Genomic DNA, 112,454 nt, shown 5'->3' on the forward strand with positions numbered 1-112,454 from the left:
AAGGCCGATGCCGTGGCCGCGCTGGCGCAGGAGCTTGCCGCAGCCAAAGGCGCGCACCCGGCGCTGGACAAACTGGCCGCCGCCTTGCCCACGCGCATTGAAGACATGGCCAGTGAGGTCGAAGCGCGCCGCCTGGCGCAGGACGTGGCGCTCGCGGTGCAGGCCGCGCTGCTGCTGCATACGGCGCCCTCGGCCGTCTTCGGCGCTTTTTGTGATTCGCGCCTGGCCGGCAACTGGGGCCAGTCCTTCGGCACGCTGGGCGCCGGCACCGATTTCGACGCCATCATTGCCCGGGCCATGCCTCGTTAATCCCACAAAAAATCCCGGAGACACCCATGAGCGAGCTGATTCTTCACCACTACCCCACATCGCCCTTCGCCGAAAAAACGCGGCTGATGCTGGGCTACAAAAACCTGGCCTGGAAGTCCGTGATCATCCCGATGATCATGCCCAAGCCCGACGTGGTGGCGCTCACGGGCGGCTACCGCAAGACGCCCATACTGCAAATTGGCGCCGACATTTATTGCGACACCGCGCTGATCAGCGACGTGCTCGAGCACCTGCAGCCCACGCCCAGCCTTTACCCCGAGCCCAGCAAAGGCCTGGCGCGCACGCTGGCGCACTGGGCCGACAACACGCTGTTCTGGACCTCCATGGCCTACAACAGCCAGCCCAAGGGCATCGCGCAGATCTTCGAGAAAGCGCCGCCCGAAGCCGCGCGCGCCTTTGGCGAAGACCGCAAGGCCATGAGCTTTGGCATGCCGCGCCTGCGCGCCGGCGATGCCGCGGCGGCCTACAAGTCCTATCTGCGGCGCATCTCCGACATGCTGGACGACAGGCCCTTCCTGCTCGGCGAGGTGCCCTGCATCGCCGATTTTGCGATGTACCACCCGCTGTGGTTCACGCGGGTGCAGACCCCGGTGCTCGCCGGCATCCTCAAGCTCACGCCGGCCGTGCTGGACTGGATGGACCGCATGGCCGCCATTGGCCAGGGCAGTTCTGAAAAGCTCAGTTCCACCGACGCCATCGCGGCGGCCGCCGCCGCCACGCCCGCGCCGCTGCACGACGAGCTGTTCCAGGACGAGCACGGCATCCCGCTGGGCACCCTGGTGCGGATCACCAGCGAAAGCTTCGGCCCCGAGCCCACCGAAGGCGAGCTGATCGCCGCCACCCGCATGCACTACACGCTGCGCCGCAGCGACCCGCGCGCCGGCACCGTGCACGTGCACTTCCCGCGCATAGGCTATTCATTGAAAGCCGCCACCCCCGAATGACCGGCATCATCACCTGGCGTTTTCTGCCCTTCAGCGCGCTGAACACGCTGGAGCTTTACCAATTGCTGCAGCTGCGCAGCGAGGTCTTTGTGCTGGAACAGGCCTGCGCCTTCCAGGACCTGGACGGCGCTGACACCGAGGCCATGCATTTGCTGGGTGTGCGGGACGGCCGTTTGGCCGCTTATGCGCGCTGTTTTGCCGCCGGCGTGAAATTCGCCGAGGCCAGCATAGGCCGCGTGGTCACCCACGCCTCGGCGCGCGGCGGCGGAACCGGCCATGTGCTGATGAAGGAAGCGGTGGAGCGCCTGCAGGCGCACTGGGGCCCGCAAGCCATACGCATAGGCGCCCAGGCGCGGCTTGAAAAGTTCTACCAGCAGCATGGCTTTGTGCAGAACGGCGAACCCTATATCGAAGACGGCATACCGCACATCGAGATGCTGCGGGCGGCCTGAATGACCCGAATGACCTGAACTACCTGAGTTCCCTGGGTGACACGCGCAAGGGCGCGCCTCATGGACAATTTTCCTATTCAAGCCATCAAGAAAGACACGCAATGATCACGGACTTCAAAGGCAAAACTGCGGTGCTGACCGGCGCGGGCTCCGGCTTCGGCCTGGAATGCGCGCGCCTGGGCGCCAAACTCGGCATGAACCTGGTGCTGGTCGACGTGCAGCAGGACGCGCTGGACAAGGCCGAGGCCGAAATGAAGGCCGCCGGTGCCCAGGTGCTGTCCTTCAAGCTCGACGTTTCCAGCGCCGCGCAGATGGAAGCCATGGGCCAGGCCGTGTACGGGCGCTTCGGCGCGCCGCATTTCGTCTTCAACAACGCCGGCGTGGGCGCGGGCGGCCTGATCTGGGAAAACAGCCTCAAGGACTGGGAATGGGTGATGGGCGTCAACGTCATGGGCGTGGTGCACGGCGTGCGCATCTTCACGCCCATGATGCTCGAAGCCGCCGCCAAGGACCCGTCCTGGCAGGGCCACATCGTCAACACCGCCAGCATGGCCGGCCTATTGAATCCGCCGAACATGGGTGTCTACAACGTCAGCAAGCATGCCGTGGTGGCCCTCAGCGAAACCCTGTACCAGGACCTGGGCCTGGTGACCGACCAGGTCGGCGCCTCGGTGCTGTGCCCCTTCTTTGTGGCCACCGGCATAGGCATGAGCCACCGCAACCGCCCGGCAGATCTCGCCGCCGGCAAGCCCACCAAAAGCCAGATGATCCAGCAGGCCATGACCGGCAAGGCCGTGGGTTCCGGCAAGGTCACCGCGGCCGACGTGGCGCAACTGGTGTTTGACGCCATCGCCAGCAACCAGTTCTACATCTACAGCCACCCCAAGGCCATTAACTCGGTGCAGACCCGGCTGGAAGACGTGCTGCAGGCACGCAACCCGACCGACCCCTTCGCCGACAAGCCCGAGATAGGCCAGCAGCTGAAGGCCGCCTTGCGCGGCGCTTGATGCGCCGCATCTGCCTGGCCCTGGCCGGGCTGTTGCTGGCCGGTTTGCCCTGGGCCGCCTTGGCCCAGCAGGCCGCGTGCCCTGACGGCAAAAAGGCCGACGGCATTGAGCGGGCAGGGGACAGCCGGCACTGCCTGGTCATACGCACGATTGCGCCCGCGCAGGCTTCGGCCCGTATCGCGTCCAGGGTGTTGGTCGTCTTCCTGCATGGCGACAACGGCGGGCGCACTGAACTGAAGGCCGACAGCGGCGCTGCCGCCATGCTCTCCGAAAAACTCCAGGCCGTCACAGTCGCGGTGCAGCGGCCCGGCTACCGCAGTGACCTGGGCACGTCCGACGGCCAGTCCAGCCCGGGCGACGACGACTACACGCCGCAGAACATCGAGATCGTGGCCAGCGCACTGCAAAACCTGCGCAGCCTCAATCCCAATAAAAAAATCCTGCTGGTCGGCCATTCAGGCGGCGCGGCCATGGCGGCGCTGCTGGCCGGCCGTTTCCCCGGCAGCGCTGATGCCTACCTGCTGGCCGCCTGCCCTTGCGATGTGCCCGCGTGGCGGCAGTGGCGGGCCAGTTCGGCCGGCAAGAAGGGCGCCTGGATCAGCCTGTCGCCGCTGGCCGAAGCCGGCAAGCTGCCGCCGGGCACCCTGGTCAGCCTGGTGGTCGGCAACAAGGACGAAAACACCTTGCCCCTGTTCAGCGAAAGCTACGCCCGGGCCTTGCAGGCGCGCGGCCTCAAGACCCGCGTGACCTATGCGATGAACGCCACCCATGTGTCGGTGCTGCGCTCGCCGGAATTCTTGATGCTGGCGGGGGAATTGGCGGAGACGCTGTCGAAATAGAGGGGCTGAGCTATTCTTGGCCTTTCGTTCACCAACGGCCGCCACCATGCTCAAACCCCTGACCTCATTTTTCGCCGCCGCGCTAATGGCCGCCAGCCTGTTGCTGGCCGGCTGCAACGACGCCCCCGAAGCGTCCGCACCCAAACCCGCGGCGGCCGCAGCTGTTTCGGTGGACGCCATCGCGGCCGAGGCCAAGGGTTTTATCGCCGGCTCGCAAATGAGCAAGCGCACGGTCTATGTGTTCTTCGACGCGCAGTGCCCGCACTGCGCCGTGCTGTGGGAGGCCGCCAAGCCTCTCAAGTCCCAGGCCAAGTTTGTCTGGATTCCCGTCGGCATCCTCAACGCCGCCAGCACCTCGCAAGGCGCCACCTTGCTGGCCGCCGGCGACCCAGTGGCCGCCATGGATGAACATGAAGCGTCCATGAAAGCAGGGCGGGGCGGCATCAGCGCGGCCAGCAGCATAGACCCGCAAAAAGACGCCGTTGCCAAAAACACGGCCCTGATGACCCGCATGGGTTTCAGCGGCATCCCCAGCATCGTCGGCATCCATGCCCAGACCGGCGCGGTGGTATCGCAGGAAGGCGCCTTGCCGACGGCTGCGCTGGCGGAGCTGCTGGGCTTGCAGCTGCCGGCGCAGTAAGCCGTATCAGTGCCAGCTGGCGGCCAGCACGGGCGCCAGCGCGGTTTGCTGCGCGACCGTCAAGGTCGTCTGGCCCATGGGCGGCGGTGCAAAGGCGGCCATGGCTTGCACCAGGTTTTGCACCTGCGTGTCCAGCAGCAGCTTGCCGTCGCCGGCTTTGATCTGCTCTACGTGGTAGGCATTGCCCATATACCAGTTCTCCACGATGGCCTTGTCACCCGTGCCGATGATGCTCACTTCCAGGTTGCCGCCGGCTTGGCGGAACCACAGTTGGCTGGCAATGATACCGGCCTGGAACTGCAGCACGTCAGTTTTACCGGCCGTAGTGTCATACCCCAGCACGGTATCCACGCCATAACCACGGCCCATGAGGAAAGTATCATTGCCCGCGCCGCCGACCACCATGTCCTTGCCCGCTTGGCCATCAAGCACATCATTGCCGTCACCTCCGTGCAGGAAGTTGGCCGCCGCATTGCCGGTCAGCATATTGGCCAGAGTATTGCCGCGGCCATCGATGGCTGCGCTACCGGCCAGCTTGAGGTTTTCAAGATTGCCTCCCAGCGTGTAGCTGATACTGGCCTGCACCGTGTCCATGCCGGCGTTCACCTCTTCAATCACCAGGTCACTGGCGTTGTCCACGACATAGCAGTCGTTACCCATACCGCCCGCCATGGCGTCGGCCCCCGCGCCGCCGTTCAACAGATTCGCGGCCGCATTGCCGGTGAGAGTGTTGTTCAAGGCGTTGCCGGTGCCATCAATGATGCCGCTTCCCGTCAAGGTCAGATTCTCGACGTTGGATCCCAGTATGTAGCTGACGTCGGCCTTCACCGTGTCCGTGCCGGCGTTGGCCGCTTCGAGCACCACATCGGCCGCATTGTCCACAAGGTAACAATCGTTGCCCGTACCGCCGGCCATCGTGTCGGCCCCTGCACCGCCGTCGAGCGTGTCATTCCCGGCAAAGGTGATCAGGCTGTCGTTGCCGCCCACGCCGAACAGAGTGGTTCCCTGGTTCGTGAGTCCAAACAACTGATCGTCGCCGGAGGTGGCATGCGCTGCCGCGGCCGCCATGGCCTGTGCATCCCACGCCGTACCGTCCGAGAATTGGATCCGCTCCAGCGTGGAGTAGGCGCTGGTGAAATGGTTCGCGACGGTGAGTTTCTCTGTGTCTATGCTGATGTATAGATTAGCGGCGTCGCGGCTGAGCTGCACTTGCGTCGCCTTGACATCCAGCAATTTCAGGGTATCCGTCACGGTGCCAAGGTCGCCCACTTCACTGACGATGTCATTGCCGTCACCTTTGGACCAAAGATAGGTGTCGGCACCTTGGGCCCCGTTAAGGGTATCCGCGCCTTTGCCACCCTCCAGGATTTCCGCCTGATAAGTGCCGACCAACATGTTGTTGCCGGTGGTTCCCAAGTAAAGAGATGGCGCCGCATCCATGACGGGCCGCTGCCAGGTCGTGCCGTCACTGAACTGGATCTGTTCCAGGGTTCCCGCTCCGCTGGCAAAGTGATTTCTGATTTTGATCTGTTCAGCGCCAATGGTGAGGTACAGGTTGACCGTATCGCGACTGAGCCGCACTTCCGAGGCCTTGACATCCACCAGTTGCAATGTATCCGTCACCGTGCTCACGTCAGTCACTTCGCCTATGCTGTCGTTGCCGTCACCCTGGGACCATTGGAAAATGTCATTTCCGGAGCCGCCATTGAGGGTGTCGTTGCCTTTTCCGCCGCTGAAGAGATTGTCCAAGCCGGCTTTGGCATTCACGGCATCCGCGTCCGCGGTGCCCGTGAGCAGGTTGCTGCCCATGGTGGCCAGGTAAAGGTCAAATCCCTGCCCCTGGATATTGCCCAGCTGCTGCAGCTTGGCAAAGATTTGCGCGCCGATCTCGCCCATGGTCCTGAGGTTGCCCGCGAAGCCGGCGATCATGCCTTGGCCCTGTACCGGATCGGCATCGTATCGGGCCCTCAGCAGGGAGGCCGTGGTGCTCAGATCCAGCGCCAGCGTTTGGGAGGCGGAATCCCATTGCAGGGCAATGCCTTCATAGAGCGCTTTGTATGTGCCCTGAGCCATGAGTTTGCCGTATAGCATCTGGCTGAGGTAAATGTAGGTCTGGTTCAGCCGCAATGCCGCTTCGGGGCCTGGGAAATTCGGGGTGTGGAGGTAGTAGGGGGAATCCTGTACAAAGCCCTTGCCCAAAAGGTTTTCCAGGGCGTAGAGCTTGCGTGCGTCTATGTTGGGGCCGCGGCTGTTGGCCGCATACCGGTCGGCGCCCGTCCAAGCCAACAGGATCTGGTCAAACAGCCCAAGACGCGCCACTGTGTCAGTGCTGTTCATGAAATTCTCCACCAGCCCTTGCAGCTTGCCACTGGCGTCGCGCGCCATGGCCTGGTGCAGGCTGTGCACATTGCCAAAGCCGGCCAGGTCGGGCAAGACGGCAATCGTGCTACTGACGGCCACGAGGTCAGTATCAATGGTGCGCGCGGTGTCCACCGCAAACCAGACATCGTCCATGGCGCGGTTTTGGCCCCCCGTGGTGGTGAAACTACCGGCTTGCAGGTGCTGGTTTCCATTGGAGTCTGTCACGGCTTGTTTGGTGTAGCCGGTGTTCAGGCTTTGCACGCCGGCTTCGCTCAAAGTCAGCAGTTCGCCAGCATCGACCACGCCGTTGCTGTTAGCGTCTTTGAAAACACGCAACTGGTTAAAGACGGCGTCGCTCGCATCAACCATGTTGTCTTTGTTGGAATCCAACTCGGCCAGCGCGGCAAAGCCGTTGGCGGCCTTTTTGCCGTTCTTGAGAAGCGTGTTGTTGCCGAACAGTTCGGTGCCGTTGTCGATCTGGCCGTTGCCGTTTTTGTCCCAGACCAGCAGGCCATCGTTCTCGTCGACCCAGCCTGTTAGTTCTGCAAACTTGTTTCCGTCGTGATCGAAATGGATGCCGGCGGTTTTACTGATTGTCTCGGCGCCATTGAGGCCGTCGAGATCAAGAATCAGGGGACTGAGGGTTTGTTCGGCTGCACCGAACTGGGTGCGTAGGCAGCTAACGAGGTCATTGGTGGGCCACGACATAGGCAGTGCCTGGTTTAACGCATTCTCAAGGGTTTTTTGTTGATTTGTATCGAGATCTAACAACTGCTGACGGTCTTGATCCAATAGGGCTTTTAAATCACTCGGCGCAATCACGCCTGGCTCGGGATTCCAGTTTCTCCCATCCCATTGCATGAGTTGCCATTCACCGTTTAACTGGCGTTGCCATTGTCCAATCTGTTCTAGATTGAATGGAAGAGTGGGTGAATGGGCCAGATTTACTTGAGTGCCAAGACCAAATCCGAGGGTATTAAATGGGAGGTTGATGAACTTCCCAAAAAACTTAATTGCGTCACCAAATGTCATAACTGCGATCCTGAAAGAATTGCGATAGCGATGCGGGCAAACACGTACAACAGAAACCCGGCTTGAGGTACTCCCAGAACAAGAAGTGCCACAAGAAAGAAATCTCTATTTCTTCCTTGCGCGTTTCTCCAAGCCACCCAACAACCCACGTCGAGCAGTGGGACAACAAAAAACAAAGAGATCAAAAATGCGTTCATTGGGTCTTCCTCAGGCGCATCTCTGTTTACGATGCACTAGCGGACGGACTGTAGAGACACGAGAAGAAGAGCGCCAATAGTGTTTTGACATCGGCGCATACACATCTCTCATAGGGAGAATGGACACAGACCCAGTAGCTATCGATCCGACGGTTGTGTTGAATGTGCCGCCGCTTCGCCAGTGGCGATAGTTGATTTCCGCCAATGAAATCTTGTCAGCCAGATAGCCAATAAAAGAGCCGGAGCTACCAGGATCAATTGAAATCGAAGGAGAAGGATCGAGGGTTCAATTACTTCTTGCCATGGCACTCCTGATTTCCAACCCATGAGCGGCCATACAAGAAAACTCAGAATTCCGCATGCCGTACCCGCGGTTGGCCAGGCTTTTGTTAAATGAATGTCAAATACCCATGTGCTACTCATGGCAAGGTGAATCGCCCAGGCTGCAACCCACACCGCAGCCAAGGCAAATGAACTGCTTGGTGACCGGAGCTCTTCAACGGCCGCTACAAGCGTCATATATAGGGCAGGCATCGAAAGCGCGTAGGTAAACACCACGACAAAAAAACGCAGGATCACGTTAACTCCTCATCACAAAGATCAGATTACCGACTGAACGCGATGACTTTATGAAGTTGGCGGCTTGATTGAATTGGAACTTCGGAAAAGCGAAAGCGATGAAAGCAAAAGAGGATGCGTCCGAGCAATTCAGGCCGATTCATTTCGGCAACCCACTCAAAAACAAAGCGCGGAGCTTACAAGCCAAAGCGCGCAACTTCCGGGTGTCGCATCGTCCCCAGGCAACAATCGTGACTTCTTTGCCCGCAAAAAGACATTGGCCTAAGTCATTTGGTTTATCTGGCGCCTGATCGGAAGGCGTGCGACCGGCCTTTGTGTCCATGCGCAAGGAGAACCACAGACAACCCCCATGAATGAATACACAAGGGCGATGCTTATCGTGTGGTTTTTCCAGGCAACAGCGAGACAGGCCGTTCCGCGTGCGGCGCGCTCGCCCCATTGCTTCCCAGGTTGCAGCGCCACGACCCGGCCAGCCACAGGGCCACCGTCTCCTCATGTGCGCACTGCAGCGCGCTGACGATGTCGTGGCCCTCGATGTTTTCGCATGGAGGCTCGTACGGCTCACGGCAGCAGAGATGCCAGAGGTGGTTGGCGTGGTAGATCTCACTCGGCAGCCCGGCCGGCAGCGGGCCGCCGCCCTTGGCCGCCTGCCCGTGCCGCCAATAAGTACCCGCCATGTTGGCCATGTGCGGCAAGCTTGGGTTGAATAAGGGTTCGCGCATTTTCTTGACTCCTTCACGGTTTCACGGTGTGGATGTCTTGCGGTCTGCTGTTTTTCAACGCAAGACGGTTGAACCGGTGCGGAGCTTATGCGCTGTGCCGGGCGCTTGCTGGGCTATCGCCACTTCTTTGCCCGCGGATGGACAAAGTTTGGCTATTTGGGTGATATTCACTTCTTTGCGGGCGTATGACTGACCTGGTGGCTGGTCTCTGGAGCGGCCCTCAGCCCAACCCTCTCCCAGGGGGAGAGGGGGCAAAGCGGGAAGAGCAGGGTGGGAGGCGGCGAGGAGGCCCGCCGACCTTCACTTAGAACAGCACGCGGCTGCGAATCGTGCCTGGCACCTCGGCCAGCTTGGCCAGTGCCATGTCGGAATGCGCCGCGTCGATGTCGATCACCACATAGCCCACGGCCTCGTTCGTCTGCAGGTACTGCGAGGCGATGTTGATGCCGTTGCCAGCGAATACCTTGTTGATGTCCGAGAGCACGCCGGGCACGTTGCGGTGGATGTGCAGCAGGCGGTGTTTGCCGGGGTGGGCGGGCAGCGCGACTTCGGGGAAGTTGACGGAGGAGGTCGAGGTGCCGTTGTCGCTGTACTTCACGAGTTTTTCGGCGACTTCTATGCCAATGTTTTCCTGGGCTTCCATGGTGGAGCCGCCCACGTGCGGCGTCAGGATCACGTTGTCCAGGCCGCGCAGCGGTGACTCGAACACATCCTTGTTGCTGCGCGGCTCCACGGGGAAGACGTCGATCGCGGCGCCCAGCAGCTTCTTGTTTTTCAGCGCCTGGGCCAGCGGCTCGATCTCGACCACGGTGCCGCGCGAGGCATTGATCAGCACGCCGCCGGGCTTGATGGCGGCGATTTCGGCCGCGCCCATCATCCACTGCGTGGCCTGGGTTTCAGGCACATGCAGGCTCACCACGTCGGACTGGGCCAGCAAGTCCTTGAGCTGGGCCACCTGGCGCGCATTGCCCAGGGGCAGCTTGGTGACCACGTCGAAGAACACCACATGCATGCCCAAAGCCTCGGCCAGCACCGAGAGCTGCGTGCCTATGGAGCCGTAGCCGACGATGCCCAAAGTCTTGCCGCGGATTTCATACGCGTTCTCGGCCGACTTGAGCCAGCCGCCGCGGTGCGCCACCGCGCTTTTTTCGGGTACGCCGCGCAGCAGCAGGATCGCCTCGGCCAGCACCAGCTCGGCCACCGAGCGGGTGTTGGAGTAGGGCGCGTTAAACACCGCGATGCCGCGCTCGCGGGCCGCGACCAGGTCGACCTGGTTGGTGCCTATGCAAAAGCAGCCGACGGCGGCCAGCTTGCCGGCCTGGGCAAACACCTCGGCCGTGAGCTGGGTGCGCGAGCGTATGCCGACAAAATGCACGTCGGCGATCTTGGCCTTGAGCTCGCCGTCGGGCAGGGCGCCCGGCAGGCTTTCAATATTGGAGTAGCCCGCGGCCTTGAGAACCTCCACGGCGGAAGGGTGTATGCCTTCGAGCAGCAGGAATTTGATTTTGTGCTTGTCGACCGAGGTTTTGTTCATGGAGGCGGCGCGGTGCTGAGTAAAGGGCCACCCAGTATGACGCATGCCAAATACCCATGCAGGCGGACGGTTGGTGCCGCCTGGCCCTTTGCCGCGGTCTCGGCCGGCGGCCCCGGCACTCAATGCCAGGCAGCCGCCAGTACTGGCGCAAGCGCCCTCTGGTAAGACGGCGGCAGTGTGGTCTGCCCCGCGGCCGGTGGCGCAAAGGCGGCCATGGCTTGCACCAGCTTGTCGACATCGACGTGCTGCAGGGTCTTGCCGTCATGGGTTCTCATCTGCTCCACATGGTGGCGGGTGCCCAAGTACCAATTCGTGATGGTCACCATGTCGTTGGTGCCGATGATGCGCACCTCCAGGTCGTTGGAGACCCGGCGCAGCCACAGCTGGCTGGCCTGAATGTCTCCTCTGAGGTGGTCATTGAATACCAGCTCATCCCGGCTGCCGGCGGTGGGGTCATCTTCTTCCACCACGTCCGCTCCATAGCCACGCCCAAACCAGTAAGAATCCCCACCAGCCCCACCGGCCAAAGTGTCGCGCCCATCCCCACCCATCAGGCCGTCGTCGCCGTCACCGCCAAGCAGCCTGTCGTCGCCGGCGTCGCCCCACAGGATGTCGTTGCCGTTATCGCCCTGCAGGAGATCGTTGCCGCCTCTGCCATACTGGTAGTCGTTGCCCTCCTGGCCGAAGATGCTGTCGTTGCCTTCTCCGCCATCAAGCAAGTCATTGCCTGCGTCGCCATTGAGCCGGTCATCGCCCGCCTGGCCGTTCAAGGTATCGTTGCCGTCGCCGCCCGATGCCGTGTCGTTGCCGTTCTCGCCATTGATTGCGTCATCGCCCGCCTGGGCATAGAAGCTGTCGTTGCCATTGCCGCCTAGCAGGGTGTCGTTGCCGGCTCCGCCGTCCAGGGCATCGTCACCCTCATCGCCTTGCTGCAAGTCGTTGCCGTTTTCGCCGTACAGCTTGTCGTTGCCGGCCTGGCCGAACAGGCTGTCGTTGTTATCACCACCCCACAGGGTGTCGTTGCCCGCGTCGCCATTGAGCCTGTCATCGCCCGCCTGGCCATTCAAGGTGTCGTTGCCGTCGCCGCCCGATGCCGTGTCGTTGCCGTCGTCGCCCTGCAGGAGGTCGTTGCCGCCTCCGCCATACTGGGCGTCGTTGCCCCCCTGGCCGAAGATGCTGTCGTTGCCTTCTCCGCCATCAAGCAAGTCGTTGCCTGCGTCGCCATTGATCGTGTCATTGCCCGCCAGTCCCCAGACGGTGTCCTTGCCGGCAAGTCCGGACACGGAGTCGTCGCCGTCGGTGCCCATCAGGCTGTCGTCGCCGTCCGTGCCCACCAGTCGGTTGACGGGCGCGCTGGCGACGCTGGCTTGGCTTTCCCGGGTACCGCCGCCATCGGTATAACTGACGGACAGGCGCACACTCCGGCCGGCAAGCTGGGGCGTGAGCGTGAGGCTGGCGGCCGTGGCCCCGGCGATGGCGCTCCAGCTGCGGCCATCGGCCGACGCCTGCCACTGGTAGCTCACGCGGCCCAGGCCGTCCATATCGGTCACCGTGCCGGTCAGGCTATTGCCTTGGCGCATTGTCGTCGTGCCCGTGATGGGCGTTGTGCCGCCCTGCAGCCTGAGCTCGACCTTGGGCGCGTCGTTGACGGCCGTGATATTGAAGCTCAGGGTGTTGGGCGCGGAGTCAAACAGGCCATCCTGGCTCTGGACCGAAAGCAGCATGCTGGCATAGCTGTCGCCGTTGGCATTGGCCATCGGGCTGAAGGTCAGGCGGCCGGCGGCCAGGTCGGCGGCGCTGATGATTTGCTCCAGCGCGACGTTGGCGCCCCTGAGGCTCAGGCGTCCGGCGTCCGGCAGGCTGTCGATGCGCACGCCGGTAAAGCTGTCGCGGGCATCGGCGTCGGTAAAGCCCAGGTCCGCGGCCGTGATCGCATAGCTGCCGTCTTCGACCAAGGTGATGGTCTTGGCGCCGCCAAATGCCATCACGTCGCCGTTGGCAAACTCAATCTCCTCGATGGCAAAGCCCTGCGTGCCCGGTGCGGCAAAGTTGATGCTGTCACCGGTCGCAATGGACAGCGTGATGCGGCCGTTGGCCAGGCTGGCGCCAAGCTGGCTTGCCGTGATGCCGGCACCGAACACGATGCGGTTCTTGCCGCTGGCATCATCTATGGTGTCGTGTCCGTCCCCCAGGTTAAAAAGGTAGCTGTCGCTGCCGGCGCCGCCGTTCATGGCATCCGCGCCGTGGCCGCCGCACATGGTGTCGTCGCCTTCGCCGCCTTCGAGCAGGTTGTTGCCCGTATCGCCGGACAGCGTCTGCGCCCGCCGGCCGCGGCCATGGCCTGTGTGGGCCATGGCCAGGATCCTATTCATATCCCATAGCGTTCCGTCGGCTGACTCGACAGCCGCCAGCAGGTATTTCGAATACCAGGGGCCGCCAGTTTCGCCGGCGTAATAGTTTTCCAGCGTGACCGAGTCCGTGCCGTTATTCACCCACGTGAGCACCAGGTCGGTCCTGTTCCGGATCACCCTGATGCCGTCCAGGCTCAGCCCGCCAAGCTTCAGAATGTTTTGCGACTCAAAACCGACGGTGGAGCCGTGAATGCGCAGGGTGTCGTTGCCGTCGCCTTGGTTGAAGACAAAGGTGTCCTCCTCGTCGGGCACGGGGTCCACCTCAATGGTGTCATCTCCCCATCCCCCCTCCAGGGTATCTTTGCCGCTGCCGCCCCAAAGGGTGTCGTTGCCTGCCTTTCCGGCCAATTTGTTGGCCCATCTGTCGCCGATGAGGCTGTCTTTGCCTGGCGTTCCGACGGCGCCCTCCAGGAGTAGCAGGGAGTCGCTGGGGCTGACCACTCGTTTGAACCACGCCGATGACCAAGCTACAAACTCTTGGGGGTCGCTGTAGTCGACAAAGAGCCTGTTGGCCGAATTTCGGGACAAATCGAGTTCAATCTGGACGGTCGTCATTCCGCTGTAGTCCACGGTGTCAAAGCCGAAACCGCCATTCAGGCGATCTCCCGAGGTTTTTATATCTTTCCGATCCTCATCGCCCAGCAGGATCCAGTCGTCACCGTCCTCGCCGTAGACCTTATCGCGGCCTTGGCCGCCGTTCAGCGTATCCTTACCCGCACCGCCATAAAGGATGTCGTTGCCCAGTGCGGCGAACACGCTGTCATCGCCACCGCCCCCTGAGAGCGTGTTGTCTAACGCATTCCCCGTCAGGCTGTCGTCGCCTGATCCGCCCACGGCGTTTTCAATCTTCGCGCCGAAGGCAATGGCGATGTTTTTGGTCATTCCCGCCGCGTCGCTGAAGGCGCCTTCGTTGAGGTCTATCCGTGACGCCGTGGTGTAGCCCGACAGATCCAGCGTATCGATGCCGCCGGCATCCCAGATGCACAGAACGGGTTTTGTGTTGACGCTAAAGTTGAAAATTCCAGCAATATCCCCCAGGCCCGAGGCATTAAAACCGTAAGTGGTGTTGCCTGTTCGGGTGCTCATGTTGGCGCCGTAGGCTTTATGCACTGCGGCGATGTCATGGAGTTGCGGCGTTTGGGGAAACTTGTTCCTGTAATCGGCGCCGCTGAGACTCGCGGCTGGGTATGACATGACCGCGTATTGATGGGTGTCTTCCGCATAGACACCAGAATAAACTTTGTTTGAATCGTTAGTCGTATGGGAAAGGCCAATGCCATGGCCAATTTCGTGAAGCAACACCATACCAGGGCCCCAGGGGAGGCCTAGGTGGGGTAGCGACGTACCACTGTCCCAGACGGTTTTTTTGATAAAGACCTTACTCTGCTTAGCAAAGTGGTCCCCTCTATCTTGTGGATCAGCAGGATTAGGCCACTCAGTGATTCCGTCCCAGGCCTCATCACAGTCGCTAGTTGCGAAATAGATGCACTTGACCCCGCTACCGGGATCTGGATCGGGAATCTCGTCCACCAAGTTGAAGCGCACGTTCGCGACATCAGCCCAAAGCCTGAGCGCCAACTGCGTTTGACGCTTTTGCTCCTCCGTAAACGGGATACCCATTAGATATCGCTCGTCCTCGTCGTGGCGACTAGCCAGTGTCTCCAGCTCCGACTGTGAATAGAAATGGTAGGTGTAGGTTACGGGCAAACCTCCGGCAGGGGTGGCCCACTCGCGTATGAAATTGTCTGCGGCTTGCTCGGAAGTCCAGTGGGGCAGAGGTGCTGGCATGGCGTGCGTCCTTGGGGTCTTGGTGGGCCGGGATAAGGTTTCACCCTGGCTCCCATTTGCCGCTCTTGTTCGCGGCATCCGCTGGCCCCGTCAGGAAAGCGAATCAGGTCACCATGGATGTGTGAGAGATGCTAGCCATGGCCGCATGGTGACCCGAGCGAAATTGTTTTCTTGCGGACAATTTTTGTGAACTTCTGGGCTACACCGCTATTCCAGCACCCGGCCCGTGGAGGGATAGTCGCGCGACAGCACCTGTTCGTCCGTGAGGTCCTGGCCTTGCCAGATCGTGACTTCCGAAGCGCCGGCGCCCAGGGCCATCTCGTGCAGGGCCCGTATCTCTATCTGGGTGAAACCGCCGGCCGGATCGCCCTGGGGATGGAAGATGACGCGGGGCGCGGCGGCGAGGGCGCTGCCCTTGGGCAGCTTCTTGATAAAGGCCTTGAGCAACTGCTGGCCCATGGTGAAGTCGGACACCAGGGTGCGAGGATGGCTGAAAGGGTTGAGCACCTGCGCCGACTTGCTGGACTTGTACAAGGCCGCCTCATCGCCGGCGCCCAGCACCTTGGGCTTGGGTCCGCGCGAGAGGGCGATTTCGGGTGGTTCAGACACAAAGGCACCGGTCCTGGCGTTGCGCACTGTCAGGCGAAACGGCGACAGGCGTATATACAAAGGTGGCTGGAAAAGTTCGAACATGGTGCGAAAAATCCCCGTGAAATTCAGCCTTCGGAAAAAACGGCTTTCAGCGCCGCCAGCAGCCTGGCGCCCGCCAGCTTGAGCCGGCTCTTCAGGCGGCGCGCCACACGCCAGGCCCAGGAAGCCCTGGCCTGCGCGATGAGCTTGTCTTTCCAGGCCTTCCAGGGCGTGTAGAGCCGCGCGAACCAGGCCATGCGCATCAGCGCCGGTTGCGTCAGCTGGAACAGGCGGGCCGCCATCGCCGTTCCCGCGATCTTCGCTGCAAGAATCAAGCCCAACCCGACGGTGATGTGGCCCTGGCCGAAGAGATATAGCGCCAGCAGCTTGATGGGAATCAGCGCCAGCACGGGCACGCCGAAGGCGAGCAGCGCGGCCCAGGGCGGCAGGCCGGTGATGAAGCGCTCCAGCCGGCCCCACCAGGGCAGCCGGCCCAGCGCCGCGAAGGCAGCGGCCAGCGGTTCCCAGCCCCATTCCTCGAACAGCAGGAACAGGGCCACCGGGGCCAGCAGCAGGCTTCGCAGGATTTTTTTGAGTCTGTTCACGCGGGCTTGGGCTCAGAAGGACGTGGGGTAAGCGCGGCTCCATCCCAGCAGCAGCGCACCGGCCGCCACAGCCCAGGCCAGGGTGGCGGCGGCCAGTGTCACGGTTAATGTGGTCCGCACGCTGAGCCAGTACACCGCCAGCAGGTAAGCCGCATAAGGAATCAGCGACCACAGGCCGAACAGCGCGGTGGCGCGCAAATCGGCGGCACTGCGTTCACTGCCTACCATGTAGTGCGCGATCAGCGCGAAAGTGGGGAACAGCGGCACCAGTCCGGCGATGACAAAGTTGCGCGAGCGGGACAGCAGGGCGATCAGCAGCACGGCCAGCGCGCCCAGCAGGCATTTGAGGAACAGCGAGATCATGCGAAAAAGAAAGAAGGGCGCGCGGGGCGGCAAGAAGGCATGCGGCAGAGTTTAGCGAAGGCCGGGCGCCGGGCTTCAGGCCTGCTTGCGCATGGCAAATACCCGCGCGTTCGACAGGTCCGGCACCACGGCAAAACCCAGGCGCTCGTAAATCGCCAGCGCCGGGTCGTTGTCGCGATAAACACGCAGCGTGAAGGCCGTGGCGCCGACGGCGCGCGCGGCCTCGGCCATCAGCAGTTCGCACAGCGTGGTGCCCAGGCCCTGGCCGCGCGCCGTGGGCGCCAGGATGATGCGGGCCAGGTGCGCCACGCCGGGGTCGCGCACCCAAAACTGCCCGAAACCCAGGGCCGGGGCCGCCGGGCCGCGGCTCATCACAAAGCTGTTGGCGCCGGGCTCGGCCAGCAACTTCGCGAGCCGTGCCGGCCTGAACGGATACCTCAGCTTGGGTCCGGCCCAGCGCAGGCAGGTGTCGGCGTCGCGGACCCAGCCGCCCAGTGCCAGGTAGTCGGCGGCCTCAGGCGCGCGCAAGCCGGGTGGCAGTGAATAGGGCGAGGGCGCGGGCCGGGGATCCATTGCGCCATTGTGCGGCAAGCCCCAATTTTCCTAAACCGGGCATTGCAGGCTCACGGCTTGCAGGGTCTTGCCGGTTTTGGGGTCGAACACCACGAGGTTGACCTGGCGTTCATGGCCGGGGGTGGCGGCGATGCTGCGAAAGGCCAGCTTTTGCGGCGTCGCGCTTTGGCCTGGGTATTCACCCGCCTGGGTGTACTGGCGCACCACAAAGTCGTGCTTCAGGAAGGCACCGGCGTTTTCGCCGGCCTGCACCTTGGAGTTGTGGCCGTGTTCGGTGACGGTCCAGTAGGCCGCCCACGAAGGCGACAGCTGTCGCTCGGCCACCGGCGTCACCACGGCTTCGAACTGGTCGGCGCCCAGCTGCGTCAGCACGATGGCCGCGCGCGCCGGCTCCTTGCCGCCGGGCGGCCGGGGCCCCCAGGCGGGCAGGTCCTTACCGTTGAGCACGGCTTGCGGGGTGTAGACGCTGCGCAGGCCGTTGCGGGCGGCCACCTCGTGCTGGCGCCGGGTGTAGGCGGGTGCGGCGAAGCGGTCCACCCAGCCTATGTAGTCCCAGTAACCGACGTGGAAGGCCTGCACCACCATGCCCGAGCCCTTGAGCGAGGACAGCCATTTGTCGGCGGGCGGGCAGGAGCTGCAGCCCTCGGAGGTGTAAAGCTCCATCACCGGCGTGACCGCCGGCCCCGACGCGGCGCTGCAGGCGTTTTGCGCCGCAAACACGCCGCAGCTCAGCGGTAGCAAGGCAGCGGCGATCCAGGGTGAAGGGTTGGGCATGGGCGTCTCCAATGGCGTTGAAGCAGCGCCGCACCCGAAAAGGGCAGGCGGCTGCTGATGGCCGTTGGTCGCGCGGCGCCGGGCTTTCTTACAGCGCTACACCCTCATACCAGGGGCATGGTCAGGTGGTCTTTTTGCAGGCTGTTCATGCCGTTGCGCCGCTCAAGCTGGTCTTCCAGCTGGCCCACGTGGGCCGCCACGCTGTTGTCGATCTGTTCCAGCCGCGCCAGCAAAGCCTGCTGCTGCTGGGCAAACCGTTCGGCCAGCACGGTGGCCGCGGCGGCTTCGCGGTGCTGGGCGGCCAGCGCCTGCACTTCCAGGTAGCTGCGCAGTTCGGTAAAGCGCGAGGCCTCGGCCTTGTCGGCGAGTTCGCGCTGGGTGTTGAGTTCGCGCGCGTACTTGCGGGTTTCCAGCAGGTGGGTGCTTTGTATATAGAGCGTGCTGGCCAGGAAGACCACGGTGGCGATCACCAGCAGCAGCAGCATGACCAGGCCCAGCGACACCTGCACGGTGGTAAAGCCCAGGCTCAGCATGCTCACGCGTGTGAACTCGTCCAGGTTAAGGGCGACGAAGCCCGACAGCAGCAGGATGCCCACCACCAGCAATATCGTGCGGATTCGCATATCAGTCTCCCCTGGAATAAATGTAAGAAATTGCTTTTCAGCCCGGCTCAATTATTGGGAGCGGGGCCCGGGTTTGCCTGTGGGACAATGCCGACCCTTGGCGTCAGTTTCCGGGTTCGCGAGTCCCGCGCCTGCGGCCGCCCGATCCCGTTTCATCCGTTCATCCGTTTCACCTTCTTTAGCCTTTCCAGCCACTTTTTTCCGATATGCAAAAAATCATCCGCCAGATCGCGGCAGAAATCAAAGTCCAGGAACACCAGATCAAGGCAGCCGTGGAGCTGCTGGACGGCGGCGCCACCGTTCCCTTTATCGCGCGCTACCGCAAGGAGGCCACCGGCGGGCTCGACGACATCCAGCTGCGCGAACTCGAATACCGGCTCGGTTACCTGCGCGAGCTCGAAGAGCGCCGCGAGGCCGTGCTCAAAAGCATCGAGGAGCAGGGCAAGCTCACACCCGAGTTGCGCGCGGCCATTGAATTTGCCGCCACCAAGCAGGACCTGGAAGACCTGTACCTGCCCTTCAAGCCCAAGCGCCGCACCAAGGGCCAGATCGCGCGCGAAGCCGGCATAGAGCCGCTGGCCGACAAGCTGTTCGCCGACCCGTCGCTGGTGCCGGCCGACGAGGCCGCGGCCTTTGTGAAGGCCGAGAAAAACGAAAGCGGCGACGACTTCACCACCGTGCAGGCGGTGCTGGACGGCGTGCGCGACATCCTCTCCGAGCGCTGGGCCGAAGATGCCGGCCTGGTGCAGTCGCTGCGCAACTGGCTGTGGAGCGAAGGGCTGTTCAGCTCCAAGCTGGTGGCCGGCAAGGACGAGAACAACGCCGACAACAGCAAATTCCGCGACTACTTCGAGTACGACGAGCCGATAGGCCGCGTGCCTTCGCACCGCGCGCTGGCGGTGTTCCGCGGCCGCGCGCTGGAGATCCTGGACGCCAAGCTGCTGCTGCCGGAACAAGCCGAGCCCGGCAAACCCAGCATCGCGGAAGGCAAGATCGCGCTGCACCTGGGCTGGAGCCACAAGGCGCGGCCGGCCGACGACCTGATCCGCAAGGCCGTGGCCTGGACCTGGCGCGTCAAGCTCAGCCTCTCGCTGGAGCGCGACCTCTTCACCCGCCTGCGCGAGGAAGCCGAAAAAGTCGCGATCAAGGTGTTTGCCGACAACCTGCGCGACCTGCTGCTGGCCGCGCCCGCCGGCCCGCGTGTGGTGATGGGCCTGGACCCGGGCATACGCACCGGCGTCAAGGTGGCGGTGGTCGACGCCACCGGCAAGCTGGTGGAAACCGCCACCGTCTACCCGCACGAGCCGCGCAAGGACTGGGACGGCTCGCTGCACACCCTGGCCAAACTCTGCGAAAAACACGGCGTCAACCTGATCGCCATCGGCAACGGCACGGCCAGCCGCGAAACCGACAAACTCGCCGCCGACCTGATCAAGGGCATGGCCAAGGTGGAGCAGGTCATTGAAAAAGTCGTGGTCAGCGAAGCCGGCGCCTCGGTCTACTCGGCCAGCGAATTCGCCTCGCAGGAAATGCCCGACGTGGACGTGAGCCTGCGCGGCGCGGCCAGCATCGCGCGGCGTCTGCAAGACCCGCTCGCCGAACTCGTCAAGATAGACCCGAAGTCGATAGGCGTGGGCCAGTACCAGCACGACGTCAACCAGAGCGACCTGGCGCGCAGCCTGGACACCGTGGTCGAGGACTGCGTGAACAGCGTGGGCGTGGACCTCAACACCGCCAGCGTGCCGCTGCTGGCGCGCGTCTCGGGCCTGTCGCAAACCGTGGCCAAGTCGGTGGTGCGCTGGCGCGATGCCAACGGCGCTTTTGCCTCGCGCGCCGATTTGCTCAAGGTGACCGGTCTGGGCGCCAAGACCTTTGAGCAGAGCGCGGGCTTTTTGCGCCTGCGCGGCGGCAGCAACCCGCTGGACATGACCGGCGTGCACCCCGAAACCTACCCCGTGGTCGAAAAAATCATGGCCCACACCGGCAGGCCGGTGGCCGAGCTCATGGGCCGCGCCGAGATGCTCAAGACCCTGAAGCCCGAGCTGTTCGCGAATGAACAGTTCGGCGTGATCACCGTCAAGGACATCCTGACCGAACTCGAGAAACCCGGCCGCGACCCGCGCCCCGACTTCAAGGTGGCGCGCTTTAACGAGGGCGTGGAAGACATCAAGGACCTCAAGGAAGGCATGACGCTGGAAGGCACGGTCAGCAACGTCGCGGCCTTCGGCGCCTTTGTCGACATCGGCGTGCACCAGGACGGCCTGGTCCATGTGAGCCAGCTCGCCAACAAGTTCGTCAACGACGCGCGCGAAGTCGTCAAGACCGGCGACATCGTCAAGGTGCGCGTGACCGAGGTCGACGTGGCGCGCAAGCGCATAGGCCTGACCATGAAGCTGGACGCCGCGCCGGCGCGCCGCGACGGCCCGCGCGACAACCGCTTTGAAAGCGCGCGGCCCGGCGGGCAGGGCCGCGGCGGCAACTATGGTGGCAATTACGGCGGCGGGCGCGGCGCGCCGCAACCGGCGGCCGCCACGGCCATGGAATCGGCCTTCAGCAAGCTGGCAGCGCTCAAGAAATAAGCGGGCAGGGCGCGGCCGTCCCGCAAAGGACAAGCGCGCCACCGGCTTGATGCTCCAATACGCCCGACACTCCACGCTCCATGAAAGCCCTACGCATCTACGCCGGCCCCAAGGCGCGCCGGCACATTGAACAAAACGGCCTGCAGGCCAGGGACATCGGCGTGGTGCCGGGCGCGGCCGGCGGCCCCAAGGGCCTGATCCTGGGCGCGCTGGACCGTTTTATCTTTGGCGAGTGGCTGGCGCAGACCGACCATCCCGTCCATTTGGTCGGCGCGTCGATAGGCGCCTGGCGCATGGCCACCGCCTGCCTGAAGGACCCGGCGGCCGGCTTCTCGCGGCTGGAGGACGACTACATCCACCAGCACTATGAATTGCAGCCCGGCCAGAAGCGCCCGACCGCGGACAGGGTGAGCGAGCAGTTCGGCGAGAGCCTCAAGGCCTTTTACGGCGGCCGCGTGCAGGAGGTGCTGCAGCACCCGCGCTACAGGCTGCACATCGTGACCTCGCGCGGGCGACACATGCTGGGCCGTGAACACAAAGTCGCCACGCCGCTGGGCTATTTAGGCGCCTTCCTGACCAACAGCCTGCACCGCAAGGCCATGGGCGCCTGGCTGGAGCGTGTGGTGTTTTCCACGCCCGGTGTGAAACTGCCTTTCGCCACCGGCGACTACCGCACGCGCCAAGTGGACCTCAGCGAAGACAACTTCCAGCCCGCGCTGCAAGCCAGCTGCTCGATTCCCTTTGTGCTGCGCTCGGTGCACAACGTGCCCGGCGGGCCGCCCGGCGCCTACTGGGATGGCGGCATCACCGACTACCACCTGCACCTGAACTACAGCGCCCAAGGCGCGGCGGGCGGCGCCGGCCTGGTGCTGTATCCGCACTTCCAGAAATCGGTGGTGCCCGGCTGGCTGGACAAAGGCCTCAAGTGGCGCCACAAGGCCACCCACTTCCTGGACAACATGGTGCTGCTGGCGCCCGACCCGGACTGGATCAAAACCCTGCCCAATGCCAAGCTGCCCGACCGCCAGGACTTTGTGCGCTACGGGCCGGACATGCAGGCCAGGGTGAAAGCCTGGAGCGCGGCCACCGCGGCCAGCGCGCAGCTGGCCGAGGAATGGCAGGCCTGGCTGGCGCGGCCCGACCTGGGGAAGCTGGGCACGCTCTGACCGTTTAGAACATGTGCGCGATACCCGCGTACACCGATTTCGGGCTCTGGCCGACGGCCGACAGCGCCAGCCCTGGCGAGCTGCCGCCGCCGCCGCTGATGGTGTAGCCGGCATTGGCCTGGTTGCTGATTTTTGTCACGCCGCCGTAAATCGTGGTGCGCTTGGACAGCGGGTAGTCGTAGCGCACGCCAATGGCCTTGGAGTCCGAATTCGCCGTGGTCTTGTTTTTGAGCTGGCCGTAAGTGGCGATCAGCTTGCCGACGCCCAGGGGCGCCGAGGCGCCGATCTGGTAGGCGTCGAGGGCGGGCGCGCCGGCCATGTCGCCGCGGCGGCGCACAAAAATCGCCGAAGGCTTGACCACCCCGAAATCGTAGGACGCCGCCAGGACGGTGTACTTGTCGGTGTTGCCGACGATGTAAATGGTTTTTTCCGTCATGTAGCTCGCTTGCGCCGACAGCGTGCTGCTGCTGTAGCCGGCCGCGATATTGAGCGTGTTGCCGGTGGACTTGGGCTGGCCGCCCGCGCCGTTTGATTCGCCGAAGGCGTAGAACAGATTGGCCTTGAAGCCGCCCCAGGTCGGCGTGGTGTACTGGATGGAGTTGTCGCGGCGCGTGGTCGCGTCGGCCAGCGAGCCGCCGTTGATGCCCACGCCGGGGCCGGCGTAGTAATTCAGGGCGCCCGACATGGTGAAACCGGCCGGGTCAAACGCCGCCATGGTGCCGAAGTGCGGCGTGTATTGCCGGCCTATGTTGACGGCGCCGAAGTCGCCGCTCAGGCCCACCGTCGCCAGGCGCTGGAAGATATAGGCGGCGCCCGTCGGCACGGTGCTGGTCGGGACGGTGGCGGTGCCGGTGCTGGCGCCCGTGTCCATCAAAATGCCGGCTTCCAGGATGAAGTTCGCCTTCAGGCCGCTGCCCAGGTCTTCCGTGCCGCGAAAGCCGAAGCGCGAGCCCATGGCGCCGCCGCTGGAGACGCGCGTCACCGTGCCGTTGCCCGCGGAGGCCAGCTCGAGGTAGGAATCGAGCGCGCCATACACCGTGACGGAGCTCTGGGCTTGCACCGCGCAGCTGGCGGCTGACAGCACCGAAAGTGCGAACAATTGGGTCTTCATGATGTCTCCTGATGTTGTTGATCCGGCGTGCTTAGCGACCGGCGTCCGGCCGAGGCCATGCGCCCGCAACCCGCCAGCGTGGAAATCGTTAACCACAAGCCGAAGCGTAACGGGATTTTGGTTATAAATAATAAGTAAATAGACTCTTGCCAAGTCGCCCGTTTATGGTTATGAAACGTAACCATATTCGGTTGAAGGCCCCGGCCACGGCCGCTCTGGGCCACCCCTGGCCGGCAGGCCCACCACGGCCATTGCCCGCGGCACCGGCGCAAGAAAGCCGGAAATCGTTCAAACAATGCCCGCCAAAAGACAAAGCGCCTCCTTGTTTTTGTGGCGGCATGTCCATAATTCGCCGGCCTGAGACCTAGCACCAAAGCATTGCATGGGTGGTAAGCGTGCAGGCATCTTGAATAAAAAAGAACTCCTTTCAGTGCATCCCCCGCCCAAGCGCCCCGGCGCAACAGGGCGGTGAAAAGGCACCCCGACCCAGCAGCACACCATCACCCAAGGAAACAACATGGCTCAAACACTGGCAAGCAGCCTCGCAGCGCAAAACCCCTCGGCCAAGCCCCTCAAGAAGAAACCGGGCGAAGCGGATGAAACCTTCGACCCCGGCGCACAGGCGTGGGGTGAGGAGCAAGTCTTTTTTGAGGTTTGGGGGGATGCATTCGGCGCGCCGGGAAGCGGCGCCGGATGGAATGCCGGGGCCTCCGACGAAGGCTTGATGGTCGGGCTCGCTAGCGGGGGAGGGAGGACCATCATCGGTACCCCAGGCGATGACAACCTGGAAGGCACCGACTATAACGACCAGATATCCGGCCTGGGCGGCAACGATACCCTGGCGGGCTGGTGGGGGAACGACTACCTGGACGGTGGCGCGGGCCACGACTTCCTGGATGGCGGCTCCGGCCGTGACGTCCTTGAGGGGGGCGACGGCAATGACCGCCTGTGGGGCCACAACGACGATGACACCCTCAGGGGCGGCCTGGGCGAGGACACCGTCGACGGCGACAACGGGAACGACTACCTGGACGGTGGCACGGGCCAGGACTTCCTGAGTGGCGACTCCGGCCGTGACACCCTTGAGGGGGGTGACGGCGATGACATCCTGTGGGGCGGCGACCACGATGACATTCTGTGGGGTGGCCTGGGCAAGGACACCGTTAACGGCGACAACGGGAACGACCGGATAGTTCAGGCTATGGAGCGCGTAAGCGACGTACTGAACGGCGGGGACGGCTTCGACACAGTGGACTATGGCGGCAACGGTATGGCCGGCGCCATCAATGCCAACCTGGCCGCCGGCACGATTGGCAAAGTGTTCGGGGGCACGACCATTGTCGATACGGTGGCCCAGATCGAGGCCGTGATCGGCACCCCGTTGGGCGACACTCTGTTTGGCTCCGGCGCCGCCAATGGGTTGTACGGCGGCGATGGCAATGACACGGCATCGGGCGGCGATGGTAACGACATCTTGGATGGCCAGGCGGGCGATGACCGGCTTAACGGCGGCGCTGGCAAAGACACCCTGTTTGGCGGTGATGGCAACGACAGTCTGGACGGCGGTGCTAGCAAAGACTTTCTGGAGTTGGAGAGCGACAGTCTGTACGGCGGCGATGGTAACGATACCTTGATCATCCGAGGCCCAGCCACTACCGTGAAAGGTGGCTTGGGCATCGACACAGTGGACTACGGGGTGAATGGAGAGCAGATCAGGTATATCAGGGTCAACCTACTCGAGGGCTGGGCGGTACAGCGTGATAACTTCGATTGGGATTTCACCGATTCTCTGGAAGACATTGAGAATGTGCGTTTGAGCAATTTCCAGTCTGGATATGCCCACGGGTGCGACATAACCGGCGACGGCAAAGCGAATGTGCTGTCATGCAGCGATGGCCATGACACTGCGCAGGGAGAGGCGGGCGATGACACGATCGACGGTGGGAACGGCAATGACGCAATTTCGGGCGGCGATAACAACGACATCCTGTATGGCCAGGCGGGCGATGACCGGCTTAATGGCGACGCGGGCAACGACACCCTGTGGGGTGGTGATAACAACGACAGCCTGTTCGGCCAGGCCGGCAACGACAAGCTGTACGGCGAAAACGGCAATGACAGCCTGCAAGGCGATGAAGGCGACGATGCCTTGGACGGCGGAGCCGGCAATGACACCCTGCTAGGCGGCAATGGCAACGACAGCTTCTATGCCCAGGCGGGCGATGACACGGTCAATGGCGAGAACGGCAACGACACGGCATCGGGCGGCGACGGCAACGACATCTTGAATGGCCAGGCGGGCGATGACCGGCTCAATGGCGACGTAGGCAACGACACCCTGTGGGGCGGTGCGAACAACGACAGCCTGTTCGGCCAGACCGGCAACGACAAGCTGTACGGCGAAGGCGGCAACGACAGCCTGCAGGGCGATGAGGGCGACGATGCCCTGGACGGCGGGGACGGCAACGACACCCTGCTAGGCGGCGCCCAGAACGACATCCTCTACGGCCAGGCGGGCGATGACCGGCTCAATGGCGATGCGGGCAACGACACCCTGTGGGGCGGCGCGAACAACGACAGCCTGTTCGGCCAGACCGGCAACGACAAGCTGTACGGCGAAGGCGGCAACGACAGCCTGCAGGGCGATGAGGGCGACGATGCCCTGGACGGCGGGGACGGCGACGACACCCTGGTAGGCGGCGCCCAGAACGACATCCTCTACGGCCAGGCGGGCAACGACCAATTGAGCGGCAATGCCGGCGATGACAGGCTGGACGGCGGAGCCGGCAGCGACTGGCTCAATGGCGACCTTGGCAACGACACGATGTCGGGCGGTAATGACCATGACATCCTGTATGGCCAGGCGGGTGATGACCGGCTCAATGGCGACGCGGGCAACGACACCCTGTGGGGCGGCGCGAACAACGACAGCCTGTTTGGCCAGACCGGCAACGACTCCCTTTACGGCGAAGGCGGCAACGACAGCCTGCAGGGCGACGAAGGCGAGGACTGGCTGAACGGCGGAGTCGGTGACGATACCCTGAGCGGCGGAAACGATGCTGACGTCCTTTTGGCCGGCGATGGTTTCGACAGGGTTTATGGCAATGAGGGCAACGACTTGCTGGCAGGCAGCTATGGCAACGACACCCTTGCCGGTGGGACCGGCTCGGACATCTACTATTTCAGGCCCGGTGACGGGGTGGATGTGCTACAGGAAAACGACGGGGCGGATGGCAGCCAGGATGTCCTGTATTTTGAGGGTGCCAACACCAACGCCACCGTGGTCTGGCTGCGCAGGCTGTCCAACGACCTGGAATTCAGCCTCATCGGCACCGGCAACAAGGTCACAGTGAGAGACTGGTATCTGGGCTCGTCCTACCACGTAGAGCTAATCACGAACAGCATCGGCCAGACCCTGCGGGATACCAATGTCGACAACCTGGTGCAGGCCATGGCCGCTTTCGCACCGCCGCCCCCCGGGCAGACCGAGCTGCCGGAGGAGTACCTGAGGGTGCTTTTGCCTGTGATAGCGGCCAACTGGCAAACCACATAGTGCTGTGAGCGGCTGGGGGTCCTGCGCCTGTGATTCAGAGTGAAGCCCCCAGCATCTCCTCATACTCCTGCGCCGTCGCGATGCGTAGATTGGTCTCAGGCGTATTGAGTAAAAAGACCTCTTCCTGATGCATCCCCAACCGAGCGCCCCGGCGCAACAGCGTGCTGAAAAAGCACCCCGACCCCATCACACCATCACACCTTTATCCAAGGACACAAAATGACCCAGACACTGGCAAGCAGCCTCGCATCACAAAACCCCTCGGCCAAGCCCCTCAAGAAGAAACCGGGCGAGACCGGCGAGACCTTTGACCCTGGCGCACAGGCGTGGGGTGAGGAGCAAGTCTTTTTTGAGGTTTGGGGGGATGCTTTTGGCGCGCCGGGAAGCGGCGCCAAATCGGCCGCGGCCGTGAACACTGCGCCCACCGGCGCGAACAAGATCGTGATCCTGTTCGAAGACGGCAGCTACACGATCACCGCCGCCGACCTGGGCTTTAGCGACGCCGATGCCGGCGACAGCCTGTACGGCGTGCGCATTGACAGCCTGCCGGCCACTGCTGCCGGCAGGCTCAGGCTCAATGGTGTCAATGTCGCCGTCAACCGAGTGGTCACCGCCGCCGAGCTGGCGGCCGGCAAGCTGGTGTACAGCCCACTGGCCAATGTCAACGGCAATGCCGGCTTCAGGTTCTCGGTCAGGGACCAGGGCGGTGCGTTTGATACCGTGTCCAGGACCCTGGGCTTTGACGTCAGGCCGGTCAACGACGCGCCCACGGGCACGGTCACCCTCAGCGGAACGCCCACCCAGAATCAGGTCCTGACGGCGGCCAACACCCTGGCCGATGTGGATGGCAAGGGCACGGTGAGCTACCAGTGGCTGGCCGCGGGTACGGCGATTGCCGGCGCCACAGGCGCCACGCTGACCCTGGGCCAGGCCCAGGTGGGCAAGGCAATCAGCGTGGTGGCCAGTTATACCGATGGCGGCGGCACGCTGGAAAGCCGGACCAGCGCGGCCACGGCGCCAGTGGCCAACGTCAATGACGCGCCCACCGGCGCGAACAAGGCCGTGACCCTGAATGAAGACGGCAGCTACACGATCACGGCCGCCGACCTGGGCTTCACCGATGTCGATGCCGGCGACAGCCTGAGCGGCGTGCGCATTGACAGCCTGCCGGACGTGATGGCCGGCAGGCTCAGGCTCAATGGTGTCAATGTCGTCCTTAACAAAGTGGTCACCGCCGCCGATCTGGCGGCCGGCAAGCTGGTGTACAGCCCGCTGGCCAATGTCAATGGCAATGCCGGCTTCAGGTTCTCGGTCAGGGACCAGGGCGGTGCGTTTGACGCCGTGTCCAGGACCCTGGGCTTTGACGTCAGGCCGGTCAATGACGCGCCCACGCTGACGGCGTTTGCGGCGGCAGTGGCGACGGTCAATGAGGACAGCGAGGCACAGATCACGCTGGCGCAGCTGCAGGCCCAGGGCAACGAGGCCGACGTGGACGGCACGGTGGCGTCCTTTGTGGTGAAGGCCGTCAGCAGCGGCAGCCTGAAGATAGGGGCGGATGCAGCCACGGCCACAGCCTGGAACGCCGCAAGCAACAACACGGTGGATGCGGCGCGCAAGGCCTACTGGACGCCGGCGCTCAACGCCAACGGAACGCTCAATGCGTTCACCGCCGTGGCCAGGGACAGCGGCGGCGCCGAATCGGCCACGCCCGTGCAGGTCAAGATCGCTGTCACGGCTGTCAACGATGCGCCCGCCGGGGCGTACAAGATCGTGACCATGAGCGAAGACAGCAGCTATGTGATCAAGGGCGCTGACCTGGGCTACACCGATGTCGATACCGGTGACCGCTTGGGCGGCATGCGCATTGACACCCTGCCGGCCCTGGAGGCCGGCGGGCTCAAGCTCAATGGTGTCAATGTCACGGCAGCGCAAGTCGTCAGCGCCGCCGACCTGGATGCGGGCAGGCTGGTGTACAGCCCGAAGGCTAACTTCTACGGTGGCCCCAGCTTCAAATTCTCGGTCATGGACCAGCGCGGCGCGTTTGACACCGTGTCCAGGACCCTGGAATTTAACGTCACGCCGGTCAACGACGCGCCCAGGCTGACCGGCGCCAAGGCCGTCCTGGCGTCCGGCTGGGAGGACACGGCCTACACCAATACGACGGCCAACCTCTTGGCCGGCTTTTACGACGTCGATGGCAATACCCTGTCGGTCGTCAACCTGAGCGCCACCAACGGCACGCTGTCCTTCGATCCCGCCAACGAACGCTGGACCTTCACGCCTACCGCCGACTACAACGGCCTTGTCACGCTGAATTACGGCGTCAGCGACGGCACGTTGACCACTGCGGCCACCCAGAGCTTTACGCTGGCGGCCGTGAACGACGCGCCCGCGCTGACCGGCGCCAAAGCGGTGCTGGGGGGCGGCACGGAAGACACGGCCTACACCATCATGGAGCGCGAGCTGTTGGCCGGTTTTACCGACCCAGAGGGTGATGCACTGTCGGTCGACTACCTGAACGCCACCAGCGGCACGCTGTCGGCCTTTGATCCCGTCAACAAATGCTGGACCTTGACGCCCACCGCCAACTACAACGGCGTTGTCACCCTGACTTACGGCGTCGGTGACCACCCGGCGACCACGTTGAGCACCAACGGCATGCCGTCGGCCTTCATGCTGGACACCACAGCCACCCAGAGCTTTACGCTGGCGGCCGTCAACGACGCGCCCGCGCTGACCGGCGCCAAAGCGGTGCTGGCGGGCGGCACGGAAGACAAGGCCTACACCATCATGGAGAGCGAGTTGTTGGCCGGTTTTACCGACCAGGAGGGTGATGCACTGTCGGTCGACTACCTGAACGCCACCAACGGTACGCTGTCGGCCTTCGATCCCGTCAACAAACGCTGGACCTTGACGCCCACCGCCAACTACAACGGCCCTATCACCCTGGGTTATAGCGTCAGCGATGGCACGGCGATCACGTCGGCCACCCAGAGCTTTAACCTCATCCCGGTCAACGACTTGGTCACAGGTGGAATCAGCCTGATGAAGGGCAGCACGGTCGTGACCGCCGCTACCCTGGTGCAGCAGGGCGACACCCTGAGCGTCACTAGCACGCTGGCCGATGTGGACGGCCCAATCGTCGACATTGCCTATCAATGGCGAAGCTCGGCGGACGGCATCACCTGGAGCAACATTGTGGGGGCCAACGCGGCCAGCCTCCTGCTCGAGCCCAACCTGGCCGGCCGGAAGGTATGTGTGTCCGTCAGCTACACCGATGTTGGCGGCTACCCGGAAGGCAAGGTCAGCACCGCCACCGGGGAGGTCAACTTGATGGTCGGCACGGCCGGCGACGATACGCTGCCTGGCACGCCAGGCGTCGACAAGCTTGTAGGACTGGCGGGCAACGACAGTTACACCGTAAACCTTAGGGAGGATATGGTCGTGGAGAACGTGGATGAAGGCAACGACACCGTCACCAGCTTTGCCGCAGCCTACATCCTCGCGGCCAATGTGGAGAACCTCACCCTCGCGGGAGAGGCCCTCGTTGGCTACGGCAACGGATTGAACAACACAATTCTGGGCACCGCGACGTCCAACGGCTTGTTCGGTTACGAGGGCGACGACACGCTGGACGGCCGGGGGGGCGACGACGTGCTCTATGGCGGTTTGGGTGGCGATATTTACCGTGTAGACAGCGCCTATGACCAAGTGTTCGAATACTACGAAGAGGGCATTGACTGGGTGCTAAGCAGTGTCGACTCCTACATCTTGAGTGCGAACGTGGAGATGCTCATCCTCACAGGGAGGGCAGGCGTTGGCTATGGCAATGAACTGGACAACATAATTCAGGGCAATGCGACGTCGTCCAATTACTTGCAAGGGTACGCGGGCAACGACGTCCTGTACGGCGGGGATGACAACGATGCCCTCATGGGCGGCTTGGGTAACGATCAGCTGCTGGGTGGAGGCAATAACGACAGGATGTATGGGGAAGATGGAAATGACACGATGGGTGGACAACGTGGCAGTGACCAGTTGTTCGGCGGTAATGGCTTTGACAAGCTGTTTGGTGATGAAGACAACGACACCCTCGGAGGTGGCATGGGTAACGACACGTTGTACGGCCAGGATGGTGATGACACTGGCTACGGCGATGAGGATGACGACAGCTTGTACGGCCAGGACGGTAACGACGTCTTGAACGGCGGAACGGGGAGGGACACGCTGGAGGGCGGGTATGGCAACGACACCCTCAATGGCGGCGAGGGAAACGATCAGCTGATGGGTGGAGGCGGTCACGACGTCGTGAACGGCGGAACGGGCGGGGACACGATGGAGGGCGGGTATGGCGATGACACCCTCAATGGCGGCGAGGGAAACGATCAGCTGATGGGGGGAGACGGTTACGACGTCATGGACGGCGGAGCGGGCGGGGACACGTTTTATGGCGGTATCGGCAACGATACTTTTGTGGTGAACGATAACTCTGACCGGGTGATCGAATATGTCAACCAAGGCATCGACACGGTGCTAAGCTTTTTTTCGTATGCCTTGCCCGACAATGTGGAGAATCTCACCCTCATGACCAATTACGTGTACAGCTCGGGCTATGGCAATGAATTGAATAACACATTGGTGGGCGATGAAATGAGCAACGACTTGTGGGGCAATGGAGGCAACGACATATTGGACGGTATGGCTGGTGACGACCAACTGATTGGAGGGCCGGGTAACGATGTCTACCGTCACTCCGAGTTAGGTCATGGAACCGACTGGCTCCTCGGTAATGGCGGCGGTTCAGATACTCTGGTTTTTATGTGTGCGGAGGCTAGCCAGCTGCGGTTCAGCCATGGCGAAGAGACCTATCTGCAGATCGGCATCATCGGCGCGGCTGACATGGTGTTAGTGAAGGATTGGTTTACGGGCGGGCACCAGCTTTCGTCGATCGTTGACCGCAATGGCCGCGTTCTAAAGGACACCGATGTCGACAAACTGGTCCAGGCCATGGCCGCTTTTGCGCCCCCGGCCCCCGGGCAGACCACGCTGCCGCCGGCCTACCAGACGGCACTCGCCCCCGTGATCGCGGCCAACTGGCACTGAGGCAGTTGGCCTCCGGGCAAACCGGGGAGCTCGAGGGCCTGGCCGAGATTTCCGGGCGGCATCATCCATCGCCCGGACCTCTTGGGGTTTCCCCAAGACAGCCGCGCGGCATGCCGCGATCTGCTTACAGCGAAGCCGCCAGCATGTCCTCATACTCCTGCGCCGTCGCAATGCGCGGGTTGGTCTTGTGGCAATGGTCGGCCAGCGCACCGGTGATGATCTGGCCGAATTGTTCACGCTCAACACCCATGGCCGCCAGCCCGGTCGGCAGGCCCAGGCGGGCGTTCATGTCGCGGATGGCTTCGGCAATATCGCCGCCCGAGGCCAGGCCCATGGCGCGGGCCATGCGGTCCAGGCGCCTGTCTTTTTGCACGGATTCGGCCCCGGCGTTAAAGCGCACCACCGCCGGCAGGAACATCGCGTTGAGCGTGCCGTGGTGCAGGCGCGGGTCCACGCCGCCCAGGCTGTGGCTTAAGGAATGCACGCAGCCCAGGCCTTTCTGGAAAGCCATGGCGCCCTGCATGGACGCGCTCATCAAATTGAAGCGCGCTTCCCGGTCGCTGCCGTCGCGCGTGGCACGCTCGATGTGGGCCCAGCCGCGTTCCAGGCCGTCCAGCGCAATGCCGTCGGCCGGCGGGTTGAAGGCGGCCGACATATAGGTCTCCATGCAATGCGCGATGGCGTCCATGCCGGTGGCGGCCGTCAGTTTGGCGGGCAGGCCCAGCGTGAGTTCGGGGTCGCAGATCGCGGTTTTGGGCACCAGGTGCCAGGAATGGAAACCCAGCTTGCGGTGGTCGTCCACGATGATGATGGCGCCGCGCGCGACCTCGCTGCCGGTGCCGCTGGTGGTGGGCACGGCGATCAGCGGCGCGGCGCGCTCGGTGATCTTGAGTGAGCCGCCTTCTATGGTGGCGTAGGTGGTGAGCGGCCCTTCATGCGTGGCGGCAATCGCCACACCCTTGGCGCAGTCGATGGCCGAGCCGCCGCCCACGGCGACCAGGCCGTCGCAGCCGCTGGCCTTGTAGAGTTCGGCGGCGGCGCGCACGGCGGCCTCGGTCGGGTTGGAAGGTGTCTGGTCGAAGACCGTGACTTTCATGCCGGGCAGGGCGTCCAGCGCTTTTTGCAAAATGCCGGCCGCCTTGACGCCGGGGTCGGTCACGATGAGCGGTCGCGTGATGCCCACGCGTTCGCATTCCTGCTTGAGCAGCTTCACGGCGCCGAACTCGAACTGGATCTGGGTGACGTAATAAATGAAGGCCATGCGGGCGGTCTTTCTGCGTTGTACGATTGGGGGCGATGCGGGTCTTTGCGCTGACTTTAATGGCTTTCAAGGCCCTTTGTCCCTTTTACCCCTTTTGCCAGAATCCCCCGCATGCCAACGCCTGTTCCCGTCACCTTGGCGATAGCGCCCGCGCTGCCGCCCCCAGCTTTCACTGATGCCGCCCAACCCGCAAACCCTGCTGACCCCCGCCATGCGCGATGTGCTGAGCCGCATCGCGCGCGCCAATCGCCCGGCCTTCCATACCCAAACACCGGACCAGGCCCGCGCCGCCTATGCGGCCGGTGCCGGCGTGCTCGAAATCCCCAAGCCCGCGCTGGCCCGGGTGGAGGATTTACAGATTCCCGCGCGCGACGGCGAATTGCTGGGTGCGCGGCTGTATGCGCCGTCGGAGCAGGCGCTGCCGGTGCTGCTGTTTTTCCATGGCGGCGGCTTCACGGTGGGCAGTGTCGCCACGCACGACATCCTGTGCCGCCAGTTAAGCCTGCTGGCCGGCATTGCCGTGGTCTCGCTGGACTACCGGCTGGCGCCGGCGCACAAATTCCCGACGGCGGCCAACGATGCCTGGGATGCGCTGCAGTGGCTGGCCGCCAACGGCGCTTCGCGGGGCCTGGATGCTTCGCGCATCGCCGTGGGCGGTGACAGCGCGGGCGGCACGCTGGCCGCCATGTGCGCGGTGCTGGCGCGCGATGCCGGCCTGCCGCTGGCCCTGCAGCTGCTGATTTACCCGGGCTGCACCGCCCACCAGGACACGGCTTCGCACAAGACATTCGCTGAGGGTTTTGTGCTCAGCGAAGCCGACATCACATGGTTCTTCAGCCAGTATGTGCGCGGCCCGGCGGATCGCGAGGACTGGCGTTTTGCGCCGCTCAATGCGCCCGACGTGGACGGCGTGGCGCCGGCCTGGGTGGGCCTGGCCGAATGTGACCCGCTGGTCGACGAGGGCGTGATGTATGCCGACAAGCTGCGCGCGGCCGGCGTGGCGGTGGACCTGGAGATTTACCGCGGCGTGACGCATGAGTTCATCAAGATGGGCCGCATCATTCCCGAGGCCAGGCGCGCCCATGCCGATGCGGCGGCGGCGCTGCGCGGCGCCTTCGGGCTGGACGGATAAGGAGACGAAACGGATGAAACGACAGGACTTCCGCTTTTTCCACCGCCTGCGCGTGCGCTGGGCCGAGGTGGACATGCAAAAAATCGTGTTCAACGCGCACTACCTGATGTACTTCGACACAGCCATCACCGACTACTGGCGCGCGCTGGCCTTGCCCTATGAAGAGGCCATGGTGCATCTGGGCGGCGACCTTTATGTCAAAAAAGCCACGCTGGAATACCACGGCTCGGCGCGGTTTGACGAGCAGGTCGACGTGGCGCTCAAGTGCGCGCGCATCGGCAATTCATCGATGGCGTTTACGGGCGCGATCTTTCGCGGCGACGCGCTGCTGATCAGCTGCGAGCTGGTCTATGTGTTTGCCGACCCGGCCTCGCAGACCTCCAAACCGGTGCCCGAGGCCTTGCGCCGCGTGCTGACGGGGTATGAAGCCGGCGAAGCCATGCTGCAGCTCAAGACCGGCGGCTGGGCCGCGCTGGGTGCCGACGCCGGCAAGGTGCGCACGGCGGTGTTTGTGCAGGAGCAGGGCATTCCCATGGAGATGGAATGGGACGAAGCCGACAGTACGGCCCTGCATGCCGTGGCCTACAACGGCCTGGGGCAGGGCATCGCGACCGGTCGGCTGGTGCGGCAGGCCGAGGGCGTGGGCAAGATAGGCCGCATGGCGGTGCACCATGCGCTGCGCGGCTCACGCGTGGGCAGTGACATTTTGCGGGCGCTGATGGACGCGGCGCGCGAGCGTGGTGACCGCGAGGTGATGCTCTATGCCCAGCGCAGCGCAGAGGGCTTTTACCAGCGCCTGGGCTTTATGCCGCGCGGCGAGCCGTTTGAGGAAGTCGGCATCCCGCACATAGAGATGGTCAAAGCGCCTTGATGCTGAATTGCTCGCGGTGCACCGCTACGGCGGCCGGGCCTTCGCGGCCGTGGCTGCGCTCTTCCAGCTCGATGTTCCAGCCGCTGCCGGAGGCCGTCGCCAGCAGCACGGTGCTGCAGCGCGTGCCGTAGCCGCGCCCCGGTACCTCGACAAAGGCGCTGGAGAGCGCTTCTTCCAGTTCGGGCGGCACGCCGGTATGCGGAAGGTCCGCGGGCAAGGCGCGCTGCCGGTTGCCCAGCGCCGTCCATAGCTTTTGCAGGCCCTCGGGGCCGTCGCCGCTTTGCAAGGCGGCCGCCAGCACGCGCTTGAGTTCCAGGGTTTTGGGCCAGGGCGTGTCCAGCCCGGCATTGGACAGGCCGTAGAGGCCGGGCGCCAAAGCCTGGGCATGCAAGGCCGGCGTACCCTCATATCTGTTGGTCACCCAGGTCCAGGCTTTTTGCCGCAAATCGCCCAGCACCAGGTTAAAGCCGCCAAAGGCCGCGCCATTACCCTCCAGCGCCGCCACAAAATCCGCCGCGTCGCCGGCGCCTTCGAGCCAGCGCGTGACCAGCTCCCCGCGCGAGCGCGGCGCGGCCTCGGGCTGGGCCTGGCGCACATTGGTCAAAAAAGCGATACGGCCGGCTGGCGTGATGCCCATCCAGGTGCCGCCGGCGCGCAGGTCGCGGCCCGAGATGATTTCCTGGCCGGAGGCGGTCTGCCAGCGCGCCAGCGGCAGGGTGGGCCGCTCCAGGAATTCATCGCGGTTGGCCGCGATCAGCAGCGGCCAGCGGTCGGAAGCGCCGACGGCGAATGCAACCAGGCACATAAAGGCTAGATGTCTTCGAGCAGCGCGTAGGGCAGGGGGAGCAGGGTCAGGGCTTCGCCCGAGGCGCTTCCCAAGGTGAGGCGGCCGTCCGCCGCATCAGCCGCCGCGGAGGTCTGCATGGAAACAATGGCGTCAAACCCGCCGGCCGGGTTGGGGGCGGCCGCGGCGACCAGGCCGCAGGGCTGGGAGGCATCGGAGGCATGGAACACTTCCTGGCCGACCGCAGGTGTTCCGGCGGTGTGGGCGACATAAGCACGCCGCTTGAGCGTGCCGCGGAACTGGCTGCGCGCCACGATTTCCTGGCCGGGGTAGCAGCCTTTCTTGAAGTTGACGCCGCCCACGGATTCATAGTTCAGCATCTGCGGCACAAAGGCCTCGAAGATGGGCTGGGTGATCATCGCAATGCCGGAGCGCACACCCAACCATTGCCAGTCGGCCAGGCTGATGGGTGAGCCCTGGGGCGCGGGCGAGCCGGCCGGCAGGCAGCACAGTGCGCGCGCCTGGCCGGCGCCGGGATGCAAAAACACCAGGCTGGTTTCGCCGATTTCGGCTTTTTCCCACAAAGCGCCGGCGCGGCCCGCAAGCTGGGCCACGGCGGCACCGGCGACGCCGTACAAGGCGAATTCCGCGCTGGCATCGCTGAGTTTGGCCTTGGCGCGCAGCACAAACATGGACAGGCGCTTGAGTGTGGCGGGCAGGATGTCGCGGCTGCAGACCAAAAGCAGGTCCGCGCCGCGCCTGAAGACCACAAAGCTGGCCTGCATGCGGCCCTTGGCATTGCAGAAAGCCGCCAGGCGGGCTTCGTTGTCAGCCATCAGCGCCACATCCTGCGTGAGCTGGCCCTGCAGGAAAGTGACGGCATCGTCGCCCGTGACGCGGATGACGCCCAGGTGCGTCAGTTCGGTGGTGCCGGAAATCGGGTGGGCGGTGCTGGGCAGGGTCATGGGGGTCTTCACGGTCGGTGGGGAGATGGGCTGAATTATCATAGGCCTCGGCTTTTGCGTTCTGTACAGAAAAGGTAGCTGGGTTGTGCGTCGTGTCTTTACAAGTCTCTTGATACTGGTATTTGCCGGCGCCCTGCTGTTGTTCGGTGCGGGCTTGTGGTGGCTGCACGAGCCGATTCCGCTGCGCCTGGCGCCCGGCAGCCAGGTGGTGGACCTGGAAATCGAGCCCGGCACGCCCGCCAGCGGTGTGGCTGAAACCATAGTCGCCAGCGGCGCCGATGTGCCGGCGGTCTTGCTCCATGCCTGGTTCCGTTTTTCGGGCCAGGGTCGGCTGATCAAGGCCGGCAGCTATGAACTGGCGCCCGGCACCACGCCGCAAAAGCTGCTCAGCATGCTGGTGCGCGGTGATCAAGCCCTCAAAAGCGTGACGCTGGTCGAGGGCTGGACCTTTACCCAGGTGCGCGCGGCCCTGCAAAAAGCCGAGCAGCTGTCGCCCGACACGCTGAACCTGGCGCCCGAAGCCATCATGGAAAAACTGGGCAAACCCGGCGTGCACCCCGAGGGCCGCTTTTTCCCCGACACCTACACCTATGCCAAGGGCTCCAGCGACCTGGCCGTGCTCAAACGCGCGGCGCGCGCCATGGACAAGCGACTGGATGCCGCCTGGTCGCTGCGCAGCCCGGACACTCCGCTCAAAACCCCGGATGAGGCGCTGATCCTGGCCAGCATTGTCGAAAAAGAGACCGGCAAGCCCTCGGACCGGCCGCAGATAGGCGGTGTTTTCAGCAACCGGCTGCGCCTGGGCATGCTGCTGCAAACCGACCCGACGGTGATCTACGGCCTGGGCAGCAAGTTCGACGGCAACCTGCGCAAACGCGACCTGCTGGCCGACACCCCTTACAACACTTATACCCGCGCCGGCCTGCCGCCCACGCCTATCGCCATGCCCGGCCGGGCCGCCTTGCTGGCCGCGGTGCAGCCGGCGCCCACCAAGGCCATCTACTTTGTGGCGCGCGGCGACGGCAGCAGCCAGTTCAGCAGCAGCCTGGACGAGCACAACCGGGCCGTCAACAAATATATAAGAGGCCAGTAGCCATGCATTCAAAGCATCCCGTGCATGGCCTCTTTATCAGCTTCGAAGGCATAGACGGCGCCGGCAAGTCCACGCACATCGCGGGCCTGGCCCAGGCTTTTAAAGATCAGGGCAGGGCGGTGACGCTGACGCGCGAGCCCGGCGGCACGCCGCTGGCCGAAAAGCTGCGCGCCATGGTGCTCAACGACGCCATGGATCCGCTGACCGAAGCGCTGCTGATCTTCGCGGCGCGGCGCGACCATATCGTCAATGTGATCGCCCCGGCGCTGCTGCGCGGCGAGGTGGTGCTGTGCGACCGTTTCACCGACGCCACCTTTGCCTACCAGGGCGCGGGCCGCGGCTTTGACCTGAAGCTGCTGGCCACGCTGGAGCAATGGGTGCAGTCCGACGAAGGCCTGCTGGGCGACCCGGCCGGCAACACACCCATGAAGCCCGGCGTGGAAAGCGTGATCGAGCCGCACCTGACGGTCTGGTTCGACCTGGCGCCCGAAGAAGCCGCCTTGCGCCTGGCCGGCGCGCGTGTGCCCGACAAGTTTGAAGCCCAGCCGCTGGAGTTTTTCCGCCGCGTGGCGCAGGGGTATGCCGACCGGCAGAAAAACCACCCCGAGCGTTTTGCCCGCATAGACGCCGCCAAGTCCCGCGACGAAGTCTGGCAGGCGGTGCGCCAGGTCTTTATGGCCAAGGGCTGGCTGCCATGAGCGACACCGACACCGTGGACGGCGCGGCCGTATCGAACAACCCGCCGCTGGCACCCTGGCTGCAAACCCAGCTGGAAAGCCTGCTGGTGCAGCGCGGCCACGCCTGGCTGCTCAGCGGGCCGTCCGGCCTGGGCCAGTTCGAGCTCGCGCTGGCGCTGGCCCGCGCCTGGCTGTGCGAAGAACCCACGCCGCAAGGCGCTTGCGGGCACTGCGGCAGCTGCCATGCGGTCGACGTGCACACCCATGCCGACCTTTGCATGCTGATGCCCGAGACCCTGTCGCTGGCGCTGGGCTGGCCGCTGGACGAAAAAACCCAGGACGAGCTCGACAGCAAGAAGCGCAAGCCCAGCAAGGAAATCAAGGTCGACGCCGCGCGTGAGGCCGTGTCCTTTACCCAGTTCACGCGTTCGCGCGGCACGACCAAGGTGGTGCTGGTGTTCCCGGCCGAGCGCATGAACAACGTGACGGCCAACACCCTGCTCAAGACGCTGGAAGAACCGCCCGGGGCGGTCAAATTCATCCTGGCCACCGATGCGGCCCACCAGCTGCTGCCCACCATACGCAGCCGCTGCCTGGGCCACACCATGGTCTGGCCGGATTTTGAGCTCGCGCTGGGCTGGCTGCAGCAGGAAATCGACCAGGCGGGCGAGGGCGGCAGTGCCAAAAAAGCCGCACCCGCGCCCAAGCCGGCCGACCTGCAAACCCTGCTGGTCGCCTCGGGCGGGCGCCCGGCCGACGCGCTGGCCTGGGCCCAGGATGCGCCGCCCGGCGAAGCGGCCCAGCACTGGCAGGCCCTGCCCAAAGCCATGGCGCGCGGCGACGTGAGCGCCCTGTCGGACTGGGCGCCGGCCCAGGCGGTGGACGCGCTGCAAAAGCTTTGCCACGATGTGCTGGCCGTGCGCATGGGCGCCGCGCCGCGGTTTTTCAGCGCCGCCGACCTGTCGGCCGCGGCCGGCAAGGCGGGCGCCGGGCTGTATGCGCTGGCCAGCTGGTCGCGCGAGCTGGCGGCCATCGCACGCACTGTGGAGCACCCCTACAACCCGGGCCTGATGCTGGAGTCGCTGGTCAGCCGCGCCCGGCTGGCGCTCAATGCCAAATAAAAAGCCCGCCATTCATCCCGCAATTGCCGACACCGCCGCCTTCAAACCGATAAACTAGCGCCATGAGCACAACGCCCCCCGCCAGTTCCCCCGCAGCCGCCGGCGCCCGGCCCAGCGTCGTCCAGCTGGCCATCAAGGAAAAAGCGGCTTTGTACGCCGCCTACATCCCGCTGTTCAAGGAAGGCGGCGTCTTCATTCCCACCGCACGCGACTACAAGCTCGGCGACGACGTCTACGTGCTGCTGACGCTGCCCGAAGACACGCAGCGCTACCCGGTGGCCGGCAAGGTGGCCTGGGTCACGCCGGGCAGGGCGGCCGGCAACCGCACCCAGGGCGTGGGCGTGCGTTTCCCGTCCGACGAGAAATCCCGCCTGCTCAAGATCAAGATCGAGGAAATCCTGGGCGCGCACCTGGCCTCCGACCGGCCCACCCAGACGATTTAAGCGAAGCGGCGGCCGCGCCCCGCTTTCCATGCCTTTCGCCCCCTGTCCCTCTATATAGTGGGATAGCGGCACCCATCCAGAGCCCTTGCGCCATGTTCACCGACTCCCATTGCCACCTAAGCTTTCCCGAGCTCCAGGCCCAGCTGCCGCAAATCCGCCAGGCCATGCAGGACGCCCAGGTCGACCGGGCGCTGTGCATTTGCACCACCCTGGAAGAGTTCGAGACCGTCCACGCCCTGGCCACAGGCTATGACAACTTCTGGGCCACCGTGGGTGTGCACCCCGACAACGAGGACGTGCGTGAACCCAGCCTGGACGACCTGCTGCAGCGCGCCGCGCTGCCCAAGGTGGTCGGCATAGGCGAAACCGGGCTGGACTATTACCGCCTGGGCGAGCGCACCGTGGCCGACATGGAATGGCAGCGCGAGCGCTTTCGGGTACACATACGCGCGGCCCGCCAGACGGCCAAGCCGCTGGTCATCCACACCCGCAGCGCGTCTGACGACACGATTGCCATCCTCAAGGAGGAGGGCGGCAGCGTGGGGCAGCCGGGCGCCGCCACCGGTGTTTTCCATTGCTTTACTGAAACCCTGGCCGTGGCCCGGGCGGCACTGGACCTGGGCTTTTACATCTCGTTTTCCGGCATCCTGACCTTCAAGAATGCGGCCGATCTGCGCGAAGTGGCGCAATTCGTGCCACTGGACCGCATGCTGATAGAGACCGACAGCCCCTACCTGGCGCCCATGCCTTACCGCGGCAAGACCAACAACCCGTCTTACGTCCCCTTTGTGGCCAAGCAGATCGCGGAGCTGACGCAGCAACCGCTGCAAACCATTGCCGAGGCCACCAGCCGCAACTTCGAGCAACTTTTCAGCGGGGTCAAAGTCTGATGAAAAACCTCATCCAATACTTTAAGAAGGCAATTTATCTTATTGTTCTTATTGGTTTTTCTGCGGCGAATGCTGGCTCCTACGAAGACTTTTTCGCGGCCATACGGCAGGACAATCCCGCCGTCATCCAGAACCTGCTGCGGCGCGGTTTTGACCCCAACACCCTGAACCCGGCGGGCCTGACCGGCTTGTACCTGGCCTTGCGCGAACCTTCGCCCAAGGTCGCCGAGGTGCTGATCGCCTGGCCCAAGACCGACGTCAACATCCTCAACAGCAAGGATGAAAGCGCCCTCATGCTGGCCGCGCTCAAGGACCACCAGGCGCTGGCCGAAAAGCTGATCAAAAGGGGCGCCGACGTCAACAAGACCGGCTGGGCGCCGCTGCACTATGCCGCCAGCAACGGCAACGTGGCCATCATCAGCCTGCTGCTGGAGAACAACGCCTATATCGACGCCGAGTCGCCCAACGGCACGACGCCGCTGATGATGGCCGCCATGTACGGCACGCCGGCGGCCGTCAAGCTGCTGCTGGAAGAAGGCGCCGACCCCCAGCTCAAGAACCAGCAAGGCCTGACCGCCTTGCAGTTCGCCGAGCAAGCCAATCGCCCGGACGCCGTCGAGGCCATCGCCGCCGCGATCCGGAAGAAGCGGCCGGCTGGGCAATGGTGAGCCTACGGTGAGCGTAAACGGGCTGCGGCGATTCGTGCGGCCCAGCAAGGCCGAGCCCAGCCAAGCTGACCAGAGCGCCAAACGGGCCCTTGATTCAGTTAGGACGAGGGCAGAGTGATCAAGTGTACTTAGCTGTCAGTCGGCGGCTTACGACGTCAGCAGTGAAGGCTGGCCACGCTTTTTGCCGAGGTAACCAGCGATAGGTTTTTCCACCCACATGTGGAATGCCAGCGAGATGGCAATGCATGCGCACAGTATGGCCCCGTAAGTTGCCATCGCCCCGAACCATCCGAACCCATTAAGCCCAATCGACATAGCAAGTCTGGAAAAAACCCCGATCACGGTAAAGTGAATTAGGTAAAGGGAGTATGAGGATTGACCCATTAATTGGAGCCAATTCTGATCGAGCAAGACCTTACCTCTATTCTCTGCTTGTACTAGACCGAGAATAATCACGGCACTCGCTATGCCATAAAGGATCGTGCGCCAGGCATTAAGCAAATTGGCTCCCGCAACAACATCAATCGCCACTAACGCAAAAAGTGCAACCCCGAACCCCGCAACAGCGACAGGTGCTCTCAAGAGACTCTTGTTTTTCGAATTGACGAATGACACCAGCGCACCCATCATAAAAAGAAAAACATAGTCTCGAAATATGAAAGACAGAGGAAAGCCTACAGATGGGGAGCCACTATAAGTGGAGTACAGATAAAGATAAAAGCATCCAAGAGCAAGTGCCACCCACCGACTCGCAATCAAAACCGCAAAAAATAGATAGAAGCACATCTCGTACTGCAACGTCCACGCAACCGAAACCACGGGAGCTCCCGCCTCCTGCGGAATGAGCAATAGTGAGGCTAGGACATGCGATACATCTTTGGGAACGTTATCTCTAAAGCCGCTCAATAGCATAGCGACTACAAATATCGACAGAAAAATAATCCAGTAGATGGGGAAAATGCGGCTAATTCGCTTTCGGATATATGCCGCTAATCGATCCGGTCTATCTATGTCTTTAGCATGCACACTGAGGATGATGAAGCCACTGAGAACAAAGAAAAATTCAACACCGGCGCTACCAAATTTGAAGGGGACGGCTAATGCATCAATTCCAAAGTACTTGCTCAGTGCCAAGGTACTTCCAAGGTGAAACAACACAACAAGCATCGCTGCAACTGCTCTAGTACCTTGAAGCGATCTGTACATGTGTAGCCGTTCTTTAGATTTCATTTTTGTCCAACACAACGCGGCAACCAGCCGCTAATGCCTTTTATTAATTCCCAGTGTATGTGAGCCACACTACGAAGGGATTGGTGTCCAACACCCAACAGTCGCCAAAACTGTTTAACCAGTGCCGCGCCACCCGATGACCGGGCGGGCATTCAAAGCACACAGCAGTGGCCCCTCAGGGAACTCCAGCGTAATCGCCTTGGGTGGCGTGAGGTCCAGCGTGCTATCCCACATCCTGCATCGACCGTGCTTGATTTTGTGCCGGCAGTTCCGTTTGGCTGCTCAGAGCCTCGTCATCGCCACACCATGCGGGCGTGGTGTCGGCGTTCCTCTTGCACTGGAATTGCCAGCAAACGACGGGTTATGCGGACTTCGCGCTGATCGGAGGGGTTTTTTATGCCCGAGCGATTCATCCGATGAGTAAATCGGAGGAGGGCAGAGCAATCAGTTTAATCGGATAAACGTCGTCGGTCGCCGCGTTTATTTCTCCGTTTTAACAGCATCAAGTACGCCCACCCGAAGAGAGTTGTAGTGAAAAATGACACAGAGATTGCAGTCCATATCGACGAAATCCACCACTGACGAATCCGCTTATTTGGGTCATAGAAAGTTCGAGCTAAATCTTTCCCTGTGATTTCCACCACCACCTCACCGGTTCCAAAAAGGTGCCCGTACTCAGCCAACGCTACGGTGACCACCTGGCCGCGATATTGAGTTAAGCAGGACCCGCTCGGCCCAAGATAGCTAATTAAACAGAACACCTCATAACCATTAACGGTAGTCTTGGGTTGCATTACGGCCACTCTATCGCTGACCGAATATTCACCAGTTATCGTTCGTTTTATCGCGAGATCGGCGTTGCTTGGTTCAAAGCTATAGACCAACACGAACTGAATCACCAAACTTGCAACAGCAATCAAAACAAACGGGGCGCATCTTTTTATTGACATAGCGACTTCGTTGAGGGCGAAGAACAAGCCCACCGAGTTTAATAAGCGGGCAAACGCTCTATGCTCGGTTTTTTTTTACGAGCGTAGTAAGGTGCCTTGATGTTCGCAATAGGATTCGGTTTCATACTAATTGTGGGCTTGATTTCCTGTTCCGTGGCTGGGCTGTTTGCATTTGCTTTGGTTAAAGCAATGCAAACGACGACCGGAGGCGACAAGTCCGCGTCTATTTTTAAGCGCACCATGGCGTTGTTTGTGGCGATATCTGCAGCATGTGCCGTTAGTTATCCATTCCTTAGAAACGCTTACATAGACCATCTTTGCAGTGCTGAAAGCGGCGCTCACATATTTGTTCCCGCGGCCGAATGGAAACCACGTCCATCCAATCTAACCGTTACAGGTAGCGAGCGATCTGGGAATACCTGGAGATCAGTCCTAGCTCCCGAACTGGTCCAGCTAGTATCCGATGAGCACCGTGGGTGGGGCGTGAATGAAGAGCGCGTAGTTTTGGTGGAGGCGAGCTCGGGCCAAACCCTAATGTTCTTCAACGGTTTCAAGCCCAACCTATCTATCGGTCTGCTGTTTCTGATTTTTCCCGAGAGTAGGTGCTACGTGCCCTTCTCATACAAAATTCGGGAGGATTACAAAGCACGTACCCAAAAATAGGATGTTGGGAGGCCGCCAAGCCCAAGCGCAGCGACGAATGAGTTCTAACCATTCCATCGAGCGGAGCACCTAAAGTCAGCCGCTCATGTAAGACGGTTGGGTGACTGCTTTCCTAGAGGAGATGGATGACTGCTTTGGGCCCCAAAGCAGACATGATGAGGTATTCCACGATGTATATTCCGGGCTCGTTATGAAAACTCTGTCTCATAAAACCCGTTGATAAAACACCACGATCTTTGTGATGTTAAGCAAACCCTCCCCTAATCGGAGGGTTTTTTTATGCCCGAGCGATTAATCCGATGAGTAATTCGGAGGAGGGCAGAGAATCAAGTCTAATAGCCAACGGCCGCTTTCGGTCAAAAGCAGCCCACTCGCGCAATCTACTTGAAGCAGTCTCCGCTACAAGCCAACACGTTTTATATATGAAAGGGATCTGTAATGGATTGGGTGAAAGAAATCGCTATTGCCGTTCTCGTAAAGCGAAAAGTAGCCGACGCGGATGTCGAGCATGTATGGGATCACGCTTTCCCGGGCGTTGCAGCAACTGAGCAAGAAATTGGCGATATTGAGGCCCGCCTCGGATTCTCCCTCGATGCAGAGCATCGTGCATTTCTTTTACACGCAAATGGATGGGACTGGTTCTTTCAATCAGTCGATGTGTTTGGCACGTCAGACTTGTTGGGAGGACCTCGGTGTCAGCGAGCTGAGGAGCTATTGAAGAGCTTGGAGAGTTTGAGTGATCTTTGTGGATTCAGTAGGGATGAATTGCTTCCTATTGCAGTCTCTAGGTTCAATACAGATGTCTTCGCAATATCGACATCGCGATCTCAATCACCTGGCACAGTTCTTTGGTTTGCTGGGCAAGTGATCGACACGTTTCCGAACTTTAGCGAGTGGTTTCTCTCGTTGGTGGACTACAACCGGAGCGAGTATCAAGCTTTAATTGAGGGGAAATAGGCGCGAGAGTGTGTTTATCGTTTCAGGTGTCGTCACGGCTTCTGGTACAGGCTCTTCGAGATCACAAAGCTAAAACGAAATAGCCTCAGTGTTCCACGATATGTATTATGTTAAGTGTTATTCGCGCATCGCTTTGGGCCTCAAAGACGGCCGTGTCTTTTGACAGGACGGCTAGCCTGATCGCTGTCTGCACGGTGCTCCTTGCCGGTTGCGCCGCTGATCGCCCTGCGCCAGTCAACACGCGCTGCGGTGATCTTCAGCTAAGCCAGAACGACCGTCTCGTAGAGTCCAACGGAGCGTCGGTCACGATCCGCCGCATGCCCTTCGCTGTGAGCTATGCCGGAAAGGCACAGGGCGTGTTCAGGCTGCACGCGGCCTCGCCGAATTCCTTGACCAACGTCTTGCGCGATGCGCCCAAGGAGCTCTGGCTTGTGGATTCCAGAACGCTGGTGCGCGAGCCTGGCGATCTGCGCCTCGCCGGACATCTTCTGGAACACGGACGCTCGTCCAGCTACGATGCAGGCCCTGACATGAGCATGATTCGGCAACTCCGGCGTCCGGCAGGCTCGCCTTCGGACTCCCGCGCCGTTGGCCGCTTGGACTACAACGAAACGACGGCTGGCGACGACCCCGGCAAGCGGCTGATGCGGGTGACCAAGCTGCACGGGCAGGCACTTCCCGGCTCGAAGTGGCCTGTGTTGCATCTGACTTCGCTGGTCAGCACGCCGGCGCCGGCCTCCTCCGCCCCGGCCTCTGCCCCGGAAGTGGTGAGCTGGTCGGTCTGCACCGTGTTCTTCGAATAATTCACTCCTGCATGGCATTCCCGGGCTAAAGCAGACAAATTGGACATTTTTAATTAAAATGGACAATTCAACGTGGAGCCCCAGATGGAGCAATTCCCCTCAAGCATCGCCAAGCAGCAATTTGGGCAGCTCATCAAAGCCGCGGGAATTGCGCCCGTGGCCATTGAAAAACACGGCAAGGTTGTAGCCTATGTCGTCTCACCCGAGAGATTTAACCAGGCGCAGCCTGACGATCCACAGCGTTCGGCGCGCCAGCTTGCCCGAGCGAATCAGGCCATGGTTGAGAAAGACCGGCTGAACAGGCACCACAGAATTGCGCTGGATCTGGTCACGCTGCCTGCCTCCCAGCGTGACCAGCTCATTCAGAACGCTAGAGCCGTGGTGGATCGCTGGAAAAAAGAACGGCTCTGCAGCACGGACTACATCCGGAAATGGGAGCAGATCTTGAGTTTGGATCCAGTCGCCATGGCAAGCACCATGGTTTCCGACGCCGATGGATGGGGTCCTTCGCTGCGGCAAAACTCGCCGTGGGTGGGAGTGCACGCATGAACCTGGACGCCCTGTTCGCGATGTTCAAAGAGGCCCGGATCTTGTCCGGCCACACCGACTTCGTCGTGATTGGCAGCCTTTCCATCCTGGGTTTGGAACAGAGCTTCGAGATCCCCGAGGCCATGACCTTGTCCAACGACGTGGATTGCTTCACCCAGGCCGATCCCGGCCGCATCTTTGACATTGCGAAATCGTTGGGGGAAAACTCGGCCTATCACGAGAAGTCAGGCTATTTTCTCGACGCCGTCTCCCCTGATTTACCGGCATTGCCGGACGGCTGGCGTGACCGCCTCATCAAGGTTGAGCGCGACGGACTGAGGGCCTGGTTTCTGGATCCAAACGACGCCGCCCTTTCCAAATATGCCCGTGGTGAGCCCCGCGACCGTCGGTGGATTCAGGCGGGAATCCTTGCCGGAGTCGTGTCGATGCCGATTGTGAAGTCCCGGATCGGAAGTACAAGCTTTTTCGACACAGAGGAGGAGCAACGCGCTCGCGCGCTGGTTGAAGAGGATCGCGCCTGGTTCGAGTTCATCAAAGACGCCCGCTCGGAGGCGACGCGAGGGAATTTGAAGCCGCCGCAATAGTGCGCGAACGATCCATGTCGCTGCTCATCGCCGGCCGGCCTCCCCCGCGCTACAGCATCAGCTTGACGCCGAAAGCCGCCATCAGCGCAGCGCAAGCCCGGTCTATAGGCCGGCGCAGCGTCATATAGCCTTCGATCACGCGCGGCGTCGAGAACAGGCAGGCGGCCAGGCTGTACCAGAGCAGCGCGTCGAAAAGCACCAGCCCGACCGCAGCGGCGCGAAGCGGCCAGCCGGCGTCGGCCGGCACCAGCAGCACAAAGATGCTTCCGAAGTAAGCCAGCGACTTGGGGTTCAGCAGGCCTGTGGCCAGGCCGCGCAGCAGCGCCTGGCGCGCCGGCTGCGCCGCCCGTTCGGAGACGGCCACCGTGGGCTTGGGCCCCGCGTGCGAGCGCCACAGGCGCACGGCAATGTACAAAAGGTAGGCCGCGCCGGCGATACGGATCCCCGTCTGCAGCGAAGGCATGAGCTCAAAAACCGCCGTCAGGCCGGTGACCGCGATCAGCGCCCACATGGCGCCGGCGGCGGCCAGCCCCACGGCAATCAGCAAGGCACCGCGCCGGTCTCGCTCGGCGGCCGCATGCACGACCAGCAGGATGTTGGGGCCCGGGCTGACGATGGCCAGGCTGTCGATCAGGAACAGCGAGAGCAGGACGAGTGCGGTATCCATTTGGGCATCACCCTTTGTTTCAGGTTTTATTTCATGTTTCCGGGCCGCAGCATGGCATGCCATCTGGTACCTTTGAAGCTCCACAATTTGCTAATCCATAAGGGCCATAACAGGCATGGAATTTCATATCGACATGCCCGCGGCCGGCTCGCGGGAGCGCTTCGCCGCCCTGCACCGGCAGATCCGGGCGGCGATCATCGACGGGCGACTGGCCGCGGGCGTGCGGCTGCCGACCACGCGCGAACTCGCGGACCGGCTGGGCGTGTCGCGCAACACCGTGCTGGCCGCCTATGACCACCTGGCGGCCGAAGGTTATCTGCTGCCGCGCCAGCGCGCCGGCACTTTTGTCGCGGCGACCCTGCCGCCGCGCGGCCACGCGGCGCCGCCATCAAGCCCGGCCGGCCCGCCACGCGCCGACCTGCCCGACGCATGGCGGCACGTGGCACCGTGGTCCGCCGAAGCCATGCCGCCTGGGCCGCGTTTTGACTTCCGCGTGGGCCTGCCGGACCACACGCAGTTTCCCTGGGCCGGCTGGCGGCGCCTCTGCGCCCGCGCCCAGCACGACTTTGCGCGAGCGCCCAGGGCCTACACCGACCCCGCCGGCGACCTCCAGCTGCGCGAAGCGATTGCCGGCCATGTGTCCTTGTCGCGCGCGGTGGCCTGCAGCGCCGATGACGTGGTCATCACCTCGGGCGCGCAGCATGCCTTCGCCCTGCTGGCCGACCTGCTGGTTACGCCGCAGGCCACGGTGGTGGCCGTCGAGGACCCGGGTTATGCGCCCTTGCACGCGGCCATGGCCTTTCGCGGCGCCCAGCTGCAGCGCGTGCCGCTCGACAAGGAAGGCCTGCGCGTGGACCGCCTGCCGCCCGAGGCCCGGGTGATCTGCGTGACGCCCTCGCACCAGTTCCCGGTCGGCACCGCAATGTCCTTGAACCGCCGCTCGCAGCTGCTGGAATTCGCGCGGCAACACCAGGCCGTCGTGATCGAAGACGACTATGACGGCGAGTTCCGCTACGGCGGGGGACCGCTGGACGCGCTGCATTCGCTGGACGACAACGGCCTGGTGTTTTATGTCGGTACTTTTTCGAAGGTGATGTTCCCTGCCCTGCGCGCCGGCTTTGTGGTGGCGCCGGCCTGGGCGCGGGAGCGGCTCGCGGCGGCGCTGCATGCCACGCAGGGCGCGCCGCCCTTGCTGACGCAATTGGCGCTGGCCGCCTTTATCCGCGAAGGGCATCTCGCACGGCATGTGCGGCGCATGCGCCGCGTCTATGCGGCGCGGCGTGACGCCCTGCTGCAGGCGATGGAGCAGCATGCGGAAGGGCTGCTGATACCGCTGCCGTCGGCCGCCGGGCTGCATGTGAGCGCGATGCTGGCGCCGCAGTTCGAGGCGTACAAGGTGGCGCGCGCGGCCGCCGAGGCGGGCATCGCGGTGGAAGCGCTGGACAGGTCCGGGCTTCGGCGGCTGCGCTACAACGGCCTGACTTTTGGGCTGGGCCTGATCGGCGACGGCGAGGTGACCACCGGGTTGCGGGCCCTGGTCAAGCTATTGGGCTAAGCCCGCCCTGCCCTGCGGCATGTCCGGCATGACGCCCACATAACGCCCGCGCGGCCGGATCACCTGGGCAACACCCAGCTGCTCCAGGCTGTGCGCCAGCAGGCCCACGCTGCGCGCGGTCGCGAACAGCGCGAAGGCCGCATCGGCCGGCAGCTGGTGGTGGGCGACCAGCGCGGCCAGGGCCACGTCGATATTGGGCTGCAGGCCGGTCAGCTGCGTGGCCTGTTCGATAAAGCGCGTGATCATTTTTGAAGGCTCAAACAAGGCCAGCAGCGCGGCCGCGCGCGGGTCGCCGTCCGGGTAGATGTGGTGGCCGAACCCCGGCAAGGCCAGGCCGGTCGACAGGTAATGGTCTATGGCCCTGTCTTCGCCGAGCCGCTCCACCTCGCCGAACAGGGCGTGGACACGGCCGGAGGCATCGCCGTGCAGCGGGCCCGAGAGGGTGGTCAATCCCGCCAGCAGGCAGGCCGGCAATGAGGCGCCTGTCGAGGCCGCAATGCGCGCGGCGAAAGCCGAGCCGGTGAGTTCGTGGTCGGCCAGCAAGACCATGGCCGTGCGCAGCAGTTCGGCCACCTCGGACGGCTGTTTCCAGCCTTGCGCGAGGCGCACATGCAGCGGCTTGCTCCCTTGCCGGGCGCCGAAGGCGTTGGCCACCAGGCCCACCAGGCGCTGCCCCTCGCCGTGCAGCACCCGCGTCAGGCGCCCGCGCGTCGAATGCCCTTCGGCCGCCAGGCCGGCCAGGGCGGTGAAGGCCAGGGCCCTGCCCGGCTTGCCCGGCGCTGCTTCAGGCGACGAAAAATCGACCGCCTGTTCGGCATTCCACAAGAGCTGCGCCACCTCCTCCAGGGTGGCGGAGGCCGCCAGGCCGATCACGTCCCGGCCCCGGTAATACGGGCGCCCGCGGAAAAAGGCTGTCAGCGCCGTCGGGATGCTGGGTTCCGCGCCGAACAGCGTGTTGGCGGCCACGGTCTCGTGCTTGCGGCCGGCCTGTTTGCGTTTGGCCAGGGCCGCCACGTCTTCTGCGCGGTACAGGCTGCGCCGCGTGTCGGCCGGGTCGGGTGCGACCTCAAGCTTGCCGCGGCTGACATAGGCGTAAATCGTCTGCGGCCGCACACCGAGAAGCTCGCAAGCCTCGTTCATTGAAATCCAGGAAGCCATGGTGATGGGAAGAATGAATTTATATTGATTTTATACATCAATATTGACGATCACATCAATTCATTCATACCATGCGCTTCACCTCGCCCCATGAACTGAACCCTCTCCATGAAACCCCGGATCCTCCAACTCAACCCCATCCTGATCCCCGCCATCAACGACAAGCTGGCTTCCCTTTACACCGTGCACAAGCTGTTTGAGCTGGCCGACCCGCAAGCCTGGCTGCGGGAGCATGGCGCGTCCATGGACGCCGCCGTCACCGGCGGGCATACCGGCATTTCACGGGCCATGCTGGAGCAACTGCCCGGGCTCAAGGTGGTGGCCGTCAATGGCGTCGGCACCGACGCGGTCGATCTGGCCTACTGCCGGACCCGCGGCCTGCCCGTCACCGCGACCCTGGGCGCGCTGACCGAAGACGTTGCCGACCTGGCCATAGGCCTGCTGATCGCCACTTGCCGCAACCTGTGCGCGGGCGACCGCTTTGTGCGCGAAGGCCAATGGGAGCTGCGTCCCCAGCCCAGCGCCCTTCCGCTGGCCCGCCGCTTCAGCGGCATGCGCGTGGGCATTGTCGGCATGGGCCGGGTCGGGCGCGCCGTGGCGCAGCGGGCCGCGGCCTTTGCCTGCCCTGTCAGCTACACCGACCTGGCGCCCATCAACGGCGTTGCACATCCGTATGTGCCTGACCTGCTGGCGCTGGCGCGCGGCTCCGATGCGCTGGTGCTCTGCGCCGCGGCCGACAAGGCTGAAGGCATCATCAATGCCGCCGTGCTGGACGCGCTGGGCCCGCGCGGCTTCCTGGTCAATATCGCGCGCGGCCGGCTGGTCAACGAGGCCGACCTGACTGAGGCCCTGGTCGCCGGCCGCATTGCCGGCGCGGGCCTGGATGTTTTTGTCGACGAACCGCGCGTGCCCCTGGCGCTGCGCCAATCCGACGCCGTGACGCTACAGGCCCACCGCGCCAGCGCCACCTGGGAAACCCGGACCGCCATGGGCGAGATGGTGCTGGACAGCATTGCCCAGGCCCTGGCGGGGCAGCGGCCGGCCATGAGCCTGACGACCTAGGCCCGCATTCGCCTTTGCAGACCGAACCTAAAAACAAATGATGGAGACAAAAAATGATCAGCAGACCTCTTGCCCTTGCCATGGCTTTCGCCGTGGCCGCCCTCGCCTGCACCGGCACTGGTGCGCAGACCTTTCCCACCCGGCCGGTCACGCTGGTGGTGCCCTTCCCGCCCGGCGGCGGCAGCGACACGGGCGGCCGCATCATTGCCGAGCAGCTGACCAAACGCTGGGGCCAGCCCGTGATCGTCGACAACAAGGGCGGCGCGGCCGGGCAGATAGGCGCCGACTTCGTGGCCAAGGCGCCGCGTGACGGCTACACCTTGCTGCTGGGCAATATCGGTACCCAGGCCATCAACCCCTCGCTGTATCCCAGACTGCCCTATGACCCGGACAGCGCCTTTGCCCCGGTGTCGCTGGTGGCCGAACTGCCGCTGGCCATGATGGTCAACCCGGCGGTGCCCGCGAAGACCGCCGCCGAATTCATTGCGCAGGCCAAGTCCCGGCCCGGCCAGCTGACCTACAGCAGCTCAGGCGCCGGCGGCGCGCCCCACCTTGCCGCCGAGATGTTCAAGGACCAGACCGGCACCTTCATCCTGCATGTGCCCTACCGCGGCGGCGGGCCGGCCATCGCCGACCTCATCGCAGGCCATGTGCAGCTGTCTTTTATGACCGTGCTGGAGGCCTCGGGCCACATCAAGGCCGGCAAACTTCGCGCCCTGGCCGTGACCGGCGACAAGCGCGTCGCCGCCCTGCCCGATGTGCCCACCCTCTCGGAAAGCGCGCTCCCGGGCTTTAACGCGATTTCATGGATAGGCCTGCTGGCGCCCGCGGGCACGCCGCCCGATCTGGTGGAGAAGATCGCCGCCGATGTGCGCGCCGTCATGGCCGATGAAGCGGTCAAGGCGCGTTTCGCCTCGCTGGGCGCCGTGCCGCGCACCACCTCGCCGCAGGAATTCTCCAAACTGATTGCAGCGGACAAAACCCGTTACGCCCAGATCATCCGCAGCCGCAAGATCACCACGCAATAAGGTGAGCGGGCCCGAACCACAAACAAGGAGACAAATAAACATGCAACGCACAACCCTCATCAGGGCCCTTGCCGTTTCGGCCTCGCTGGCTCTGGTCCCGGCCCTGGCCCTCGCCCAGGCCTACCCCACGCGCGCCATCAAGATCATCGTGCCCGCGCCGCCCGGCGGCGCCATAGACACCATTGCCCGGGTCGTCGGCGACAAGCTGGCAATCTCCATGGGCCAGCCGGTGATCGTCGACAACCGGCCCGGCGCCTCCAACAACCTGGGCACCGAAGTCCTCGCCAAGTCCGCGCCCGACGGCTACACCATAGGCATCGTGGGCGGCAGCCACAACACCAACAAATTCCTGTTCAAAAACCTAGGCTGGGACCCCGAAAAAAGCTTTGAGCCCATTGTCTACACCCACGAGGTCCCGCTGGTGTTTGCCATGTACCCGCAGATTCCGGCCAGGACCCTGCCCGAGTTCGTGGCCTGGATGAAAGCCAACCCGGACCAGGCCAAGGTCGCCACCTCGGGCCGCGGCAGCGCCCAGGAAATGGCGGCCGAGATGTTCCGCATGGCCAGCGGCGCGCAGATGCTGCTGGTGCCCTACAAAGGCTCTTCGGCGGCCCACCCGGATTTGCTGGCGGGGCGCACCGCGCTGTACATAGACACCATCAGCGCCATCCAGTCGCAGGCCAAGGCCGGCAACGTCAGGGCGCTTGCCGTGTCGACACGCAAGCGTGCCATGTCGCTGCCGGACGTCCCGACGGCCGACGAACAGGGACTCAAGGGTTATGACGCCAACACCAACGGCGGTTTTCTCGCGCCGGCCGGCACGCCGCCGGCCGTCATCACCCGGCTCAACACTGAAATCAACGCGGCGCTCAAACTGCCTGACGTGAAAGCCAAGCTCGAGGCCGCCGGCATAGAGATACAGGGCGGCACACCCCAGGAATACGCCGCATTGATCAAGTCCGACCTCGCCAAATGGGCCAAGGTCGTCAAGGCCGCGAACATCCAGGCGGAGTGACCCCGGCCCGCTGAATCTCTCCCTGTTGTCTCTCCTGTCACTTTGGTGGTGACAACTTCATCCCGCATGAGAACTGCGGGATTTTTTTGCCTGCTCGTCAAAGCGCAAGCCCGGCCGTGTTTCGGGCGGGCGAGTTGGACAGAGGATCGGTGATTGGCCGCCTCCTCGGGTTGAACTGAGCTTCTCCGGACGAACTCGCTCGGGGTCAAGTGGCCGAGCGAGCCGTAAGGACGAGGATGGTTGTAATTGTCCAAGGCTTGTCGGCGCGGAGCCCGCGCCGACAAGCGGAAAATGCCGCTCTCTATAACTTGACCTTGTTGCCCTTGGCCGCGCGCTCGATCTCTTCTTGATGTGCTTTGACCGCGGCGACCAGCAATGCGCGCTCGTCAACCAGGCGCTGGCCTTCATAGGTTGCCACATGGATTTCCGAGGCAAGCGCGCCTGGGCCAGCCAGGATGTTTGCAGAGGTGGCCGTACCGCATTGTGGTTTCGGCGTGACACTCTCGATCGGAGACTGGGCACTAACGGCGCATTCCGTATTACCAACCGGCGCACCAGCTGCCGTATAGGTCCAGAGTAAGCTGTTCGGGCTGCCGCGGAAAGTCGGTTGGCCGTATTTTTGGATCAGGCTGTCGACAGCGGCCTGATGCAGCACGCCGTTGCCGACCTTCAGCACACGCGTGACAAACAATGCCTTTTTAGAGAGATGACCAAAGGTAACGACGATTTCGTCTTTGCATGGCCCATCAGGCACCGCTGAGCTGCAACCACGGATCTTGGCTATCGAGGCTGGGACGCCAGGCTGGGCCCTCCAGCTCGCCAGGTCGGCGATCTTCATCGTAGCGTCATGTGCCTTAAGCGCCGCGCGCGCCTCATCAGGTGACATGCCCAACTTGAGGCCGACGATGTCGGTGGCCTTGGCTTGGCCGAAAGACTGACCCGAGAGGCCCAATGTGGTGACTGCTACCACTATGGCGAGTAAAAACTTCTTGTTTTTCAAACTTGTAATCATGCTTCTCCCTTAGGTTCTCGATAAAAAAAACAGGCCTTGGGCAAACATTCCCTTTGGCCTGCGTTGCGACGGCGCGTCCCTGCCGCGCCGCGGGCCATCTTAGCGAGCGCCCCACAGCGGCCTGGAGAGGCACGCACATGAATTGCAACGAAGCGTTTCCGGGGCGGGATTTATTCCTGGAGAACGTGAAATAGTTGGCAGGGCCACGCGCGCTCGCAGGCGAGCTGCGTGATCGCTGTGGTGTGTTGATGAAGCCCGAGCGGGCTTTGCCTGCGGATGCAGGCCCGCCTTCACGGCGGCGCCGTAAAAATTTTTCACCCTCACCTCACGAAGTTAATCCGGCGGTGCCCGCATGGGGCTGCTCAGGGGGTTGGGGCGGCGGTGCCTGGGTCTGCGGGAATCTGCAGAATACGCTGGATGGTGCTTAACAGCTCCATGCTGGAGGTACGAGCCTTGAGCAGGACTGCCTCGGCCCGCTTATCTTCCGCCAGGTCCGTGTCGCTGGGCGAAAACACGATCACCGGCGGCCGCGGATCGAGCGCGTCAATGTCCTCGACCAGGTCCCAGCTTGACTCCTTGCCCGGCCCCAGGTCCAGCAGCACCAGGTCAAAGGGCTGCTCCCGCAGCAGGGCACGGGCTTCGTCCAGGGTGGCGGCAGATGTGAAGCTGGCGACATCCTGGGCCACCGCGGCAACGATGCGCTGGATATCGAGATCGGCTTGCACATGCAGTATGCGCGGCTTGCCGGCCTGCATGCCGGCGACGGCCCGGCGTACGCTGAGGACCAGCAGATCTTCATCAATCGGCTTTTGCAGCCAGTCCGAGACAGTGAGCGGTTTGTGGTTGAACTCCAGCCGCCCTTCCTCGGCCAGGGCCGAGACCACCACGACCGGCAGCTTGCGTGTGCTTTCGTTGTCGCGCAGCGCACTGATGAAGGCGATACCGTTCTGGCCGGGCAGCTTCAGGTCCACGGTCACGGCATCGTAGTTGTTCTGCGCAAGGCAGGCCAGAGCCTGTTCAGCGCTGTAGGCCATCTCGGCCTCAAATCCCGCCTTGGCCAGCATCATGCTGATGAGCCTGGCCACGTCGGGGTCGTCCTCGCAAATCAGGATGCGCGGCTGGAAGGCGTCAGCCTTGGCCCGGAACGGCTGCAGCAGCGGCACCTGGCTCTGCCATTCGGGCAGCTCGAAGAAAAAGGTGGTGCCCGTGCCCAGCGTGCTGCTAAAGCCTATGCGGCCGCCCATTTTCTCGATGAGCGCCTTGGAGATGTTGAGCCCGAGACCGGTCCCGCCTTTTTGCCGGGTGTCGGAAGAGTCCGCTTGCGAAAATTTCTGGAAGATGCGGCCGCGAAACTCCTCCGGAATACCGGGTCCGCTGTCCACCACTTCGACCCGTACACCCTGGGCCTCGCGCGACACCCGCACCTCCACGACCCCGCCCTGCGGCGTAAATTTCACGGCATTGGACAGCAGGTTGGTCAGCACCTGGATCATGCGGTCCCCGTCAATGCGCACCTGCAGCGGCGCATCGGGCGCCTGCAGCCGCAAGGTCGCGCCGTACTGGCCCGCGAATCCCTCGTTGGCGGCCAGCACCTGCTGGATCAGCGGCCTGAGGTCGATGACCTGCAGGTCCAGGCGCATCTTGCCGGATTCGATTTTCTCGCTGTCCAGCATGTCGTTGATCAGCCGGATCAGGCGCTCACAGTTGCTCTTGGCGATGCCCACCAGGTTCTTCACGGCCTCGGGCAACTCGCCGCCCACGCCGCCGAAGATCAACCCGAGCGAGCCGCGAATGGAGGTGAGCGGGGTTCTCAATTCGTGCGAGACCGTCGAAATGAATTCATTTTTCATGTTTTCGACCCTCTTGCGCTCTATCAGGTCGTAGGCAACGCAAAGAAAACCCGTCAGCGCAAGCTGCTCATCCCTCAGCGCTGTGACCGATACCATGACAGGCAAACGGCTGCCGTCCTTGCGGATATAAGTCCATTCCCGTTCGTCCGCCAAGCCGCCGCGCGCCCTGGCAACGAGCGCTTCAAAACCGGCTTTGACCGGTTGTCCGAGTTCAAGGCTCAGCTGCTGCGCGCGCTCCGCCATTTCGGTTTCGTCGTGCAGCAAGTCGGGTGTTTGCCGGGCGAAGAGCTCGCTGGCTGAATAACCCAGCATGCGATGCGCCCCATTGTTGAACAGGCGGATCACTCCGTTGATATCCGTCGAGATGATGGAGAAATTGGCGCTGTCCAGGATTGCCTGCTGCAGTTCCGTGCTTTCCGACAGCTGGTGGTTCAGCGAGCGCTCGACCTCCCTGGAGCGTTTGTGCGCCACCAGCCAGAACAGCAGCGCCAGGACGAACGCGATGGACGTGGAGACTGCAACGATGAATCGCGCCTGTTCCGACTGCGCATTGTTGCTCGCGACCAGTTCCTGCATATGCGCGACCTGCTCGTCGGACAGCTGTTGTACCGCGGCCTGAAAGCTGTTCTGCGCATACATCAGTTCCTGCTCGATGATGCGGCTGACTTCGCGCTCGTCGCCGGCCTTTTTGGCCTGGAATGCGTCGGCGCGGATCTTCTGGTATTGCAGGCGCCGCTCGGTTGCCGCGGAAAAGGTTTCCACAATCGGGTCATCGTGCAGGGCCGTGTCCAGTTTGCGCAGGATGCCGTTGACTTTTTTGACCGTTTCGTCGATCTCGGCGCGAACTTCCTTTTCCAGTACCGGGTCATTGGTTTTGAGCAAAAGCAGCGTCCGCAAGGTATTGGCCCGCGTCAGGCGGTGCCATTCCTTGATCTGCCGCTCCACCGTCAGTCCCGCGTCGACCGCCTCGTCGTTGACGCGCTCCAGCTTCATGATCCACCACACGCCCGTGATGGCGATCAACGCGGTGAATCCCAGCATGGAACCCAGGCCAACGAGGAGTTTTCCTTTGATGCCGCCGAATTGCCAATGTTTCATCGCAGTCTTTTCGTTCCGCATGCAATTTCGCCGCGTTCGTTATTGAAGAATTTCACGCCATGCGAGCCGCATCGCCCGCGTTGCCCGCAACGGCCATCGGCAAATGGTCCAGGCGATTGTGTACCTGCTGCAGGTAGTCCGACCGGAAACGGCGCAAGATGAAATCCCGGTAATCGCCCTGCTCCAGATCGTGCCAGGCGCGCCGCTTCGCTAACTCGGAACCTTCGCGGGAGCGCGCCATCATGCTGTCGCTGATCTCTGCCTGCGCATCCGTCATCAGTTCATAGCCATAAAGCGCCATGTAGTCGCGCGCCAAGGTCTCGATCACTTCGATTTCCTTCATCGAAAGCTGCGTTTTGAACTTGTCCGCGTTGGCGGCGATCGGCGCGAAACAATTCGAAGCCCAGAGCGCCGACATATGGGAGAGCTGCTGTGCCTCGTGCGAACGCGTGACATCCAGCATTTGCGGCAGGTACTCGATGCCGAAGAAGCGGCAGATCTTGCGCAGCGTGCTCTCCTGATCGGCAAGAAAGTCCTCATAGCGCACGGTAAGCACCCGTTCCGGATAACGCTCCGCCAGCGACAGCGCCACGCGATACGCATCAACCCATGCCATCGCGTTCAGGGTGGCATCGAAGTCGTGGATGATGGCGCGGGTCATGGATGCCACCTGCGCGCGCGGATCCCGCACGACATTCAGGAACAGCAGTTGCGGAAACAGGCTCATCAACTCATCCGCGTAGTGCACGCTGTCCAGCGATTTATCCATGACAATCCTCGCACCATGCAGCTCCCCGGCGCGTAGCAGCAACTCCCAGACGACGCGATGCACGCTGCGCCTCTCGAGGCGTATCGCCTCGAATATCTGCCTCGGATCAAATACCACGTTGGGCCACTTGACCGGGCTTGCCGCCTGCAAACCCACCACGTCCACCACCATGCGGAAATACGCCCGGTCATCGGAAAGATCGCCATAGCGCGGCACCAGCGGCATGAAATCCACGATATGCAAGGGATAGGGCGAGTAAAAGTGCGGATTGAAGCTCAGGCGCAAGCGCAAGGCATGGCTGCCGCAGCGCCGCAGCGGGATCATCAGCACGGGCCGTGGGCGAGAGTGCGCAAGGGCGCCGGCATCCTTTGCTTCTGCTACCTCCATACGCCTGCTCCTGTTATTGCTTACCTTGAGTAAGCTGAAATATTCAGCGAAAAATGGCCAGAGAAACTTTCGACCCGTCGATCATGGGCCCGCTTTGTGCTGCGGCTCATTTAAAGCAGCGCTGCGCAACAAGGTCGAGCAAGGTCTGGGTCGAATCTTTCAAAGGCAATGCGTCGGTGTCGAGCACCAAATCAGGTATGAGCGGCGTTTCGTAGGGAGACGAGATTCCGGTAAATTCCGCAAGCTGTCCGGCGCGCGCCCGCACATACAGACCTTTCGGGTCGCGCTGTTCACAGACGGTTGCCAGCGTACTGACATGGACTTCAACAAATCGCGCATCGCCGATGATGGCTCGCGCCATTTTCCGGTCGTCCCGGAATGGCGAAATCAAGGCTGTGATCACGATCAATCCGGCTTCATTCATCATGTGCGCGACTTCGGCCGTGCGCCGAATATTTTCACGCCGGTCTGGTGCAGAGAATCCCAGGTCTTTGCTCAGCCCATGGCGGAGGTTGTCCCCGTCCAGAACGAAGCAAGGGTGGGCGAGATCCAGCAGCATGGCTTCCAATGCGTACGCGAGTGTGGACTTTCCTGCACCGCTCAATCCGGTCAACCAGACTGTGGCCGGGGCGTGCCCGAGCAAGGCTTGCCTGCATTGCTCGGTGACCGTGCCGGCATGGTAGAAAACATCTGTGCCAGGCACGCTGCGGCCCTGTTCTGAAGGCTTTACGGCCGCTGCGGCAATGTCAGTCGCGGAGTCCTTCGCCACATCGAACATACGCATAGACGTTCTCATGCTGAGAGTTCCTCGCTTGAATACGTTCATCCGCCAATCTGGATATTGCGCGAGCGCAATATCGGCGGGTCAATATCAGACAGAAGCGCGCAAAGGTCACCAAAGGCAAAGCACAAGATACTCTGCGGGGACGATTAGTCAATACTACCTTCGTCTATATGGGCGTTATGGGAAATATTACCTTCGTGCTGAAGGCCAAGTTCCGATTCACGCGCCCATGTTCATTGCGAGCCTGGAGGCTGCGCCGCCGCGGCGTCACCCGCATAAAACATCCCGCCCGACCTGACAAAATTACCGCCGCCCAGGTGGTGGATGGTCTGCAGCTCGCGGTTGTCATCGCCAAAACGCCAGTGCCCCTGCTGGAACACACGCTCATCGGCGGCCGCGGCGACCACCTCCGCGAAACAGGTGTCATACGCGTCTTCGGTGTGCGGCTCGGGGATCAGCCGGCATTCCAGCCAGGCCGCGCAGCCCTCTTCCAGCAAGGGAACGCCCAGGACAGGGCCGCTGCGGGCTTTCAGGCCGTAGTGGGCGAATTTGTCGATATCGCGGCCCGATTCGCTGCCCACCGCATGCGTCAAGGCGGCCAGGGTGCTGCCCGGAATGCAGATGCCGAAACCGCCGCTGGCCATGATGAGTTCACGCGTATAGGTCTTCTTGTCGATCACCACGGAAATACGCGGCGGCACGAATTCCACCGGCATGGACCAGGCGGCCGCCATCACATTGCGCGCCTTGCCGTGCGCGCTGGTCACCAGCACCGTGGGGCCGTGGTTGATCAGCCGGCTCGCGTGCTGGAGCGCGACCTCCCTGAAATGGCTCATGTCACTTGGCAAACAGGTTGTCCAGGCTGGCAAAGGCCTTGAACTCGATGGCGTTGCCGGACGGGTCCAGGAAAAACATGGTGGCCTGCTCGCCCGGTTCGCCCTTGAAACGCACATAGGGCTCGATCACAAACTTGGTGCCGGCCGCCTTCAGGCGCGCCGCCAGCGCATCCCACTCGGGCAGGGACAAAATCGCGCCGAAATGGCGGACCGGAACGTTGTGGCCGTCCACCGCGCTGGTCTGGCGATGGCCGCATTCTTCGGGCGCCAGATGGGCCACGATCTGGTGGCCGTAGAAATTGAAGTCCACCCATTCATTGGAGCTGCGGCCTTCGGAGCAGCCCAGCAGCTCACCATAAAACTGGCGCGCCACGGCCAGGTCATGGACGGGGAATGCCAGGTGGAAGGGAGGCAGGACTTTGGCGGGTGCTGTGGTGTTGTGTGCGGTCATCGGGAGCCTTGTGGAATCGTGGAGGCTCTACTTTAGGGTGATTCATGGAGTTTGAAAAACGATATATATTCAAACTGAGAATCAATAATTTCGATGAATTAAGGCCCTCCCCGATGATCACCGAGCTGAAAACCCTGATCGCGGTCGTGCGTTACGGCGGCTTTTCCGCGGCCGGCGAGCAGATCGGCCTGACCCAGTCCGCCGTGAGCAGCCAGATCCAGCGGCTCGAAGAATCGCTGGGCTTCGCGCTTTTTGACCGCACGCGGCGTTCCGCCGTGCTCAACGAAGCCGGCGCCAGGGTGCTCGCGCGCGCCGAAGACATCGTGGCGCTGTACGCCAGATTAGGCGATGCGGGCGGCGACGAGGAACTCGCCGCCACCTTGCGCATAGGCGCCATTGCCTCGGTGCAGTCCTCGGTGTTGCCGCGCGCGCTGGCGGCGCTGCGCAAAGACCATCCCAGGCTGCTCGTCAACATCATCCCGGGTGTTTCGATGAAGCTGATGGACCAGCTCGACAGCGCCGAGATCGACGCGGCCGTCATGATCCGGCCGCCCTTCGGCATCCTGCCCGAGATGAGCTGGCAGCCCTTGATGCGCGAGCCCTTCAAGCTGCTGGCCCCCAAAGACAGCAAAGGCCGGGACTGGCGCATGCTGCTTGAAACCCAGCCCTTTTTGCGCTATGAGCGCACCTCTTTCGGCGGGCGCCTGGTGACACGCTTCCTGCGCGACAACAAGCTCAGCGTGCAGGACGCCATCGAACTCGACGAGATCGCGGGCCTCATGAAGCTGGTCGCCGAAGGCCTGGGGGTCGCGCTGGTGCCCATGGTTGACGCCTACCTGCCCTTGCCGCCGGGCGTGCGCGCGATTGACCTGGGCGACAAGACTTTTTACCGCGAGATCGGCATCCTGCGCAAAGGACTGGGTTCGCGGCAGCCGGTGGTCATGTCCCTGGAAAAACACCTGAGAGAGGCCATTCCGGCAGCCGGCGCCGGTTGATCCCATGCGCAATGGCGGATTGCCCGGGCCCCGCGGGAACCAGGTCACTTTTCAAATCGCCGCATCCGCATCGTCGATGCGTCCAGGCTGGCCATGAATCTGGCCGCGGCCGGTGCTTTCTCAAAGCTGGCCATGGAGGCGTTCGCGTCTGCGGCGGAACGCCAGTGCACGATCACCAGCCATTCACCGTCTTCACCCGCTGCGCTCTCGCGCGAGACAAAGCCGGGCTGTTTTGACACATGCTGCGCCTCGACCTCCTGGTCGACAAGCCTGAACTGCGCCGCCGTGACACCGGGCTTGAGTTTGAAGGTCACGACTTCGATGACCTTGGCCGCGGGTGCAGCAGCGCCGGCAGCACCGGCCTGCATCGCGAACGTGCAGGCCATGATGCCGCCATAAAGCCACTTCGAGATGTCCATTGAAGTTCTCCCTTGCCGAGATCAGAATTTGCCGTTCGCGTTCTTCCATTCGGCGCGCGGTGGAATGGTTTCTATGGTGTCCCAGTGTTCGGCGATCTTGCCGTTCTGCACACGGAACAGGTCGTAGAAGCTGCTCGGCTTCCCGGCAAAGCTGCCTTCGCTGGCTACCAGCACGAAATTGCCCTCGCCGAGCACGCGGTGGATGCGGTCGTACTTCATCGTGACGCCGGCCTTGGCCATGGCCTGCAGCGCCTGGCCGAGGCCGGACAGGCCGTCCGCGATCTGCGGGTTGTGCTGAACATAGTTGTCCCCGTCGTAATAAGCGGCAAGCTTGTCCATGCGGCCGTTGACGAGGATGTCCTCGACAAAGGACTTCACGAGCGCCTTGTTCGCGCCGGTCTTGTCCAGGTCCGTGGGCTGCGCAGGCCCGTCGACCATGGTGTGGCCGCTGGGGTTGGCCTTGGCCGGCGTTTCCTGCAGGTTGTCCCAGTGCTCGACGATCTTGCCGTCCTCGAAGCGGAAGATATCGAAGCCGATCTTCGGCCCGAAGAAGTTGTATTCGGTATGGGCAAAAACCAGGTCACCGTCCTGGAACACACGCACGGTGTTCGCCTTGGCCGAGCCCTTGGGCAGGGCCTGCAGCAGCGCCCCGAAGCCGGCCAGGCCGTCGGCGGCGGACAGGTTGTGCTGGATGTATTTGTTCGGGTTGATCACAGCCACTGGAGCGGCGTCGCCGGTTTCTATGGCTTTGAGCAAGGCGACGACTTGCTGTTTTTGCGGGCTCACGGATGGGCTCTCCTTGGATGCGTGAAGGGATGGCCTGCCAGCGCAGGCGGCAAGGCCGGTGATGGCCAATGCCGCTGCGGCCCAGCGAAACGCGCTAACGATGGTCATGGTGAAATCCTGGCAGGTGCTGATGGAAAAAATCGGTGGTGGCTTGAGGCCTTGCCGGTTCGTCATGGGTGATTTTGTTCATCTTGGGTGCAGTCGAAAAGATTGAATCGCCCCAATTAATGGTCAAAACCAGGATTTCCCAGGAAATCCACCCTAGACTCCCAAGTCATGAAAGCCAGCGCACCCCGCATTCCCGAGATCCATTTCAACAATCCCCGGCTGGCCAAGGTGGGCGTGGAGGCGATGACGCTGCATGAGCTCAGGCAACGCGCCAGCGCACGCCTGCTCTCGACACCGCAGCGTGTCGATTTCCACCACCTGCTGCTGGTTCAGGCGGGCCGCGCGCGGCACATGGTCGATTTCATTGAACATGGCCTGCAGCCCGGCTCGGTGCTTCTGGTGCGGCCGGGCCAGGTGCAGCAATGGCATATGGCCGATGAACTGCAGGGACAGCTCACCTTGATCTCGGCGCAGGCCCTGGCCCCCGCGATGGACATGTCGGCCATGGACAAGGAGTTGCTCGCCCTGGACCAATGGCCCAGCGTTTCCACGCCTGGCCGGGACCTGTTTATTGAAGCCATGGCCGACAGCAGCAGGCTCAGGGCCGACATCGACCGTTTCGACGGCAGCCTGGGTTATGCCGCCCTCATCCGGCACGAGGTCCTGGCCATGCTTTTGCGGCTGGCCCGCGTGCTGCGCGGCCAGGCCGGCACACCCGAGGCGGCGCGGGAAGCAAGGGTGTATCAGCTGTTCTGCCGCGAGCTGGAGTCGCACTTCAGGACACGCCCCAGCGTGCTCGACATGGCCGGGCGGATAGGGTTTTCGGAAAGCACCCTGTCACGCGCCTGCGTGGCGGCCGCCGGCCGGACCGCCAAGGAGGTGATCGACCAGCGCATTGCACTGGAGGCCAAGCGCCTGCTGGTTCACAGCCCGGCGAGCATCGCGGAGATAGCGCATGAGCTGGGCTTTACCGAGCCCACCAATTTCGTCAAGTTCTTCAAGCGCATCGCACTGGCCACGCCGGTGGCATTCCGCAGCGGCCATCGCGCTTCCTGAGCGTCTTCCAGGCGCCGGGCCTCAGCCGCCCTGCCCGGCCGCCGCCAGCTTGCCGGCGCTCTCTTCCGACCAGCCGCCGCCCAGTACCTTGTACAGGGTGACCAGGTTGGCCATTCGCGAGAGCCGTGTGCCTATCAGGTTTTGCTGCGCGCTGTAGAGCGAGCGCTGGGAATCGAGTACCGCGAGGTAGCTGTCGACGCCCTGCGCAAAACGCGCGCGCGACAGCGTGTTGCTCTCGGCCGTGGCATCCACCAGGGACTGCTGCGCCTCCAGCTGGTCACCCAGCGTGCCGCGCTGGGCCAGCGCGTCCGACACCTCGCGAAACGCGGTCTGTATCGCTTTTTCGTACTGGGCGACGTTGATGTCGCGGCTGATCTTCGCGATATCCAGGTTGGCGCGGTTGGCCCCGCCATCAAAAATCGGCAACGATATCTGCGGCAAAAAGCTCCAGGTGCCCGAACCGCTCTTGAACAGGCCGTCCAGGTCGGTGCTGGACGAGCCGGCCGAGGCGGTCAGGCTGATGCGCGGGTAAAAAGCCGCCCGCGCCGCGCCGATGTTCGCGTTGGCCGACTTCAGCTGGTGCTCGGCCTGCAGGATGTCGGGCCGGCGCTGCAGCAGCGCCGATGGCAGGCCGGCCGGCAGCTCGGGCAACGCGTTGAGCGAATCGGACAGCTTGGCGGGCAGCAGTTCGTCCGGCACCGGCGAGCCCACCAGCAAGGCCAGCGCATTGCGGTCCTGCGCCACCTGCGCGGTGTAGCGCGCCACGTCGACGCGCGCGGTGTCCACACTGGTCTGCGCCTGCCGCAGCGCCAGCGCCGTCAGCACGCCGACCTCGAAGCTGCGCTGGTTGAGCCGGTAGGACTCGTCCTGGCTTTTGAGCGTGTCCCGCGCCAGGGCCAGCCGCTCCTGGTCGGCGCCCAGGGTCAGGTAGGCGTTCGCCACTTCGGCCACCAGGCTGATGTGGGTGCTGCGGCGTGCCGCCTCGGTCGCGAAAAACTGCTCCAGCGCCTGCGCGCTCAAACTGCGCACGCGGCCGAACACATCGAGCTCGTAGGCGCTGACGCCCAGGTTGGCGCTGTACTGGCGGCTGATCTCGGGGTTGCCCGGCTGCCGCAGCTTGTCGGCAGTGCGGGTGGCGCTCTGGCTGGCCGTGGCATTGACGCCCGGGTAGAGGGCGGCGTCCTGCACACGGTATTGCGCGCGCGCCTTCTCGATGCTGAGCACGGCCACGCGCAGGTCGCGGTTGTTGGCCAGCGCCAGCGCCAGCACCCGGCGCAGGCGGTCGTCGGCGAAAAACTCGCGCCAGCCGATATCGGCGGTCTCCATCGAAGAGGCCGGGGCGGATGCCGAAGCGGCCACCGGGTAGGCGTCGGGCACCGGCAGCGCCGGCCGTTCATAAGTGGGCATCAGGCTGCAGCCGCCCAGGGCGGCCGCGCAGGCCAGGGTGATCAAAGTCAGGCGGGTCATGTCAGCGTCCTTCCAGCAAGGGGGTTTCGGGATGCGCCAGCGGCTGCGCGGCTGCGGCTTTGGGCCGCCTGTCGAAAAGGCGGCGCACGACCACAAAGAACAGCGGCACAAAAAAGATGGCCAGCACCGTGCCCGAGACCATGCCGCCGACCACGGCGGTGCCCAGCGCGTTCTGCGCGCCGGCCCCGGCGCCCTTGCCCAGCATCAGCGGCAGCACGCCCAGGATGAAGGCCAGCGAGGTCATCAGGATGGGCCGCAAGCGCATGCGCGCCGCGGTGAGGGCAGCCTCGACCAGGCTCATGCCCTGGGCGTGCAGGTCCTTGGCGAACTCGACGATCAGGATCGCGTTCTTCGAGGCCAGGCCCACGGTCGTCAGCAAGCCGACCTGGAAATAGACGTCATTCATCTTCCAGCTCAGCAGCGCGCCCAGCAGCGTGCCCAGCACACCCAGCGGCACCACCAGGATCACCGAGAACGGGATGGACCAGCTCTCGTACAGCGCCGCCAGGCACAGGAACACCACCAGGATGGACACCGCGTACAGCAGCATGGCCTGGCCGCCGGCTTCGCGCTCCTGGCGCGAGATGCCGGTCCACTCAAAGCCGATGCCGGCGGGCAGCTTGGCCGCGTGGCGCTCCACCAGGTCCAGCGCCTGCCCGCTGGACATCGCGCCGGGCATGGCCATCCCGAGAATTTCGACCGAGGGCACGCCGTTGTAGCGCTCCAGCCGCGGGGAGCCCGAGGTCCAGCCGGCCTTGGCGAAGGCGCTGAAGGGCACCATCGCGCCGCCGGCGTTGCGCACAAACCAGTTGTCGATGTCGCCCGGCAGCATGCGAAACGGCGCATCGGCCTGCAGGAACACTTTTTTCACGCGCCCCTTGTCGATGAAATCGTTGACGTAGCTGCTGCCCCAGGCGGCCGAGAAGGTGTTGTTGACGTCGGACATGGAGAGGCCCAGCGCGCCGACCTTGTGCTCGTCGATGTCAAGCCGGAACTCGGGCGTGTCCTCCATGCCGTTGGGCCGCACGGCGACCAGGCCTTTTTCTTTCATCAGCGCATCCAGCAGCTGGTTGCGGGCCTGCATCAGCGCGTCGTGGCCGAGGTTGGCGCGGTCCTGCAGCATCAGGTCAAAGCCGCTGGCGTTGCCGAGCTCGGACACCGCGGGCGGCGCGAAAGCGAATACCGTCGCGTCGCGCAGCGCCTGGAAGTGGCCTATCGCCTTGTTGGCCACCGCCGCCGCGCTCAGCTCGGGGCGCGTGCGTTCGCTCCAGGGCTTGAGCTTGACGAAGGCGAAGCCCGCGTTCTGCCCGCTGCCGGCGAAGCTGAAGCCGGCCACCGTGAAGATCGAATCGACCGCGTCCTTCTGGTCCACCAGGAAGTGCTGCTCGACCTGTTCGATCACCTTCAGCGTGCGGTCCTGCGTGGCGCCGGGCGGCAGCTGCACCAGCGCAAACAGCGAGCCCTGGTCTTCGTCCGGCAGGAAACCGGCGGGAATCTTGGCGAACACAAAGCCCACCACCAGCCCAAGCACCGCGTAGCCCGCCATATAGCGCCAGCCGCGGCCCAGCATGTGGCGAACCACGCCCTGGTAGCGCTGGTTGCCGCGGTCGAACAGGCGGTTGAACGCGCCGAAGAAACCGGTGGTGGCCAGCGCATGGCCTTTTTCCACGGGCTTGAGCAGCGTGGCGCACAGCGCCGGCGTGAGGACAAAAGCCACCAGCACCGACAGCGTCATGGCCGAGACAATGGTGACCGTGAACTGGCGGTAGATCACGCCGGTCGAGCCGCCGAAAAAGGCCATGGGCACAAACACGGCCGCCAGCACCAATGCCACGCCCACCAGGGCGCCGGTGATCTGCCCCATGGATTTTCGCGTGGCCTCCAGCGGCGAGAGCCCTTCTTCGCTCATGACGCGTTCGACGTTCTCCACCACCACGATGGCGTCGTCGACCAGCAAACCGATGGCCAGGACCATGGCCAGCATGGTCAGGGTGTTCAGCGAATAACCGAAAGCCGCCAGCACACCGAAAGTCCCCAGCAGCACCACCGGCACCGCAATCGTCGGGATCAGCGTCGCGCGGAAGTTCTGCAAAAAGAGGTACATCACGACAAAGACCAGTACGATGGCCTCGACCAGCGTCTTGACCACTTCCTCGATCGAGATGCGCACAAAAGGCGTGGTGTCGTAGGGCTTGATCACCTCCACGCCGGGCGGGAAGAACTTGCCGAGCTCCTCTATCTTCGCGTCGATGCCGCGCACCGTGTCCAGGGCGTTGGCGCCGGTCGCCAGCTTGATGGCCAGGCCGGCGGCGGGCTTGCCGTTGAAGCGGCCGACGGTGGCATAGCTCTCGCTGCCCAGTTCGATGCGCGCGACGTCGCTCAAGCGCACCGCGGAGCCGTCGGCCTGCGTGCGCAGCAGGATGGCCTCGAACTCGGCGGCCGTTTTGAGCCGTGTCTGCGCGGTGATGGTGGCGTTGAGCTGCTGGTTTTTGACCGCCGGCAGGCCGCCGAGCTGGCCTGCGGAGACCTGGGCGTTTTGCGCCTGGATCGCGTTTTTCACGTCCAGCGGGGTCAGCTTGAAGCTGTTGAGCTTGCTCGGGTCCAGCCAGATGCGCATCGCATAGGAGGCACCGAACAGCGTCGTGTCGCCCACGCCCTCGACACGGCTGATCGCGTCCTGCACATTGGCCGCGACATAGTCCGACAGGTCGGCGTCGGTGAGCTTGCCGTCCTTGGACACAAACGCCAGCACGTTCAGGAAATTGTTCGCCGACTTGGTGACCTGCACGCCTTGCTGCTGCACTTCCTGCGGCAGCAGCGGCGTGGCCAGCGCCAGCTTGTTCTGCACCTGCACCTGGGCGGTATCGGGATCGGTGCCGTTCTCGAAGGTCAGCGTGATGGTGACCCCACCCGACGATTCGCTGGTGGAAGCGATGTAGGCCAGCCGGTCCAGGCCTTTCATCTTCTGCTCTATGACCTGGGTCACCGTGTCTTCCAGCGTCTTGGCCGATGCGCCCGGGTAGTTGGCCGAAATGGCGATGGCCGGCGGCGCGATGGTCGGGTATTGCGCGATCGGGAGGATTTTGATGGCCATCACCCCGCCCAGCATCACGATGATGGCGAGTACCCAGGCAAAGATGGGGCGGTCGATAAAAAAACGAGCCATGGTGTGAATCTCCTGGAACTCAGTTCGCCGCCACGCGCGCGACAGCAGCCACGGCCGGCGCGGCCGGGGGCACGACCTTGACGGCCTGTCCCGGGCGAGCCTTCTGCTGCCCCTCAACGACCAGGTGGTCCCCGGCCTTCAGTCCGGAGGTCACCAGCCACTGGTCGCCTACGGCGCGTTCGGTGGTGATGGCCCGTGATTCAAGCTTGCCGTCGGCACCGACCACAAAGGCCACCGGCTTTCCGGTGGCGTCGCGGCTGACTGCCGGCTGCGGCACCAGCAGGGCCTGCTCGCTCACGCCCTCCTCCACCACGGCGCGCACATACATGCCGGGCAGCAGGTCGGCCTTGGGGTTGGGGAACACGGCGCGCAGGGTGATCGCGCCTGTCCCCTGGTCGACCGTCACATCGGAGAACTGCAGCTTGCCGTTCAGCGGGTAGGTGCTGCCGTCTTCCAGCAGCAGCTTGACGACGGCGGCATCCGCGCCGCCGCGCTTCAGGTCGCCCTGCGCCAGCGCATGCTTGAGCCGCAGCACCGCGCTGCTCGATTGCGTCACATCCACATAAATCGGGTCCAGCTGCTGCACCGTCGACAGCAGCGCCGACTGGTTGGCCGTGACCAGCGCGCCCGGCGTCACCGACGACTTGCCGATGCGCCCCGAGATCGGCGACGTGACGCGCGTGTAAGCCAGGTTGATGCGCGCGCTTTCCAGTGCCGCCTTGGCCGCGGCCACATCGGCCTCGGCCTGCTGCAGCGCGGCCGAGGCGTCGTCCTGGTCCTGCTGGCTGACCGCCTTGATGGCGACCAGCTCGCTGTAGCGCTGCGATTTGAGCCGGGTCGCGCGCAGGTTGGCTTCATTCCTGGCCAGCGTGGCGCGGGCATTGTCGTAACTGGCCTGGTAGCTGGCCGGGTCGACCTGGTACAGCGCCTGGCCGGCTTTCACTAGGCCGCCCTCCTCGAAATTGCGCGTCTTGATCAGTCCGGTGACTTGCGGACGCACTTCGGCAATCTGGTAAGGCACGGTGCGGCCCGGCAGCTCGGTGTTGAGCGCGAAGCGCTGCGGCTGCAGCACCTGCACGCTGACCTGTGGCGGGCCCGAGGCCTCGGGTGGGCCGTGAGGCGGATCGCCGCAGGCGGCGAGCAGCACCGGCAACAAGGTGAACGCCGCGGCGCCGCGGGCCAGGGAAAGAATCGAAGACATGGGCAAACTCCTTGAATGAGGCGGAATTGGACAATCGGGATTCGGCGACCCATTCCGTCGGATCACCACTTAAACATACTTGTGAGTACATTTTAAACATTGACCCATTTGGGGTGTCAAGCGATAATGAACTCATCAGTTCAAAATAAAAGGGTTGACATGAGAGTAAAAACCGAGGCAAAGCGCGAATCCATCCTTGAAATCGCCTCGCAGGTGTTCCAGGAAATGGGTTACGAACGCACGTCCATGGACGAGATCGCCGCGCGCATGGGCGGCTCCAAGGTCACGCTGTACGGCTACTTCCCGTCCAAGCAAAACCTGTTTCTGGAAGTCGCCGCCTATGCCGGCGCGCGCCACCTGGGGCCGGCCTACGATGAATTGACGCCCGGCGGCGACGACCTGCCGCGCATGCTGCGCCGCTTCGGCGAGAAGTTCCTGTCCTTTGTCTGCACGCCGGAGGCCACGGGCACCTACCGCATGGTGGTGGCGCAATCCGGCCAGTCCGACATAGGCCGCAGTTTTTTCGAGCTGGGACCCAAGCGCGGCGAGGAAACCGTGACGGCCTTCATCCAGTCCGAAATGGACGGCGGCCGCCTCAAGAAAAAGGACGCGTTGGTGGCGACCATGCACCTGACGGCCCTGTTGATGTCCGAGACCCAGCACCGCATACTGATGAACGCTGCGCCGCCGCCCACGCGCCAGCAGATCAAGCAGATGGTGGATCGCGCGGTGGTGGTGTTTATGGAGGCGTATGGCCTGTGAACACCGGACGGCGGTCGGTTATTCCGGCCGCAGGCCTTCATACGCGCGCTGCAGCAGCTCGCGTATGTCGCCGCGCTGTGCCTGGCCTATGGGGCGCGGGTTCCAGTAGGGGTTGCGGACCGCGAGATCGGCCGCATGGTCCAGGTCTGAGGCCTGCATGCCGATATCTTTGAGCGCCACCGGCGCGCCGTTGTCGCGGGCCAGGTCAAACAGCCCCGCCGCCGCGCTGGGGCCGCCCGGCGCTCCCAGGGCGCGGGCGATACGGGCCATGGCTCTGGGCGCGGCCCCGGCATTGAAGGCCATGGCCTGGGGCAATATGACGGTGTGCACCTCGGCGTGCGGCAGGTTAAAGCTGCCGCCCAGGGTGTGGCACAACTTGTGATGCAGGGCCATGCCCACGTTGCCGAGCACGATACCGCAAAGCCAGGCGCCGTACAGCGCCTCGCCACGCGCATCCATGTCGTCGGCACTCCGGCAAATTCCGGGTAAAGCCTGCGCAATGGCGCGTATGCCCTCCTCGGCCATCAGGTCCATCACCGGGTTGCTGTCTTGCGCATACAGGCCTTCGGCAGCATGGGCAATCGCATTCATGCCGCTGGTCACGCTCAGTGCCACGGGCAGCGTCAGGGTCAGCACCGGGTCGTAGATGACTGTCCGCGGCAGCACGCGCGACTCCCTGCCGGTCTTCTTCAACCCGGCTTCGGTGATACCGTAGATCGGCGTCATCTCGCTGCCGGCATAGGTGGTGGGAATCGCCAGGATGGGCAGGCCTGAATCCAGCGCGATGGCCTTGCCCAGCCCTGTGGTGGAGCCGCCGCCAATGGCAATTGCGCAATCGGCACCCAGCCGGCGCGCTTCTTCGCGCGCCTCGCGTGCCGTCTCCATCGGCACATGCATCACGGCTTTCGGGAAGATGCCGGCGGCCCGGCTCCCCAGGCGTTCCGCCACCATCCGCGCCTGGCTTTGCTGCTCGGGTGTGCACAACACCAGCGCTTTGCGCGCGCCCAGCAACTCGATTTCCCGTTCCAGGTGCTGCAGGGCGCCAGCGCCGAACACCACGCGCGAGGGTTGGCCGTTGTAGATGAACTCCTTCATGGCCTGGCCGGGTTGAGCACAAAGTCATACTCAACGAGGTAGCTGCCGTCGGGCTGGGACTTCCAGTCAGCGACCAGGGACTGGCGCACGCCGAACACGGCGTCCGAGTCGAGGTAGGCATCGTCGCTGCGGAAGACATGCGTGATCAGGGTTTCATAGCCCTCAGCCGTAATCATGAAATGCAGGTGGGCGGGCCGCCACGGATGGCGGCCCGCAGCCTTGAGCAGGTCGCCCACCGGGCCGTCATGCGGTATGGCATAAGGCACGGCCAGGATGGAACGGAAGTGGTAAGCCCCCTGTGCATCGGCATGGAAGGTTCCGCGCGCCTGCGCATGGTCGATCTCCACATGCTGCACGTCATACAGGCCCTCCTCGTCGGACTGCCAGACATCGATATGGGCGCCCGGCACGGGTTCGCCTGCCGCACCGCGCACCGTGCCGCGCACCAGGCAGGGGATTCCGCGCGCGCCGTTGGCGATGTCCGCCCCAAGTTCATAGTGCGGCGCGCCCTCCACATGGAAGGGGCCGAACACGGTGGCTTCGGTGCAGCCCTGGGGCTTGTCGTTGTTGATGGCCACCGTCAGCATCGACAGGCCCAGCACGTCGGACAGCAGGATGAATTCCTGGCGCCTGTCGTCGGTGATGTGGCCGCAGCGCGTGAAGAATTCAATGCCTTTGAACCACTCCTCCTCGGTGAGCTCGACCTCGCGCGCGAAGGCATGCAGGTGTTTCACCAGGCTGGTCATGATGTGTTTGAAGCGCGGGTCCGAAGCCCCGGCATGGCGCGCGAGCACGGCTTCGGTGATGGTGTTGCGGTCAAGATTGCGCATGGTGGCTCTCCTTTTCTTCAGTCCAACTGGAGCTGTGTCTGCCGTGCAATCATCCCCCACTTGGCAAAATCCTCGCGATTGCGCTTCTCCGATTCCTGGGGCGTTCCGGCCTCCACGCGCAGATCCATTTCCGCCAGCCGCGCCTTGATGGCCGGCGCCATCAAGGCAGCGCGCACGTCGCGCTGGATTTTTTCCGTGACTGCGGCGGGCAGGCTTGCGGGCGCCATCAGGGTTTCGAAGAAAGTCGCGTCAAAGCCGGCATGACCGCTCTCGGCCACCGTGGGCACCGCGGGCAAGAGCACCGAGCGCTCTTTGCTGGAGACGGCGACCGCCTGGAGCCGCTTGCTCTGCACATGCGGCAGCACCACGGAAGAGACGATAAAACCGCAGCCGACGTGGCCCGCGAGCACGTCCTGCGCGGCCGGCCCTGGCCCCTTGTAGGGCACGTGAGTCTGCTTGGTGCCGGTGGCCGCCAGCAGCATTTCCATGGCCATGTGGCTGGGCGTTCCGGGTCCGCCGGAGGCGTAGGTGTTGGTGGCAGGAAGCTGGGTGAACTTGGCGAGCGTGTCGACGCCGGAGGCCGGGTTGCAGACCAGCATCTGGTTGAAGCTCGCAAAGTAGGTCACCGGCTTGAGCGACTGCCGCAGGTCGAAACCCAGTTTTTTGTAGAGATGCGGATTGATGGTGAGCACGGTGTCGGGGCCGACCAGCAGGGTGTGCTCGTCCCTGGCCTGGGCCACCTCTCCCGCCGCGATATTGCCGCCTGCCCCGGGCTTGTTGTCGACGATGACGGGCTGTTTCCACATCGCTTGCAAAGCCGGTTGGATCAGCCTGGCAATCACGTCCCCCGGCGTGCCGGGCGGAAATGAGGCCACCATGCGCACAGGTTTAGTGGGCCAGGTCTGGGCGTGCGCTGGTGCGAGCAGCGCCAAGGCCACCGCAATGGCCGGTAGCGGGAAAAATTGGCGGATGATGGCTTTCATTCAAGTTTCCTTGTGGATGTTGTTGTCGGTGTTGCTTTTGGTGCTGTTGTTGGTACTGCTATCGGCCCGTGACGCGCATCAGCACGGCCGTCGCATCGTTCGCCGCCGCACCGCGCCAGGCGACGATCTGGTCGGGACGGATCAGCGCCAATGGCGCCTCATACAAGTCGCGCAGCGAGGCCTGCGGCAGCCGCAGCACACGCAGGTCGACGCAAAGCGCCCGTGCGGCGGTTTCGAAGGCGGATGTCGAAGGCGCATCGGGGCCCAGCGCAAGCAGGGTCCATTCGCTGTGGAAGCCATCAAACAGCGAGCTTCCGTCGTCCAGCCAGGCATGCGGCGGGCGCCCGCCCGGGCTCGCGGTGGCGGTGTAGCTGTTGGGTTCATCGGGCGGCAACGGCACGCCGTCGCCGGCGATGATGGGTGAGCCGTCGTAGCGGCCGCCGAAGGTGACGCCGGGAATATTGAATTCCAGCCTGGCGTGTTCGCCGAAGTAACGGGCCGCGCGCTCGCGCTCGGCATCGCCCTGCTCTGAGGCCTCGTCGAGTTCGGCCCTGGCGACGAACAGGCCCACCGAATCGGCAAACTGCCGGGCGTAGCCGGTGTTGCGTTCAGCCAGGGGCTTGCGCTCGGCCGCATAGCTGTCCAGCAGCGCCGCGGGCGCCTGGCTGCGCAGCACGCTGGCGAGCTTCCAGCCCAGATTCACCGCGTCCTCGATCGCGGTGTTGTAGCCCAGGCCGCCGGTCGGGGTGAAAAGATGCGCCGCATCGCCGGCGATGAACACCCGGCCCTGCTGGAAACGCTGGGCAACGAGTGCGTGGCCGGCCAGCCAGGTGCCCATCGACAGTATCTCGATCGGAAGTTCCACGCCGACGGCCTCGGCGAAAACGCGCCGGGCGTCGTCCTCCGTCCAGTTGTCGGCATCCTCCCCGGGCCGCAGCGCGGCATGGAAGGCGTATTCCGACACACCGTCCACCGAGGCCATGAAGGAACGCCGCTGGTGGTTGACCGCGACATACATCCAGGCCTTGGGATGCTGAAGCACCGAAAGAAAAGCCGGCGCGCGCAGGTAGATGGCGAACATCTTGCCGCCCATGAACTCGCGCTGTATGCCGGTGACGCCGCCCCATTCGATGCCCAGCTGGCGGCGCACAAAGCTGCGCGCGCCGTCGGCGCCGACCAGGTACTGGGCCTTCACTTCCTGCGGCGGGCCGCCGGCGCTGGGGCGGACGGTCGCGCTCACGTCGCTGTCTTCTTCAGCGAAACGCTCCAGCGACCAACCATAGCGCAGCTCGGCCGAGGGCCAGGATTCGGCATGGCGGCGCAAGGCCTGCTCGACGAATTTCTGCGACACGCGGTGCGGCAGTTCGGCCGCGCTCCATGAGCCGCCCATAGACTTGATCTTGACCTGCGCCTCGGCCGCGGTGGGCAGACTGATGCGCGAGAGTTCGTGCCGCGCATAGCGCGTGAAGTAGGCGATGTCGGTGGGGTGGTCGGCGGGCAGCCCAAGCACCCGGATCTCATGGGCAAAGCCCAGGCGCCGGAAGTGCTCCATGGTGCGGGCCTGGGTGGCGTTGGCTTGCGGGTTGAAGGCGGTGCCGGGTTTGGCATCGACCACCAAGCAGCGCACGCCGCGGCGGCCCAGTTCATTCGCGAGCATCAGGCCGCATGGGCCGCCGCCGACAATGAGGACATCCGTCCGCAACGGGAGAGTGGAGGCTTCGGGGTTTGTGGAGTGCATGCCATATTGTCAGGCCAGCCTGACCAATTCGGCAACAGGCATCGGCAGGCATCTTTTAGGTGCTTACCCTAGGGGCATGCGCCCGCGCGAATCGCTTTCTTATTTTTCAGGCGGGCCGTACCAGCGCAATGCCGCCTTGACGGACCGCAGGGAGTCGGCCCCAATGTTGCGGGCCATTTCTTTTTCGGCCTGGCGGACCGCGTCGCGGAAATCGTTTAACCAGACCAGTCCTTGGGGCGTGAAGTACACAATCCGCGCGCGCCCATCCAAGGGGTCCAGTTTTCGGGCCACGATTCCGAGGGTTTCCAGTTGGGCCACGAGTTCACTCATGGACTGCTTGGTCACCGCGGCGCGCTGAGCCATGTCCGTGAGGCGCGTGCCCTCAATATCCAGATGGCGGGTCGCATTGATGTGCATGGCCGTGCTCTCGGTATGCCCGGCCTGCGCCAGAAGCTCGATGACGCGCGCCTCGAAATGCCGCAAGGCATTGCTCAAGAGACGGCCTATGTTTCCGTGCCGCCAGCGGTCGTCAATGTCATCGGATTTCTGGGTTTTGACTACTTTGTTGGACGAAGCGGCTTCCCGGGTCATGGCGGCAATTGCAAAGTTGGAATGCCTCAGGATACGACATTGCCACGCACCGAGGACGCCGGTGAGGTACTGAGCCCGCAGGATCCGAGAAGGCGCCCGTGTGATCGCCCCGACCCATTCGGCCGTGAAAACACCTGATTGAGGCAGGTTCTTGATGGCCGATCGCCCGCGCGCGAGCGACCTGCCGCCCTCATCGACGACCCGGAAAGTAAACCACCATCCGGGAAGCCGGGTCAGGCTCCGACGCAATCCAATGCCGCAAGGCTCAAGAACAATCTCCTACGCGGCGTGCCCGCACAGTATGCTGGATTGAGCGTGCTGCAAAACCCATTTTCAGCTCCAGCGCCTCTGACAGGTCCACCTGTTCCGGCGAGATGAAGATTGCGCTGCCGGCCCCAGTCAGTGTCGGATTTGTACAAGTGATCTCCCAAGACGATTTAGGGCCATCCCGACGCACCGGGGAGTAGTCGCACTTGGGGGCTGGCTTCGAAGTATCGTCACTCGGTGGCGGTGAGGCTTCGATCAGCGTCTTTTCGGGAACGGGCCCCAGTGCTTCCGCCGAGAGGCATATGGTTCGAACGCGTTCCGCGTCGCCACCAAAGGGCAGGCCCTTGTAGGCGCCTGTCAGTTCCCATTTCCCGGGCCTCACAGGCACCTGAGCGAACGCGCCGGCATGTACCACTATCGCCAGCCAGAAGGCTGATCGCACTTGAATCCACTTCATGATGTCATTCCTTTGTTGAAAACACATTAGTCAAAGAGGCCAACGCCTACGCCTGCAAGCAATGGCTGCAATCAACCTGGTCTGCATTGGCATACGAAATTGCAGGTACGGACTCATCGCGCGGCACCGAAGTGGCAGACCCGACCGGTGCAACCGGAGCGAAAGGCACGGGTGCCGGCACCAGTGGTGCAGCAGGCACCAGCCGGACTGGTGCGACTGGTGGCGGCACGAGCGGTATCACCGGCGGGATCATGCAGGCAGACAGTGATGCCGATACACCGGCTGCGAGGAGAAGTCTTACGACGGACCGAGGTATGGGCAAGGTAGCGTTCTTCGAAGAGGCATTTGTCTTTTTCATTTCTCAAGTTCCTTCAAGTTGCATCCTTCGTTGAATGGGAAAGGCGAGCCCACTGGGTCAGATTCCGGCAACTACGAGCTGTTCACCGACGTTTCCCAACCCAACTATGAAAAGGCGCCGCACGCAGAGTTGAACGGTCAGCGAATCCGTGCTTCGTCAGGCGATGATCGGTCAAGTTTCTGTGCAACAGCATCAAAGGTAAGTTCACCCAGCTTCGTGGCAGCCGTCTCAATGCCGAGAAATGGAATGCGGTAGTAAGACTCCAGCGGTAGCTGTTTTTCATTAACCATCGCGACTGCCTTAATCTCGTCTTTGAGTGCAAACGCGAGCGGCCCGGCAACGAGCGAAACGGAACGCATAGCCAAGCCCCGTTCCGTGTAGCCTTTGATGGTCAGGGTCATTTGTGCATCACCTGTGATAGGAACACCCGCCTTTTTTGCCGCCGCCGCATAACCAGCACGGATCAATTCCGGCACCGCGGGTCGCACCTGGCATTCCCCGCAGTCGATGACGACAGAAATTGGCGGCATGCTTTTCGGGAACGCCTTTGGTGACTTTGACGCCTCCGTTGCACAGCCCACCAACAGAAACGCCACGGCCATCGATGCCCATATGGCCGGAGGAGAAAAACGGCTCATGTGCCATGTGCTTTCATGGGTTCGAGTCCCAGCATCGGGCCAGGCCCGGGACCCGGTATCGGACCGCGGGGCAAAGGCAGGCAGGCGGACAGCAGTAATGCCGCAGCCACCGCCCCGACAGAAAGCTTCAAGACGGACCGAATTTTCGGCATAGCAGGCGTCTTCGGCGAATCAGTAGTTTTTTTCACTTCTTAGTTCCTTCAAGTTGGATCGTTCACTTACACGGAAAGGGGTAGGTCACCTGGGTCAGGTTCGATAACGGAATTTCGTTGGTGGTCGGTACGACTTGCCCTGCGCGAGACGAAGCGCCGACCGGCTTGAAGCAGGTCGTCCACATAAGTGAAAACGACAGGCACGACGAGCAGGCTCAACACCGTCGATGTCAACAATCCACCGATGACCACGATCGCCATCGGTTGGCGGAAACTGGGCTCGGCACCGAGGCCCAGTGCATTAGGCAGCATGCCGGCACCCATCGCTACCGTGGTCATGACGATAGGCCGAGCCCTTTTGTGACAGGCGTCGATGAGTGCGTCCAGGCGTCCGAGGCCACGTTGGCGGCGCGCCAAGACGGCGTACTCGACGAGCAGGATTGAGTTCTTGGTGACGACGCCCATCAGCATCAGCACGCCGATCACGACCGGCATCGAAAACGCTTGGTGCGTCATCCATAGCGCGAACAGTGCACCGCCCATGGCCAGCGGCAAGGCGGCGAGGATGGTGACGGGCTGCAGGAAGTCGTGGAACAACAGCACCAACACGGCGTAGATGCAGAACACGCCGATCGCCATCGCTATGCCAAAACTCTGAAACAACTCGCTCATGCGCTGCACATCGCCCTGGTCGACGCTGCGCACGCCAGCCGGCAGAGAGCGCAACACCGGCAGTGCCAAGGCTTCGCGCTGTACGTCGCCGATCGCGCGACCGTTCAGTTCCACGGTCAGGGTGACATTGCGCGACCGATCGAGGCGGTCTATCTGCGAAGGACCGCTGCCGAGCTCAACGTCGGCCACCGAGCCCAGGCTCACGCTCCCCTTGCTGCCCGGCACACGCAGGTTATTCACCATATCAAGGTCACCGCGCATCGCGGGGTCCATGCGCACGCGGATAGCGATCTGCCGCTGTGGCAGATTGAGCTTAGGCAGCGCCGTCGAGTAGTCACCGTAAGTGGCGAAACGGACGGCGTCACCGAGCGCTTCGGAGGTAACGCCGAACGATGCAGCCCGTGCGCTGTCGGGCCTTATTTGGATCTCCGGCCGTTGCAATGCCGTACTCGACGTAACGTTGCCTATGCCCTTCAAGGTACGCAGTTGCGTCTCCGCCTCGGCGGCAGCACGTGCCAGCGCCTGCGGGTCATCGCTGGCGAGCGTGATCTGCAGCGCCTCGCCGCTGTTGCCTCCACCGACCGTGACACGCGCACCCGGCAGGCTGCGAAGGACTTCGCGCATCTTCGCTTCAACACCCGACTGCTTGAGTTTTCGTTCACCACGCGGCACAAGATCCACGGTCAAGGTTGCGCTCGTCAAGTCCGCAGAAGACGTCATTACCGGCCCACCGCCACCGGTCGCCGTACCGGCCGAAATGAAGACACTGTGTACTTCGGGCAGCGTACGCAGCAGTTCGGCGGCACGCCGACCGGTCGCCGCGGTCGCATCCAGCGTGCTGCCCGGTGCGAGTTTGAGCGTCACGGTGCTTTGCGCCTTGTCCTGCGCCGGCATGAAGCTGGTCGACAGAAAGGTCGCGGCACCGATCGCGGCGACGAAAAATAGCACCACAGCGACCATGGTGGCTTTGCGGCGCGAAAGCAGAACATGTACCCAGCCAAGGTAGCGCGTCATCAGCGGGCCATCGGCAGCGCCGTGCTCACCGGCTTGCAATGGCTTGAGCAGGTAGGCCGCCATCATCGGCGTTAACAAGCGCGCCACAAGGAGCGAAACCAGGACCGCGACCGATGCGGTGACACCGAATTGACGAAAAAACTTGCCTGGGATGCCGCTCATGAACGCGGTCGGCAGGAACACCGCGACCAATGTGAAGGTTGTTGCGATAACCGCGAGGCCGATCTCATCGGCCGCCTCCATCGCCGCCTGGAATGGCGTCTTGCCCATGCGCAGGTGACGCTCGATGTTTTCGATCTCGACGATCGCGTCATCGACGAGAACCCCGACGACAAGCGACAGAGACAGCAACGTGATGGTGTTCAGCGAGTAGCCGGCGAGCGCCATAAAACCGAAGGTCGGTATGATCGACAGCGGCAATGCGGTCGCCGAAATAAAGGTGGCGCGCCAGTTGCGCAAAAAACACCACACGACAACAATCGCGAGGAGCGCCCCTTCGAGCAATAGATGCATCGATCCCTCGTAGTTGTCCTTGATCGGCACCACCGTATTGCTCGCCTCGACGATCTCGACTTCGGGGCGTCCCTGCTGGAAGCGGCTGATCGCGACGCGCACCGCGTCGGCGACACCAACATCTGAATAGCCACGCGAGCGAGTCACCTGAAAGCCAATGACTGGTCGACCGTCGCGGAATGCAAGCGTTGTTGGGTCTGCCTGGCTGTCGCTGATACGCGCGATCTGGTCCAACCGTACATATCGTCCATCGGCCATCGGAACGGTTATCGCGCCGACTTCAGCCGGCGTTCCAACGGTCGCTATCATGCGCGTAGATTGCCGCAAGCCGCCAATGTCACCCTGCCCACCTGAACTGTCTTTCTGCGTCGCTCTCAAGCGTGCCGATACATCCGATGGCGTCACTCCCAACCCCGCCATCAGCGTCGGATCGAGGTCGACATGTACCTCGCGATCGATACCGCCCACGCGGGAGACTGATGCAACGCCTTTCACCGCAAGCAGCGCCTTGGCAACATCGTTGTCGACGAACCAGGACAGATCTTTCTTGTCCAGCCGGGCCGATTCGATCGTATAGGTCAGAAAGGCCGCCCCCGCGGCCGTGAGCTTCGAGACTGTCGGTGACGCCATGCTCGCGGGCAGATCGGCACGCGCGCTGTCCACCGCATTGCGCACCTCGCTCAAGGCCTCCTCTCCGTTCTTGTCAATCTCGAAGCTGGCGCTGATCGCCACAGCTCCGTCGGTGATCGTCGTCACGACGTGGTCAAGTCGGCTCAGCGAAGCGAGCTTGTCCTCGATCTTGCGGGCCACCTCGGTTTCAAGCTGTGAGGGAGCGGCCCCTTCCAGCGTTGCCGAGATCTGAATCGTCGGCAAGTCCATGTCGGGGAAGTCCTGGATCTGCAAGTACCGGAAACCTATGAGTCCCAATGCAGTCAGCAACACGAAGAGCAGCAGCGCCGGCACCGGATTGCGGATAGACCATGCGGAAAAATTCATCGCATGGCTCCCTGCGTAGCATCGGCACGCTCCGCAGCAGAGACCACGGTCACCCGCGCGCCCTCAGAGAGGAATGCCCCACCGTCGGCGACGACACGGGCCCTGGTCGGCAAGTCATCCACCTCCACGCGGTTTCCTTGCCGACGGCCGATTTTCACCGGACGACTGTTGACCTTATCGCCGGATCCGAGCAGATAGACATACGCGCGCCCGTCGCGCAACGTTACGGCCGTCTGGGGCAGCGTCTGTGCCGGCACGGGATCGAACTCGATAAAGCCGTTGGCGAACATACCGGCACGTGCCGCGCTGCCGGCCTGCAGGCTGACGTAGACTATCGCGCGACCGGTGCCGGTGCTGAGCGTTGGGCTAACCAGCCGCACGCTGCCATCGACCCGCTCGCCGTTCGGCAGGGTCACGCGCGCGGTCTGGCCGGTCCGCAACGCAGCCACCTGACGAGCATCGAGCTCAGGCCGCCATTCAACGCGACCTTGGCGTACAAGGCGAAACAGCTCAGCACCAGCGCTGACGACATTGCCGACCACCGCGGACTTCGACGACACTATGCCGTCGTCGGCGGCGACCACTCGCGTCTGCTTTAGTTTGAGCTTTATGCTGTCAAGCTCGGCCTCGGCCGACGCGAGATCGGCTCGCGAGATCGCCTCGCTGGCATGATAGTCCTCCACTTTCTGGACCGATAGCGCACCGCTGTCCCCGACGCCCTTCGCGCGCTGCAAGTTGGATGCAGCCTGCTCCAGCGTTGCGCGCGCACGCGCGACGACAGCGTTCTGTTTACGCAGATCGGCCTGCAAGCTGTCGTCGGCCAGCCGCGCGAGCAAATCCCCTCGCTTGACGTTCGCCCCCACGTCAACCAACAACTCAACAATTCTCAGCCCCCCGGTCTCGGGGCTAACGATGATTTCCTGCCAGGCGGTGAGCGGTCCACTGCCTTGCACGATCTGCGGCCAAGTCTCAACCTCCGTCGTAACAACGTTGACCGCCAGCACGCTCGGCGCCTGTACTTCCGGTGCTGCCGCTACGGGACTCTCAATCCACATAGCAAGACCTATTGCCGACAAGGCAGTCAGTCCGATCGCACCGGCGTGCAGCGTCCTTTTTGCGAATTTCTTCATAGCTTGGTCCTTGATGCTTCGGTCAATGCGGCCGGCGGTGATGCCGGAACGCCCGGTTGCCAGCCCCCGCCGAACGCCTTGTAGAGCGCGATCCAGTGTTCGACGCGGTCGCGCTGGAGGGTGATCACGTTGATCTCGGCGGACAGTGCTGAACGGCGCGCCTCCTCCAGCGTCAGCAGACTTTCACTGCCGGCGCGCCAGTTCACTTCGGTAGCACGGAAGTAGCGCCGATAGCCGTCGGCGGCGCGTTCGGCTTCTTCGGTGCGGCGCGCCGTGCTGTCCAGGTTGATCAGCGCCTGTTCGACCTCTTTCACCGCGGTACGCACGCCCTGGCGATAGCCGGCGAACGCTGCCTGATAGCCGGCCCGCGCCGTATCGACTGCGGCACGCCGCCTGCCCGAATCAAAGATCGGAAGCGACAGCGAGGGGCCGACAGACCAACCCGTGAAGGATGAAGCACCCGCTGCAGCCGAGACGGAGATCGACCCAGAGAGCGACAAGCTGGGATAGAGGTCAGCCTGCGCCACTCCGATCTCGGCACTGCTCGCCGCGAGTTCACGCTCCAGCGACGCGAGATCGGGCCGCTGACGCAGCGCATTGACCGGCACACTCTCTACCGCCAGTCCCGCTGGCCTGGGAATACCGCTACCGCCGGCCAGGAGTTCGCGCAACGCGGGCTCGTCCTGCCCGGTCAGGTCAACCAGCGACTTGATCAGCAGATCGCATTGCGCACGCTGCGAAAGCAGCGTCGAGCTCGCGTTCGCAAGACTGGCGTGCGCCAGGGCCACATCGGCCTGAGCACTGAACCCTAGCCGCACGGCCATGGCCGTCGCTTTCTCGGTTGCGGCCGTCGAGGTGCGTTCGCGTTGGTATGCATCGGCCAGCAGCACGCAGGCGCGATACCGCACATAGGTATCGGCGACCTCGGCGGCAAGCGAGATTCGCGCGTCGTGCCAGTCCGCTTCTCGCGCATCGGCGCGAGCGGCAGCGGCCTCGGTATTGCGTCGCACCTTGGCAAAGAGATCGATTTCCCACGCCGCGTCCAGGCCGGCGCTGCGCGTCGTGCCCGTCGTTGCGGTACCCGGTATCGATTGCTGGCGGGACCGAGTGAGCGAGACGCTGCCGTCAACACTCGGCAAGCCGCCCGAACGCGCCGTGCTCAGTGTGGCGCGGGCCTTCTCTATACCTGTCCAGGCTTTCATGAGGCTTGGGCTGTCAGCCTCGGCCAACGCAATGAGCCGTGCCACGGCTGGATCATCGAATTGCTGCCACCAGTTGCGCATCGCGTCGACGTCGCCCCCATGCGGTAACACGGCCTGCCAGGCTGCGGGGGCGATCGGAGCGGGCCCAGAGTAGATTGGGCCGACCGCGCAGCCAGCGAGCGTCAGGCTTGCAAAGACTGGCACCAAGAAGGTGGCGAAGGGGGGGGACAGGGAAGCACGCATAAGCTGGAGTGATCAACAGAGGTTCGGCGAATGATAGGAATTCCGTCCGTTCAGCGCGGTCCAGCAACGTTAAGCAGGGTAAAGATCAGTACCGCGACGTGCGTCGCGTGCCAAAACAACGGGATAATTTCGACATATTTCAGGACGACTCAACCATGCACCGCGTACTCCTCGTCGACGATGACGTCGATCTCACCGAGATGCTGTCGCTGTACCTCGAGCACGAAGGCTTTGACGTTCATGCGGTTCACGATGGTGAAGAAGGTATTGCGGAAGCGAAACGGAGTGTCTACGCCATCGTCGTGCTCGATGTCATGCTGCCGCGCATGTCAGGCATCGAAGTGCTTCGCCGCATCCGCACAATCAGCGAAGTACCGGTGTTGATGCTCACAGCACGCGGCGAAAATATCGACCGCATTGCCGGGCTTGACATGGGCGCGGACGACTACGTACCCAAGCCCTGCACGCCGGGCGAGCTGGCGGCGCGCATCCGTGCCATCCTGCGCCGTACCGAGGCACGTGAAACAGCCAGCACCACATCCAGCCCGCGTGTGTTGCAGGTGGGCGAACTGATGCTCTGGCCCGGCAGCCGGCGCGCACAATGGCGCGGCCGGCCGCTTGACCTGACGGGCACCGAGTTTTGCCTGCTTGATGTGCTGGCGCGCCATGCCGGGCAACTCATCAACAAGGAAGCCATCTCGCAGCAAGCCTTCGGCCGGCCCCTGGCCCGGTTTGACCGCAGCATCGATGTGCACATCAGCAGCATCCGCCAGAAACTGGGCGCGCGGCCGGACGGCCTTCCGTGGATTCAAAGCGTGCGCGGTATGGGCTACCAGTTGCTGGAGGACTGAGTTCACAAACCGCACTCGAACACGCTGGTCCAGCCCACCGGTGCAATCGGCTGCAATTTCCTTACCGAAAAGGATTTCCCATGACACCCAACAAGCCTTTCGGCCGGCTCTTCTGGAAGTTTCTGCTCGCGCTGGCCACGAGCATGGTGCTGTCGATCGGCGGCACAGTGGGCTTCTTCTTGTTCACCGGCCGTACGCCACCACCACCCGTCGGCATGCCCATGTGGGGGCTGGTACCAATAGTGCCGGTGGTATCAGCCGTTGTCGCGGTGCTCCTGATCAGCCTTGTATTGGCGTGGTACCTGTCACATCCGCTGCGCCACCTGAGCTGGGCGCTGCGCCGCCTGTCCGAAGGCCGGCTCGACACCCGGGTCGTGCCGCTGATGAGTGGCCGGCGGGACGAGATTGCCGACCTGGCACGCGATTTCGACCATATGGCTGCGCGGATCGAGCAGCTGGCACAGGCCAAGCGCACGCTACTGCACGACATTTCCCACGAGCTGCGCTCGCCGCTGACACGCCTGCAGGCCGCCATCGGCTTGCTGCGTCAGGACCCGGCGCAGGCAAGCGCGATGATCGAACGCATCATGCGCGAAAGCGAGCGCTTGGAGATGCTGATCGAAGCCCTGCTGACGCTGCACCGGCTGGATGCCGGCCCCACAGATGCACCCGCGCAGCGCGTTGACGTCATCGAACTGCTGCAGGCCATCGCCGACGACGCCGATTTCGAGGCCCGTGCTTCGCGGCGGACCCTTCGCTTCGAGGCGCCAGGCAGCTTTGTCACCAACGCGTACGGCGAGCTGCTCTATCGCGCTTTCGAGAACGTCATCCGCAACGCCTTGAAATACAGTCCCGCAGGTAGCGAGATCGAGGTTCTTGTCCGTATTTCGGAGGGCGACGGCATGCTTGTGACCACTGTGCAGGACCGTGGCCCCGGCGTACCGTCCGAAATGCTGGAGGCCATCTTCGAACCGTTCACCCGGGTCGCGGGCAGTGAATCGGTTCGCGGCACCGGCTTGGGCCTCGCAGTCGCGCGCCGGGCCATGTTGCTGCATGGCGGCAGCATAGCGGCCACGCTGCGCGAAGGCGGCGGGCTGGTTGTCACACTTTCCCTGCCGCGAAACAACTGATGGTCGCGGCGAACGATCCACATAACTTCTGGCGCTTGTCTTTTGAGACCGTTGTGCTGATGAAGCTTCCCATTCTTTCAATTCTGTTCGCATCAGTGATGCTGACCGGCTGTTCCACACTTCGCCCCTGGCAGAACGCTGCGGCGCCACAGCCAAGTTCACATGGCGCCGGCCCGCCTGGTTATGGCCCGGAAGATACGGACAAGCGATCCATCGTGGCGGCGCTGACGCTCTCGGGTGGCGGCGCTCGCGCCGCCGCTTTCGGGCTAGGGGTTCTGCATGAACTGAAAGCAACCCGCTTTGTCTGGGAAGGCAAGGAAACGACATTGCTGGATGAAGTTGGATTGATCAGCGGGGTCTCGGGAGGCAGCATCCTGGCAACCCACTACGCGACCTTCGGTGACGAGACACTGACCCGGTTCGAGCCGGATTTCCTCCTGAAAAACTTTCAGGGCGACTTGATCCGGTCGGCGCTGTCGCTGTCCCGTTTCCCCAAACTGATGTCGCCGTGGTACGGCCGAAGCAATTCCCTGGAAGAGAACCTGGGCGTGTTGTACCGCGGCAGGACTTTCGGTGACCTGGCTACCCGGAAACGGGGGCCGAGGCTGCTGATCACGGCGACTGATCTCACAACAGGCTCGGCATTTGAATTCACCCGTGAGCAGTTCGCGCTGATCTGTTCGGACCTGGACAGCGTGCCCCTTTCGTTCGCGGTTGCCGCGTCATCCGCGGTCCCGCTGGTACTAAGTCCCATGACCCTGCAAAACCACGCCGGATCCTGTCCTCGCTTGCCTCCGGCCAATCCCGGCGGGGCCGGGTTGACAGCGACCAACTATCGAAGCCGGATGATGAAAGCCAGCGCGGAAAGCTACATGGACGCTCAGGAACGCCCATTCCTGCATCTCGTCGATGGAGGATTGGCCGACAACCTGGGCATCAGGGGACTGCTTGACCGGGTAGTGGCGACAGGCTCCATTCAGGACAGCTTTCGCGACTGGCCGCCCGGTTCCATCCACAAACTGATTCTCATCGCGGTCAATTCGGAGCGCGCTCCGGCCGACCGAATCGACCAGAGCGACCTCGTGCCGACTATCGCCCAGGCAACGGGCGCATTGCTGTTCGGCGCAGGATCTCGCTCAACCCAGATGGCTTTGGCAATGCTGGAGGATGATGTTCGGCGCTGGAACGAGGAGCTGGAGCGCCATCGCGGCGCCAGCGACAGCCCATTTGCTTCCGACGCGGAGATTCACGTTATCAGCGTGAGTTTGCGAGACGTGCCGGATACCGAACGGCGGCGTCTGGCGCTACGTGTACCGACAGCCTTTACGATAGATGCCCCTGACGTGCAATTACTGCAGGAATCCGCACGCGAAGTATTGCGTCGATCGCCAGCGTTCCAGCGCCTGAGCCAGGATCTCGGCGCGCCCATACAACAACCGGTCCCGTCAGATGAAGGCGCACCCGCTCTTTAAAGATATGCCAGTTGAGCGCATTCTGCTGGGGTCGGAAAGTTTTCCGGGCGCCCAGCTCAGTGTCTCGGACCAGAGGCGTTAGCCGCGTCCAGGTCGTCGGTCTGGCAGTCGATCACCAGAGTAGCCAGCCAGCTTTTGTGCATGGCCTGTGCCTCAGAACTGGTCGAGAAGTTGCCTCAGCACGGGCGCGATAAGGAGTACCGCATAGCCCACCAGGTGCACCGCGGCGATTGCGCAGACACCGAGCGCCAGGCCGAGCAGCAGCTCGGTGGTGCTGGAGGCTTTTTCTTGCTCTTCCCCGGGCGTGGGGGCCTCGATCACAGGGGGGTGGATGAAAGTGTTCATGCCGCATCATCCGAAAACAAAATCATTCAGGGGGTCGGGTGATGCCGTGTCTCAGGCTCGGTGGAAAACCTACAGGGAAACCCTCAGTCCTCCAGCATTTCCGGCGTTTCCCTGCGGCGGCCGAAATAGCGCCTGACCTGCCCGGGATCGCTGCCCACGGCGTAAATGGCCGCGCGCAGTTCGTGCTCGGTGCATTGCAATTCAGCGCACCAGGCCTGCACGACCTGCGGGTCAAGCAAGGTAATGCGGTCAACCGCCGCGGCGGTTGGGGGAGCTCGCGAAGCCATCATGGTTCTCCCTTCAGGTGGGACATTTCATGGAGCCGAAAGATGCCCGGGCCGTTCCCGGGCCCGGATACATCCTGCTACATGACTCTGCTACCTTTTGGGCTATAGCGCATCCCCCAATTGGAGGAGGTGGCTGGAAACGCCAGCTTACGAATTCGGGGGATTCAGGCCGGGCCGGCCAGGGCGCAGAAGTCCCGGACCGCGGCGCCTGCCTGTTGCAGGGACGCCTCACCGATCGCATAGGCGAAGCGCAGGTGATGCGCCAGGCCGAAAGCGGAACCGTGCACCACACCCACGTTCGCCTCCTCGAGCAGCGCGACCGCCACGGCTTCATCGGAATCGAGCAGAACGCCGCCCGCGCTGCGCCTGCCTATCAGGCCGGCACAAGAAACAAATGCATAGAACGCGCCGGCGGGCGTCTCGCAGCGCAGCCCCGGGGTCTGGTTCAGCTGCGCGACCAGCAGGTCGCGCCGCCGCTGGAACTGGGCGCGGCTTTGCGCGATGAAATCCTTGGGGCCGGTGAGTGCCGCGAGGGCGGCGTGTTGCGAGATCGAGCAGGCACCCGAGGTCTGCTGCCCTTGCAGTTTTTCCATGGCCTCCAGCAGCCAGCGGGGCCCGGTGCCGAAGCCTATGCGCCAGCCCGTCATCGCGTAGGCCTTGGACACACCGTTCATGGTCAGCGTTCGCTCCTGCAGTGCCGGAACGGCCTGGGCCAGGGTGCAAAACGCCGCGCCGTCGAAGATCAGGTGCTCGTAGATGTCGTCGGACAGGATAAGGACGTGCGGGTGCGCCAGCAGCGCGCGACCGAGTGCCTCCAGTTCTTCGCGGCTATAGACCGCACCCGTGGGATTTGACGGGGAGTTCAGGATCAGCCACTTGGTTCGGGGCGTGATCGCGGCCTCAAGGGCAGCGGGCGTCAGCTTGAAACCGGTTGCCGCGTCGCAGGCAACGATCACGGATACGCCACCGCAGATCTGGACCATCTCCGGGTAGCTGACCCAGTATGGCGACGGAATGATCACCTCGTCGCCCTCGTTGAGCGTGGCGGCCAAGGCGTTGTACAGCACCTGCTTGCCGCCCGAGCAGACGATGGTGTCCCGCCACGCTACGTCGAGCCCGTTCTCGCGCTGGTACTTTGCGGCCACCGCCTCGCGTAAGGCCCGCAAGCCGGCCACCGGCGTGTAGCGCGTGTGCCCCGCCCCAATGGCGGCGATGCCCGCCTCGCGCACATGGGGCGGCGTGTCGAAGTCGGGCTCTCCCGCAGTCAGCGAGACCACCGGGTGTCCGGCCGCCTTGCGCAGCGCGGCGCGGTCCATCATGCGGTAGGTCGCGGAGGGCTGCGCGGCGGCGAGGCGGGTGTTCAGCAGGCTGTGGGCGCGCGTCATTTGCGCTCCGCGGCAATGGCTTCAAACTCCTTGTCGTGCATCACGTCGGCGACGGAGCGCCCTGCCCTGACCGCGGCGACCATACCCTCCTGGCGGCGGTTGATCTTTTCCCCCAGGGCCAGCACTTCTTCGATCTTTTCTTGCGGGATAAAGACGGTGCCGCAACGGTCCGCAATCACGTAGTCGTTTTCGTGCACGGTCACGCCGGCCATTTGTACCGGCTTGCCGGCGTCGAGCTGGACGACGCGGTTGCGCGCGCTGACCATGGTGATGCCCTTGCCGTACACCGGGTAGGCGATGGACTCGCTGCCTTCGATGTCGCGGCTGCAGCCGTCAATGACGGTGCCGCGGATTTTCTTGGCTACGGCGGCGTTGGCCAGAATGTCGCCCCAGCACGAAATGCCATCTATGCCACCCGAGATTACGAGCACCCTGTCGTCCGTCGTGACCGCGTCTATCACGGGCGAGATCAGGTGGACCGTGGGTTTGGCTTCGGTCTTGGGCCCCAGCAGGACGGTGCTGGCCCGGCCCACGACCTTGGGGCAGTCCCAGAGCGGCCTCAGCCCATAGGTGGCGCCGGGCAGCCCCAGGAAATCCAGTGCGTCGGAAACGGTGTTGCTGTCCAGCGCCGCGAGGCGCTGCAAAGTCGGCTTGTCCATGGTGTCAAACGCCTTTCTGGCTCAGGGTGGCATCCACCCAGGCCGATGAGTATGTACCCGCGAGGATCGCGGCGATGGTGGCCTGCTCGTCCCGCACCTTGGCGTGGGCTTTTCCCGCGACCTCGGCCGCAAGCGCGGCGGGCACCGCGACAAGGCCATCCGAGTCGCCAACCATCACGTCCCCGGGCTGCACCAACAGGCCGCCCACGGTGACAGGCACGTTGATGCTGCCGGGACCGTCCTTGTAAGGACCGCGCAGGCTGACGCCCCTGGCCCAGCACGGAAAGCCCTGCGCCTCGAAGGCGTCGACGTCGCGGATCGCGCCGTCCATCACAAAGGCCGCGGCGCCGCGCATGCGCGCCGTCGTCATCATGATCTCGCCCACCAGCGCGCGCGAGATGTCCCCCTCCCCGTCCACCACCAGCACATCGCCGGCCTGCAGCATGTCCAGGGCCTTGTGGATCAGCAGGTTGTCGCCGGCCCGCACCCGCACCGTGAAGGCATTGCCGCAGCAGCTGACGATGGAGCGGTTGACGGGCCGCAGCGCGGTCGTGCCGACCAGGCGCCCGCCCATGACGTCGCCGATCACCGAGCTGGGCAGGCCGCGCAAGGCGTCCAGCGCGGCGGCGTCTTCTTTCACCCGGGGGTGGATCTCGATTCCATTGAATGCCGCCATGCTCAATCCACCTTCGCGCCCGAGCGCTTGACCACGGACTCCCACAGGGGCAGCTCCGAGGCAATGAATTTGGCGAAGGCTTCGGGGGTGCCCTTGACGTCGGCCGATCCCATTTTGTCCAGGCTCATGCGCGCTTCCCTGGAGTCGAGCACGGTGTTGAGCGCGCCGTTCAGCCGCTTCACCAGCGCCGCTGGCGTGCCGGCCGGCGCGAACAGGCCGTACCAGTTCTCCGTCACAAAGCCGGGCATGCCCTGCTCCTTCATGGTCGGCACATTCGGCAAGCCGGCTGAGCGGGCCGCGCCCGTCGTGGCGAGGGCACGTATGCGGCCCGACGCGAGCTGCGGCACGATCACGCTCATGGCTTCGAAAGACATTTCCACCTGCCCCGCCACCACATCCTGGATCGCCGGCCCCGAGCCTTTGTAGGGGATGTGGGCCAGGGATATCTTTTGCTCCAGCTTGAGCAGCTCACCCATCAAATGCTGCGGGCTGCCGCTGCCGGCCGATGCATAGCTGAGCTTGCCCGGGTTCTTTTTGGCAAGTTCCACCAATTGGGCCAAGCTGGTGGCCGGCACGCCGGCGCTGACATACAGCACCAGGGGCACGGAGGCGACCTGGCCGATCGGCGCAAGCCCCTTCACCGGGTCCACGCGCAGCTTGTACAGGTTCCGGTTGATCACGATGCCGGTGTTGCTGCCCAGCAAAAGCGTGCATCCGTCCGGCGCCGCGGTGGCCACAAACTCAATACCGATATTGCTGCTGGCGCCGGCCTTGTTCTCGACGATGACGGGGGTCCCGAGTTCCTTCATCAGGCCGGGCTGGATCAGGCGCGCCAGCAGGTCGGTGGTGCCGCCGGGCGGATAGGGCGACACGAGCTTGACCGCGGGGCAAGGGTAAGCGGCTTGCGCCCAGGCCGCGCCCGATGCGATGGCGAGGGCCGTGGATGCGGCAAGGGTGGAAAGAAGGCGTACGGGGTTCATGGTGTTTGTCTCCGGAAATCAGGGCTTCAGGTCGTCAGTGGCGAATCGGCCGCGCGCTGCAGCGTGTGGTACTTGAACTGCTTGCGGGCCTCGGCCAGCGGCATGCCGGCCAGGGCTGCGGCGAGGATCTGCTCCTCAATCACCCGGGTTTCCAGCGCCTTGGCCAGCACGTCCTGCAGGTGGGCCCGCGGCACCACCACAATGCCGTCCGCATCCCCGACGACCAGGTCGCCCGGACAGACCCGCACGTCGCCCAGCGTCACCGGCTGCTCATAGGCCTCGACCTGCACGCGGTCCTTGCCGGTGCGCATGAAACGACCATGGGCATACAGCGGGTAGCCCACCTCATCGGCCTCCGCCGTGTCGCGGCAGACGCCGTGGATGACGGTGCCGGCCAGGCCCCTGTGCGCGGCGAGCCGGCTCAGGATGCCGCCCCACACCGTGCAGTCCAGGCGGCCGCCGTTGTCGAGGACCGCGACGGTGCCGGGCTTGAGCGTGTCGATGAAGTCGCCCACGGTTCCGGGCGAAGACCGGTCAATGGGCGCAAAGCGCACGGTGAAGGCGAAGCCGAACAGCTTGGCCGGGCCGGCCACAGGGCGTATGCCCAAAGCGCTGCCGGGCAGCTTCAGCGCGTCCAGCGCATCGGAAATTTCGGCGGTGGACAGGGCTTTGGCCTGCTGGAACCAGGTGGCCTGGTAGATGTCCTGGGGGATGTCATTGCTCATGAGGAGCGATGATGAGATAGTGAATATCTGAATGCAATTGCCGATTTTTGAATTAATATTCAAAAATAATGAACTTAAAGCAAGTCAGATACTTTTGCGAAACCGTGGACGCCGGGAATGCCCGTGCCGCGGCCGAAAAACTATTCGTCGCGCCGACGGCCATCAGCATGCAGATCAGCCAGCTGGAGGCCTTGCTGGGTGGCGCCCTGTTTGACAGGGCAACCCGGCCCATGGGCCTGACGCCGCTGGGCCAGTTTGTCTACTCCAAGGGCACGGAGCTGCTGTCGGCCAGCGGCCGGCTGGAAGTCGAGGCCAAAGGCATGGCTGCGGGCAGGCTGGGCTGGCTGGGCATAGGTTTTACGCGCTCCACGATTTTTTCCATCCTGCCCGAGGCCGTGCGCGCCATGCAGTCGGCCTTGCCTGACGTGCGCATCGACCTGGAGGAAATCCTTACCGAGGAACAACCGGCCGCCTTGCGCAGCGGCGCCATCCACCTGGCCATCGCGCGCACCCTGGGCGCGTTCACGCGCGAGCCCGACCTGCACTACACCGAACTCTTCGACGACCCGCTGGTCGCCGCCCTTCCCGCGCAGCATCCGCTGGCGGCGCAAGCCAGCCTGCGGGCCGCGGAGCTGAACGCCCTGCCCTATGTGAGTTACCCCAAGGTGGCCAACGCGCACTTTTCCCGGCAGGTGCTGAACATCCTCGAGCAGGCCGGCGCCAAGGTCCAGGTCGGCCATGAGGCGAAAGAAATCAACACGGCGCTGGGACTGGTGGCCGCGGGCCTGGGCGCGACGGTGGTGGGCCGCAGTGTCGCCACGAACAACCGCGGCGACATCCGCTTTGTGCCGATTGCGGACCTGTCCGTCGGCAGCAAGGTTCTCGCGGTCCGCAAAGCCGGTCCCGTAAATGCGCTGGTAGAAGCCTTTCTGGACAAGCTGCGCGAGCAGGTGCCAGGCCGCGACTAAGCCTTGCTGTTCAGCGCCGCGGCGGCGCGCACCAGTGCCTTCAAGGCCTTTTCATCGAGGCTGTCACCCTCGTGGATATCGATGGCGCGCCGGGTGTTGCCTTCGAGGCTGGAATTGAACAGGCCTGAAGGGTCCTCGAGCTTCGCGCCCTTGGCGAAGGTCATTTTCACGGTGCTCTTGTAGGTCTCGCCGGTGCAGATGATGCCGCCGTGCGACCAGACCGGAACGCCTCGCCACTTGATCTCCTCCACCACCTCGGGAAGCGCTTGCTGGATGATCTTGCGGATGCGGGCCAGGGTCTCGCCGCGCCAGTCATCGAGCTCGCGGATCTTCAGGTCTATCTGCGCGGAGGCGGAACTGCCTTCACTGGCTTTCGCGTCGCTGCTGCTTGCTTTTTTCATGGTGGATGCTGCTTTCTCTTGAGGTTTGAGCCGCTCACATTTTTTCGCCGGGCAATTCGCTGGCCTGCTGTATCCACGCCGCCAGCTGGGCCTCGTCGAACCGGCCGTCCTCCAGGATGTGGACATAACGCGTGTCCTGCCTTTTGGATTCGACCGGCGGCACGGGGCGTAGCGACAGGCCGCGAAAGAAGGCTACTTTGACGTAGTGCGTGAAGCAATGAAAGCTCAGGAACCAGCCCTGGCCCGCCACACCGTAAAACGGCGAGTTCCATTTGACGGCCTTGTGCACGCCGGGCACGGTGCGCATGACCAGCGCGTCCAGGCGCCGCCCCACATCGCTTTTCCAGCCCGGCATGGCCGCGATATAGGCCTGCACCGGGGCATCGCCCTCGCCTTTGGCGATCTGCGGGTTGCCGCCCGCGAGCAGCGCCGGCTTCGCGCGGGTCTTTGTGGCCGTTGCCTTCATTTCGGGGCCTTCTTGCGAAGCATGCGGGCGTCAATCCGCCCGCGCCAGCACCTGCTCCAGCTGGCCGAAGAACTGCTGCCAGCCGTGTTTCGCGCCCTGGTAGGCTTGTTCCTGGTCGGTGCGGAAACCGGCCTGCTCCATGCGCAAACGCGTGCCTGTGCCCGTGGGCGTGAGCGTCCAGGTGACCACGCTTTCAAGGCCGTAGGCCGCCCAGGTATAGGACAGGGTTTTCACGGCTTCGACGGTTTTCACTTCGCAGTCGACGGAACCCCAGTCGGCGCTGAGCTTGAAGCCGCGGCCCACAACAGGCTGGAAGTCGTTTTTCATGAGCCATTCGGCGATCAGGTGCGGCTGCGTGAGCGCGCGCCAGATCTTTGCGGGCGAGTGGGGAATCTCGCGCTCGACAACAACGGAGCGGGTTTCGGTAATGGCTTGGGCTTGGGTCATTGGTCCATCCTTTTTAACAGTGATTCAAGGTCATCAAAGCGTTCGTTCCAGAACGCGCCATAGGTGCTCACCCAGTCGCGCAGCGGCGCGAGTGCCAGCGGCTGGGCGCTGTAATGCGTCTCGCGGCCCTGCTGCCTGTCGTTCACCAGCTTTGCCTGTTTGAGCACGCGCAGGTGTTTGGACACCGCGGGCTGCGACACCCCGGCGCGGTCGGTCAGGGCGCGCACGGTCTGCTCCCCGTCGCGCGCCAGGCGTTCAAAGATCGCCCGGCGTGTCGGATCGGCCAGGGCTTTGAAGACTTCATTCGCGAGGGCTTGCATGGCCAAATCATAACCAAGTGGTTATTGATTTGTCAAACCCGTCGCAAGGCTTATGTTTTAGAGGCGCTTCAGGCCAGGCCGCACCACTGGGCGATGCGGTGTGTCATGTCGCCCCACAAACCAAATAGGGCGGCCAGCACTAGCACGCCGCCGCCCGCGCGCACGCCGAGCTGCCCACCCAGGCGGTTGCCGGCCACCCTTAACCCGGCGAGCATGCGCGGCGCCAGCAGCAAGGAAACGCCGCTGCCCAGCGCAAAAGCCGCCATGGCGAGCGCGCCCTGCAGCGGCCCGCCGCCCAGCGAGGCCACCAGCAGCGCCGAATACAGCAGGCTGCAAGGCATCAAAGCCCAGAGCATGCCCACCGAAAACATCCCGCCCCGCGATGCGGCCACCGCGCCCACCCGGGACCAGGCAGAGCGCCCTGCCCGGTCCGCCCAGGCCGGCTGGCTGGCATTGACCACCAGGACCAGGCCCCAGCCCAGCACGGCCAGGTGAAACAGCATCCATACCGGCTTGAACGCGGCGGCGTGTTCCGCCATCCAGGCCAGGCTTTGCACCGCCGCGGCGGCGGCCGCGCCCGCGGTGGAATAGCCCACAAGCCGCCCGGCCTGGAACAGCAGCGGCGAGGGCGGCCGCCGGTTTGGGTCCATGCGCCGCAAACCGCCGCAGGCCGCGCCGCACATCACGGCGCAATGCGGCCCGCCGGCCAGGCCCATCAGCAAGGCGGTGGTGGCAAGCGCGTAGCTCATGGGCGCCTAAATAATGCGCGAGAAGCGGCTGCGGTTGAGGTCGGACTGCAGGTAGCGGTCGAACACCATGGCCACCGCCCTCAGGACGAAGCGGCCTTCGGGCGTGACGCGAATGCCGCTGTCCGACAGCACGACCAGGCCGGCGCCCTCCAGTTCGCGCAGGCGCTCGAGTTCGGCGGCGAAATAGCGCTTGAAGTCCAGCATCCAGGCGAGCTCTACCGACTCGAACCACACCTGGCCCTGGCACATGATGGCCATGATCACCGCGCGCCGCGCCAGGTCGTCCCGGCTCAGCGCCAGGCCGCGCGTGACCGGGAAACGCCCCTGGTCCAGCAGGTCGCAATACTCCTCCATGGTCTTGGCGTTCTGGCTGTAAGTAGCACCTACCGCGCCTATGGCCGACACGCCCAGGCCCACAAGGTCGCGGTCGGGCTGGGTGCTGTAGCCCTGGAAGTTGCGGTGCAGCCGGCCCTCGCGGCCGGCCACGGCCAGGGCGTCGCCGGCCAGCGCGAAATGGTCCATGCCGATGTACTGGTAGCCCGCGCCCTGCAAACGCGCCATGGCCTCGGCCAGCATGGCGGCCTTGTCCTCGGCCGCCGGCAGCAGCGTCACCGGGATGTGGCGCTGCGGCTTGAAGCGCTCCGGCAGGTGCGCATAGGCGTAGAGCGCGATGCGGTCCGGCCTGAGTTCTTGAATCTGGCCCATGGTGCGCGCAAACGAGGTCTGCGTCTGCCGCGGCAGGCCGTAGATCAGGTCCACATTGATGGACTCAAAACCGAGCGCGCGCGCCTCGGCCACCAGCGCGAACACCTGCTCCGCGGGCTGGACCCGGTGCACGGCTTTCTGCACGTCGGGGTCAAAATCCTGCACGCCGAAGCTCAGGCGGTTAAAACCCAGGGCGGCCAGGGCGGCCAGCCGGGCCTTGTCCACGGTGCGCGGGTCCACCTCGATGGACATCTCCGCGCCGGCCACGATGTCGAAATTGCGCCTGAGCATGTCCATCAACTGGGCCAGTTCGTCGTCGGAGAAAAAGGTCGGCGTGCCGCCGCCCAGGTGCAACTGGCTGACGGCCTGGCCGGTACCCAGGCGCGCCGTGTACAGCGCGACTTCGCGCTCCAGGTAGCCCAGGTAGGCAGCCGAGCGCGCATGCTGTTTGGTGATGATCTTGTTGCAGGCGCAGTAGTAGCACAGCGATTCGCAAAACGGGATGTGCACATAGAGCGACAGCGGCGCGGCCGAGGCGTCGGCCCGCGAGCGCCTGTCGTCCAGCGCGCGGCCGTGGTCGGCGGCGCTGAAGGCCTCGACAAAGCGGTCCGCCGTGGGGAAGGAGGTGTAGCGCGGGCCCGAGATATCAAAGCGCTTGAGGGCCTGGGGTAATACAGCGGACATGGGATGCTTCAACCTAGAAACGGCAGTTGGATGCGTCTGAGTGTGCTGCGCAGGGCGTGCCAGGCAAGGCGCGACAACGCTGTGGGCTATTGCCCACAAGGCGGAGCAACGCTGCATGGCGCGGCCTGCGCGGCGCAATCGGGCGCATAGCGCTGGTATCCAGACAGGTACCGTTAACGAAGAGGAAAAAGTCAGTATTCATGAGGCCCTCGAGAGGTTTGCAAGCGGTCAACTGCGGTTTCTAGGTTGAAAGGTGAGGCCTCCACTGTGCCGCCGGCGCGCCGCACTTGCATTGATGTGGATCAACGGAGTTCATGGTCTGCGCCGGCGCCGCGCGCAGGCGCTATGGAGGGGGCTTGACCTGCGTCAAAGCGCGGGCAGGGAGGGCCCTCTAAGCTGCGGACTTCCCCATTGCCCGTGGCCCAATGCCCCCGGCGCCACACCTTCATCCCTCATGCCCACCACCCAAACCCTCTCAGCGCCCCTCGCAGCTCCCCTTCCCCACCGAAAAATCCTGCGTTCCTGGCTGGCCCCCATCTCGGCCAAAAACACCGGCATCGCCCTGGCGCTGTCCGTGGCGGACCTGGCCCTGTTCGCCGCCTGCATGGCCGGCGCGGTGCTCGCGCGCCACCCTGTACTGCAAGTGCTCATGGGCCTGGCGGCCGGCTTCATGATCGCCAGGCTGTTTATCCTGGGCCACGACGCCTGCCACCAGAGCTTCACGCCGCACCGCAGGCTCAACCGCTGGCTGGGCCGGCTGCTGTTCCTGCCCTCGCTCACGCCCTACAGCCTGTGGGACGTGGGACACAACGTCGTGCACCACGGCTACACCAACCTCAGCGGTTTTGACTTCGTCTGGCAGCCCGCAACGCTTGAGGCCTATGAGCGCATGCCCGCCTGGAAACAATGGCTGGAGCGCGCCTACCGCAGCGGCTGGGCACCCTGGCTGTACTACGCGGTGGAGATCTGGTGGAAGCGGCTTTACTTTCCGTCCAAGGCCGTGATGCCCACCCGGCGCGGCATTTTTGTCGCCGACAGCCTGCTGGTCAGCGCCGTCGCCGCGGCCTGGGTCGCGGGCCTGGTGATTGCTGCGCCGGCCACCGGCCAATCCACCGCCTGGCTGCTCGCCGTCGGCTTCTTGCTGCCGCTGCTGGTGTGGAAGGCCTTGATGGGGTTTGTGGTCTATGTGCACCACACGCACACCCGCATCGCCTGGTACGACAACAAAAAGGACTGGTCGGCCGCCAACCCCTTTGTTTCGACCACCGTGCACCTGCGCTTCAACGGTTTTTTCGGCGCGGCGCTGCACCACATCATGGAGCACACCGCCCACCACGTGGACATGGGTGTGCCGTTGTACCGCCTCAAGCGGGCCCAGGCCGTGCTGGAGGAAAAGCTGCCGGGCCACATCGTGGTGCAGCCGTTTTCCTGGCGCTGGTACTTCAGCACGGCGCGCCGCTGCAAGCTCTATGACTTCGAGCGGCGGCAGTGGACGGATTTTTCCGGCAGGCCGACCTCGCAGCCAGCCACGAACTTTCTTTAAGCAGGTTAGAACCTGTTCGCGGCCTAAACGGGGTCGCGTTGGTGTGCAATCGGGATGAGTGGGCCGCCTGGGCACGCAGCATGGGCTGACGCCCATGCAAGGGCTCGGGTGGTTCAATCGCCCGATTTCACGCCAACCCGAAGGGCGAGCGCCTTGTCGGGCGGTCTTTGGCGTTGCGGCGCTGGCCCGTAGCTGCGTTATGAGCAGTACGCCGTGCCGCGCATCCATCCCGACAAGGTGCTTGCGCGGCCCCGTTTAGGCCGTGAGCAGGTTCTTAGTGAACCCGTGTTTCGAAGATGCGCTTGAGCGCCTCGGCATCGAGGATGCGGATGTGGCGCTTGTCGACTTCGAGGATGCCTTGCTGCTGGAAGGCCGAGAAGGTACGGCTCACGGTCTCCAGCTTCATGCCCAGGTAGCTGCCGATTTCGGCGCGCGACATGCGCAGGTGGAACTCGCTGGCCGAGTAGCCGCGCAGCTTGAGCCGCTGCGACAGGTTCAGCAAAAAGGCGGCCAGCCTCTCCTCGGCATTCATGCTGCCCAGCAGCATCATCAGGCTGTGTTCCCTGACGATTTCGCGGCTCATGAGGCGGCTCACGGCCTGCTGCATGCTGGCGCTGGCCGCGGCCAGGCCGCTGATCTGTTCGTAGGGAATGGTGCAGACCTCGGTGTCCTCGAGCGCGGTGGAATTGCTGGCATAGGCGCCGTTGGCGATGCCGTCCAGGCCCATCAGTTCACCGGCCATCTGGAAGCCGCTGACCTGCTCGCGGCCGTCGGCCAAGGTCAGGCTGGATTTGAAGGTGCCCATGCGCACCGCGTAAATATTGCGGAAGGACTGACCCTCATGGTAGAGCGCCTGCCCCGCCTTGACCTTGGTGCGGCTGAAATGGAGCTCGTCCAGTCCGCCCACGTCGGCGGGTTGCATGCCGCAGGGCAGGCACAGGTCGCGCAGGTTGCAGTTCGAGCAGTGGGTCGTCAGTGGCGGAATGGCGGCAGCTGAAGCGTCACTGGCGGATGAACAGGCTAAGGACATGATGACTCCTTGGATTAAAGGGAAGAAACGGGTTGCGCGGCAAGCCCGGCCACGGCTTTCACCTGGCCTGCGAGCGCATAGAACTCTGTGTGCTTGTCCAGAAAGCGGGCGGCGCCGGCGGCCAGGTAGCGTGCGCGGTAGGCCGGCTCGGCGTGGTTGCTCAGGACGATGAAGGGCATGCCCGGCATGGCCTTGAGCACGGCCTGCAGCACCTGCATGCCCGTGCCCCTCTCGAACTGCACGTCGAGCACCACCACGTCGGGCCGGGCTGCCAGGATGCCGGAAACCGCCAGTTCCGGCGTATCGGCCTGCCCCGCGATTTCCATGCCCTGGTTGAGCAGCATCGCGGCCACCCGGCTGCGGCTCAGCGCGGAGTCGTCGGCCAGGAAAACCCGGATGGGGGAAGTGCTGTCTTGCATGCCCCTACTGTCGCGCAGGCGGCGCGTTCAGGACATCGGGCTTTGCTGAAAGCCCGGCTCGGATAAAGCCGGTTTGCCGGCGCCGGCCCTCCGAGCCCGGCTCGGAATTTTCCTAGTGGGCCATCAGCACCGGCAGCGTCATGCCCTTGAGCACGGTGCGGGACGCACCGCCCAGCACCCACTCATGGGCGCGGGTATGGCCGTAACAGCCCATCACCAGCAAGTCCGCCTGCAGGTCGAAGGCGCGCGACAGCAGCAGCTCGCCCAGGTTTTCGGGCTCAACCGTTTCTTGCTGCCATTGGGCCTGCACGCCGTGGGCCTGCAGGTAGGAGACGATATTCGGGCTTTCAGCGGCGGCCGCTGGCACCTCGTCGCCCCAGCTCAGCACATGCACCGAGCCGGCCTTGCGCAGCAGGGGCAGCGCCGCCGCCACGGCGCGCGCGGCCTCCGGGCTGGGCTTCCAGGCGATCACCACCTTGCCGGGCAAGCCGGGCCTGGCCGAGGTATAAGGCAGCACCAGCGCCGGCCGCCCGCTCAGGGCGATCACGGTTTCGGGGAAATCCGCGGGCATCAGCGTGGACCAGCCCTCGCCCGGGCCGTGCTGGCCCAGCACCAGCAGGTCGGCATACAGCGCCCGCTGCGCGAAAGCCGGGGCCAGTGGAAACTCATGGACTTCCGCCCAGGTGGCCCGCAATCCCGCGGGTTTGAGTTGCTCAAACACCGAACGTGCCCGCGCCAGTTCGGTGTCCTGCACGTTTTCGCGCTTCACGGCCAGGCCGGGAATGCCGGAGGCGACCGGAAGCGCCTCCGACGCTGAGGGCGAGGCATACAGCGCCGTGATGCCTGCGCCGTGCATGGCGGCAAGCCGGCCGGCAAATTCAAGGCGCTGCGCGAATTGCGGCGACGCATCGGCATGGACCAGCAGCTGTTTGAGTTCATCGCTCATGGAACACCCCCAGGCTCAGAGTTTCAATACCCCGACTGTAGGCAGCCGCGCCCTGGGCCGTGTTGACCCTGGTCAACACGGCGCTATTTCATCGCCGGCCCTTGGGAGCGCCGGCAGGAGTTCACCGGCAGGTGAACGGGAATACGATAGCGTCATTCACTCCTGGACCCTTATGGAACTCCGCCAACTCCGTTATTTCGTGAAAGTCTGCGAACTGCGCAGCATGGGCCGGGCAGCCATCGAACTCGGCGTGGTGACATCTGCGCTGAGTCAGCAGATAAGCCGTTTGGAGAGCGAGCTCAGCACCCGATTGCTTCAGCGTGGCAGTACCGGTGTGAGTCCCACCGACGCGGGCGTGGCCTTCTTGCAGCAGGCCCAGCTCACGCTGCGCCACGCGGAAGAGGCGGTGCGCGCGGCCCAGCAGGCGCGCCTTTCGGGCCATGTGAGCGTGGGCCTGGCGCCGACCACGGCCTCGGTGCTCGGCCTGCCGCTGATGCAGGCCATGCGCGCGCGTTACCCGGATGTACGGCTGCACCTGGTGGAGTCGCTGTCGGGCCACCTGGCCAGCATGCTGCAGGCGCGCCAACTCGATCTGGCGGTGCTGTTCGAGCCCACCACGCCGCGCCGCTGGAGCATCGAGCCCCTGCTCGACGAAAAGCTGTTCGTCCTGGCCGCCGCCGGTTTGGTTCAGCGCCCTTGCGGCCTCAAGGTGCGGCTGGCCCAGCTCGCCGACGTGCCGCTGATCATGCCCAGCGCCGGCCACGGCCTGCGCGCCACCCTCACCGCCGCCTTTGCCCGTGCGCGCATCGAGCCCGACGTGGTGGCCGAGATCGACGGCCTGGCGCTGCTGATGGATGCCGTCCGGGCCGGCCTGGGTGCCACCATCCAGCCGGGCGCCGCCGTTGCGCGGCAGTCAACGAAGGACGTGCTCAGCAGCCAGATCACCGACGCGCATGTGAGCCGGCGCAACCTGCTGGTCAGCCTGTCGGACGACGAACTGTCGCCAGCCGCGCTGGCCACGCGGGTGGTGATGGCCGACACAGCGCGCACCTTGGTGCGCGAAGGCCGCTGGGCCGGCGCAAGCCTTCTCGAAAACTGAACACCTGTTGCCCGATCCGGCCTTTCGCAGAAAGGGCCGCCTGCCTAAAGTCTCCTGACCCACAAGGAGACAAGAAGTGAGCGATGAGCAGGTCGATGTACTGGTCGTAGGTGGCGGCAATGCCGCACTCTGCGCCGCGCTGATGGCGCGTGAGGCCGGCGCCAGCGTGCTGCTTCTCGAAGCCGCGCCCAAGGCCTGGCGCGGCGGCAATTCGCAGCACACGCGCAACCTGCGCTGCATGCACGACGCGCCGCAGGACGTGCTGGTGGAAGCCTACACCGAGGAAGAATACTGGCAGGACCTGCAGAAGGTGACCGGCGGCCTGACCGACGAACACCTGGCCCGGCTCGTCATCCGCGCCTCGTCGAACTGCCGCGACTGGATGCGCCGCCACGGGGTGCACTTCCAGCCGCCGCTCTCAGGGGCACTGCATGTAGCGCGCACCAACGCATTCTTCATGGGCGGCGGCAAGGCGCTGGTGAACGCCTATTACCGCAGCGCCGAACGGCTGGGCGTGCAAATCCGCTACGAGATGCCGGTGGCTTCGGTGGAGCTCGACGGCGAGCGCTTCACCGCGGTACACACCGAGGCCGGCGAACGCATCACCGCCAAAAGCTGCGTGCTCGCCGCCGGCGGCTTCGAGTCCAACCGCGCCTGGCTGCGCGAGGCCTGGGGCCAGAACGAGCGCGGCGAATGGCCGGCCGACAACTTCCTGATCCGCGGCACCCGCTTCAACCAGGGCGTGCTGCTCAAGCAGATGATCAAGGCCGGTGCCGACGCCATCGGCGACCCCTCGCAGGGCCACATGGTGGCTATCGACGCCCGCGCCCCGCTCTTTGACGGCGGTATCTGCACCCGCATCGACTGTGTGTCGCTGGGCGTGGTGGTCAACCGCGAGGCCCGGCGCTTCTACGACGAGGGCGAGGACTTCTGGCCCAAGCGTTACGCCATCTGGGGCCGGCTGGTGGCCCAGCAGCCCGCCCAGGTGGCCTATTCCATCATCGACCAGAAGGCCGTGGGCCGCTTCATGCCGCCGGTGTTTCCCGGCACCACCGCCGACACGCTGCAAGGGCTGGCGCGGCAGCTCGGCCTGGACGAGCCCGGCTTCCTGCGCACCATTGCCGACTACAACGCCGCCTGCCGCGTCGGCCGCTTCGACCACACCGCGCTGGACGACTGCCGCACCGAAGGCCTGGCACCCGCCAAGACCCACTGGGCCCGGCCCATTGACACCGCGCCCTTCCACGCCTACCCGCTGCGCCCCGGTATCACCTTCACCTACCTGGGCCTGAAGGTGGACGACACCGCCGCCGTGCGCTTCGGCGGCCGGCCCAGTCCCAACCTCTTCGTGGCTGGCGAAATGATGGCCGGCAACGTGCTCGGCAAAGGCTACACCGCCGGTGTCGGCATGAGCATCGGCACCGCCTTCGGCCGCATCGCGGGCACCCAGGCCGCAGCCACCGCCCTGAAGCAGAAAGACTCCCAGCATGCAAACGATTGAGGCCCTGGCACGCGAGGCCGTTTCGCTCGCGGACGGCCCGCGCCGTGTCATTCCCATTCTTTCCACCGCCGAGACCGAGGTCGGCCGGCAGATGCAGATCTGCAACGCCTGCCGCTATTGCGAGGGCTTCTGCGCCGTGTTCCCGGCCATGACCCGACGGCTCGAATTCGGCCAGGCCGACATCCACTTTTTGGCGAACCTCTGCCACAACTGCGGCGCCTGCCTGCATGCCTGCCAATACGCGCCGCCGCATGAGTTTGCCGTGAACGTGCCCCGGGCCATGGCGCAGGTGCGCGGCCAAACCTATGTGGACTACGCCTGGCCGCCCGCACTCGGCGTGCTCTACCAGCGCAACGGGCTCACGCTGTCACTGGCCCTGGCCGCAGCGCTGGTGCTGTTCCTGGTCATGGCCGTGGCGATGAAGGGCAGCCTGTGGGGCGCCGCGCCAGGCGACACCTTCTACAGTGTGTTTCCACACAAGCTGCTGGTGAGCCTGTTCGCCCCCGTGTTCCTGTTTGCCACATTGGCGCTGGCCATGGGCGTGCGGCGCTTCTGGCGCGACATCACGCCCGCCACCAGCGGCGCGCCGCTGAACGCGCCCGCCGCCGCCGAAGCCGCCGATGCGGTGCTGCGCCTCAAATACCTAGACGGCGGCCACGGCGACGGCTGCCACAACGAAGACGATGCCTACACGCTGTCGCGCCGGCGCTTTCATCACCTCACCTTCTACGGCTTCATGCTGTGCTTTGCCGCCACCAGCGTCGCCACGCTCTACCACTACGCCTTCGGCTGGGTGGCACCCTACGCCCTGCCCAGCCTGCCCAAGCTGCTCGGCGTGGCCGGCGGCATCAGCCTGGTGCTCGGCAGCGCCGGCCTGTGGCGCTTGAACCGCAAGCGCCATCCCATGCACGGCGACCTGGCGCAAAAACCGATGGACCTGGGCTTCATCGCCCTGCTGTTCCTCACCAGCGCCAGCGGCCTGGCCCTGTGGCTAGGGCGCGGCACACCCGCCCTGGCCTTGCTGCTGTGCCTGCACCTGGGCGCTGTCATGGCCCTGTTCGCCACCCTGCCCTACGGCAAGTTCGGCCACGGCATCTTCCGCAGCGCCGCGCTGCTGCGCCATGCGGTCGAAAAACGCCTTCCCAATCCGATTGGCCTTGGCGCCGACTGAGAACCACAAGACACAAGCACCCCAAGGAGACACAGCATGAACAAACGAATATTTCTGCGCACTACCACGATGGCGGTGGCTGCGCTCTGCGCAACCGGCCATGTACCGGCTCAAGACTTTCCCCCCAGGAAATCCATCACGCTTGTGGTGGGTTTTGCCCCTGGCGGGGCAGCCGATGCCGCGGCGCGCCTGATCGCGAAGAAACTTGGCGAGGACATCGGCCAGACAGTGATCGTGGACAACAAGGCCGGTGCCGGCGGAAACATCGCCCACCAGTATGTGGCCAACGGACCCACCGACGGATCGATGCTGTTGTTCGGCTCCGTCGGACCACTGACCATTGCACCTCATGTCATGAAGGTCAGCTACGACCCCTTCAAGGACCTGGCCGCGATCTCTGGCGGGGTGAACTTCCCTAATATGCTGGTGGTGCACAAGGGCCTGGGCGTGAAGACCCTGGCCGAATTCGTTGCGCTGGCCAAAAAGAAGCCCGGCAGCATCGACTTCGCCTCTACCGGCGCCGGCTCGGCTTCACACCTGGCCGGAGAGCTATTTAACCAGCGCGCCGGTATTGACATGGTGCACGTCCCGTACAAAGGCGGCGCTCCGGCCCTGCAGGATCTACTGGGCGAACGCGTCGCCTCGTATTTTTCGGCACCGCCCACCGCGATGCCGCACGTCGAAGCCGGCAAGCTGATCCCGTTGGCTACCACCGGCCTCACCCGCCCTGCCTACATGCCCAACATCCCGACGGTGGCCGAATCGGGCTACCCCGGGTTCGAGGCTCTTAACTGGTACGCCTTCCTGGCACCCGGCAAGACGTCCGTGGCCATTCTTGAGCGCTGGAACCAGGCCATCGTCAAGGTGTTGGCCGACCCCGGTGTGAAGGAGGCCCTTAACAAGCACGGCCTGACGCCGCAGCCGACTACCCGCGCCCAGTTCACCGACTTCATGCGAAAGGAAGATACCAAGTGGGGCGCCATCGTGCGCGAGCGAAAGATCACCGCAAACTGATGGGGTGAAATCCTGCCAATCCCCCTCAGGGCTCGGCCAGGCCGTGCTTGATGGCGTAGCGGATCAGATCGTTCTGGTTTTGCAGCCCCATTTTTTGCATGAGGTTGGTTTTGTGGGTGCTGACGGTCTTGACCGAGAGGTTCAGCCTGGTCCCGATGTCCGTCAGCGAAACGCCGGCCACCAGCAGCTGCAGCACCTCGAACTCGCGGTTGGACAGGCTTTCGTGCGGCACCGCCTCGCTGCCGGGCATGGCGCCCAGCGCCAGTTGCTCGGCCACCTCGGCGCTGATGAAGGCCCCGCCCGAGGCCACCTTGCGTATCGCCTGCTCCAGCTGGGCCGGCGCGCTTTCCTTGGTCAGGTAGCCGCTGGCGCCGTTCTTGATGGCGCGCACCGCGTACTGCAGCTCCTGGTGCATGCTCAGCACCAGGATGCGCAGCTGCGGCTTTTCGGCGCGTACCAGCTTGATCAGCTCCATGCCGCTGCGCCCGGGCATGGACAGGTCCAGCACCAGCACGTCGAAGGCCAGCTCGCGCACGCGCTGCATGACTTCCGTGCCGTTGCCGGCTTCGCCTATGACTTCCATGCCTTCAATCGACGACACGATGCGCTTGAGGCCTTCGCGCACGATGGCGTGGTCGTCGGCCATCACAATCCTGATCACGTGATATCTCCTGTCTCTGCGGCATCGGCCGTCTCGGGCACCGGGATGAGCACCCGTATGCGGGTGCCGCGGCCCGGCGCCGTGTCAATCTCCACCGTCCCCTGCAGCAGCCGCGCCCGCTCGCGCAGGCCCATCAGGCCCAGCGAGCTGGCCTTGCGCGGCGCGTCCAGCGCGAAGCCGGCGCCGTCATCGGCCGCCTCGAGGACCACGGCCGCGCCCGTCCTCGTTATGCGCACGTCGACCCGCGATGCGCCCGCGTGCTTGGCCACATTCACCAACGATTCCTGCACGATGCGGAACACCGCCGTGGCATAGGGCTCGCCGAGCTCCACGTCCTCATCCAGCGAGAGCTTGCACGGCACACCGTGGCGCTGGCTGAAATTGTGGGTCAGCCACTCGATGGCCGGCACCAGGCCCAGGTCGTCCAGCAGCAGCGGCCGCAGGTCCGAGGCGATGCGGCGCGTGGCGGCCACGGTGGTGTCCAGCAGGCCCAGCATGTCGTCGAGCTTGGCCCGCACGGCGTCCGAATCGCGGGGCATGGCTTCCCGGACCCAGGTGGCGTCCATCTTGATTGCCGTCAGCGACTGCGCGAGCTCGTCATGCAGTTCGCGTGCGATGCGGGTTTTTTCGCTTTCCCGGATGGCGTGGGCCGCCGAGGCAAAAGCGCTCAGCTCCTCGGCGGCGCGCACGCGCTCGGTCACGTCGCGCAGGATCACGGTGTAAAGCTTGCCCTGCGCGGTGTCCAGCTGCGAGATCGAAGCCTCCAGCGGGAATTCCTCGCCGCCGGCCCTGAGCCCGTACAGCACCGTGCCGTCCCCCATGCGCCGCGAGGTCGTGCCGGTCTGGCCGAAACGCCGGACCTGCCCGCCGTGCGCGCCCTGGTGGCGCCGCGGGATCAAACGCGTGAGCGGCTGGCCCAGCATCTCGCGCGTGGGCCAGCCGAAGATTTTTTCAGCGGCCTTGTTGTAGAGGATCACGTTCTGCTCGCTGTCCACGGTGATGATGGCGTCCATGGCCGAGTCCAGCAGGCCCGCCAGCCGGGCGTCCGCGCCTTCAAGCGCCTGTTTGCCCGCCTGGTCGCGCGCCGCGTCGCGCCCGGCCACCAGCCAGGCCAGGCCGCAAGTGGCGGCGGCCAGCGCCGCGACCAGCGGCAGGCCCGGCAGCGAGTGCGGGCTGGATACCAGGTGGACGGCGGCCAGCAGCGTCAGGGTTGCCAATACGGCCAGCACAATGGCCGTGGAGCGCCGGCGTTTGGGCAGTGCATCGCCTACATGGGGGAATTGGGACATGGCGCGATTCGGGAGTGGGAGCCCGATCTTACCGCCCTGCCCCGCGCCGGCTTCAGTCCTCATCCACCGCGTGCGCGGGATCCGCCCGCGTCCGGCGTGAAGCCGCCGCTCCCGCATCCGGCGCGGGCCCGGTCAGCAGCACACTCAGCGCGCTGGAGGCCGCGCAGGCCAACCAGAACACAAAAAACACGGCGGTCTGGAAAGCCAGCCGCGAAAGCCCGGCCGGCTGCCCATCCCTGAGCATCTCCTGGGGGTCAAACAGGCCGAACAGCAGCAGCTCCAGCAGGCAGGCCGCCAGGAAAGCCGGCCAGGCAATCCCCAGTATCTTGTTGGCTGACATCACATGGCCTCCTTTTTGCGGGATTGCGGGACTGCGGGGGCACTCAGGGCCGCGCGGCCTTGTCGGGCGTGGCAGCGTGGTTGCGCCCTTCCAGGGCCGGTGCCAAGGCCCTGGCCTGCGGCGGGCCGCTGCTGCGTGAGGCCCGTGCCGGCTCCTGCCCGCCTATGACGGCATCGGGGTATTTGACGGCCAGGAAAGCCGTCACGACGCCGGCCACGACCACGGCTGCAGGCCCGGAAACCACCAGCCAGACATGGCCGTGTTTCCACCAGGGGGCGGCTTGGGTGGGAAGGGTATTCATAAAAGGCCTTTCATCGCGCTTCATCGCGGAACAAGGAACACGGATTTTTCTTCGACATGGGCGCGCCCGTTTTCATCGGCAACGCGGAACACGATGGGGTGCGAGCCGGCCCCGGCCGAGCCATAGGGAATCTGCAGCCGCACCGCCACCCAGCGCGATTCCGTGGGGCCGACCCTGACCTCGGCTTCCGAAGCCACCGCCAGGCCTTCAAGCCCGGCTGCCGCGATGCGGTAGCGCTGGGGCTGCTCCGTGGCGTTCATGATCTGCAGGCGGTAGACGTTTTCCAGCTTTCCGCCGGCCGCGATGCGCGAGAGCGCCGCGCGGTCGCGCACCACGTCCACCTTCAGCGGCATGCGCGCCACCAGGCTCCACAGCAGCGCCAGGCACAGCACGCCCAGCAGCGCGGTGTAAACCAGCACACGCGGGCGCAGCACGCGGCGCAGCATGTGGGACGCGGTCCACTTCCCGGCCAGCGCGTTCTGGGTGGTAAAGCGGATCAGGCCGCGCGCATAGCCCATCTTGTCCATCACGCCGTCGCACACGTCCACGCAGGCCGCGCAGCCTATGCATTCGTACTGCAGGCCCTCGCGTATGTCTATGCCGGTCGGGCAGACCTGCACGCACAGCGTGCAATCGACGCAGGCGCCCAGGGACAAGGCCGCGATGTCGGCATGGCGCGAGCGCGCCCCGCGCGGCTCGCCGCGCGCAGGGTCATAGCTCACGATCAACGTGTCCTTGTCGAACATCGCGCTCTGGAAGCGCGCATAGGGGCACATGTATTTGCACACCTGCTCGCGCAAAAAGCCGGCATTGCCGTAGGTGGCAAAGCCGTAGAACAGCACCCAGAAGATTTCCCAGCCGCCCATTTTTGTCTGCAGGAACTGCAGGATCAGCTCGCGCGCCGGCACGAAGTAGGCGACAAAGGTGAAACCGGTCCACATGGCCACGCCTATCCAGAGGATGTGCTTGAACCATTTCTTGACCAGCTTTTCCAGCGAAAACGGCGCGCCGTCCAGGCGCAGCCTGGCCGTGCGGTCGCCCTCCACCTTGCGTTCTATCCAGAGGAAAATTTCCGTGTACACCGTCTGCGGGCAGGCAAAACCGCACCACAGGCGGCCCGCCACCGCCGTGAACAGGAACAGCGACAAGGCGCTGGCCACCAGCAGGCCGGTCAGGTAGATGAAGTCCTGCGGGTACAGCACATAGCCGAAAAGGTAAAAGCGCCTGGCCTCCAGGTCGAAGAGCACCGCCTGGCGCTGCCCCCACTGCAGCCACGGCAGGCCGTAAAACACCAGCTGGGTCAGGGCCACAAAAACCCAGCGCCAGCGCGCGAAACGTCCGCTGACCGAGCGCGGGTAGATCTTTTTTTGCGCCTCGTACAGGGATCCGCCTGCCGGCTCGCTCGCCGGAACGATGGGGATGATTTTGCGCAAGGCCGGTTGTGTCACTGTCGCCTCAAAGCTTGGCCGCGGGGGCCTTGTTGGACAGCCCCCAGATGTAGGCCGTCAGCACGTGGATCTGCGCTTCCGTGAGCTTGCCGGCCTGCGCGGGCATTTCGTTGGTCTTGCCCTTGTTGACGATGTCGACGATGGCCTGCTCGCCCCAGCCGTGCAGCCAGATGTCGTCCGTCAGGTTGGGCGCGCCTATCGTCGTGTTGCCCTTGCCGTCCACGCCGTGGCAGGCCGCGCAGGCGCTGAACTTTGACTTGCCGAGCTGGGCGCGCACCGAATCATGCGGGCCGCCCGACAGGCTCAACACGTACTGCGCCACGTTCTTGACGTCCTCGGGCGAGCCTACCGCCGCGGCCATGGGCGGCATCTGCCCCTTGCGGCCCTGGGTCAGGGTTTCCTTGATTTTTTGGGCCGAGCCGCCATGCAGCCAGTCGCTGTCGGCGAGGTTGGGAAAGCCCTTGCTGCCGCGCGCGTCCGAGCCGTGGCACTGGGCGCAGTTGTTCATGAACAGGCGCTCGCCCACCGCCATCGCATTGGCATCGCCCGCGAGCTGCTCGGCGCTTTTGGCGCTGAAGCCGGCATACAGCGGCGCCAGTTCCTTGTCCGCCTTGACCATCGCGCTGTCGTATTCGCCGCGCGTGCTCCAGCCCATCTCGCCCGGGTAGGCGCCCAGGCCCGGGTAGGCAACCAGGTAGAGCAGCGAATAGATCACGGTGAAGACGAACAACCACATCCACCAGCGTGGCATGGGGTTGTTGGCCTCGCGCAGGTCCTCGTCCCAGACATGGCCCGTGGTGTTGTCGCTGCTCGCGACTATTTTTTTTCGGGCCGTGGCCCACAGCAGCACCAGCGCGCCAATGATGCCGACCAAGGTCAGCGCGGCCACATACCAGGACCAGAAGTTGTCGGTGAAATCGCTCATAAGCCGTACCCGATGCGTTGTGGAGTCAAGAAAGAAGCTTTAAAGAGAAGTGGCATAGCCCTAGTCCTGCAGGAAGGGGATCTTTGCGTCCTCTTCAAAGCGCTTGCGGTTGCGGCCTGAATAGGCCCACACCAGCAGGCCTATGAAGGTGGCGAAGCACAGCAAGGTGGCGATGATGCGCAGTGTGTTGACGTCCATGGCGTCCTCCTTTATTTCAGGGCCTTGCCCATGACTTGCAGATAGGCCACCAGGGCGTCCATCTCCGTCTTGTCCTTCACCACGGCGGCGGCCTCGGCGATTTCAGCATCGCTATACGGCACGCCCACCGTGCGCAGTGCCTTCATGCGCGGCGCCATGTCGGCCGGGTTGACGCTGGCTTTTTCCAGCCAGCTGTAGGCCGGCATATTCGACTCGGGCACCACATCGCGCGGGTTGTTCAGGTGGATGCGGTGCCACTCGTCCGTGTATTTGCCGCCCACGCGCTGCAGGTCGGGGCCGGTGCGCTTGCTGCCCCACTGGAAGGGATGGTCGTAGACAAACTCGCCGGCGACCGAGTAGTGGCCGTAGCGCAGCGTCTCGGCGCGAAAGGGCCGGATCATCTGCGAGTGGCAGTTGTAGCAGCCTTCCCGCAGGTAGATGTCGCGGCCGGCCAGCTGCAGCGCGCCGTAGGGCTTGACGCCCTCCATGGGCGCGGTGGTCGACTTCTGGAAGAACAGCGGCACGATCTCCACCAGGCCGCCCACGGCGATCACCAGCAGGATCAGGATGATCATCAGGAAGTTGTTGGTCTCTATCTTCTCGTGCGAGAAGCCGGCCGTGCTTGTGTTGTCGTCTTTCATGGAATGTGCTTTCTGTGTTTATGCGTGGGCCAGTGCCGGCACCGGCACCCGCACGGGCCGGCCCCGGGCCGCCGTCATGCAGACGTTCCAGGCCATCAACACCATGCCGCCCAGGTACAGCACGCCGCCGAAGAAGCGCACCACGTAGAAGGGATAGGTGGCTTTCACCGATTCGACGAAGGTGTAGGTCAGGGTGCCGTCGGCGTTCAGGGCGCGCCACATCAGGCCCTGCATCACGCCGGCGATCCACATGGCCGCGATGTAAAGCACGATGCCCACGGTGGCCACCCAGAAATGCACCTCGATGGCGCGCACCGAGTACATCCGCTTTTGCCCGAAGAGGCGCGGGATCATGTAGTACAGCGTGCCCATGGAGATCAGGCCCACCCAGCCCAGCGCGCCCGAATGCACATGGCCCACGGTCCAGTCGGTGTAATGCGACAGCGCGTTGACGGTCTTGATGGACATCAGCGGTCCCTCGAAGGTGCTCATGCCGTAGAAAGACAGCGAGACGATCAGGAAACGCAGGATGGGGTCTTCGCGCAGCTTGTGCCAGGCGCCTGACAGCGTCATCACGCCGTTGATCATCCCGCCCCAGCTGGGCGCCAGC

Annotated in this window: 105 protein-coding genes (2 of these 105 only partly in view); 39 read left to right on the forward strand and 66 right to left on the reverse strand. The window is 63.9% G+C overall.

Going from position 1 to position 112,454, the window contains the following annotated elements:
* From ACEN9P_RS22990 to ACEN9P_RS23015, 6 genes are all read left to right on the forward strand, one after another.
* A protein-coding gene (locus tag ACEN9P_RS22990) for an isovaleryl-CoA dehydrogenase (protein WP_495620560.1) crosses the window boundary here: on the forward strand, positions 1-309 show its 3' portion. 1,332 nt of this gene lie to the left of the window's left edge; only the last 309 of its 1,641 coding nucleotides appear in the window; its start codon lies beyond the left edge, outside the window; its stop codon occupies positions 307-309.
* A gap of 26 nt (positions 310-335) precedes the next feature.
* Positions 336-1,274: a glutathione S-transferase family protein gene (locus ACEN9P_RS22995; RefSeq protein ID WP_495620561.1), complete on the forward strand. Its 939-nt coding sequence runs from the start codon at positions 336-338 to the stop codon at positions 1,272-1,274.
* Positions 1,271-1,726 carry a GNAT family N-acetyltransferase gene (locus tag ACEN9P_RS23000; RefSeq protein ID WP_495620562.1) on the forward strand — a complete coding sequence of 152 codons (456 nt, stop codon included), beginning with the start codon at positions 1,271-1,273 and terminating at the stop codon, positions 1,724-1,726. The genes ACEN9P_RS22995 and ACEN9P_RS23000 overlap by 4 nt, the downstream gene beginning before the upstream one ends.
* A gap of 101 nt (positions 1,727-1,827) precedes the next feature.
* On the forward strand, positions 1,828-2,733 hold the full coding sequence (locus ACEN9P_RS23005; protein ID WP_477701038.1) for an SDR family oxidoreductase: 906 nt from the start codon (positions 1,828-1,830) through the stop codon (positions 2,731-2,733).
* Entirely contained in the window at positions 2,733-3,572 is an 840-nt protein-coding gene (locus ACEN9P_RS23010; protein ID WP_495622222.1) for an alpha/beta fold hydrolase, read from the forward strand. The genes ACEN9P_RS23005 and ACEN9P_RS23010 overlap by 1 nt, the downstream gene beginning before the upstream one ends.
* Before the next feature lie 46 nt (positions 3,573-3,618).
* Positions 3,619-4,212: a DsbC family protein gene (locus ACEN9P_RS23015; protein WP_495620563.1), complete on the forward strand. Its 594-nt coding sequence runs from the start codon at positions 3,619-3,621 to the stop codon at positions 4,210-4,212.
* Between the two features lie 6 nt (positions 4,213-4,218).
* On the opposite strand, the gene ACEN9P_RS23020 is transcribed toward ACEN9P_RS23015, so the two are convergent.
* From ACEN9P_RS23020 to ACEN9P_RS23030, 3 genes are all read right to left on the reverse strand, one after another.
* A complete protein-coding gene (locus ACEN9P_RS23020) occupies positions 4,219-7,605 on the reverse strand; it encodes an SPM autocatalytic domain-containing protein (protein ID WP_495620564.1) in 3,387 nt (1,128 codons plus the stop codon).
* Positions 7,602-7,802 carry a hypothetical protein gene (locus tag ACEN9P_RS23025; RefSeq protein WP_495620565.1) on the reverse strand — a complete coding sequence of 67 codons (201 nt, stop codon included), beginning with the start codon at positions 7,800-7,802 and terminating at the stop codon, positions 7,602-7,604. The genes ACEN9P_RS23020 and ACEN9P_RS23025 overlap by 4 nt, the downstream gene beginning before the upstream one ends.
* A gap of 138 nt (positions 7,803-7,940) precedes the next feature.
* A complete protein-coding gene (locus tag ACEN9P_RS23030) occupies positions 7,941-8,381 on the reverse strand; it encodes a hypothetical protein (RefSeq protein WP_495620566.1) in 441 nt (146 codons plus the stop codon).
* 98 nt (positions 8,382-8,479) lie between these two features.
* Here ACEN9P_RS23030 and ACEN9P_RS23035 point away from each other — a divergent pair, with 98 nt between their 5' ends.
* Positions 8,480-8,671 carry a hypothetical protein gene (locus ACEN9P_RS23035; RefSeq protein ID WP_495620567.1) on the forward strand — a complete coding sequence of 64 codons (192 nt, stop codon included), beginning with the start codon at positions 8,480-8,482 and terminating at the stop codon, positions 8,669-8,671.
* A gap of 84 nt (positions 8,672-8,755) precedes the next feature.
* On the opposite strand, the gene ACEN9P_RS23040 is transcribed toward ACEN9P_RS23035, so the two are convergent.
* The 9 genes from ACEN9P_RS23040 to ACEN9P_RS23080 form a co-directional block, all read right to left on the reverse strand.
* Positions 8,756-9,103: a hypothetical protein gene (locus tag ACEN9P_RS23040; protein WP_495620568.1), complete on the reverse strand. Its 348-nt coding sequence runs from the start codon at positions 9,101-9,103 to the stop codon at positions 8,756-8,758.
* A gap of 304 nt (positions 9,104-9,407) precedes the next feature.
* Positions 9,408-10,637: a phosphoglycerate dehydrogenase gene (gene serA / locus ACEN9P_RS23045; protein ID WP_495620569.1), complete on the reverse strand. Its 1,230-nt coding sequence runs from the start codon at positions 10,635-10,637 to the stop codon at positions 9,408-9,410.
* Between the two features lie 119 nt (positions 10,638-10,756).
* The gene (locus tag ACEN9P_RS23050; RefSeq protein ID WP_495620570.1) at positions 10,757-14,134 is read right to left on the reverse strand and encodes a M10 family metallopeptidase C-terminal domain-containing protein; all 3,378 of its coding nucleotides are present in this window, start codon (positions 14,132-14,134) and stop codon (positions 10,757-10,759) included.
* 909 nt (positions 14,135-15,043) lie between these two features.
* Positions 15,044-15,529 carry a rod shape-determining protein gene (locus tag ACEN9P_RS23055; RefSeq protein ID WP_495620571.1) on the reverse strand — a complete coding sequence of 162 codons (486 nt, stop codon included), beginning with the start codon at positions 15,527-15,529 and terminating at the stop codon, positions 15,044-15,046.
* 23 nt (positions 15,530-15,552) lie between these two features.
* The gene (locus ACEN9P_RS23060; protein ID WP_495620572.1) at positions 15,553-16,071 is read right to left on the reverse strand and encodes a hypothetical protein; all 519 of its coding nucleotides are present in this window, start codon (positions 16,069-16,071) and stop codon (positions 15,553-15,555) included.
* Positions 16,072-16,083: 12 nt separating this feature from the next.
* Positions 16,084-16,434 (reverse strand): GlpM family protein, encoded by a 351-nt coding sequence (locus ACEN9P_RS23065; protein WP_477663128.1) that lies wholly within the window; start codon positions 16,432-16,434, stop codon positions 16,084-16,086.
* Between the two features lie 75 nt (positions 16,435-16,509).
* Positions 16,510-17,007, reverse strand: coding sequence for a GNAT family N-acetyltransferase (locus ACEN9P_RS23070; RefSeq protein WP_495620573.1), 498 nt, complete (start codon positions 17,005-17,007; stop codon positions 16,510-16,512).
* Positions 17,008-17,037: 30 nt separating this feature from the next.
* Entirely contained in the window at positions 17,038-17,781 is a 744-nt protein-coding gene (locus ACEN9P_RS23075; RefSeq protein ID WP_495620574.1) for a DUF1223 domain-containing protein, read from the reverse strand.
* Between the two features lie 104 nt (positions 17,782-17,885).
* The gene (locus tag ACEN9P_RS23080; protein WP_495620575.1) at positions 17,886-18,404 is read right to left on the reverse strand and encodes a hypothetical protein; all 519 of its coding nucleotides are present in this window, start codon (positions 18,402-18,404) and stop codon (positions 17,886-17,888) included.
* Between the two features lie 206 nt (positions 18,405-18,610).
* On the opposite strand from ACEN9P_RS23080, the gene ACEN9P_RS23085 reads away from it, so the two are divergent.
* Complete coding sequence (locus tag ACEN9P_RS23085) at positions 18,611-20,983, forward strand: Tex family protein (protein WP_495620576.1); 2,373 nt, start codon at positions 18,611-18,613, stop codon at positions 20,981-20,983.
* Between the two features lie 80 nt (positions 20,984-21,063).
* Entirely contained in the window at positions 21,064-22,149 is a 1,086-nt protein-coding gene (locus ACEN9P_RS23090) for a patatin-like phospholipase family protein (protein WP_495620577.1), read from the forward strand.
* Positions 22,150-22,153: 4 nt separating this feature from the next.
* Here the strand turns inward: ACEN9P_RS23090 and ACEN9P_RS23095 are convergent, their stop codons facing one another.
* Complete coding sequence (locus ACEN9P_RS23095) at positions 22,154-23,260, reverse strand: porin (RefSeq protein ID WP_495620578.1); 1,107 nt, start codon at positions 23,258-23,260, stop codon at positions 22,154-22,156.
* A gap of 517 nt (positions 23,261-23,777) precedes the next feature.
* Between ACEN9P_RS23095 and ACEN9P_RS23100 the strand changes: the two genes are divergently transcribed.
* Positions 23,778-26,813 (forward strand): calcium-binding protein, encoded by a 3,036-nt coding sequence (locus ACEN9P_RS23100; RefSeq protein ID WP_495620579.1) that lies wholly within the window; start codon positions 23,778-23,780, stop codon positions 26,811-26,813.
* A gap of 219 nt (positions 26,814-27,032) precedes the next feature.
* Complete coding sequence (locus ACEN9P_RS23105; RefSeq protein WP_495620580.1) at positions 27,033-31,916, forward strand: cadherin-like domain-containing protein; 4,884 nt, start codon at positions 27,033-27,035, stop codon at positions 31,914-31,916.
* Positions 31,917-32,040: 124 nt separating this feature from the next.
* Here the strand turns inward: ACEN9P_RS23105 and gbd are convergent, their stop codons facing one another.
* Positions 32,041-33,177 (reverse strand): 4-hydroxybutyrate dehydrogenase, encoded by a 1,137-nt coding sequence (gene gbd / locus ACEN9P_RS23110; RefSeq protein ID WP_495620581.1) that lies wholly within the window; start codon positions 33,175-33,177, stop codon positions 32,041-32,043.
* Positions 33,178-33,352: 175 nt separating this feature from the next.
* On the opposite strand from gbd, the gene ACEN9P_RS23115 reads away from it, so the two are divergent.
* On the forward strand, positions 33,353-34,309 hold the full coding sequence (locus ACEN9P_RS23115; protein WP_495620582.1) for an alpha/beta hydrolase: 957 nt from the start codon (positions 33,353-33,355) through the stop codon (positions 34,307-34,309).
* Between the two features lie 13 nt (positions 34,310-34,322).
* A complete protein-coding gene (locus tag ACEN9P_RS23120) occupies positions 34,323-35,180 on the forward strand; it encodes a YbgC/FadM family acyl-CoA thioesterase (RefSeq protein WP_495620583.1) in 858 nt (285 codons plus the stop codon).
* On the opposite strand, the gene ACEN9P_RS23125 is transcribed toward ACEN9P_RS23120, so the two are convergent.
* Both ACEN9P_RS23125 and ygfZ read right to left on the reverse strand, forming a co-directional pair.
* On the reverse strand, positions 35,167-35,985 hold the full coding sequence (locus tag ACEN9P_RS23125; protein ID WP_495620584.1) for an NRDE family protein: 819 nt from the start codon (positions 35,983-35,985) through the stop codon (positions 35,167-35,169). The genes ACEN9P_RS23120 and ACEN9P_RS23125 overlap by 14 nt on opposite strands.
* A 5-nt stretch (positions 35,986-35,990) precedes the next feature.
* A complete protein-coding gene (gene ygfZ / locus ACEN9P_RS23130) occupies positions 35,991-36,929 on the reverse strand; it encodes a CAF17-like 4Fe-4S cluster assembly/insertion protein YgfZ (RefSeq protein ID WP_495622223.1) in 939 nt (312 codons plus the stop codon).
* A gap of 85 nt (positions 36,930-37,014) precedes the next feature.
* Here ygfZ and mltG point away from each other — a divergent pair, with 85 nt between their 5' ends.
* The 6 genes from mltG to ACEN9P_RS23160 all read left to right on the forward strand — a co-directional run bounded on the left by mltG (position 37,015) and on the right by ACEN9P_RS23160 (position 41,821).
* Entirely contained in the window at positions 37,015-38,022 is a 1,008-nt protein-coding gene (mltG, locus tag ACEN9P_RS23135; protein WP_477663141.1) for an endolytic transglycosylase MltG, read from the forward strand.
* A gap of 2 nt (positions 38,023-38,024) precedes the next feature.
* Positions 38,025-38,720, forward strand: coding sequence for a dTMP kinase (gene tmk / locus ACEN9P_RS23140; RefSeq protein WP_495620585.1), 696 nt, complete (start codon positions 38,025-38,027; stop codon positions 38,718-38,720).
* On the forward strand, positions 38,717-39,820 hold the full coding sequence (locus tag ACEN9P_RS23145; protein ID WP_477663143.1) for a DNA polymerase III delta subunit-related protein: 1,104 nt from the start codon (positions 38,717-38,719) through the stop codon (positions 39,818-39,820). Before tmk ends, ACEN9P_RS23145 begins: the two co-directional genes overlap by 4 nt.
* Before the next feature lie 62 nt (positions 39,821-39,882).
* The gene (locus ACEN9P_RS23150) at positions 39,883-40,263 is read left to right on the forward strand and encodes a PilZ domain-containing protein (RefSeq protein WP_007874426.1); all 381 of its coding nucleotides are present in this window, start codon (positions 39,883-39,885) and stop codon (positions 40,261-40,263) included.
* A 92-nt stretch (positions 40,264-40,355) separates the two neighbouring features.
* On the forward strand, positions 40,356-41,153 hold the full coding sequence (locus tag ACEN9P_RS23155) for a TatD family hydrolase (protein WP_495620586.1): 798 nt from the start codon (positions 40,356-40,358) through the stop codon (positions 41,151-41,153).
* The gene (locus ACEN9P_RS23160; protein WP_495620587.1) at positions 41,153-41,821 is read left to right on the forward strand and encodes an ankyrin repeat domain-containing protein; all 669 of its coding nucleotides are present in this window, start codon (positions 41,153-41,155) and stop codon (positions 41,819-41,821) included. Before ACEN9P_RS23155 ends, ACEN9P_RS23160 begins: the two co-directional genes overlap by 1 nt.
* A 147-nt stretch (positions 41,822-41,968) precedes the next feature.
* On the opposite strand, the gene ACEN9P_RS23165 is transcribed toward ACEN9P_RS23160, so the two are convergent.
* Positions 41,969-43,051, reverse strand: a complete 1,083-nt coding sequence (locus tag ACEN9P_RS23165; protein ID WP_495620588.1) for an acyltransferase family protein — start codon at positions 43,049-43,051, stop codon at positions 41,969-41,971.
* 449 nt (positions 43,052-43,500) lie between these two features.
* On the reverse strand, positions 43,501-44,028 hold the full coding sequence (locus ACEN9P_RS23170) for a hypothetical protein (protein WP_495620589.1): 528 nt from the start codon (positions 44,026-44,028) through the stop codon (positions 43,501-43,503).
* A 1,074-nt stretch (positions 44,029-45,102) separates the two neighbouring features.
* On the opposite strand from ACEN9P_RS23170, the gene ACEN9P_RS23175 reads away from it, so the two are divergent.
* The 4 genes from ACEN9P_RS23175 to ACEN9P_RS23190 all read left to right on the forward strand — a co-directional run bounded on the left by ACEN9P_RS23175 (position 45,103) and on the right by ACEN9P_RS23190 (position 47,557).
* The gene (locus tag ACEN9P_RS23175) at positions 45,103-45,621 is read left to right on the forward strand and encodes an SMI1/KNR4 family protein (protein WP_495620590.1); all 519 of its coding nucleotides are present in this window, start codon (positions 45,103-45,105) and stop codon (positions 45,619-45,621) included.
* 317 nt (positions 45,622-45,938) lie between these two features.
* Complete coding sequence (locus ACEN9P_RS23180) at positions 45,939-46,424, forward strand: hypothetical protein (protein WP_495620591.1); 486 nt, start codon at positions 45,939-45,941, stop codon at positions 46,422-46,424.
* 84 nt (positions 46,425-46,508) lie between these two features.
* Positions 46,509-46,973, forward strand: coding sequence for a type II toxin-antitoxin system Phd/YefM family antitoxin (locus ACEN9P_RS23185; RefSeq protein WP_477663147.1), 465 nt, complete (start codon positions 46,509-46,511; stop codon positions 46,971-46,973).
* Positions 46,970-47,557 carry a DUF6036 family nucleotidyltransferase gene (locus tag ACEN9P_RS23190; RefSeq protein WP_495620592.1) on the forward strand — a complete coding sequence of 196 codons (588 nt, stop codon included), beginning with the start codon at positions 46,970-46,972 and terminating at the stop codon, positions 47,555-47,557. Before ACEN9P_RS23185 ends, ACEN9P_RS23190 begins: the two co-directional genes overlap by 4 nt.
* A gap of 49 nt (positions 47,558-47,606) precedes the next feature.
* On the opposite strand, the gene ACEN9P_RS23195 is transcribed toward ACEN9P_RS23190, so the two are convergent.
* On the reverse strand, positions 47,607-48,224 hold the full coding sequence (locus ACEN9P_RS23195; RefSeq protein WP_477663149.1) for a LysE family transporter: 618 nt from the start codon (positions 48,222-48,224) through the stop codon (positions 47,607-47,609).
* Positions 48,225-48,339: 115 nt separating this feature from the next.
* On the opposite strand from ACEN9P_RS23195, the gene pdxR reads away from it, so the two are divergent.
* The gene (gene pdxR, locus ACEN9P_RS23200) at positions 48,340-49,779 is read left to right on the forward strand and encodes a MocR-like pyridoxine biosynthesis transcription factor PdxR (protein WP_495620593.1); all 1,440 of its coding nucleotides are present in this window, start codon (positions 48,340-48,342) and stop codon (positions 49,777-49,779) included.
* Here the strand turns inward: pdxR and ACEN9P_RS23205 are convergent.
* Complete coding sequence (locus ACEN9P_RS23205) at positions 49,768-50,937, reverse strand: citrate/2-methylcitrate synthase (RefSeq protein ID WP_477663151.1); 1,170 nt, start codon at positions 50,935-50,937, stop codon at positions 49,768-49,770. The genes pdxR and ACEN9P_RS23205 overlap by 12 nt on opposite strands.
* Positions 50,938-51,045: 108 nt before the next feature.
* On the opposite strand from ACEN9P_RS23205, the gene ACEN9P_RS23210 reads away from it, so the two are divergent.
* From ACEN9P_RS23210 to ACEN9P_RS23220, 3 genes are read left to right on the forward strand one after another with little or no spacing between them, the layout of a single operon-like run.
* Positions 51,046-51,999, forward strand: coding sequence for a 2-hydroxyacid dehydrogenase (locus tag ACEN9P_RS23210; protein ID WP_495620594.1), 954 nt, complete (start codon positions 51,046-51,048; stop codon positions 51,997-51,999).
* 53 nt (positions 52,000-52,052) lie between these two features.
* Positions 52,053-53,027 (forward strand): Bug family tripartite tricarboxylate transporter substrate binding protein, encoded by a 975-nt coding sequence (locus tag ACEN9P_RS23215; protein ID WP_477663153.1) that lies wholly within the window; start codon positions 52,053-52,055, stop codon positions 53,025-53,027.
* Positions 53,028-53,067: 40 nt separating this feature from the next.
* The gene (locus ACEN9P_RS23220) at positions 53,068-54,042 is read left to right on the forward strand and encodes a Bug family tripartite tricarboxylate transporter substrate binding protein (protein WP_495620595.1); all 975 of its coding nucleotides are present in this window, start codon (positions 53,068-53,070) and stop codon (positions 54,040-54,042) included.
* Between the two features lie 301 nt (positions 54,043-54,343).
* Here ACEN9P_RS23220 and ACEN9P_RS23225 read toward each other — a convergent pair whose 3' ends face one another.
* The 6 genes from ACEN9P_RS23225 to ACEN9P_RS23250 all read right to left on the reverse strand — a co-directional run bounded on the left by ACEN9P_RS23225 (position 54,344) and on the right by ACEN9P_RS23250 (position 61,229).
* Positions 54,344-55,054, reverse strand: a complete 711-nt coding sequence (locus ACEN9P_RS23225) for a hypothetical protein (RefSeq protein WP_477663155.1) — start codon at positions 55,052-55,054, stop codon at positions 54,344-54,346.
* Positions 55,055-55,416: 362 nt separating this feature from the next.
* A complete protein-coding gene (locus ACEN9P_RS23230) occupies positions 55,417-58,002 on the reverse strand; it encodes an ATP-binding protein (RefSeq protein WP_495620596.1) in 2,586 nt (861 codons plus the stop codon).
* Positions 58,003-58,054: 52 nt separating this feature from the next.
* Positions 58,055-59,158, reverse strand: a complete 1,104-nt coding sequence (locus ACEN9P_RS23235) for a sulfotransferase family protein (protein WP_495620597.1) — start codon at positions 59,156-59,158, stop codon at positions 58,055-58,057.
* A 106-nt stretch (positions 59,159-59,264) separates the two neighbouring features.
* Complete coding sequence (cysC, locus tag ACEN9P_RS23240) at positions 59,265-59,942, reverse strand: adenylyl-sulfate kinase (RefSeq protein WP_477664569.1); 678 nt, start codon at positions 59,940-59,942, stop codon at positions 59,265-59,267.
* 233 nt (positions 59,943-60,175) lie between these two features.
* Positions 60,176-60,778 (reverse strand): flavin reductase family protein, encoded by a 603-nt coding sequence (locus ACEN9P_RS23245; protein WP_495620598.1) that lies wholly within the window; start codon positions 60,776-60,778, stop codon positions 60,176-60,178.
* 1 nt (position 60,779) lies between these two features.
* Entirely contained in the window at positions 60,780-61,229 is a 450-nt protein-coding gene (locus tag ACEN9P_RS23250; protein WP_477664571.1) for a VOC family protein, read from the reverse strand.
* A gap of 113 nt (positions 61,230-61,342) precedes the next feature.
* Between ACEN9P_RS23250 and ACEN9P_RS23255 the strand changes: the two genes are divergently transcribed.
* Positions 61,343-62,224, forward strand: coding sequence for a LysR family transcriptional regulator (locus tag ACEN9P_RS23255; protein WP_495620599.1), 882 nt, complete (start codon positions 61,343-61,345; stop codon positions 62,222-62,224).
* A gap of 44 nt (positions 62,225-62,268) precedes the next feature.
* On the opposite strand, the gene ACEN9P_RS23260 is transcribed toward ACEN9P_RS23255, so the two are convergent.
* Both ACEN9P_RS23260 and ACEN9P_RS23265 read right to left on the reverse strand, forming a co-directional pair.
* Positions 62,269-62,643, reverse strand: coding sequence for an antibiotic biosynthesis monooxygenase family protein (locus tag ACEN9P_RS23260; protein ID WP_495620600.1), 375 nt, complete (start codon positions 62,641-62,643; stop codon positions 62,269-62,271).
* Between the two features lie 21 nt (positions 62,644-62,664).
* Entirely contained in the window at positions 62,665-63,603 is a 939-nt protein-coding gene (locus ACEN9P_RS23265) for a nuclear transport factor 2 family protein (RefSeq protein ID WP_495620601.1), read from the reverse strand.
* A gap of 102 nt (positions 63,604-63,705) precedes the next feature.
* Here ACEN9P_RS23265 and ACEN9P_RS23270 point away from each other — a divergent pair, with 102 nt between their 5' ends.
* A complete protein-coding gene (locus tag ACEN9P_RS23270) occupies positions 63,706-64,593 on the forward strand; it encodes a helix-turn-helix transcriptional regulator (RefSeq protein WP_477664575.1) in 888 nt (295 codons plus the stop codon).
* 21 nt (positions 64,594-64,614) lie between these two features.
* Here ACEN9P_RS23270 and adeC read toward each other — a convergent pair whose 3' ends face one another.
* From adeC to ACEN9P_RS23285, 3 genes are read right to left on the reverse strand one after another with little or no spacing between them, the layout of a single operon-like run.
* The gene (adeC, locus tag ACEN9P_RS23275; protein ID WP_495620602.1) at positions 64,615-66,060 is read right to left on the reverse strand and encodes an AdeC/AdeK/OprM family multidrug efflux complex outer membrane factor; all 1,446 of its coding nucleotides are present in this window, start codon (positions 66,058-66,060) and stop codon (positions 64,615-64,617) included.
* Position 66,061: 1 nt separating this feature from the next.
* Positions 66,062-69,226: an efflux RND transporter permease subunit gene (locus ACEN9P_RS23280; RefSeq protein ID WP_495620603.1), complete on the reverse strand. Its 3,165-nt coding sequence runs from the start codon at positions 69,224-69,226 to the stop codon at positions 66,062-66,064.
* A gap of 19 nt (positions 69,227-69,245) precedes the next feature.
* Positions 69,246-70,427, reverse strand: coding sequence for an efflux RND transporter periplasmic adaptor subunit (locus ACEN9P_RS23285; protein ID WP_477664578.1), 1,182 nt, complete (start codon positions 70,425-70,427; stop codon positions 69,246-69,248).
* 159 nt (positions 70,428-70,586) lie between these two features.
* Between ACEN9P_RS23285 and ACEN9P_RS23290 the strand changes: the two genes are divergently transcribed.
* Positions 70,587-71,189: a TetR/AcrR family transcriptional regulator gene (locus ACEN9P_RS23290; RefSeq protein WP_477664579.1), complete on the forward strand. Its 603-nt coding sequence runs from the start codon at positions 70,587-70,589 to the stop codon at positions 71,187-71,189.
* An 18-nt stretch (positions 71,190-71,207) separates the two neighbouring features.
* On the opposite strand, the gene ACEN9P_RS23295 is transcribed toward ACEN9P_RS23290, so the two are convergent.
* The 10 genes from ACEN9P_RS23295 to ACEN9P_RS23340 form a co-directional block, all read right to left on the reverse strand.
* A complete protein-coding gene (locus ACEN9P_RS23295) occupies positions 71,208-72,284 on the reverse strand; it encodes a maleylacetate reductase (protein ID WP_495620604.1) in 1,077 nt (358 codons plus the stop codon).
* The gene (locus ACEN9P_RS23300) at positions 72,281-73,114 is read right to left on the reverse strand and encodes an intradiol ring-cleavage dioxygenase (RefSeq protein ID WP_495620605.1); all 834 of its coding nucleotides are present in this window, start codon (positions 73,112-73,114) and stop codon (positions 72,281-72,283) included. Before ACEN9P_RS23300 ends, ACEN9P_RS23295 begins: the two co-directional genes overlap by 4 nt.
* A 17-nt stretch (positions 73,115-73,131) precedes the next feature.
* Entirely contained in the window at positions 73,132-74,097 is a 966-nt protein-coding gene (locus ACEN9P_RS23305) for a Bug family tripartite tricarboxylate transporter substrate binding protein (protein ID WP_495620606.1), read from the reverse strand.
* Between the two features lie 58 nt (positions 74,098-74,155).
* Positions 74,156-75,754 (reverse strand): FAD-dependent oxidoreductase, encoded by a 1,599-nt coding sequence (locus tag ACEN9P_RS23310; RefSeq protein WP_495620607.1) that lies wholly within the window; start codon positions 75,752-75,754, stop codon positions 74,156-74,158.
* A 180-nt stretch (positions 75,755-75,934) separates the two neighbouring features.
* Positions 75,935-76,426 (reverse strand): MarR family winged helix-turn-helix transcriptional regulator, encoded by a 492-nt coding sequence (locus tag ACEN9P_RS23315; protein WP_495620608.1) that lies wholly within the window; start codon positions 76,424-76,426, stop codon positions 75,935-75,937.
* A 265-nt stretch (positions 76,427-76,691) separates the two neighbouring features.
* Entirely contained in the window at positions 76,692-77,150 is a 459-nt protein-coding gene (locus tag ACEN9P_RS23320) for a DUF3617 domain-containing protein (protein WP_495620609.1), read from the reverse strand.
* Between the two features lie 495 nt (positions 77,151-77,645).
* Positions 77,646-78,146 (reverse strand): hypothetical protein, encoded by a 501-nt coding sequence (locus tag ACEN9P_RS23325; protein WP_495620610.1) that lies wholly within the window; start codon positions 78,144-78,146, stop codon positions 77,646-77,648.
* A 218-nt stretch (positions 78,147-78,364) separates the two neighbouring features.
* The gene (locus tag ACEN9P_RS23330; protein WP_495620611.1) at positions 78,365-81,493 is read right to left on the reverse strand and encodes an efflux RND transporter permease subunit; all 3,129 of its coding nucleotides are present in this window, start codon (positions 81,491-81,493) and stop codon (positions 78,365-78,367) included.
* Positions 81,490-82,623: an efflux RND transporter periplasmic adaptor subunit gene (locus tag ACEN9P_RS23335; RefSeq protein WP_495620612.1), complete on the reverse strand. Its 1,134-nt coding sequence runs from the start codon at positions 82,621-82,623 to the stop codon at positions 81,490-81,492. The genes ACEN9P_RS23330 and ACEN9P_RS23335 overlap by 4 nt, the downstream gene beginning before the upstream one ends.
* A complete protein-coding gene (locus tag ACEN9P_RS23340; RefSeq protein ID WP_495620613.1) occupies positions 82,620-84,068 on the reverse strand; it encodes an efflux transporter outer membrane subunit in 1,449 nt (482 codons plus the stop codon). The genes ACEN9P_RS23335 and ACEN9P_RS23340 overlap by 4 nt, the downstream gene beginning before the upstream one ends.
* Before the next feature lie 155 nt (positions 84,069-84,223).
* On the opposite strand from ACEN9P_RS23340, the gene ACEN9P_RS23345 reads away from it, so the two are divergent.
* From ACEN9P_RS23345 to ACEN9P_RS23355, 3 genes are all read left to right on the forward strand, one after another.
* Positions 84,224-84,919, forward strand: coding sequence for a response regulator (locus ACEN9P_RS23345; protein ID WP_495620614.1), 696 nt, complete (start codon positions 84,224-84,226; stop codon positions 84,917-84,919).
* A gap of 80 nt (positions 84,920-84,999) precedes the next feature.
* Entirely contained in the window at positions 85,000-86,049 is a 1,050-nt protein-coding gene (locus ACEN9P_RS23350; RefSeq protein ID WP_495620615.1) for a HAMP domain-containing sensor histidine kinase, read from the forward strand.
* On the forward strand, positions 86,049-87,521 hold the full coding sequence (locus ACEN9P_RS23355; protein WP_495620616.1) for a patatin-like phospholipase family protein: 1,473 nt from the start codon (positions 86,049-86,051) through the stop codon (positions 87,519-87,521). The genes ACEN9P_RS23350 and ACEN9P_RS23355 overlap by 1 nt, the downstream gene beginning before the upstream one ends.
* 153 nt (positions 87,522-87,674) lie before the next feature.
* Here the strand turns inward: ACEN9P_RS23355 and ACEN9P_RS23360 are convergent, their stop codons facing one another.
* The 7 genes from ACEN9P_RS23360 to ACEN9P_RS23390 all read right to left on the reverse strand — a co-directional run bounded on the left by ACEN9P_RS23360 (position 87,675) and on the right by ACEN9P_RS23390 (position 92,578).
* Positions 87,675-87,866 carry a hypothetical protein gene (locus ACEN9P_RS23360; RefSeq protein WP_495620617.1) on the reverse strand — a complete coding sequence of 64 codons (192 nt, stop codon included), beginning with the start codon at positions 87,864-87,866 and terminating at the stop codon, positions 87,675-87,677.
* Between the two features lie 83 nt (positions 87,867-87,949).
* On the reverse strand, positions 87,950-88,156 hold the full coding sequence (locus tag ACEN9P_RS23365) for a DUF3606 domain-containing protein (RefSeq protein ID WP_477664581.1): 207 nt from the start codon (positions 88,154-88,156) through the stop codon (positions 87,950-87,952).
* Positions 88,157-88,317: 161 nt separating this feature from the next.
* Entirely contained in the window at positions 88,318-89,538 is a 1,221-nt protein-coding gene (locus ACEN9P_RS23370; RefSeq protein WP_495620618.1) for a pyridoxal phosphate-dependent aminotransferase, read from the reverse strand.
* The gene (locus tag ACEN9P_RS23375) at positions 89,535-90,197 is read right to left on the reverse strand and encodes an RraA family protein (RefSeq protein WP_477664583.1); all 663 of its coding nucleotides are present in this window, start codon (positions 90,195-90,197) and stop codon (positions 89,535-89,537) included. The genes ACEN9P_RS23370 and ACEN9P_RS23375 overlap by 4 nt, the downstream gene beginning before the upstream one ends.
* Before the next feature lie 4 nt (positions 90,198-90,201).
* Positions 90,202-90,873 (reverse strand): RraA family protein, encoded by a 672-nt coding sequence (locus ACEN9P_RS23380; RefSeq protein WP_477664584.1) that lies wholly within the window; start codon positions 90,871-90,873, stop codon positions 90,202-90,204.
* Positions 90,874-90,875: 2 nt separating this feature from the next.
* Positions 90,876-91,853 (reverse strand): Bug family tripartite tricarboxylate transporter substrate binding protein, encoded by a 978-nt coding sequence (locus ACEN9P_RS23385; protein ID WP_477664585.1) that lies wholly within the window; start codon positions 91,851-91,853, stop codon positions 90,876-90,878.
* A gap of 26 nt (positions 91,854-91,879) precedes the next feature.
* Positions 91,880-92,578: an RraA family protein gene (locus ACEN9P_RS23390; protein WP_477664586.1), complete on the reverse strand. Its 699-nt coding sequence runs from the start codon at positions 92,576-92,578 to the stop codon at positions 91,880-91,882.
* 68 nt (positions 92,579-92,646) lie between these two features.
* On the opposite strand from ACEN9P_RS23390, the gene ACEN9P_RS23395 reads away from it, so the two are divergent.
* The gene (locus ACEN9P_RS23395) at positions 92,647-93,546 is read left to right on the forward strand and encodes a LysR family transcriptional regulator (RefSeq protein ID WP_477664587.1); all 900 of its coding nucleotides are present in this window, start codon (positions 92,647-92,649) and stop codon (positions 93,544-93,546) included.
* Here ACEN9P_RS23395 and ACEN9P_RS23400 read toward each other — a convergent pair.
* The 6 genes from ACEN9P_RS23400 to hemN all read right to left on the reverse strand — a co-directional run bounded on the left by ACEN9P_RS23400 (position 93,543) and on the right by hemN (position 97,318).
* Positions 93,543-93,947 (reverse strand): DUF1801 domain-containing protein, encoded by a 405-nt coding sequence (locus ACEN9P_RS23400; RefSeq protein ID WP_495620619.1) that lies wholly within the window; start codon positions 93,945-93,947, stop codon positions 93,543-93,545. The genes ACEN9P_RS23395 and ACEN9P_RS23400 overlap by 4 nt on opposite strands.
* A gap of 34 nt (positions 93,948-93,981) precedes the next feature.
* A complete protein-coding gene (locus ACEN9P_RS23405) occupies positions 93,982-94,413 on the reverse strand; it encodes a DUF1801 domain-containing protein (protein WP_495620620.1) in 432 nt (143 codons plus the stop codon).
* Between the two features lie 30 nt (positions 94,414-94,443).
* The gene (locus ACEN9P_RS23410) at positions 94,444-94,860 is read right to left on the reverse strand and encodes an SRPBCC family protein (RefSeq protein WP_495620621.1); all 417 of its coding nucleotides are present in this window, start codon (positions 94,858-94,860) and stop codon (positions 94,444-94,446) included.
* Positions 94,857-95,180: an ArsR/SmtB family transcription factor gene (locus ACEN9P_RS23415; RefSeq protein WP_074575104.1), complete on the reverse strand. Its 324-nt coding sequence runs from the start codon at positions 95,178-95,180 to the stop codon at positions 94,857-94,859. Before ACEN9P_RS23415 ends, ACEN9P_RS23410 begins: the two co-directional genes overlap by 4 nt.
* A gap of 68 nt (positions 95,181-95,248) precedes the next feature.
* Positions 95,249-95,929, reverse strand: coding sequence for a sulfite exporter TauE/SafE family protein (locus ACEN9P_RS23420; RefSeq protein ID WP_495620622.1), 681 nt, complete (start codon positions 95,927-95,929; stop codon positions 95,249-95,251).
* A 6-nt stretch (positions 95,930-95,935) separates the two neighbouring features.
* Positions 95,936-97,318, reverse strand: coding sequence for an oxygen-independent coproporphyrinogen III oxidase (gene hemN, locus ACEN9P_RS23425; RefSeq protein ID WP_495620623.1), 1,383 nt, complete (start codon positions 97,316-97,318; stop codon positions 95,936-95,938).
* A 454-nt stretch (positions 97,319-97,772) separates the two neighbouring features.
* Between hemN and ACEN9P_RS23430 the strand changes: the two genes are divergently transcribed.
* Positions 97,773-98,861, forward strand: a complete 1,089-nt coding sequence (locus tag ACEN9P_RS23430; protein WP_495620624.1) for a fatty acid desaturase — start codon at positions 97,773-97,775, stop codon at positions 98,859-98,861.
* 274 nt (positions 98,862-99,135) lie between these two features.
* Here ACEN9P_RS23430 and ACEN9P_RS23435 read toward each other — a convergent pair whose 3' ends face one another.
* The 3 genes from ACEN9P_RS23435 to ACEN9P_RS23445 all read right to left on the reverse strand — a co-directional run bounded on the left by ACEN9P_RS23435 (position 99,136) and on the right by ACEN9P_RS23445 (position 101,256).
* Positions 99,136-99,891, reverse strand: a complete 756-nt coding sequence (locus ACEN9P_RS23435; protein WP_495620625.1) for a helix-turn-helix domain-containing protein — start codon at positions 99,889-99,891, stop codon at positions 99,136-99,138.
* A gap of 14 nt (positions 99,892-99,905) precedes the next feature.
* Complete coding sequence (locus ACEN9P_RS23440; protein ID WP_495620626.1) at positions 99,906-100,310, reverse strand: response regulator; 405 nt, start codon at positions 100,308-100,310, stop codon at positions 99,906-99,908.
* A 112-nt stretch (positions 100,311-100,422) separates the two neighbouring features.
* Positions 100,423-101,256: a universal stress protein gene (locus ACEN9P_RS23445; protein WP_495620627.1), complete on the reverse strand. Its 834-nt coding sequence runs from the start codon at positions 101,254-101,256 to the stop codon at positions 100,423-100,425.
* 172 nt (positions 101,257-101,428) lie between these two features.
* On the opposite strand from ACEN9P_RS23445, the gene ACEN9P_RS23450 reads away from it, so the two are divergent.
* The 4 genes from ACEN9P_RS23450 (at position 101,429) to ACEN9P_RS23465 (ending at position 106,041) form a co-directional block, all read left to right on the forward strand.
* Positions 101,429-102,355 (forward strand): LysR family transcriptional regulator, encoded by a 927-nt coding sequence (locus tag ACEN9P_RS23450; RefSeq protein WP_495620628.1) that lies wholly within the window; start codon positions 101,429-101,431, stop codon positions 102,353-102,355.
* Between the two features lie 142 nt (positions 102,356-102,497).
* A complete protein-coding gene (tcuA, locus tag ACEN9P_RS23455) occupies positions 102,498-103,856 on the forward strand; it encodes an FAD-dependent tricarballylate dehydrogenase TcuA (protein ID WP_495622224.1) in 1,359 nt (452 codons plus the stop codon).
* Complete coding sequence (tcuB, locus tag ACEN9P_RS23460) at positions 103,843-105,027, forward strand: tricarballylate utilization 4Fe-4S protein TcuB (protein WP_495620629.1); 1,185 nt, start codon at positions 103,843-103,845, stop codon at positions 105,025-105,027. The genes tcuA and tcuB overlap by 14 nt, the downstream gene beginning before the upstream one ends.
* A gap of 69 nt (positions 105,028-105,096) precedes the next feature.
* Positions 105,097-106,041, forward strand: coding sequence for a Bug family tripartite tricarboxylate transporter substrate binding protein (locus ACEN9P_RS23465; RefSeq protein ID WP_495622225.1), 945 nt, complete (start codon positions 105,097-105,099; stop codon positions 106,039-106,041).
* A 25-nt stretch (positions 106,042-106,066) separates the two neighbouring features.
* Here ACEN9P_RS23465 and ACEN9P_RS23470 read toward each other — a convergent pair whose 3' ends face one another.
* The 9 genes in view from ACEN9P_RS23470 to ccoN are tightly spaced (at most 60 nt apart) and all read right to left on the reverse strand, a layout consistent with a single transcriptional unit that may run on beyond the window.
* The gene (locus ACEN9P_RS23470; protein WP_495620630.1) at positions 106,067-106,702 is read right to left on the reverse strand and encodes a response regulator; all 636 of its coding nucleotides are present in this window, start codon (positions 106,700-106,702) and stop codon (positions 106,067-106,069) included.
* Positions 106,699-107,991 carry a PAS domain-containing sensor histidine kinase gene (locus tag ACEN9P_RS23475; protein ID WP_495620631.1) on the reverse strand — a complete coding sequence of 431 codons (1,293 nt, stop codon included), beginning with the start codon at positions 107,989-107,991 and terminating at the stop codon, positions 106,699-106,701. Before ACEN9P_RS23475 ends, ACEN9P_RS23470 begins: the two co-directional genes overlap by 4 nt.
* A gap of 52 nt (positions 107,992-108,043) precedes the next feature.
* The gene (locus tag ACEN9P_RS23480) at positions 108,044-108,331 is read right to left on the reverse strand and encodes a hypothetical protein (protein ID WP_495620632.1); all 288 of its coding nucleotides are present in this window, start codon (positions 108,329-108,331) and stop codon (positions 108,044-108,046) included.
* 43 nt (positions 108,332-108,374) lie between these two features.
* Positions 108,375-108,632 carry a nitrogen fixation protein FixH gene (locus tag ACEN9P_RS23485; protein ID WP_495620633.1) on the reverse strand — a complete coding sequence of 86 codons (258 nt, stop codon included), beginning with the start codon at positions 108,630-108,632 and terminating at the stop codon, positions 108,375-108,377.
* Positions 108,633-108,652: 20 nt separating this feature from the next.
* Positions 108,653-110,080 carry a cytochrome c oxidase accessory protein CcoG gene (ccoG, locus tag ACEN9P_RS23490; protein ID WP_495620634.1) on the reverse strand — a complete coding sequence of 476 codons (1,428 nt, stop codon included), beginning with the start codon at positions 110,078-110,080 and terminating at the stop codon, positions 108,653-108,655.
* A 7-nt stretch (positions 110,081-110,087) separates the two neighbouring features.
* Entirely contained in the window at positions 110,088-111,005 is a 918-nt protein-coding gene (gene ccoP, locus ACEN9P_RS23495) for a cytochrome-c oxidase, cbb3-type subunit III (RefSeq protein WP_495620635.1), read from the reverse strand.
* A 60-nt stretch (positions 111,006-111,065) separates the two neighbouring features.
* Positions 111,066-111,203 carry a CcoQ/FixQ family Cbb3-type cytochrome c oxidase assembly chaperone gene (locus tag ACEN9P_RS23500; RefSeq protein WP_007865517.1) on the reverse strand — a complete coding sequence of 46 codons (138 nt, stop codon included), beginning with the start codon at positions 111,201-111,203 and terminating at the stop codon, positions 111,066-111,068.
* An 11-nt stretch (positions 111,204-111,214) separates the two neighbouring features.
* Positions 111,215-111,844 carry a cytochrome-c oxidase, cbb3-type subunit II gene (ccoO, locus tag ACEN9P_RS23505; RefSeq protein WP_495620636.1) on the reverse strand — a complete coding sequence of 210 codons (630 nt, stop codon included), beginning with the start codon at positions 111,842-111,844 and terminating at the stop codon, positions 111,215-111,217.
* Between the two features lie 18 nt (positions 111,845-111,862).
* Positions 111,863-112,454, reverse strand: partial view of a cytochrome-c oxidase, cbb3-type subunit I gene (gene ccoN / locus ACEN9P_RS23510; RefSeq protein WP_495620637.1) — the final stretch only. 842 nt of this gene lie beyond the right edge of the window; only the last 592 of its 1,434 coding nucleotides appear in the window; the start codon falls outside the window, past its right edge; the stop codon is at positions 111,863-111,865.

It is taken from the genome of Polaromonas sp. Polasp52 (genome assembly GCF_059491565.1).

Coding starts and splice junctions, on each gene's coding strand:
- ACEN9P_RS23055 (WP_495620571.1), bottom strand. CDS start 15,529: ATGTTCGAACTTTTCCAGCCACCTTTGTATATACGCCTGTCGCCGTTT.
- ACEN9P_RS23005 (WP_477701038.1), top strand. CDS start 1,828: ATGATCACGGACTTCAAAGGCAAAACTGCGGTGCTGACCGGCGCGGGC.
- tmk (WP_495620585.1), top strand. CDS start 38,025: ATGCATTCAAAGCATCCCGTGCATGGCCTCTTTATCAGCTTCGAAGGC.
- ACEN9P_RS23015 (WP_495620563.1), top strand. CDS start 3,619: ATGCTCAAACCCCTGACCTCATTTTTCGCCGCCGCGCTAATGGCCGCC.
- ACEN9P_RS23190 (WP_495620592.1), top strand. CDS start 46,970: ATGAACCTGGACGCCCTGTTCGCGATGTTCAAAGAGGCCCGGATCTTG.
- ACEN9P_RS23360 (WP_495620617.1), bottom strand. CDS start 87,866: ATGAACACTTTCATCCACCCCCCTGTGATCGAGGCCCCCACGCCCGGG.
- ACEN9P_RS23370 (WP_495620618.1), bottom strand. CDS start 89,538: ATGACGCGCGCCCACAGCCTGCTGAACACCCGCCTCGCCGCCGCGCAG.
- ACEN9P_RS23440 (WP_495620626.1), bottom strand. CDS start 100,310: ATGCAAGACAGCACTTCCCCCATCCGGGTTTTCCTGGCCGACGACTCC.
- ACEN9P_RS23380 (WP_477664584.1), bottom strand. CDS start 90,873: ATGGCGGCATTCAATGGAATCGAGATCCACCCCCGGGTGAAAGAAGAC.
- ACEN9P_RS23260 (WP_495620600.1), bottom strand. CDS start 62,643: ATGGACATCTCGAAGTGGCTTTATGGCGGCATCATGGCCTGCACGTTC.
- tcuA (WP_495622224.1), top strand. CDS start 102,498: ATGGCGCGTGAGGCCGGCGCCAGCGTGCTGCTTCTCGAAGCCGCGCCC.
- ACEN9P_RS23420 (WP_495620622.1), bottom strand. CDS start 95,929: ATGAGCTACGCGCTTGCCACCACCGCCTTGCTGATGGGCCTGGCCGGC.
- ACEN9P_RS23395 (WP_477664587.1), top strand. CDS start 92,647: ATGAACTTAAAGCAAGTCAGATACTTTTGCGAAACCGTGGACGCCGGG.
- ACEN9P_RS23000 (WP_495620562.1), top strand. CDS start 1,271: ATGACCGGCATCATCACCTGGCGTTTTCTGCCCTTCAGCGCGCTGAAC.
- ACEN9P_RS23150 (WP_007874426.1), top strand. CDS start 39,883: ATGAGCACAACGCCCCCCGCCAGTTCCCCCGCAGCCGCCGGCGCCCGG.
- ACEN9P_RS23430 (WP_495620624.1), top strand. CDS start 97,773: ATGCCCACCACCCAAACCCTCTCAGCGCCCCTCGCAGCTCCCCTTCCC.
- ACEN9P_RS23020 (WP_495620564.1), bottom strand. CDS start 7,605: ATGACATTTGGTGACGCAATTAAGTTTTTTGGGAAGTTCATCAACCTC.
- tcuB (WP_495620629.1), top strand. CDS start 103,843: ATGCAAACGATTGAGGCCCTGGCACGCGAGGCCGTTTCGCTCGCGGAC.
- ACEN9P_RS23235 (WP_495620597.1), bottom strand. CDS start 59,158: ATGGAGGTAGCAGAAGCAAAGGATGCCGGCGCCCTTGCGCACTCTCGC.
- ACEN9P_RS23465 (WP_495622225.1), top strand. CDS start 105,097: ATGGCGGTGGCTGCGCTCTGCGCAACCGGCCATGTACCGGCTCAAGAC.
- ACEN9P_RS23245 (WP_495620598.1), bottom strand. CDS start 60,778: ATGAGCCATTTCAGGGAGGTCGCGCTCCAGCACGCGAGCCGGCTGATC.
- ACEN9P_RS23155 (WP_495620586.1), top strand. CDS start 40,356: ATGTTCACCGACTCCCATTGCCACCTAAGCTTTCCCGAGCTCCAGGCC.
- ACEN9P_RS23325 (WP_495620610.1), bottom strand. CDS start 78,146: ATGAGCCGTTTTTCTCCTCCGGCCATATGGGCATCGATGGCCGTGGCG.
- ACEN9P_RS22995 (WP_495620561.1), top strand. CDS start 336: ATGAGCGAGCTGATTCTTCACCACTACCCCACATCGCCCTTCGCCGAA.
- ACEN9P_RS23305 (WP_495620606.1), bottom strand. CDS start 74,097: ATGAAAGCCATCATCCGCCAATTTTTCCCGCTACCGGCCATTGCGGTG.
- ACEN9P_RS23050 (WP_495620570.1), bottom strand. CDS start 14,134: ATGAGCACCCGAACAGGCAACACCACTTACGGTTTTAATGCCTCGGGC.
- ACEN9P_RS23080 (WP_495620575.1), bottom strand. CDS start 18,404: ATGCGAATCCGCACGATATTGCTGGTGGTGGGCATCCTGCTGCTGTCG.
- ACEN9P_RS23375 (WP_477664583.1), bottom strand. CDS start 90,197: ATGGACAAGCCGACTTTGCAGCGCCTCGCGGCGCTGGACAGCAACACC.
- ACEN9P_RS23160 (WP_495620587.1), top strand. CDS start 41,153: ATGAAAAACCTCATCCAATACTTTAAGAAGGCAATTTATCTTATTGTT.
- ACEN9P_RS23075 (WP_495620574.1), bottom strand. CDS start 17,781: ATGCCCAACCCTTCACCCTGGATCGCCGCTGCCTTGCTACCGCTGAGC.
- ACEN9P_RS23085 (WP_495620576.1), top strand. CDS start 18,611: ATGCAAAAAATCATCCGCCAGATCGCGGCAGAAATCAAAGTCCAGGAA.
- ACEN9P_RS23115 (WP_495620582.1), top strand. CDS start 33,353: ATGCCGCCCAACCCGCAAACCCTGCTGACCCCCGCCATGCGCGATGTG.
- ccoP (WP_495620635.1), bottom strand. CDS start 111,005: ATGAGCGATTTCACCGACAACTTCTGGTCCTGGTATGTGGCCGCGCTG.
- pdxR (WP_495620593.1), top strand. CDS start 48,340: ATGGAATTTCATATCGACATGCCCGCGGCCGGCTCGCGGGAGCGCTTC.
- ACEN9P_RS23285 (WP_477664578.1), bottom strand. CDS start 70,427: ATGTCTTCGATTCTTTCCCTGGCCCGCGGCGCCGCGGCGTTCACCTTG.
- ACEN9P_RS23415 (WP_074575104.1), bottom strand. CDS start 95,180: ATGCAAGCCCTCGCGAATGAAGTCTTCAAAGCCCTGGCCGATCCGACA.
- ACEN9P_RS23400 (WP_495620619.1), bottom strand. CDS start 93,947: ATGAAAAAAGCAAGCAGCAGCGACGCGAAAGCCAGTGAAGGCAGTTCC.
- ACEN9P_RS23390 (WP_477664586.1), bottom strand. CDS start 92,578: ATGAGCAATGACATCCCCCAGGACATCTACCAGGCCACCTGGTTCCAG.
- gbd (WP_495620581.1), bottom strand. CDS start 33,177: ATGGCCTTCATTTATTACGTCACCCAGATCCAGTTCGAGTTCGGCGCC.
- ACEN9P_RS23090 (WP_495620577.1), top strand. CDS start 21,064: ATGAAAGCCCTACGCATCTACGCCGGCCCCAAGGCGCGCCGGCACATT.
- ACEN9P_RS23405 (WP_495620620.1), bottom strand. CDS start 94,413: ATGAAGGCAACGGCCACAAAGACCCGCGCGAAGCCGGCGCTGCTCGCG.
- ACEN9P_RS23330 (WP_495620611.1), bottom strand. CDS start 81,493: ATGAATTTTTCCGCATGGTCTATCCGCAATCCGGTGCCGGCGCTGCTG.
- ACEN9P_RS23105 (WP_495620580.1), top strand. CDS start 27,033: ATGACCCAGACACTGGCAAGCAGCCTCGCATCACAAAACCCCTCGGCC.
- ACEN9P_RS23195 (WP_477663149.1), bottom strand. CDS start 48,224: ATGGATACCGCACTCGTCCTGCTCTCGCTGTTCCTGATCGACAGCCTG.
- serA (WP_495620569.1), bottom strand. CDS start 10,637: ATGAACAAAACCTCGGTCGACAAGCACAAAATCAAATTCCTGCTGCTC.
- ACEN9P_RS23205 (WP_477663151.1), bottom strand. CDS start 50,937: ATGGCTTCCTGGATTTCAATGAACGAGGCTTGCGAGCTTCTCGGTGTG.
- ACEN9P_RS23255 (WP_495620599.1), top strand. CDS start 61,343: ATGATCACCGAGCTGAAAACCCTGATCGCGGTCGTGCGTTACGGCGGC.
- ACEN9P_RS23225 (WP_477663155.1), bottom strand. CDS start 55,054: ATGATTACAAGTTTGAAAAACAAGAAGTTTTTACTCGCCATAGTGGTA.
- ACEN9P_RS23095 (WP_495620578.1), bottom strand. CDS start 23,260: ATGAAGACCCAATTGTTCGCACTTTCGGTGCTGTCAGCCGCCAGCTGC.
- ACEN9P_RS23310 (WP_495620607.1), bottom strand. CDS start 75,754: ATGCTCGCGAATGAACTGGGCCGCCGCGGCGTGCGCTGCTTGGTGGTC.
- ACEN9P_RS23410 (WP_495620621.1), bottom strand. CDS start 94,860: ATGACCCAAGCCCAAGCCATTACCGAAACCCGCTCCGTTGTTGTCGAG.
- ACEN9P_RS23250 (WP_477664571.1), bottom strand. CDS start 61,229: ATGACCGCACACAACACCACAGCACCCGCCAAAGTCCTGCCTCCCTTC.
- ACEN9P_RS23070 (WP_495620573.1), bottom strand. CDS start 17,007: ATGGATCCCCGGCCCGCGCCCTCGCCCTATTCACTGCCACCCGGCTTG.
- ACEN9P_RS23230 (WP_495620596.1), bottom strand. CDS start 58,002: ATGAAACATTGGCAATTCGGCGGCATCAAAGGAAAACTCCTCGTTGGC.
- ACEN9P_RS23265 (WP_495620601.1), bottom strand. CDS start 63,603: ATGACGAACCGGCAAGGCCTCAAGCCACCACCGATTTTTTCCATCAGC.
- hemN (WP_495620623.1), bottom strand. CDS start 97,318: ATGTCCGCTGTATTACCCCAGGCCCTCAAGCGCTTTGATATCTCGGGC.
- ACEN9P_RS23025 (WP_495620565.1), bottom strand. CDS start 7,802: ATGAACGCATTTTTGATCTCTTTGTTTTTTGTTGTCCCACTGCTCGAC.
- ACEN9P_RS23350 (WP_495620615.1), top strand. CDS start 85,000: ATGACACCCAACAAGCCTTTCGGCCGGCTCTTCTGGAAGTTTCTGCTC.
- ACEN9P_RS23180 (WP_495620591.1), top strand. CDS start 45,939: ATGCCCTTCGCTGTGAGCTATGCCGGAAAGGCACAGGGCGTGTTCAGG.
- ACEN9P_RS23210 (WP_495620594.1), top strand. CDS start 51,046: ATGAAACCCCGGATCCTCCAACTCAACCCCATCCTGATCCCCGCCATC.
- ACEN9P_RS23435 (WP_495620625.1), bottom strand. CDS start 99,891: ATGTCCTTAGCCTGTTCATCCGCCAGTGACGCTTCAGCTGCCGCCATT.
- ACEN9P_RS23290 (WP_477664579.1), top strand. CDS start 70,587: ATGAGAGTAAAAACCGAGGCAAAGCGCGAATCCATCCTTGAAATCGCC.
- ACEN9P_RS23040 (WP_495620568.1), bottom strand. CDS start 9,103: ATGCGCGAACCCTTATTCAACCCAAGCTTGCCGCACATGGCCAACATG.
- ACEN9P_RS23385 (WP_477664585.1), bottom strand. CDS start 91,853: ATGAACCCCGTACGCCTTCTTTCCACCCTTGCCGCATCCACGGCCCTC.
- ACEN9P_RS23220 (WP_495620595.1), top strand. CDS start 53,068: ATGCAACGCACAACCCTCATCAGGGCCCTTGCCGTTTCGGCCTCGCTG.
- ACEN9P_RS23340 (WP_495620613.1), bottom strand. CDS start 84,068: ATGCGTGCTTCCCTGTCCCCCCCCTTCGCCACCTTCTTGGTGCCAGTC.
- ACEN9P_RS23215 (WP_477663153.1), top strand. CDS start 52,053: ATGATCAGCAGACCTCTTGCCCTTGCCATGGCTTTCGCCGTGGCCGCC.
- adeC (WP_495620602.1), bottom strand. CDS start 66,060: ATGACCCGCCTGACTTTGATCACCCTGGCCTGCGCGGCCGCCCTGGGC.
- ACEN9P_RS23145 (WP_477663143.1), top strand. CDS start 38,717: ATGAGCGACACCGACACCGTGGACGGCGCGGCCGTATCGAACAACCCG.
- ACEN9P_RS23300 (WP_495620605.1), bottom strand. CDS start 73,114: ATGCGCAATCTTGACCGCAACACCATCACCGAAGCCGTGCTCGCGCGC.
- ACEN9P_RS23065 (WP_477663128.1), bottom strand. CDS start 16,434: ATGATCTCGCTGTTCCTCAAATGCCTGCTGGGCGCGCTGGCCGTGCTG.
- ACEN9P_RS23485 (WP_495620633.1), bottom strand. CDS start 108,632: ATGAATACCCTTCCCACCCAAGCCGCCCCCTGGTGGAAACACGGCCAT.
- ACEN9P_RS23035 (WP_495620567.1), top strand. CDS start 8,480: ATGAAAGCAAAAGAGGATGCGTCCGAGCAATTCAGGCCGATTCATTTC.
- ACEN9P_RS23345 (WP_495620614.1), top strand. CDS start 84,224: ATGCACCGCGTACTCCTCGTCGACGATGACGTCGATCTCACCGAGATG.
- ACEN9P_RS23500 (WP_007865517.1), bottom strand. CDS start 111,203: ATGGACGTCAACACACTGCGCATCATCGCCACCTTGCTGTGCTTCGCC.
- ACEN9P_RS23365 (WP_477664581.1), bottom strand. CDS start 88,156: ATGATGGCTTCGCGAGCTCCCCCAACCGCCGCGGCGGTTGACCGCATT.
- ACEN9P_RS23295 (WP_495620604.1), bottom strand. CDS start 72,284: ATGAAGGAGTTCATCTACAACGGCCAACCCTCGCGCGTGGTGTTCGGC.
- ACEN9P_RS23355 (WP_495620616.1), top strand. CDS start 86,049: ATGGTCGCGGCGAACGATCCACATAACTTCTGGCGCTTGTCTTTTGAG.
- cysC (WP_477664569.1), bottom strand. CDS start 59,942: ATGCGTATGTTCGATGTGGCGAAGGACTCCGCGACTGACATTGCCGCA.
- ACEN9P_RS23315 (WP_495620608.1), bottom strand. CDS start 76,426: ATGACCCGGGAAGCCGCTTCGTCCAACAAAGTAGTCAAAACCCAGAAA.
- ACEN9P_RS23165 (WP_495620588.1), bottom strand. CDS start 43,051: ATGAAATCTAAAGAACGGCTACACATGTACAGATCGCTTCAAGGTACT.
- ACEN9P_RS23335 (WP_495620612.1), bottom strand. CDS start 82,623: ATGAAGAAATTCGCAAAAAGGACGCTGCACGCCGGTGCGATCGGACTG.
- ACEN9P_RS23450 (WP_495620628.1), top strand. CDS start 101,429: ATGGAACTCCGCCAACTCCGTTATTTCGTGAAAGTCTGCGAACTGCGC.
- ACEN9P_RS23175 (WP_495620590.1), top strand. CDS start 45,103: ATGGATTGGGTGAAAGAAATCGCTATTGCCGTTCTCGTAAAGCGAAAA.
- ACEN9P_RS23480 (WP_495620632.1), bottom strand. CDS start 108,331: ATGTCAGCCAACAAGATACTGGGGATTGCCTGGCCGGCTTTCCTGGCG.
- ACEN9P_RS23125 (WP_495620584.1), bottom strand. CDS start 35,985: ATGTGCCTGGTTGCATTCGCCGTCGGCGCTTCCGACCGCTGGCCGCTG.
- ccoO (WP_495620636.1), bottom strand. CDS start 111,844: ATGAAAGACGACAACACAAGCACGGCCGGCTTCTCGCACGAGAAGATA.
- ACEN9P_RS23010 (WP_495622222.1), top strand. CDS start 2,733: ATGCGCCGCATCTGCCTGGCCCTGGCCGGGCTGTTGCTGGCCGGTTTG.
- ACEN9P_RS23120 (WP_495620583.1), top strand. CDS start 34,323: ATGAAACGACAGGACTTCCGCTTTTTCCACCGCCTGCGCGTGCGCTGG.
- ACEN9P_RS23445 (WP_495620627.1), bottom strand. CDS start 101,256: ATGAGCGATGAACTCAAACAGCTGCTGGTCCATGCCGATGCGTCGCCG.
- ACEN9P_RS23100 (WP_495620579.1), top strand. CDS start 23,778: ATGGCTCAAACACTGGCAAGCAGCCTCGCAGCGCAAAACCCCTCGGCC.
- ACEN9P_RS23475 (WP_495620631.1), bottom strand. CDS start 107,991: ATGTCCCAATTCCCCCATGTAGGCGATGCACTGCCCAAACGCCGGCGC.
- ygfZ (WP_495622223.1), bottom strand. CDS start 36,929: ATGACCCTGCCCAGCACCGCCCACCCGATTTCCGGCACCACCGAACTG.
- ACEN9P_RS23185 (WP_477663147.1), top strand. CDS start 46,509: ATGGAGCAATTCCCCTCAAGCATCGCCAAGCAGCAATTTGGGCAGCTC.
- ACEN9P_RS23280 (WP_495620603.1), bottom strand. CDS start 69,226: ATGGCTCGTTTTTTTATCGACCGCCCCATCTTTGCCTGGGTACTCGCC.
- ACEN9P_RS23270 (WP_477664575.1), top strand. CDS start 63,706: ATGAAAGCCAGCGCACCCCGCATTCCCGAGATCCATTTCAACAATCCC.
- ACEN9P_RS23320 (WP_495620609.1), bottom strand. CDS start 77,150: ATGAAGTGGATTCAAGTGCGATCAGCCTTCTGGCTGGCGATAGTGGTA.